Here is a 115343-nt window from a genome sequence, read left to right as displayed (position 1 = left end):
GGTACGCGGCGACCGCGTCGCTGGGTCGGTGCCAGCCGGCGGAGAGCGTGGCCACCCCGGCGGCGGCGGCGTAGCCGGCGCCGAGGAACGCGCCCGCGACCCGCAACTGCCGGGGCAGCACCAGGATCAGCGCGACCGCCACCGAGGCCGCGATCGTGGTGTGCCCGCTGGGCAGGCTGTTGCCGGCGGCGGCCCGCTCCGGGTCGACACCGAACTCGGGTCGGGTGAGGACGTACTTGAGCACCTGGGTGCTGACGTTCGCGCCGGCGATCAGCAGCGTGGCGGTGACGGCGAGCGCCTTGCGGCCCCGGATCAGCGCGATGAAGCCGATCACCGCGGTCGCGGCCAGCAGCGACACCACCGACATGGCGTTGAGGATGGTGTCCACCGGCCCGTCGACCCGGTCCTGGCCGATCTGGTTGCCGGTCAGGGCGACCGTGTCGAGCCACTGCCCCAGCTCGGTGTGCACGGCGAACCGCCACACCACCAGAAACGCGGCCGTCTGGACCAAGGCCAGTACGACCAACCAGACCGCCGTCCAACCCCTCGCCGTCTCCCGCACCCGGACAACTTAGCGGTCGGGCCGGTGCGGCGCGCGGTGGAGGCCGGGCAAAAAAATAGTGGAGAGGCCGCCACGGGGGGAGCGGCCTCTCCGACAAATACGTTACTCCGTCCGCGCCACGGATGTGATCCCGTGGAGCGCTGATTTTTCGGTGCCTTTTCGCGCCATGGGTCGCCCCGGGCGGAGTGGTGGGCCGGTCCGTCCGCTGCGTCGGCCGGACGGCCGGCCCACCCGGCCTGACCGTGGGCGTCAGGCCGTCCGTCGACCCGGCCGCTCCGTTCCCCCATCGGCCGGGTCGACCTCCTCCGTGGGCGGGGCCTCACCCGCCCGCGGAGGAGTCGTCATCTCATCCCTGCGGGAAGTAGGTCCCGTAGTCGGCGTACGCCATGGCGACGTCCGCCTGCGCCCAGAACCGGTGGTAGTTGAAGACCGGCTCGGCGCCACCGTCCAGGTACGCCTGCACCTTCGGCCAGTCCGGGTCCTTCTTGTAGAAGGACCGGATGTCCAGGAAGCTCTTGCCGGCGGCGATGGTGTCGCCGTTCGGCATCTTCCCGGTCCAGCCCGGCGGGACGTAGAGACCCTGACCGTCGGTGGCGTTGTAGACGTCGTCGAAGCGCTTGTAGTCGCCGCGCTTCTCCGGCATCGAGACGCCCTTGCTGTCGGCGGCCGCCGAGAGCGCGTCCAGCAGGCCCTTGGCGGTGGTCTTCGCCGCGGTGTTGCCGGACTTGGCCGCGTACGCGATGAGCGTGCGGGCGTAGGCGGCGGCGACGCCGACGTCCTGACCCTTGACCGTCACCTCGACGTGCAGGTTGGTGTTCGGCTGCGGGCTGCTCGGGTTCCAGTTGGCCGGCTGACCGGTCCACTTCATGTCCGACGGGATGGACCAGTTGGCGCCCGTGGTGGTGTTGGCGATCGCCCACGGCACCCACTTGTCCAGCAGGGCCTTGGCCTTGGCGTTGCCGGTCTGCAGGTACAGCTCGGCGATGCGCTGCATCGACCAGGCCTGCATGCCGAACCACTGGTTGGACGGCGGGTCGTTGTAGACCGGGTCGACGTCGTAGAACATGCCGTAGAAGGTGGCGGTGCCGGCCGGCGGGGTGCCGTAGTTGCCGTCCCAGCTGTTGGTGGCGCCACCGGCGATGCCGCCCTCGGCGGACTGGAGCCAGGTGTAGAACTCCAGCTGCCGGTCCATGCTCTTCTGCCAGTCGGAGACCGCGGTCGGCGACTTCGGCTTCAGCTCCGGCACGTTGGTCATCGCCCAGGCCGCGAACGGGTTCTGGTAGCCGAAGTGGCTGTGGCTGGAGCCGATCCGCCACGACCAGTTCTGCGACGTGTCGTACGCGCCACCCCAGGCGTAGTACCAGGAGAGCAGGTAGTGCGCCGAGTCACGGCCGCTGCCGGCCGGGCAGGTGCTGGCCCCGACGCAGTTGCCGATCTTCTTGAAGTACTTGTCGAACAACGCGTAGCGCAGGTAGTCGCCCATCTTGGCGGCCTTGGCCACGGTGGCCGCCACGTCGGCCTCCTTGCCCTGCGCCTTGGCCCAGGTCAGGGCCCAGTACGCGGCCTGCACGGCGCGCGCGTCGGCGTCCGGCGCGTTGGTGTACTTCCACTGCTTGGCCGGGGCGTTGGACTCCTTGACGAACAGGTCGAGGTAGCCGTACTGGCCGCCGTGCTTGAACGTGTCGCAGGACGGCTGCGGCACGGTCTCCCACACCGACTCCTGGGTGCCCCGCTGGAACGTGTTGATGTAGGCCGGCTTGGTGGTGCCGTCGCCGCAGCGACCGAAGCCGTACGTGTTGTCCACGTCCATCAGCCAGTGCATGCCGTAGATGTCGCCGGTGCCGTAGGTGGACTGCAGCTCCGAGCGCAGCGGGTCCTGGCCGACCGGGACGCTGGCCTCCAGCGCCGACGGGTACTGGCTGGGCAGGTTGTGCTCGGCGGCGTACTGCGGGGTGCCCGGCGCGCCGGCCGTGGGCTGGTCCGCGTGCGACGGGATGATGTACTTCTCCATCACCGTCCAGGAGTTGTTGAACGGGCTCCAGTTCTGGGTGACGCGGCCGTACTGCGCCTCCAGCCAGATCCAGAAGCTGAACGCCTCGGAGGTGGTCTCGTGCCCGTGGTCGGGCGCCTCCACGATCAGCGTCTCGACCGAGTGGTACGGCACGCCCTCGGGGCTGAAGTAGCCCGAGTTCTTGATCTTGCCGTACTGGTCGAGGAACTTCTTGATGTAGGCGTTGTCGCCGCCCGGGGAGTCGTTGTCGATCTCGGTGGCGACCACCGAGACCCCCGCCACACCGGTCGCCGACGCGGCGATGGTGGCGGTGCCGCTGACCGTGTCGGCGTCCTCCGCCGCGGAGACGGTGGCGGTGACGCCGGTGCTCCAGTTGCTCGGGGTGAGCGTCAGCGAGGCCGGCGAGACGGTGATGTCGCTGTCCCCGGTGACCGCGAGCGTCACCGGCACGTTGGCGGTGGGCGCCGCGCTGAGCGTGTACCGGACGCTGGCGCTGCCGCCCTCGTCGACGCTGACCGCCGACGGGGTGGCCACCAGCCTCGGCCCGGTGGCCGCGCCGACCGTGAACGACTTCTCCGCGATCGCGGTGCCGCCGGCGTTGTCGTACGCCTTGGCCTGCACGGTGTAGCTGCCGGCCGGCAGGCTCAGCAGGTCGTAGCCGTACGGGGCGGTGGTGTCGGTGTTGACCAGCAGACCGTTGCGGTAGAACTCGACCTTGCTGATGGTGCCGTCGGCGTCGCTCGCGGTGGCGGTCAGCGGAACGTCCGCCGGCGCGGTGAACGGGCCTGCCGGCACGCCGAGGGAGACCGACGGCGGCTGGTTGCTGGAGGCGCCGTTGCAGGCGACCCCGTTGAGCGTGAACGCGGTCGGCTTGGGGTTGCTGCCACTGAACGTGCCGTTGAAGCCGATGCTGGTGGACGCGCCGGTGGGCAGGCTGCCGTTCCACGACTCGTTGGTCGCGGTCACGTCGCTGCCGCTCTGGCTCCACTTGGCCGACCAGCCCTGGGTCACGCGCTGGCTGCTGTTCGGGAACGCGAACTTCAGCGACCAGTTGTTCAGCGCGTCACCCAGGTTCTTGATGGTGACGGTGGCGGTGAACCCGGTGCTCCACTCGCTGGTCGCGTAGGTCACGTCGCAGGCGGGGGCGGCCTGCGCGGCGCTCGCGGGCAGGGTCACCCCGCCGATGGCGAGGGCGGTGGCGGCGAGCATCGCCGTGCGGCGACGTCTGGCCATGAGTCTCATGTGGGCGGTGTCTCCTCGGACCGGGCCGGGGCCGGGGCCCCGGCGGGGCGCCTCCACGCGTCGACGGGCGTACGCGGGGGGACGGAGGCGTCCGGAAAGGTGGTCGTCCCGGTCGTGCCGGGGATCGGGTGCCGCACCGGTTGTTCACCGGGTGCCCTCGGCGGCCCGTGCTCGCGCGAGCTGGCTCCGCGTCGCGTATCGAGAGTCTGCCATGGAAGCGCTCCCACCACAACGGCCAGGGCAGATACCCACGTCCATGTTTCGATCTCGTTTAGGGGCTTTCACAAACCCGTGACGGGCGTTACAGTCGCAGCATCGCCGATGGGAGCGCTTCCATCGACGGACATGTAAGTTACTGAAATCGCCGGGGACACCCGTGCCCGGCTACCGGCCCAGTGGCCGGCGGCGAACCAGCCCGGACGCCGCCGCCGGCCCTCACCCGCCAGACGGAGGGAGGTGGAACCAGAGCCACTCGCGTGGCCCGGCTCCCGCGCGACACGCACGACGGACGCCAATTCCCAATCGTGCGTGTGTGCATCTCGGTGGGGACGGGGGTTGCCCTCCCCCGTCCCCACACTAAACCCCCGTTGTCGACGGCAAAAGAGGCCGACGGGACAGGCGTGACACGCCACCCGGACGGCCTTTCTCGCTATCTGCCCCACTCTCGCCGCTCGCCCCCAGCCCCCGAGCGACACCCGCCCACCCCATTCCGGCCGCCCGCCGGCCGCGCCGCCGCCCGCGCCGCGACCGCCGGATTCGAGGCCGGCCGCCTCCGGCCTATGCTGGGAGCGCTCCCGGCCCCGGGCGGCCCGTCACTTCGAGGAGAAGCCTCATGTCGTTACTCACCCGACGGCGCCTGCTCCGCCGCGCCGCCCTGTCCGCGAGCGCCGCCGGCGCCGTCCGGACCGGGCTCGCCGGTGCCACCGCGGCCGGGGTCGCCGCCGCCACCACCGCCCTCGGCGGCTGCGACAGCCCACCCGAGCGGCGCACCGACTCGGAGCCGGACCGCGGGCTGCGCTTCCCGCCCAACTTCGGCTGGGGCGCGGCGACCTCCGCGTACCAGATCGAGGGGGCCGCCAAGGAGGACGGGCGGGGTGAGTCCGTCTGGGACACCTTCAGCCGCACCCCGGGACGCACCCGCAACGGCGACACCGGCGACGTCGCGGCCGACCACTACCACCGGTACGCCCAGGACCTCGACCTGATGCGCGACCTGGGGCTGCGCAGCTACCGCTTCTCCATCTCCTGGCCGCGCATCCAGGCCGACGGCTCCGGCCGCCCGAACCAGCGTGGCCTCGACTTCTACCGCCGGATCGTGGACGGCCTGCACGAGCGCGGCATCGCGCCGATGGCCACGCTGTTCCACTGGGACCTTCCCCAGGCCCTCCAGGACGACGGCGGGTGGGAGAACCGCGACACCGCCGAGCGCTTCGCCGACTACGCCGACGTGGTGTTCCGCGCGCTCGGCGAGCGGGTGCCGGTCTGGCTGACCATCAACGAGCCGAAGACCGTGGTGCAGAACGGCTACCTCACCGGCCACCACGCTCCCGGCCACCGGGACCCGGCGGCGGCGTACCTGGTCGCCCACCACCTCCAGCTCGCCCACGGCCTCGCCGTGCAGGCGCTGCGCGCCTCCGGCGTGCCCGGACGCATCGGCCCCGCGCTCAACCTGCACCCCTGCTACCCGGCCGACGAGACCGCCGAGGCGGCCGCCGCGACCCGGCTCTACGACGGCTATGAGAACCGCCTCTACCTCGACTCCGTCTTCAAGGGCGAGTACCCGCGGGACGTGCTGGCCGACCTCGGGCCGGGCAGCCGGATGGCCCGGGGCATCCGGGACGGCGACCTGAAGATCATCTCCAGCCCGGTGGACCTGCTCGCGGTGCAGTACTACACCCCGATCTACGTCACCGGCAGCGGCGACACGATCCAGAAGTGGCCCACCTCCGAGGCCGGCTGGCAGCAGATCTACCCCGAGGGCCTGTACGACACGCTGACCCGGGTCACCCGCGACTACGGCCGGGTGCCGATCACCATCACCGAGAACGGCCTGCCCTGCCCGGACGCCCCCGGCCCGGACGGCACCATCGACGACGCCGGCCGGGTCGCCTTCCTGCGCGACCACTTCGCCGTCGCCCACCGGGCCATCCGGGACGGAGTGCCGCTGGAGAGCTACCACGTCTGGTCGCTGATGGACAACTTCGAGTGGAACGAGGGGTACGAGGAGCGCTGGGGCCTGATCTACGTGGACTACCCGACCCAGCGGCGGGTGTTCAAGCGCAGCGCCCACTGGTACCGCGACGTGATCCGCCGCAACGGACTCTAGGTGGGCGTGGCCCGGCCGGCGGCGTCGCCGGCCGGGCGCCCGGTCAGCGCGGCAGCGCCTGGTCCGGCTCAGCGCGGCAGCGCCTGTTGCAGCTCGGCCCGCAGCGCGGGGGTGAGCATCTCACCGGCCTGCTTGGCCAGCCGCGCCATCTCGTAGCCGACCACACCGATGTCGGCGTCACCGCCGGCCAGCGTGGCCAGGATCGAACCGTCCCGGATCTGCATCACCAGGAAGTAGCCGCGACCCATCTCGACCACGGTCTGCTTGACGATGTCGCCGTCGAACATCTGGGCCGCGCCCGCGGTGATGCTCATCAGGCCCGACGTCACCGCGGCGAGCTTGTCCGCGTGGTCCCGGGGCAGGTGCGCGGAGATCGCCACCAGCAGCCCGTCGGAGGACACCACCACGGCGTGCGCCACACCCGGAACCCGCTCGGCGAACGCGTTCACCAACCAGCTCAGGTCCCGTGCCTCCTGGCTCAACGTCGTCACTGTCGTCGTCCCCCTTCGTCACGCGGCAGGTACATCTCGGTCGTCTCCTCGGCCTCGGCCCGGCGCACCCCGCCGTAGAAGCGGGACAGCATACCGCCGACCGCCTCCGGGTCCGGCTCGTGCCGTACCGCCGCGCGGTCCGGCCCGGCCGGCGAGGAGACCGCGGCGAGCTGGGCCATCGGCACGCGTACCGGCAGGCCGCGCTCGTTGGTCCCCCCGGTGACCGGCGTCCGGGCCGGCGCCGGCGTCACACCGAGTACCGACGACGTCGGTCCCTGGCGGGTGAACCAGCCGCCGCCGGCCACCGTCCCGACGGCCGGGGCCAGCACGTCCTCGGCCCGACCGGGTACCGGCCGGGGCCGCGGGGCCACGCGGGGCGGGCCGGCGGGTGCGGGCTCCGCCACGTCGCCGAGCGGCCGGCCGGTCAACGGCGACACCGGCAGCGCCGGCTGCGGTGACTGCGGCGACTGGCCCGGCTGCGGCGACTGGCCCGAGTGCGGCGACGAACCCGGCTGCGGCCGGAGCAGCGGCGACACCGGGTGCCGACCGGCCACCGGCAGCTCGGCGGTCGCCGCGCCGAGCGCGCGGGACGCCGCGGCGGCCTGGCCGGCCAGCATCCGCGCCGGCACCGGTGGGTCCAGCCCCGGCGCGGGCGCCTCGGCCAGCAGGTGGCCCGGGATCCGGACCTGGGTCACCAGGCCCTCCCGGCCGGCGCGCAACCGCACCCGCACTCCGTGCCGGGCCCCCAGGTGGCTCACCACGAACAGACCCATCCGCTCGGAGGCGGACACGTCGGCCGCCGGCGGCGCGGCCAGCACCGCGTTCGCCTCGGCCAGCGCGGCCTGGCTCATGCCGAGCCCCTGGTCCACGATCTCCACCAACGCGCCCGGTCCGTCCGGCCCGACCACGACCCGCACCGCCGTGTCCGGCCGGGAGAACGCGGTGGCGTTCTCCAGCAGCTCCGCGAACAGGTGCACCAGGTCACCCACGGCGTGCCCGACCACGTGCAAAGCGGCACGATTCTCGTGGCGCACCCGCTGGTACTGCTCGATCTCGGCGCTCGCCGCCAGCAGCACCGCGCCGAGCCCCACCGGGCGGTTCCACCGCCGGGTCGACTCGGAGCCGGCGAGCACCAGCAGGCTCTCGTCGTTGCGGCGCATGCGGGCGGCGAGGTGGTCCAGCTTGAACAGGTTCTCCAGCTGGTCCGGGTCGCTCTCCTCACGCTCCAGGTCGTCCAGCAGCTCCAACTGCCGCTCGACGAGCACCTGACTGCGCCGGGCCAGGTTGACGAACATGGCGTTCACGTTGCGGCGCATCATCGCCTGCTCGACCGCGACGTCCACCGCGCTGCGGTGCACCGCCACGAACGCCTCCGCCAGCTCGCCCAGCTCGTCCTGGGAGTCGATCACCGCCGGCGGCACGTCGATGCGGTTCACCGGACGGTCCACCACCCGCAGCCGCTCCAGCGTCATCGGCAGCTCCACCTGCGCGATGCGCAGCGCCTGGCCGCGCAACTGGCGCATGGCCCGAGCCACCGACCGGCCCACCAGCAGGGAGATGAGCACGGCGACCAGGAGCACCGCGACGATGCCGCCGGCCACCAGCAGCGTCTCCCGCAACTGCCGGGCACTCGCGTCGTCGGCCCGACCCACCGCGTCGTCGACGATCTCGCTCTCCAACTGGCGGAACAGCTCCTGCCGCTGCTCGGTGGCCGCCCACCACTGCGGCGCGGACAGCAGCGCCGGCGTCGCCTCGCCGGTGGGCAGCGTCAGCTCCTCCAACCGGGTGGCCGTGACGAAGGCCGGATCGACCGACGTCCGGTCGTAGCGACGGATCTGGTCGGCGGTCGCCGCCACCCGGAACGCGCCCAACGCGGTGAGCTGCTGGGCCCGCAGGTCGCTGAGCGTCACCTGGGCGTCCGGCTCGTACCGGCCGGCGCGGGCGGCAGCGTACAGCTCGGCGCGGATCCGCGAGGACAGCTCCTTGACCCGGGCCAGCTGCACGTACCGCAGCACCGCCTCGGTCAGCGCCCGCTCCCCGTCCCCCGGCGACGGTTCGGCCAGCAGGTTGAGCAGGGCCGCGACGGCCCGGTGGTAGTTGCCGAGCACGGTGTCGCCGGAGAGCACCGCGGGCGGCACCGCGGCCCGGATGTTCACCACCTGGTCGTACGCCTCCAGCGCCTCCGAGTAGGAGACCCGCCAGGCGGCGTCCGCGTCGGCCAGCGGCTCGGCCGCGGTCCGCAGCTCGTCCACCGCCCGGTCGGTGGCCTCCTGCAACGGCCGAAGCGCGGCGACCGCGGCATCCCGGTCGGCGCCGGTGCCGGAGCGGCGCAACGCGGCCAGCTCACCGGCGGAGCGGTCCCGCTCCTGCTGGAGCCGGTCGACCACGGCGGTGATCTGCCGGCCGATGCCGACCTGCTCGGCGAAGTCGCTCAACGTCGTGGTCTGCCCCACCAACCCCCGGGTCTGCACGCCGGCCAGCACCAGGAACGCCACCGAGGGGATCACCAGCACCGTGGCGAGCTTGGTACTCAGCCGCCAGTCCCGCAGCCGGAACCCGGAGCGCCGCCGGTGCGGCGGTGGGGCCGCGCCGCGAACCGGGTCGGGACCTGCGCCCACACTTGCCTCCTCGTCCGACTCCACCACGCCGGGGAGCGGGATCCATCCAACCAGGCCGACGGGCCGTGTCAACGCCCGCCCGGACGGCATGAGCAGGACGGTCAGCGCGTCGGGGCGGCGCCCGGGTCGTCGGCGTCCGGCCGGCCGACATCACCGACGCCGCCGATGCGGGCCGCCTCCGCGACCCGCCCCAGGGCCACCAACGCGGCGCCGGTCGCCCCGATCTCCGGGTTGCGCTGCCACCGCACCGTACGCGGGACGAGCGCCTCGGCGAAGGCCGCCCGCCACCACGGCGAGGCGGTCAGCGCCCCACCGCCGAGCACCACCTCCATCGGGTCGGCGACCCCGGCCTCCAACAGCGCGAGGTCGTCGGCGACGAGCCGGCACAGCCCACCCATCAGGCCGGCGAGGAGTTCGACAGCGGTGGTGCCGAAGCTCAACCCGCCCAACTCGCCCGACCCGGCCGGCGCCGTGCCCGGCGGCCGGTCGCCGCCGAAGCGGGGATTGACCCGCAGCGTCCGGGCGTCGCCGGCACGGCGCAGGGCGGCGTCCAACTCGTCGCCCTGCGGCAGGCGCAACTCGCGGCTCGCCCAGGCGAACAGGTTCCCGCCACTGGAGTACGCCGCCCCGGTCACCACGTGGTCGTGGTCGACCCGGTACCGCCAGAGCTGGTCCGGCAGCGGCGGCAGCTCCGCGCCGGCCGGCACGGCCTGGATCATCCGGACCGCGGCGGACGTGCCGACGGTGACCGCGGCGCGGGACTCGTCGACACAGCCGGAGCCCACGTTGGACGCCGCGCCGTCGCCCACCGGCGCCGCCCACCGCGCCTCGGCCAGTTGCGGCCAGCGCCGCGCGTGCTCCGGGTTCAACCGGCCGTGCCAGCCCGCCGGGGCCAGCGGCGGCAGCCGTTGCGGGCGTACGCCGGCCAGCGCGCACGCCTCCGCGTCCCAGTCCAGGCGGCGCAGGTCGAGCAGGCCGGTGCCGGAGGCCAGCGACATCGACATGGGCGCGTCGTCGAGCAGCGCGCCGAGGACGTACTCGGCCAGGCCGACGAAGCGCGGAGACACGTCGCCCCCGCGTTCCCGCAGCCACGGCAGTCGCACCGACCAGTAGCAGCGGTGCCACCAGGTGCCGGTGCGGCGATGGTAGTCGTCCGGGTCGGCCGGGCCGGCGACCCCGACGGGCGGCGTCGGCCGGGTGTCCAGCCAGGTCAGCACCGGACCCGACGGGGTGCCGTCGGCGGCCAGCGGCAGCACCGAGTGCCACTGCGCGGACGTCGCCACCAGCCCGACCTCCCGCAGGTGCCCGCCGGCGGCCAACTCGTCGAGGCACTCCACCAGGCAGGCCAGGTAGCCGGCGCCGTCCAGCGTCCCGGCGCCGTCGTCGCCGGTGGCCAGGCGCACCTTGCGACGGGCCAGCGCGTCCGGGCGCGGTACCGCGTCCGCGTCCAGCACCAGCCCGCGTACCGACGAGGTGCCCAGGTCCAGAGCGAGAATGTCCATCGCCGGTCAACCTACCCGGCGCCGCCGACGACTCCGATCGGGTTCCCCCGCCCGGAGCGCGCATGGCGGGGCCGATCGCGGGTAGGCCGAAGGACGACCGGTGGTCCGGACGGGTTCGAGAGCCCTCGTCCGGCCACCGGTCACCCGCGTGCCGGGCCGGTCAGCCCGCCATGCCCCGCTTCAGCGCGGCCCCCATCAGCACGGCCCGCTTGGCGGTGAGCGCGGTGGCGGCCAACGCGACGTGGTCCGGGGCGACCTCACCGTTGTTGCTGGTGTGCGACGCGCCGTACGGGTTGCCGGCGACGAACTGGCTCTGGTCGGTGTAGCCGGGCGTCACCACGATGCCGCCCCAGTGGTAGAAGACGGTGTAGAGCGACAGCAGCGTCGCCTCCTGACCGCCGTGCGAGGTCGCGGTCGAGGTGAAGCCGGTGTAGACCTTGTCGGCCAGCGCGCCGTTGGCCCACAGCGGTCCGGTGGTGTCGATGAACTGCTTGAGCTGAGCGGCGATCATGCCGTACCGGGTGGGCGAGCCCATGATCACGACGTCGGCCCAGGACAGGTCGTCCGGCTCGGCCTCCATCACGTCCTGGGTCTCCAGCCGGTGCGCCTGCCAACCCGAGTTCGACCGGATCGCCTCGTCCGGCGCCAGCTCACGCACCTTGCGCAGGCGCACCTCGGCACCGGCCGACTCGGCCGCCTCGACCGCCGCCCGGGCCATCTGGTAGGTGATGCCGGTCGCGCTGTAGTAGATCACCGCGACCTTGACCTGGCCATCCATCAGAGCTTCTCCTTCGCGATTTCGCCGGTGAGCTTCGGCGACTACCCGTTGTTTGCCACGTCAAACGTCGGCCGTGCCATGCTCGACCGGTGGAGATCCGTACCGCGACGGCAGCCGACTGGCCGCTGATCTGGCCGTTCCTGCACGACATCGTGGCCGCCGGGGAGACGTACACCTGGCCGCGTGACGTCACCGAGGAGCAGGCACGCCGGCAGTGGATGGCGGCGCCGCCCGGGCGGACCCTGGTCGCCGTCGACCCGGACGGCACGGTGCTCGGCACCGCCCGGCTGGCGCCGAACCAGGCCGGCCCGGGCGACCACGTGGCCAACGCCGGCTTCATGGTCGCCCCGGTCGCCGGGGGCCGCGGCGTCGGCCGGGCGCTCGCCGAACACGTGCTGGACGCGGCCCGCGCGGACGGCTACCGGGCCATGCAGTTCAACGCCGTGGTGGCCAGCAACACCCGCGCGCTACGGCTGTGGCGGTCGCTGGGCTTCGACGTGGTCGGTCGGGTGCCGGAGGGGTTCCGGCACCCGACCGAGGGGTACGTCGACTTGCTGGTGATGCACCGCCGGCTGGACTGACCACGGCTCAAGATTTGCGCAAGTTCGGCGGGCAACCGCTCTCCCGGCCGGTCGCGCCGGGGATCCTGGTCAGACCGGCGCCGGCCGACCGCCGCCCCGCGCCGGGAGCCTGAACGGGGGATCGCGCTCCGTCGGCAACGACGCCGGCGTAGCGCGATCAGGGGTGCCGTGGTCAGCGCCGGCGCAGCCGGGTGCGGCTGAGGACCAGGTCCGCCGCGGCGGTGAACGATTCGACGGGTGCCGTCACCCGGAGCTGGTACAGCAGCGCCTCCGGCGAGTTCGTCCGGGTCTTCGCGAGATAGCCGTACTCGTCCACCACCTCGCTGTCGGCGCACTCGGCGAACGCGACGCAGGCGGCGATGCTCAGCACGTGGGAGGCGGGATCGTGCTGCGACGTCACCCAGACGAACACCCCGGCCTCCGGGTCGTCGACGCCCGGCAGGAACTCACTGAGGCTCAGCAGGGCGCCGGCGCGCCACTCGGGAATCTCGAGGAAGAAGTCGATGTCGGCGCCGAGGCCGGCGGGTTCGGCGACGCGGTCCAGGGCGTCCGCCGGCAGCGGCGCCCCGGGCCCGCCGCGGCGGCGCTCCGCGGACGCCTCGACGACGCGGACGGGCGGCGGGGCGTCCGGCTGGCCGAGCAGGTCGGCCAGCCGGACGCGGGTGAGATCGACGGCGTCGTGGAGGGTGAACCGACGGTTCACCCGCAGGTGCCATTCGATCGCCATGTCGCAAACCCTAGCTACAGGACCCGGCGAGGCAGTGGATCCAGCCGGTGGCGGTCTTGATGTAGACCTCCTTCACGATGCCCTGCCGGGTGATGTCCCTGATCGCCGGCCCACCTTCGATGAAGCTCTGCAACCGGGCATGGTCGAGCTTGTCCGCCCGGACGTAGACGATCGCGTCGCGGTAGTTCGCGTTGCGCAGCTGGGACTCGGCCTTCGACAGGTGCTTGAGCACCGCGCTCGGGCTGACGCTGTCGGTGGCCTTCAGGCTGGTCGGTACGCCGTCCAGCCAGCCGTCGATGCCGGGAGTGTCCCGCACCGGCTGCCCCACGAACTCCTTGCCGCCGACGTGGTTGCCCAGCTCGTGCGCCTGGGCGATCTCCACGTCGTTCATCTTGCCGGTGTTGGTGACCTTGCAGGCGCTGGTGTTGTGCACCAGCGCCGACGTCCGGCCGACCCCGACGTAGTAGGTGTGCAGGTCGGCGACCGTCAGGTTGTGCACCCGCGTCGTCACCGTACGGCGGCTGACCTGCTCGACCTGCACCGACGTGCCCGCCGCCGTACGCAGCCACTGGCCCCGGTGCAGCTCACCGGCGGACACCCAGGCGTTGCGCGCGGGCACCCAGAAGGGGTGGTTCTCGGTCGCGGTGACCGTCGCGGTCGCCCGACCGGCGGCCCCGTCGACGTCCAACCGGACCCGGACGAGGTTCTTCTCCCCCTCGCTCTGGATGGTCCGGGTGATCTCCCGGGCCCCGGTCACCCGCCCGACCGGGTCGGTGGCCAGCACCCGGTCACCGATCCGCAGCCTCTCGATCGGCTTCCGGCTGCCGTCGGCCAGCAGCACCGGCGTGCCGGGCAGGAAGCTGCTCGCCTTCTTGCACGCCTTGCTGCCGAACTGGTACAGCTCGCGCAGCAGGTCCACGCCGCGTTTGCCGCCGCCGACCCAGCCGACCACCGGAATCATCCCGGCGAGCGACAGCAGCGCGCCCTCCGTGTCGCCTTCGAGATAGGCGATGAGCGCGTCCACCGCGTCGCACGGCTCCCCCACCACGGGGATGAACCCACAGATCGTCAGCACGAGCTGCCCGACGAGCTTGCCCTCCTCGGCGTCCTTCTGGTCGAAGTACTTGACCACGCCCTCGCAGAGCGGGCCCTGGCCCCACCGGATCGTGCACCAGTTGTCCCCGCGTTCGAGCGCGCCGAGCAACGGGTTGTGGCACATCCGGTTCAGGTGCATGTAGAGGTTGCACTCGACGCTGCCCGGGTCCGTCTGACCGGCCGCACGCCGGGCCTCGGCCTCCTGACGTTGCAGGGCCACCACGGCCTGGAACGCCTCGGTCGCCGCCTGCCGCGCCTCGGCCGCGCTCCGGCCGGCCTCCTCGGCCGATGCCTTGGCCCGCGCCGCGGACTGCTGCGCCGCCGCGGCGTAGTTGGCCGCGCGCCGCTCCGACACGGTGGCCGCCGCCGCGGACTGCTGCGCGGCCTGCGCGTCGCTGCGGGCCCGGGCCGCCGCGGCCTGGGCGGTCGCCGCCGACTGCGCGGCCGCGGCGGCGGACTGCTGGGCCGCCAGCGCGGACTGCTGCGCCTGGTCGGCGTAGCCCTGCGCCGCCGCGGCGGACAGCTCCGCCTGCCGGGCGTACTCCGCCGCCTCGGCCGCCGCCGACCGGGCCCGGGCCGCGGCCTCGGCCGCCCGGGCCGCGTCCACCCGCGCCGTGGCAGCGTTGCGCGCCGCGTCGGCGACGAGCGCCCGGACCTTGGCCACGTGCGCCGTCGTCTCCTCGTCCCGGAGACGCGCCTTGTACTGGCCGGCGTCGATGAAGTGCCGGAGCGCCGCCCGGGGGCCGGAGAGCGCGATGGTCGCCGCGGCCTTCACCTCCGGACCACCCGCGGTCATGATCTGACCGACCCGGATCCGGTCGTCCTGCTCCGCCGCGTCGTAGCGGCCGGACCGGAGGAACTCGTGCCGGTCCTGGTCGGTCCCGTTCAGCGCGGCCTCGGCGGCCGTCTTCATGGTGGACCCACCGGTGGTGATCAACTGACCGATGAGGATCCGGTCGTCGTCGGCCTTGCCCGGGTACGCCCGGGTGCGGAGGAACTCGCGCACCTGCGCGTCGTCACCGGCCAGGGCGGCCACCGCGGCGGTCTTCGCCGCCGGCTTCGTCGCGGTGTCCGCGAGGTGGCCGACCACCGCCCGGTCGTCCTGGCCGGCGGCCAGCGGCAGCTCGGTCGTCAGGAACGCCCGGACGTCCAGCTCCGAACCGGTGAGCGCGCGCTCGGCGGCCGCCCGGGTCCAGGTCCCCCCGGTGGCCAGCAGCCGGACGGCGACCCGGCGGCCGTTGGTCAGCACCACGTCGGCCGGCGCGTTCGGCGCGGTGGCCTCGGCCAGCCAGCGGCGGGTCTCCGCGTCCCGCTGGGTCTCCTGCGCCTCGTCCCAGGCCGCCTGCGCCAGGCGGGTCTCCTCCTCCTTGCGTTCGACCTCGGCGGCCATCACCCCCTCGGCCGTCATGGCCGCCAGCCGCTCGACGTCCGCCTGACGGGCCGCCGCCTCGACGTCCCGTGCCTGGTTGGCGTACTTCTCCGCGTCCTCCGCGGCCTTCATCGCGTTGACCGCGTGCTGCGTGGCCATCTTCGCCGCGTAGGCCGCCTCCCCGGCGTGCGCGGCGGCGTCCTCGGCCGCCGCGGCGGCGTTGTCCGCATGGGTGGCCGCCGCTCGTGCGGCGGTCGTCGCCTGGCCGGCCGCGGTCGCCGCGCGCCGAGCCTCGGCGCTTGCCGCGTTCGCCGCCCGCTGGGACTCCTCCGCCTTGGCGCGGGCCCGGGCAGCCGCCTCCCGCGCCCGCGCCGCCTCGGCGGCGGACACGTTCGACTGACCGGCCGCCTGTTCGGCGGCGTCGGCCGCCAGCTTCGCGTTGGCCGCCGCGCTCGCCGCCGCGGTGCCGGCGTTGCCGGCGGCGACGGAGGCACGCTGGGACGCCTCGGACGCGTCCGCCGCCTTCCGCGCCTGCTTCGCCGCGTCCCGGGCGATCCGGGCGGCGTCGCGGGCCTGTTGCGCCTTGGTGGCGTCCCCCGCCGCCTTCGAGGCCGCCGTGTTGGCGCGGGAGGCGGCGTTCCCGGCGAGCGCCGCCGCCTGCGCGGCGCGCGCGGCGGACGCCGAGGCGACCTTCGCCGCGGAACTCGCCGCGTTCGCCGCGCCGATCGCGCGTTGCGCCGCCGCCGCGGCACGACCGGCGGCGGACGCGGCACGCGAGGCCGCCGCCGCCGCGTCCTCCGCGGAGTCCTTCGCCGCCGCGGTCTCGGCCGCGGCACGCTGCGCGGCCTCCTTCGCCAGCCGGGCGGACTCCACCGCACGGTCGGCCGCCTGCTCGGCCTGGAGCGTCTCCTGCGCGGCGAGCCGGCCGGCCTCCTGGGACAGGTCGGCGAGCTGGGTGACGGTGAGCATCTCCTGGTCGCGCGCGCGGGCCACGTGCTGCCCGTACAGCAGGAACTCCCGGATGTCCTCGGCCGTGCCGTTCAGCGCGGCCTGTGCGCCGGCCTTGACGTAGGGACCACCGCCGGTGAGGATCTGCCCGGTCCGGATCCGGTCGTCGATCTCCCGGGCCTCGTACTGGCCGGTGCGGAGGAACTCGGTGATCGCGTCGTCGGTGCTGTTCAGCGCCGCCTGGCCGGCGCGCTTCACCTCGTTCCCACCGGCGTTGATCACCTGCCCGAGGCGGATGCGCTCGTCGACGGCGAACGCGGCCTCCCATCCGCCGTTGAGGAACGCGCGGCGGTCCTCGACGGAACCGTTCAGCGCGGCCACCGCCGCCTGTTTCATCGTCGGGCCGCCCAGGCCCGCGTACTCCTCGACCCGGACCAGGTCGTCCTGCTGGCGAGCCGTGAAGTAGCCCTCGTCGAGGAAGTCGGCGACGGCGTCGTCGTCCCCGACGAGCGCCTCCGCCGCCGCCCGCTCCACGCTCGCGCCGCCCGACTTCAGCAGGAGGAGCGCCCGGAGCCGGAGTTCACCCGGCTCCGTCTCGTCCGCCGCGTACGACGGGCCGGGCACGACGAGAAACGCGGCGAGCAGTGTCAGGACGAGGCTGAACGCCAGCCCCGCCCGCCTTCGCACCGCACTCGTCCGCCGGATACCACTGGGTCTTGCCGACACGGTCCCTCCCCTGGAACTGACGCGTCAGAGCAGCGAGCACACGTCGCTGCGGATGGCGAAAAGGAGGAAGCCGACCTCGGCGTGCGAGGTCGGCTTCCGGTGGCGCGTCAGTTGGCGGTGGGGAAGCGAAGCTCGAGCAGCGTCGCCGTGCCCCGGGCCTGTCCCTCGCCGACGGGCTGCCACTCGCCCGGGTCGACCTGCTCGGTCTCGACCACGGTCGGATCGTCCTTGACTTCGACCTTCGCGTCGACGGTGTTGGTCGAGTCGCCCCGGACGAAGTAGACCATGGGGATCTCCATGGTGAGGTAACCGCTGGTGCCCTTCGCCTTGAAGCAGAAGTTCTTGCCGGCGGGCAGGCTGAAATCGTTGCTCTGCACCAGGATCAGGTCGGCCGGCGGGTTGTTGGGAGTCGCGCCGCAGTCGGCCAGCACGATGTGCCCGTCGCCCTTCAGCAGCTTGATGCCCCGCTGGGTGAGCACCTGCGCGGCGCCCGGGTAGTTGAAGTCCTCCTCCAGGGAGGGCTGGGTGTCGACCGCGGCCGACGAGGACTGCTGCAGGGCCACGACGGCCAGACCGAGTGAGAGCGTTGCCGCGACGGCACCCGCCTTGAACGTGCGAGACGACACTCGCGTTACCCCCGTATCAAGTGGAAACAAATAGCGGCGAGGCGACGACAGGGTCGACGCATCACCGAATGTCACCGGCAGCACACCTGGCGCCGCCGGCGGCGGTGCCATCATTCCACAGGCCGATCGATGTGTGGGGGCACCTCCGGCGGGGGTCCGGCGTCCTAAGCTGACCGTCCACCTGTCGACGGGAGGCCCGCCGTGACCGTACGCCTCACCCGCGCCGAGGCGCTCGCGCTGCGGATGACCGGCCTGCTGCTGCGCCCGCACCCGGTCGCCCGGCCGGAGCGGGTGGCCGACGTGGTCGAGTGGTTCGGCGCCATGCAGGCCCAGGACGCGGCCAGCGGGCTGTGGTCGCTCGGCGTACGCCTGCCCGGCCGAACCCGCGACGACGTCCACGCGGCGCTGGAGCGGCGCGAGGCGTTGCGCACCTGGCCGATGCGCGGCACGGTGCACCTGGTGCCGGCGCGGGACGCGCACTGGATGCTGGCGGTGACCGGGGTCCGCGCCCTGGCCGGATCGGCGGCCCGGTGGCGGCAGCTCGGGCTCACGCTCGCCGACGGAGACCACGCCGGCGACGTGCTCGGCGCGGCGCTGGGCGGGGGCGGCCGGCTCACCCGCAGCGAGTGCCTGGCCGCGTTGCGCGCCGCCGGGCTGGACACCACCGGTCAGCGCGGCTACCACCTGCTCTGGTACGCGAGCCAGCGCGGCATCACCTGCATCGCCCCGCACGTCGGCACCGAGCAGACGTTCGCGCTGCTCGACGAGTGGGTGCCCGACCCGCACCGCCCGGAGCGGGACGAGGCGCTGGCGTTGCTGGCCCACCGTTACGTGCGCGGCCACGGCCCGGTGACCCGGCAGGAGCTGGCCCGGTGGAGCGGCCTGACCGTCACCGACGCGACCCGGGCCGTGGCGCTGGCCGGCGACGTCCTCGCCCCGGTCGAGGTCGACGGTGAACCCGCCGTGGTCGACGCCGCGCTGCTCGACGCCCCCCGCGAGCCGGTCGACGACCTGCACACGCTGCCCGGCTTCGACGAGTACCTGCTGGGCTACCGGGACCGTTCGCTGATGCTCGACCCGGCACACGCCGCCGCCGTGGTGCCCGGCAACAACGGCATGTTCCAGTCCACAGTGGTACGCGGCGGCCGGGTGGTCGGCACCTGGCGGCGGACGCTGGCGGCGACCACGGTGACCGTGACGGTGCGGCAGCTCGTCCCGTTCGACGCCGAGCTGCGCGCCCGGGTGGACACGGCCCTGGCCCGCTACGCCCGCTTCCTCGGGCTGGCGCTGCGTCACTCCTGGTGACGCGAGAAGGGCCGACGGCAACCGCCGCCGGCCCCGCCACGCGGAGCGCTCAGTCGGCGAGCGCGCCGGCCGCCCGCCCCTCGTGCAGCGTCAGGTTGCGCCCGCTGCCCGGGTCGAACAGGTGGATCTTCTCCAGGTTGAACCACACCCGGCGGGACTCGCCCTCCCGCGCCGGCGACTCCGCCGACAACCGGGTGACCAGGTTGGAACCCGCGCCGGCGAAGTCGGCGGCGCCGGCGTCGGCGGCCAGTTCCTCCAACTCGGCGGCGGTGGCCCGCTCCCCCTCCACGGTGAAGTAGACGTACTTGTCCGAGCCCATCGACTCGACGATGTCGACAGGCGCCTCGAACTCCAGGCCCCGGCGGCGGGTCTCGTCGTCGATCAACGCGGCGTCCTCGAAGTGCTCCGGTCGGATGCCGAGGATCAGCTCGCGGGGCGCGTCTCCGGCCTCCAGCTCACGGCGGACCCGCTCGCCGATCGGCACGTCGCCCAGCGCGGTCCGCAGCTTCCCGTCCTCCACCGCGGCGTGCACGAAGTTCATCGACGGCGAGCCGATGAACCCGGCGACGAAGAGGTTGCGCGGGTGGTCGTACAGCTCCTGCGGCGGGCCGACCTGCTGCACCGCGCCGCCCCGCATGATGACCACCCGGTCGCCGAGCGTCATCGCCTCGGTCTGGTCGTGGGTCACGTAGACGGTGGTGGTGCCGAGCTGCTTCTGCAACCGGGACACCACGGTGCGCATCTGCACCCGGAGTTTGGCGTCCAGGTTGGACAACGGCTCGTCCATCAGGAACGCCTTGGGCTGGCGCACGATCGCCCGGCCCATCGCCACCCGCTGCCGCTGGCCGCCGGAGAGGTTGGCCGGCTTGCGGTCCAGCAGCGCGGTCAGCTCCAGCACCTTGGCGGCCTCGTCGACCTTCTGGTTGATGGTCTCCTTGTCCATCTTCGCCAGGCGCAACGGGAAGGCCATGTTCTCCCGGACCGTCATGTTCGGGTAGAGCGCGTACGACTGGAAGACCATGGCGATGTCCCGGTCCCGGGGGGCCTTGTCGTTGACCCGCTCCCCGGCGATGCGCAGCTCACCGTCGCTGATGTCCTCCAGCCCGGCGATCATGTTCAGGGTGGTGGACTTCCCGCAGCCGGAGGGGCCGACCAGGATGACGAACTCGCCGTCGGCGATCTCCAGGTCGACGTCCCGCACCGCGGTGGTCCCGTCCGGGAACCGCTTGCTCACCTTGTCCAGCACGATGTCAGCCATTGTTGTCACCTATCCCTTGACTGCGCCGGAGGTCAGGCCGGAGACGATGCGGCGCTGGAAGAAGAGCACGAACAGGATGATCGGTACGGTGATCACCACGGCGGCGGCGCAGATCGCCCCGGTGGGGTCCTCGAACTGCGACTCGCCGGTGAAGAACTGGAGGGCCACCGGGACCGTGCGGGACCGCTCGGTCGAGGTGAGTGTGATCGCGAACAGGAAGTCGTTCCAGCAGAAGATGAAGACCAGGATGGCCGTGGTGAACACGCCCGGCGCGGCCAGCGGGGCGATCACCCGCCGGAACGCCTGCCCCTGGGTGGCGCCGTCCATCTTCGCCGCCTTCTCCAGGTCCCACGGGATCTGCTTGAAGAACGCCGACAGCGTGTAGATCGCCAGCGGCAGCGCGAACGTGATGTACGGCAGGATCAGGCCGGGCCAGGTGTCGAAGAGGCCGAGCTGCCGCTCGATCTCGAACAGCGGCGACACCAGCGACACCTGCGGGAACATGGCGATCAGCAGGGAGACCCCGACCAGCAGCTTCTTGCCCGGGAAGTCCAGCCGGGAGATCGCGTACGCGGCCATCGTGCCGAGCACCACCGCGATCGCGGTGGCGATCAGCGCGATGCCGATCGAGTTGACCAGGGCCCGGACGAACTGGTCGGTGTCGAAGATCGTCCGGTAGTTGTCGAGCGTCCACTCCCGCGGCCAGAACTTGCCGTCCGTGAGCGTGCCCGGGGTCTTGAACGACAGCGAGGCGATCCAGAGCACCGGCACCAGCGCGAAGACGACGACCACGACGTCCAGCACGCCCCAGCGCAGCTTCGCCCGCGTGGTGGTTTCCACGGCCATGTCAGCGCCTCTCCCCATCGTCGCTGCCGGGAGCAGCGGTGCCGAACAGCTTCACGAAGACGAACGCGATGATCGCCACGGTGATGAAGATCAGCACCGACATCGTGGAGCCGATGCCGAGGTTCAGGCCCCGGATCAGGTTGTTGTAGGCCAGCATCGAGACCGACGAGGTCTCGTTGCCGCCGTTGGTGAGCACGAAGATGTTGTCGAAGACCCGGAACGCGTCGAGCGTGCGGAACAGCAGCGCGACCAGGATCGCCGGCTTCATCACCGGCAGCATCACCTTGGTGAACCGCTGCCACGCCGTCGCGCCGTCGGTGGAGGCCGCCTTGAGCAGGTCCTCCGGCACCAGCGCCAGCCCGGCCATCAGCAGCAGCGCCATGAACGGGGTGGTCTTCCAGATCTCCGCCAGCATGATGATCGCCAGCGAGCTGGCCCGCTCGGTGAGCGGCGCGCTGCCGTCGAACAGGTTCGCCAGGTAGCCGGTGCCCGGCGTCCAGGCGTACCGCCAGGAGAACGCCGCGACCACCGTGACGATGCCGTACGGGATCAGCGCCGCGGTGCGGACGATGCCCCGGCCGACAAGCGTCCGGTGCATGATCATCGCCAGGCCCATGCCGAGCACCAGCTCGATCGCCACGGTGACCACCGTGATCAGCATGGTCACCCCGAACGCGGTCCACCAGAAGTCGTTCGTCAGCACGGTGACGTAGTTCTCCAGCCCGACGAACTGGCGCTCGTCGGGGAACCGCAGGTCGTAGCGCTGCAACGACAGCCAGATCGAGTACAGGATCGGGTACGCGGTGACCAGCACCATGACCAGCGCGGCCGGCGCGCAGAGCAGCCAGCCGAGGCGACGCTCGGCCCGCTTGTTGTCGCTCAGCGGAGCGCGAGCGCCCCGGCGGGCCCGCTGGGCGGGCACCGCGGCGTGCCTGGCGGCCGGCTGCTCCGCCTCGGCGGCGGCCTCCGCGCCGGCCGGAGTGGCGTTCACGCTCATGGCAGCACACCCTTCGACTCCAGCGCGTCGGCGATCGCCTTGCGCAGCTCGTCCGCGGTCCGCTCGGGGTTGATCCCCGAGGGCGGCGACAGGATCGCCGACATCACCGTGGAGATGCTCTGGTACGCCGGGGTCAGCGGTCGCACCGCCGGCTCCTTCAGCTCCTCCAGGATGGTCTCCTTCATCGGGTACGCCTCGGCCATCTCCGGGTCGTCGTAGACCGCCTCGATGGTCGGTGGCACGCCGTCGTTGACCGCGGAGAACTTCTGGTGCTCCGCGTCGCGGATGCACCGGGCCGCCTCGAACGACTCGGTCGGACGCTTCGAGTACTTGCTCACCGCCAGGTTGACCCCGCCGATGGTGACCTTGCTCGGGGTGTTCGCGTCGATGCCCGGCACCCGCGCCCACTTGACGTCCTTGGCCAGCTCCGGGTTGGCCTCCTGCATCGCCGGATACACGAACGGCCAGTTGACCTGGAACGCGCCGCCGCCGGACTGGAACTCCAGCCGGACCGGGTCCTCGACCGCGTTGCTGAACGACGGCGAGGTCACGCCCGACGTGGCGAACGTCTTGAGCTGCTCCAGCGCGCGTACGGTGCCGGCGTCCATGACCGCCTTCTTGCCGTCGTCGCTGAGGATCTTGCCGCCGGCGCTCTCGGCCAGCGTGTTGTAGAGCACCACCAGGCCCTCGTACTGGGCGCCCATGGTGAGCACCCGGTAGGGCTTGTTCTGCTGCTTGAGCTGCTGGGCCGCCGCGATCATCTCGTCCCAGGTCTTCGGCGGCTGCGACACCAGGTCGGCCCGGTACCAGAGCAGTTGCACGTTGGTGTTCTTCGGCGCGGCGTAGAGCTTGTCCTCGTACCTGGCGGTGTCCAGCGGGCCGGCGAGCGTGCCCTGCTCCACCTCGGCCTTGTCCTGGCCGGTCCACTCCCGGATCCAGTCCGCGCTGGCGAACTCCTGGGTCCACGTGACGTCCAGACCGAGCACGTCCATGCCGCTGTCCTGCGCCGCGAGCCGCCGTACCATCTGCACCCGCTGCTCGTCGGCCTCGCGCGGCAGCACCCGGTAGCTGATCTTGTACCGTCCCTGGGCCTGCGCGTTGCAGTCGTCGACCACCTTCTGGAGGTTCTGCTCCGGCGGGTAGTACAGGTTGATCGTCGGCGTGCCACCGTCGCCGCCGGACCCGCAGGCGGCCAGCGGGGCCACCAACGCGAGCGCGGCGGCCGCCGCCGCCGCGCGTCCGGCCGGCCGCCGTGCGGCCGTGTCGGGGACTGTCGTCATCACCCTCCCCCTCTCTTCGGCGAGAGCCGGGGAGGTCACCCGTGCCCCGGCGCACGGCGAGACGGTCGAGGCACCGGCCCTGCGCCCGACGCCCCGGGCGTTTCGTGCCGCAGAACGTGCCCGACCTGCGACGAAGCGAAACATCACGGTCACGTGACGGTGACCGCCGTGCTGCGCGCCGACCCGTCCGCCCCTAGGTTGGGAGGATGGACGCCACCTTCTTCTTCGACCCGGTCTGCCCGTGGACCTGGCGCACCTCCCGCTGGCTCGTCGCCGTCGCCCAGGCCCGCGGGCTGACCATCGAGTGGCGGGCGTTCAGCCTGGCCATCCTCAACGACGGCGAGGTCCCGCCGGAGTTCGCCGAGGCGATGGCCGCCTCCGGCCGGGTGCTGCGGCTGGTGGAGGCGCTGCGGGCGCAGGGCCGGCACGAGGACGCGGGGCGCCTCTACACCGAGCTGGGGGCACGCAGCCACGACGCCGGCGACCCGCTCGGCGACCGGACCGTCGCGGCGGCGGTGGAGGCGGCCGGCGTGACGGACGCGGCGCCCGCGCTGGACGAGGAGCGCTGGGACGAGGCGGTCCGCGAGTCGCACGCGCTGTCGTACGCCTCGGCGGGCCCGGACATCGGCTCGCCGGTGCTCATGGTGCCGGACGCCGGCCGGGGCATCCACGGGCCGATCATCACCGAGGTCCCGGGCACCGAGGACGCGCTGGTCATCTGGGACTCGATGCTGCCGCTGCTGCGCCTGGACACGTTCCACGAGCTCAAACGCGCGCGCCGCTGACCCTCGGCGTTTTACGCGTTGTACGCTGCTGTCGTGATGGAGCGTGAGTACGCCTGGACCGAGACCGGCAAGGCGAGCGCCAGCCGCCACGACGTCTCGGAGCAGGAGGCGATCGAGGCGCTCTACTCACCGCAACGCATCGAGAACCACATCGGGAGTCTGCTGCTCGCCGTCGCCGGCCTGGCCGACACCGCTCGGGTGATCATGGTGCTCTGCGAGCGGTTCGGGAAGGTCAGCAGCTACGGGATCCTCGCCGTACGGCTTGCCACGCCCGATGAGGTCAAGCAGTGGATGGAGGGAACGCGATGAGCGCTGGCCGTGATCCGCGGGCGATGAGCCGCGAGGAGTTGGTCGCCTACTTCGACCGGGGCGGCGACATCTCCGAGTTGCTGCGGGACGCGACCCGAGGACCCGACCTCGGGCCGACGCCCGCGCCGGAGAGCGTTCCGATGGTGGTGACCGGAGTCAGGCTTCCCTCGACGATCGTCCGGCAGCTCGACGAACTCGCCGGCAACGACAAGGGCGGCCGATCCGGTCTCATCCGGCGGGCGATCGACGAGTACCTGGCCCGGCACGCCGGTGAGGCTGCCTGAGCCGCGTCCCACCAGGTGAACGGCGACACTACCGGGCGGGACGGGGCTGGACTAGCGTTTCCCTCACTCCGTGGCCCCGCGCGTCGCCACCGCTGTCGACCCGCCGCCGGCTGTCCCCCACAGCCTGCTCGATCGGTGGGTTCTCCCGGGAACCGCCGCCCCGTGCGTGCCGGTTGGGCAGGATTCGCCCCGAGGAGGTGCCGTCGTGCAGGACACCCGCGCTCTCGCCCTGTCGTTCGAGGTGAGCGGCCTGCCCCCGGTCAAGACCGAGGCCCTGTCCATCTTCGCCGCCGGACACCGGCAGGCGACGAGGGTCCGCACCCTGCTCCAGGCCGCCTGCACGGCGGCCCAGCGCACCGGGTGGACCCCGCTCGCCGGGCCGGTCGAGGTGGACCTGACCCTGCGCTGCCCGCCCGGGCACCGTACCTCCGACGCCAGCACCCTGCTGGGCGGCGTGTGCGCGGTGCTCCAGGACAAGAAGCGGGTGTCCACCATCGGCCTCGCCCACCTCGGGGTGCTGGTCGACGTCGCGCTCTGGTCCGACGACCGGCAGATCCGCCGGTTGTCGTACGCCGAGGAGCCGGCGGAGGACTTCTCGTACCTGGTCCGGGTGGCGGCCGTACCGACGATGGTTTGACCGACGGACGCGGTGGGGTACCGCGGACGCCGACGAAGGGAGCGCCGATGTCGGAGCCACATGTCACGCTCGACCCGAGCGGGCTCGATCCGGTGCAGCAGAAGCTGCGCGGCCCGTTGGAGGAACAGCTGACCTCGGCCCTGCAGGCGGCCACCGAACGGATCCGCGCCGGCTACGCGGGCGAGCCCGTGGAGGACGTCTGCCGACGGCTGCTCGACGAGACCCGGTCCGGCCTGCACCCCGACATCGCGGCCGGGTTCCAGCCGGACATGGACGAGTTCTGTCGGGTGGCGGTGGCGATCGTCCGGGGCGAGACCGGCTGAGCCCGGCCCGCGCCGGCCCCGACCCGGGCGGCGCGGGCCGGTGGTCAGCCGCGCCGGACGTCGACGGAGACGACGTGGGCACCGTCCGGGCGGGTGGACTCGCCCAACCGCACCGGCACCCGTGCGCCGTCCGGGGGACGCAGGCCGAGCCCGAAGCTCAGGTGCCCCTCGAAGTCGCCGGCCGCGGCCCAGCCGAGCAGCGTCGGGTAGCTGACCGCGGCCGGCGGCACGTCGGCGGTCCGACCGCCCCGCGCGTCGTGTGCCTGTGCCGGGAAGAACCGCACCGACAGGTAGCTCGTGCCGGGCAACTCGACCGGGGCGCCGCGCCCCTCGGTCACCACCTGCGGCACGTACCCGACCCGGTAGGACGGGGTGGGCCCGCGGAACGCGAACGTGATCCGGCTGAACCCCTCGGCGGGGTGGTCGCCGACCTGCACCGACACCAGGACGGGCAGCGACGCGCCGGGGGCCGTGGTGACCGGTACCCGCACCGCGTGGGTGACCCGGGCGGACGTGCCGGGCACCCCCCAGCCCCAGGTCACCCGCCAGGGCCCGGCGGTCCCCTGGTCGGTCGACGTCGGTCGGGTGGCGGCCGGGGGCGGTGCGGCGGCCGTCGTGGCCGCCGGGACCGACGTGCCGGCCGGGGCGGTGGTCGGTGGCGCCGGGGGCGCGCCGTCGTGGCCGGTCGTCGTGCAGGCCGCCGCGAGCAGCACGACCAGGCCGGCGAGCAGCGGTACGCGCTGGAGAGTCATGGTTCAGTGTCGCTCCGTGACCGGTCGGCGCACCAGGGGTGTGCCGCAGCGGCCCGGACGGGTCAGGACCGGGTCCGCAACTCCCCGGCCCTGACCCCGGTCGTCCGGAAGTGGTAACGGCGCACGCCGCGGGAACACGGCGGGCGCGGCACGACGCCCACGCCGGGCTCCAGACGGCGAGCCGCTCTGCCCGCACTCAGCTCCACGGTGCTCTTACCACCGGACTCCGGTGCGCCCCCGACTCACCCCGACGAGGCGTGGACGCCGGCTCAGGTTAGGCGCGTCCGCGCAGGTCGGACAAGCTTCGACCAGGGCGGACGGCTGTGATTGATGTCTATGTCGAAACGCGGCATGTCGACGTAACGGGGTCAGCCGGGCCGACGCTGTTCGTCTTCGAGACGCTGGTCGCGCCCGGCCCCTCGAACCGGCGCGGAACGGGCCGCCGCCGCGCCGGCGATGAGCGCCAACCCGCCGACGTGCAGCACGCGTACGCCGGCCGGCCCCGGCACGGTGGCCGCCGGCAACCCGGGCAGCAGCAGCGCCCCCAGACCGGTGACCGTCAGGGCGACCCGCCAGAACACCAGCGGGTTCGCCGCCGGGGCGGGCGGCGGTTCGCCGCCGAAGATCTCGCCGTCGCGGGCCGCGCGGATCGCCAGCGCCACCACCAGCAGTCCGCCGCCGCCACTGGCGAACACGTCCGCGAACTGGAACCAGTACAGCCCGGTCAGGCCGTGGAAGTCGGCGATGCCGATCAGCCGCGGCAACCGCTCGCTGTGGCTGACCCGGTCCCACCCGACGTGGCTGAACGCGCCGATCAGCGCGGAACAGACCGTGACCTGCCACGGGTGCCGTACGCCGGCCAGGCCGACGTACCGGGGCCAGCCGAACAACCGGGGCGCGGGCAGGTGCACGGCGATGCCGGCGACCACCCGGCGGGCGATCCAGGCGTACCCGAGGGCGACCGGCAGGCACCACCAGAGCAGCCCGCCGAGCGTGTGGGTGCGCATCCCGAGGTCGAACCGGGTGCCGCTGAACAGGTAGCCGACGTCCGGCGCGACCGCGCCGGTGCACAGCGCCACCCCGTCGAACCAGCGCGGTCGCCACAGCTTCAGCGGCAGCACCGGCGCCAGGTGCGACGGGAACGTGAGCGGCACATTCGGTGACGTTACCGGCCGACTCAGAAGTGCCGGGCCAGGTCGGGAAAGGCAGCGAGTCGGATCACCCGGGGGTCGGACGGGTCCAGCTCGTCGTGCTCCAGCACCCAGGTGTTCTCGTTCGGGATGAAGACCGCGTTCATGCCGGCGGCCCGCGCGGGCAGGATGTCCGAGCGCGGCGAGTTGCCGATCATCCAGGCGACCGCCGGGTCGAACGCGTGCTCGCGGGCCAGCCAACGGTAGGTGGCGACGTCCTTCTCCGGCACGATGTGCGCCGCCCGGAAGTGGTGCAGCAGCCCACAGGCGTCGAGCTTGCGCTGCTGCTCCTCGCGCTCGCCCTTGGTGAGCAGCAGCAACTCGTGGCGGGTGGCGAGGTCGTCGAGCGTCTCCGCCACGCCCGGCATCAGCTCGACCTGGTGGCCGACCAGTGCGGCGGCGAGCTGCTCGATCTCGCGGCGTTCCCGTTCGGTGGCGGGGCGCTCCCGCAGCTTCTCCAGGCACTCACCGAGACTGCGCAGGAAGACCTTGCTGCCGTAGCCGTGCGCCACCGCGTTGGCCCGTTCCACGTCGTCGAGCACGGCGCGGAGCTGCGCCCGGTCCAGCGTCGGATGGTCCACCCAGGTGAGGAAATCCTCGATCACGCGCTCGAACAGGACGTTGTTCTCCCAGAGCGTGTCGTCGGCGTCGAAGACCAGCACCGATCGCATCGCACCTCCCCGTCGCGGCCCCGCACACCGTACTACTGAAAGGCGGGGGCCCCGCTTAACGTTTTTGGTAGAGGCGGGGCCCCCGTTTAACGCCGGAGTGTTAAGCGGGGGCCCCGCCTCACCGCCGGACGGACCGCGCGGACCGCCCGATCGTCGCCCGGCGCGGAGCGGCTGCCCGACTGTGGATCGCCTGCTCCGGCGGGATGCTTCGACAATGACTCCCGCACCCGCCCCACCCCCTCCGCAGCGGGTCCGGCACCGGCGACGCACCGCCGTCGTCGTGGCGGCCACGCTGGCCGCCGGCGGCGCGCTGCCGACGGCTCCGGCCCTCGCCGTCAACGCGACGCACACCACCGTGGTCAGCGCCCGGCCGGCGGCCTGGACGCCGCACGCGCTCGACGGCACCGTGTACCGGATCCTCCAGATCGGCGACCGGGTCTACCTGGCCGGCTCGTTCACCAAGGTGCGCAACGCGAACACCACCGCGCAGCTCGCGATGCCCCGGCTGGTGGCGTTCCACGCCGACACCGGCCGGATCGACACCACGTTCAAGCCGGTGGTCAACGGCACGGTCAAGGCGCTCGCCGCCTCGGCGGACGGCCGCTCGCTCTATCTCGGCGGCGCGTTCACCACGGTCAACGGCGTGGCCGCGCCGCGGGTGACCCGGATCGACGCGGCCACCGGCGCGCGCGTCGCCGGGTTCGCCCCGGCCGCGCTCAACAACCAGGTCAACGACATGCGGCTGGTCGGCAACCGGCTGCTCGTGGGCGGCGCGTTCCAGACCGTGGGCGGGGTGACCCGGCGCGGCCTGGCCGCCCTGAACGCGACCACCGGCGCCGCCGACGCCTCGGTCGACCTGCGGCTGGACGGCGCGCGGGTCACCTCCTCCGGGGCCACCTCGCCGGTCAAGGTGGAGGCGCTCGACGTCTCCGCCGACGGCGGCCGACTGGTGTTCGCCGGCAACTTCAGCACCGTGTCCGGCGCGGCGCGGCACCAGCTCGCGGTGGCCGACCTGAGCGCCACCGGCGCCACGCTCTCCGGCTGGGCCACCACGCGCTACCAGCCGCAGTGCGCCAAGACGATGCCGGCCTACCTACGCGGGGTGGACATCTCGCCGGACGGCGCCTGGTTCGCGGTGGTCACCACCGGTGGCCCGTTCCCCGGCACGCTCTGCGACACCGCGGCGCGTTTCGAGTTCGGCGCCGCCACCGCGGGCAAGCAGCCGACCTGGGCCAACTACACCGGCGGCGACACGCTGCTGTCGGTGGCGGTGACCGGCGCGGCGGTCTACGTCGGCGGCCACCAGCGCTGGCTGGACAACCCGTCGGGGCGCAACTCCGCCGGCCCCGGCGCGGTGTCCCGGCCCGGCGTCGGGGCGATCCACCCGACCACCGGCAAGGCGCTGGCGTGGAACCCGACCAAGGACCGTGGGGTCGGCACCGCCGAGCTGTACGCCACCGACCGCGGCCTGTGGGTCGGCAGCGACACGGTGACCGTGGCCGGCGAGTACCACGCCCGGGTGGCGTTCTTCCCGCTGGCCTGACCGGGCCGGGACAACGGCGCGGGCTCAGCGGCGCAGCGTGAGGATCAGGTCGGCGACCAGCGCCGTCCACCCGGTCTGGTGCCACGCGCCGAGCCCCGCGCCGTTGTCGCCGTGGAAGTACTCCGGAAAGCAGATCAGGTCCCGCCAGTCCGGGTGCGTCTGGAACAGCTGCGCCGCGCCGTAGATCGGTCGCCGCCCCCACCCGTCCCGGGTGAACAGCGAGATCAGCCGCGCCGACAGGTCGTCGGCGATCTCGTCCAGCGTCCGCTTGACCCCCGACCGGGTCGGGTACTCGACCTGCAGGTTGTCGCCGAAGAACGCGGCGTGGTCGCGCAGCGCGGTGATCAGCAGGAAGTTCGTCGGCATCCAGATCGGGCCGCGCCAGTTCGAGTTGCCGCCGAACAGGCCGCTCGTCGACTCGGCCGGCTCGTAGCCGACGCTGAACTCCTGCCCGCCGAGCGTGACCGTGAACGGCTTGTCCAGGTGGGCGCGGGACAGCGTGCGCAGGCCGTACTCGGAGAGGAACTCGTCGGTGTCGAGCATCCGGGCCAGCAGCCGCACCACCTGCTCCGGGCCGACCATGGACAGCAGCCGCTGCTGGGTGCCGTCCGGGCCGAGCCGGCGGGCGCCGATCACGTCCGCGTACTCGGGGCGGTTGGTGAGGAACCAGCGCAGCCGGGCGCTCAGCTCGGGCAGGCGGCGCATGGTGCGCGTGGTGAGCCGGGTGACCGCGGCCAGCGGCAGCAGCCCGACCACCGAGCGGACCTTCAGCGGCACCTGCGTGCCGTCGGCCAGCCGCAGCACGTCGTAGAAGAACGCGTCCTCGGCGTCCCAGAGCCCCTGGGAGTACGCCGCCGCGGCGATGTACGCGAAGTGCTCGAAGAACTTCGTCGCGGTGTCCACGTACGCGCGGTCGTGCTCGGCCAGCACGATGGCCATGTCGAGCAGGTTGAGCGCGTACATGGCCATCCAGCCGGTGCCGTCGGACTGCTCCAGCGTGCCGGCCACCGGCAGCGCGGCCGAGCGGTCGAACGGGCCGACGTTGTCCAGCCCGAGGAAGCCGCCCTCGAACACGTTGTTGCCGCCGGTGTCCTTGCGGTTGACCCACCAGGTGAAGTTGAGCAGCAGCTTCTGCATCACCCGGGCGAGGAAGTCGTGGTCCCGGGCGCCGTCGATCTCGAAGACCTTCAGCGCGGCCCAGGCGTGCACCGGCGGGTTCACGTCGCCGAACGCCCACTCGTACGCCGGGATCTGCCCGTTCGGGTGCAGGTACCACTCGCGGAGCAGGAGCAGGATCTGCTCCTTGGCGAACCCGGGGTCGACCCGGGCGATGGTGACGCAGTGGAAGGCCAGGTCCCAGGCCGCGTACCAGGGATATTCCCACGGGTCCGGCATGGAGAACACGTCGAAGCTGGTCATGTGCCACCAGGCGCTGTTGCGCCCGTGCCGGCGGCCGGCCGGCGGCGGCGCCGAGCCCGGATCGCCCTCCAGCCACCGCTTGACGTCGAAGTGGTAGAACTGCTTGCCCCACATCAGCCCGGCGATGGCCTGGCGGGCGACGAGCGCCTCGTCGGCGGTCGCCGCGGCCGGGATGACGCTGTCGAAGAACCGGTTCGCCTCGGCGCGCCGGGCCCAGAGCACGGTGTCGAACCCGTCGCCCAGGTCGGCCGGGGCGGGCGGGTCGCCCGCCGGGGGCGGCGCGGTGCGGGTCAGCCGCAGCCGGATCCGCCGCTGCTCGCCGGCCGGCACGTCCAGCACGTAGTGCAGCGCGCCCTTGGTGCCGACCCGGTCCGGGTTGACGGTGGCGGCGCCGGCCACCACGTGGTCGTTGATCCCGTCCTTCGGGTACGCCGACCGTCCGCGCAGCCCCCACAGCCGTTCGGCGTTGCTCTCGTTGTCGCACAACAGCGGCGTCGGGTCGCCGTCGCCCTCCAGCAGCAGCTGGCCGAGCACCCAGTGCTCGCCGACCAGCCGGGAACCGGTGCCGCGCAGCTCGGGGACCCGGTCGGCGCCCGGCAGGCCCCACGCCCAGGTGTTACGGAACCAGAGCGTGGGCAGCACGTGCAGGGTGGCGTCCTCCTCGCCCCGGTTCGCCACGGTGACCAGGATGCACATGTCGGTCGGGGACGCCTTGGCGTAGTCGACGGTCACCGCCCAGTACCGGTCGTCGTCGAAGATGCCGGTGTCCACCAGCTCGTACTCGGTGTCGTCCCGGCCGCGCAGCGCGTTCACCGCGACCAGCTCGTCGTACGGGAAGGCGGCCTGCGGGTAGTGGTACCGCCAGCGCATCCAGGAGTGCGTCGGCGTGCTGTCCAGATACCACCAGTAGTCCTTGGCGTCCTCGCCGTGGTTGCCGCCGTCGCCGCCGAGGCCGAACATCCGTTCCTTGAGGATCGGATCGCGTCCGTTCCACAGCGCCAGCGCGAAGCAGAACGTCTGCCGGTCGTCGCAGACGCCCGCCATGCCGTCCTCGTTCCACCGGTAGGCTCGGGACCGCGCATGATCGTGGGGAAAGTAGTCCCAGGCCGTGCCGTGCTCGCTGTAGTCCTCCCGTACCGTCCCCCACGCCCGTTCGGACAGATAGGGGCCCCATGCGCGCCAGTCCTGCTCCCCGGCATCGGCCTGGGCGAGCCGGTGCCGCTCGGGGTCGGGGGTCGCGGAGGTCGGGCGGTCGGTGATCACCCGCACATCTTCGACGCCGCCGGAGTACTTCTCCACAGCGGCCATTGTCGTCGTGGCCTGTCACACCTCGCTGCCGGTGGAGGAAAGTTGATCGACATCCGTTTCGGCCCGCAGCTCTGCGGGACGCTGTCCGCCTCCGCCGAGCGGGAATGGCTGGTCACGGACGGGCGCGGCGGCTACGCCACGGGCACCGTGGCCGGGCTGCGCACCCGGCGGTACCACGGTCTGCTGGTGGTGCCCGGCCAGACACCGGCGTCCCGCAAAGTGGGACTCGTGAGCCTCGACCCGGCGGTGACGCTGCCGTCCGGTCGCCAGGTCCGGCTCGGCGCGCACGAGTGGAACTCCGGCGTGGTCGACCCGCGCGGCTTCGAGTTGCTGGAACGCTTCGACCTCACCGACGGGGTGCCGCGCTGGCGGTGGCGCATCGGCGACGTGGTGATCGAGCGGGAAGTCGCCATGACGTACGGCCGGTCCTGCGTCGCCGTGGTCCACCGGCTGGTCTCCGGCGGCCCGGTCCGGCTGGACCTGGCCGCGGCCTGCACCTGGCGGGACGCGCACGGCGAGCGACGGGCCGACGGTCCGGTCCCCCGGCTGGAGCCGGTGGCCGGCGGCGCGGTGGTCGACGGCGCGTTCCGGCTCGCCGGGCCGGACTGGACGCCGGAGGGCCAGTGGTGGCTCGGCGTCCACCACCGGGCGGAGGCCGCCCGCGGCCTGAATCCCGACGAGGATCTGTGGTACGCGGGTCGGTTCTCCGGCGCGCTCGACGAGCCCGGCGCGACGGTGACGGTGCTGGCCTGGGCGGACGACCTCGCCGAGGAGCCGCCACCGGCGACCGCCGTGGTCGAGGCGGCCCGGCGGCGCAGCCGGGCGGTGGTGGCCGCCGCGAAGCCCGCCGACGCGGTCGAGGCGACGCTGGCGCTGGCCGCCGACGCGTTCGTGGTCCGCACCGCCACCGGCCCGGACGTGGTGGCCGGCTACCCCTGGTTCGGCGCCTGGTCGCGGGACACGATGATCTCCTACGAGGGGTTGTTCCTCAGCGCCAACCGGGCCGACGAGGGCCGGGAGCTGCTGCGCGCGTACGCGGGCACGCTGAGCGAGGGCATGTTGGCGAACACCGCCGACACCGGTCGGGTCGAGCACAACACGGTCGACGCCACGCTCTGGTTCCTGCACGCGGTGAGCCGGCACGTCACGGTCACCGGCGACACCGACCTCGGCGACGAGTTGCTGCCCGCGCTGCACGGCGTGGTCGAGGCGCACGTCGCCGGCACCCGCTACGGCATCGGCGTCGACCCGGCCGACGGGCTGCTCACCCAGGGCGGTCCGCCGGACGTGGCGCTCACCTGGATGGACGCCCGTGTGTACGGGGTGCCGGTGACCCCGCGTACCGGCAAGCCGGTCGAGGTGAACGCGTTGTGGATCAACGGGCTGGCCGGGCTCGCCGAGTTGACCGAGCTGGCCGGCCGGGACGCCGGCGCGCTGTGGACGCTGCACTCCCGGGCCACCACGTCGTTCCGCGACCGCTTCCCCGCGCCGGCCGGCTGGCTGCACGACGTGGTGGACGCGCCGGCGCCCGCGTACCCGCTCGGCGGCGCCCCGCACCACGACGACGACCTGCTGCGCCCCAACCAGCTCCTCGCCTGGTCGCTGCCGTTCGCGCCGCTGGAGCCGGACGAGGCCACGCTGCGCCGGCTCACCGAGGCGTTGTTCACCCCGCTCGGGCCGCGCAGTCTCGCCCCCGACTCCCCCGGCTTCACCCACCGGCACCGGGGCGGCCCGGCCGAGCGGGACGCCGGCTACCACCAGGGCACGGTCTGGCCGTGGTTGACCGGGCCGCTGCTCGACGCGTACCGGAAGGCGGGCCTGCCCACCGCGGACCTGCTGGTCGGGCTGGACGGGCACCTGGTCGAGGACGGCCTGGGTTCGGTGAGCGAGACCGCCGACGGCGCGGCCCCGCACACCGCCACCGGCTGCCCGTTCCAGGCCTGGTCGGTGGCGGAGCTGCTGCGCGCGCGGCGGATGCGCCGGTAACGCGTTACAGACCGGCAACCGGCGCGTCTCCGCCGGTTAGCGACCCCTGGGCAGGATGGGTCGCGACCCCGCCGGCGCCCGCGCCGACGGTCCGGGGACGTCCACAACTCCAAGGGGGCCGCGTGTCAGCTGACGCCGAAGTGATCGACATCCAGCCCGCCCGGCGCCTGCGGGTGCTGCTGCTCTCCTGGGAGTACCCGCCCGTGCTCGTCGGTGGCCTCGGCCGCCACGTGCACGCGCTCTCCGTCGCCCTGGCCGCCGCCGGGCACGAGGTCACCGTGGTCACCCGGCACGCCGAGGGCGCGCCGCTGGAGGAGTACGCCGACGGCGTGCGGGTGCTGCGTGCCGCCGAGGACCCGGTCCGCTTCCCGCTCGCCACCGGGTCGCTGCTGGCCTGGACCATGGCGTTCAACCACACGCTCACCCGGGCCGCGCTGCGCGCCGCCGAGTCCGGCGCGTACGACGTGATCCACGCCCACGACTGGCTGGTCGCGCACACCGCGATCACGCTGGCCGAGCACCTGGACGTGCCGCTGGTGACCACCATCCACGCCACCGAGGCGGGCCGGCACCAGGGCTGGCTGCCCGAGGAGATGAACCGCACCATCCACGGCGTCGAGCACTGGCTGAGCAACGCCTCCGCGCGGGTGATCGCCTGCTCCGGCTACATGCGCGACCAGGTGGCCCGGCTGTTCGAGCTGCCGACCGGCCGGATCGACGTGGTGGCCAACGGCGTGGACGACCGCGCCTGGCGGGCCCGCCCGCAGGCGGTCGCCGCCGCCCGCGCCCGCTTCGCCGGCGACGGGCCACTGGTCGGGTACGCCGGCCGGCTGGTCTACGAGAAGGGGGTGCAGCACCTGGTGCACGCCGTGCCCCGCCTGGCCGACCGGCACCCCGGCCTGCGGGTGGTGATCGCCGGGGACGGGCCGTACCGGGACGAGCTGGTCGACCAGGCGCACCGGCTGCGCCTCGGCGACACCGTACGGTTCGCCGGCTTCCTGGACGCCACCCAGCTCCCCGCGGTGCTCGCCGCCACCGACGCCACCGTGATCCCCAGCCTCTACGAGCCGTTCGGCATGATCGCCCTGGAGGCGGCCGCGGCCGGCGCGCCGCTCGCGGTGGCGCGGACCGGCGGGTTGGCCGAGATCGTCGAGCCCGGCGTGACCGGGGTGACGTTCCCGCACGGCGACCCGGACGCGCTGGCCGGCGCCGTCGACCGGCTGCTCGGCGACGAGGTCTTCGCCCGCCGGGTGGCACGCAAGGCGCGCGCCATGGTGTCCCGGCAGTACGCCTGGTCGGCCATCGCGGCCCGCACCGCCGCCAGCTACGCCGCCGCCCGGCGGGAGCACCACACGTTCCAGACCCGACGTGCCGCCGCGATGCTGGCCGGGGGCCGGTCCGTGGTCGCGATTCCGGAAGGAAATCTGCTGGCCGGAGCGGCGAGCTGAGGCGACCCGCCCGGACGGGATAGGTACCGTCCGATCCGTTGGCTATTGTGGACCACGACCAGCGGTGAGGAGTGCGGTGCGGGACGTGGTGATCGCCGGACGATACCGCCTGATCGAGCTGGTCGGCCGCGGTGGGATGGGCCAGGTCTGGCGCGCCCGGGACGAGGAGCTCCAGCGCGAGGTCGCGGTGAAGCAGGTCGTCCCACCGAACTGGCTGGCCGAGCACGAGCGGGACGAGCTGCGTGCCCGGACGCTGCGCGAGGCGCGCACGGCCGCGCGGCTCAACCACCCCAACGTGGTCCGGGTCTACGACGTGGTGCGGGTCCAGGGCGACCCGTGGCTGATCATGGAGTACGTCCCGTCCCGGTCGTTGCAGGAGCTGATCGAGGCCGACGGCCGGCTGCCGCCCCGACGGGCCGCCGGGATCGGGATGGCGGTGCACGCCGCACTGCGCGCCGCGCACGAGGCCGGTGTGCTGCACCGCGACGTGAAACCCGCAAACGTGCTGCTGGCCCGGGACGGCCGGGTGCTGCTCACCGACTTCGGGCTGGCCGTGTTCGAGGGTGGGGACGGCGCCATGACCCGTCCCGGGCTGGTGCTCGGCTCCCCGCAGTACGTCGCGCCGGAGCGCGCCGCCGACGGCGTGTCCAGCATCGAGGCCGATCTGTGGTCGCTCGGCGCCACGCTGCACGCCGCCGTGGAGGGCCGCTCCCCGTACGCCCGCAGCACCGCGATGGCGACGCTGGCGGCGCTGGCCAGCCAGCCCCCGGACCCGGCCCCGCACGCCGGCCCGCTGATGCCGGTGCTGGTCGGGCTGCTGCGCCGCGACCCGCGCCACCGGCTCGGTCACGACGACGTCGCCGGGCTGCTCGCCGACGCCGCCGAGCCGGTCACCGACGCCCCACCCCGGCCGGCCATCGACGCCCCGACCGTGCCCAACCAGCCCCTCCCGTCCGACCGCCGAGAGTCCGGAGCGGGGCGCGGCGCCGCAGCGAGGCGCGCGGCCGCAGCGGGGCGCGGGGCCGGGATCGGGCCGGCCGTACCACCGCTGAGTGGCTCCAACATCGGCGTCCCGCCGGTCCCCCGGCCCGCCCCCACCGTCCCACCGCTGAGTGGCTCCAGCATCGGCGTCCCGCCGGTGCCCCGGTCCGACCCGGCCGAGCCGCCGGCGAGCGGAACCGGCGGCGGTGCCCCACCGGCGAACGGGAGCACCCGGAGCGTCCCGCCGGCCAACGGGACCCGGTCCCCGGCTCCGCCCGACGGTGGGGTCGGGCCGCCGCGGACGGGTCCGACCGGCCGGGCCGGGGCGCCCTCGACCTCCGGTGAGGTGCGGGCGCAGCCGGACGCCGCAGCGCCGGGCCGCCCGGACCCGCCCGACGGTCCGCCTCGACGAGCACCCGCCGGCCCGGCTGCCGCTCCGGACGACGCGGACCCCGCCGTCCAACCGACAGTGGCCTACCCGGACCTGATGCCGCCGGCCGCGGCGGCCCGGGCGTGGAGCCGGGCGGCGCTGGGCAGCGAGTGGGCACGCCCGGTCGACGACGAGCCGGAGTCGCGGTCCGACCGGGAGCGCCGCTCGGGCGAGCCGGAGCAGCCGGACAGCGGCAGCCGGGCCCGGGACACCCCCGACCGGCCGGTGGGCGGGTTCGGGCCCACGGTCCTGACCAGCTTCGTGGACCCGGGCAGTCCCATCGGCCCGGAGGGGCCGGCCGCCCGCGCCGACGCGGCCAGCCCGGTGCACACGCCGGGGCTCGGCGGCGCCCCCACGACGAGCCCGCCCCCGGTCACCTCCGGCCCGGTCGACCCGGCGGCCGGCCGCCTGACCGGCAGTGGCGCGCTCCACGACGACCGCGTGCGAGGAAACGCGCCGTCAGGCGTGGTCGGCGACAGTGGCAACACCTCCGGCGGCCTGCCGCCCGGCGGGGCCGACCGGCCCGGGACCGGCGGCATCGGCTCACCGGACTACCCCGCCGATGGCGACCGACGCCGGGCGGCCACCCGGCGCTGGCTGCTCGCCGCGGGGGCCGCGTTGCTGGCGGTGCTGGCCGGCGTCGGCACCGCCCTCGCCATCGACGATGACCACCGGCATCAGCCGGACGGTGACGACCAGGGCGCGCCGACCGGCCAGCCCTGGGGGCGACCGCCCCCGCCGGGCAACGGTCCGGGCGGGCCGCCGCCCCCGCCGTTTCCCTGCATTCGCCCCGACGTGGCCGGTACGCCGGTGCAGAAGGGCCCGCCGCCGGCCGACCCGGCGGTGACCGTGCCCGCCGGCTGGGTCTGGCCCGCCGACACGGGCGGCTTCCACATCGCCCTGCCCGACGGGTGGCTCCAACTCCGCTCCGGCGACACCACCTGCTTCCAGGACCCGGCCACCCGGCGCATCCTCGGCGTCGAGCCGTACCCGGGTGGCGATCCGGTCGGTCGGCTGCGCTCGGCCGAGCGGGACCTCACCTCCGCCGGCCGCCTGCCCGGCTACGACAAGGTCCGGCTCGGCGCCGCCGGCGACGGCGCGGAGTGGGAGTGCCGCTGGGACGCGCCGTACGGCGAACGCATGCACGCGCTGCGGGTGCTGCCCGGCGAGGAGGCCGGGTGGACGCTGGGCCTGACCACCTCGGACGCCGACTGGGCCGCCGCCGAGGACCAGTTCGCGTTGATCCGGGACAGCATCCGGCCGATCCGACCCACCCGCACGGCGGGATGACCGGGGCGTCCCGCCGTCGCACCGACTGACTACAGTGGCGTAGTTTCGTCGATCAAGATCTTCGGGAAGGGCGAGCCGAGATGATGGGACCGTCCCACGCGCTGTCCGGCGCGGCGGTGTGGCTGACCGGCTCCTGGGCGCTGGACCAGTTCGCGGACTATCACCAGACGCCGCTGGCGCTGGCGGTGGGCACCGCGGTCTGCGCGGGCGGGGCGCTCTTCCCCGACCTCGACCTCTCCGGCAAGGTGACCCGCAACCAGGGCGGCGCCACCGTGGCCCGAACGTTCGGCGTGTTCAGCCTCTTCGTGGCCGAGGTGATGGAGAAGATCTCGCTCGGCGTCTACTACGCCACCAAGCTCAGCAAGGATCCGCGTCGCAACAACGGGCACCGCACGCTGACCCACACCGTGCCGTTCACCGTGCTGGTCGGGTGGGGCACCACCGCGCTCTGCGCCAACTACGGCAAGTGGGCGGTGGTCAGCATCCTGTTCTTCATGATCGGCCTGGCGTTGCGCGGGCTCTTCGACGAGTGGGCCGAGCGGGCCGGCTGGGTGGTGGTCACGCTGGTGTCCGCCGCCGCGGCCTGGTTCACGTTCGCCAACCTGCCTGGCGACCGGGGCTATCCGATGATCGGCCTCGCGGTCGGCGTGGGCTGCTTCGTGCACATCCTCGGCGACATGATCACCCGGGCCGGGGTGCCGATCCTCTGGCCCATCCCGATCAGACGGCGGATGTGGACGATGATCGGGCTGCCCAACAAGATCGCGCTGCGCACCGGCAGCAAGGCCGAGACGGTCGTCCTGCGGGGCGCGATGACCGTGCTGGCCGTGCTCGCCGCGCTGGGCCTGGTCGCGCCCTCGGTGCTGCAACGCTTCGACATCCAGGTCTGACGCCGGGCAGCAGCGCGGCGCACCGGGCGTGGCCGGGCCGATCACCGCGGCGGTGACGCCTCTGGGCCTGACCTCGGACCGCCTGCAAACCTGATGGCGTAAACGACTCAGGGCCGGCGGCCGGCGGGAGCCGGGCCTGAACCGTCCACGCCATCAGGTTCGTAGGCGCTCGACGTCGGCCGACCTCAGCGGGGCGTCAGCAGGCAGAACTCGTTGCCGTCCGGGTCGGCCAGCACCACGTCGTCGGCGGTGTGCCGGCCGGCGCCGACCCGCGCCGCCCCGAGCGAGAGCAGCCGGTCGATCTCCGCCTCCCGGTCGCCGTCGGCCGGCGGCGCGAGATCCAGGTGTACGCGGTCGCGGCCGTGCCTCGGCATCAACGGCGGACCGCTCCAGGTGACCTTCGGCCCGCCGCGCGGCGACTGGACCGCGGTCTCCTGATCCTGGTCCCAGACCAGCGGCCAACCCAGCGCCGCGCTCCAGAAGTAGCCCACCGCCTGCGTACCGTCGCAGTTCACCGCGCCGACTGACCCGCAGCCGGCGAGGAACCTGTTGCCCGCCTCGATGACGCAGAACTCGTTGCCCTCGCGGTCGGCGAGCACCACGTGCCCCTCCTCCGCACCCTGGCCGATGTCGACGTGCCGCCCGCCCAGCTCGATCGCCCGGGCCACCGTGCCCCGCTGGGCGTCCGGCGACGCGCTGGTCAGGTCGAAGTGGATCCGGTTCTGCCCGGCCTTCGGCACCTCGGTCGGCAGGAACCGGAGGCGAAGATCGGCATCGCCGTCGGGCCGCAGAGCGACCCCCTCGTACGGGTCGTCGACCACCTCCCGACCGAGCAAGCCCGCCCAGAACCGCGCGAGCCGCAGCGGCTCCCGCGCGTCGACACTGATCGCGTAGAGGTGGCTCGTCATCGCCGCGTTCATCTCCGCTCCGCCGCCCGGCCCGGTCCGACCGGCGACCGAGCGTAGGACGCGGGGATCGCGCCCGCAGCCGATTATCGGGCGTGGTTCGGGCCCGCCGCCCCCACCCCTGTCCGGGACAGCGGCTTCCGGGTCAGGCGCCGATGCGCTGCTCAGGGATCGAGAGGCCGTAGAGCGCCATCAGCTCCGGGCTGTCGATCCGGCTGCCGTCGGCCACCGCGTCGCAGGCGATGTCGACGATCTGGTCCTTGTGCGCCAGCAGGTAGGGCCGGGCGCCGACGTCGGCGCTGGCCAGCGTGGCGATGCCAGGCCAGTGCCGGCGGCCGAACAGCATCGGGTAGCCGCGCAGGCCGTCGTAGGTGGCGCAGACCAGCACGTCCGGGTACGGCAGCGCGGTCACCCGGCGGACCGCCACCTCGGTGAGCCCGGGCATGTCCACCGGCACCACGACGACCGCCTCGATGCCGTCGTCGGTCAGCGCGGCGAGCCCGGCCCGGATCGAAGAGCCCACGCCGGTGCCCCAGGCGCGGTTGACCACGACGGTGGCGCCGGTCAGGTCGGTGGTCCGCCGGACCTGCTCGGCCGCCGCGCCCAGCACGACCACGACCTGCGCGCAGCCTGCGTCGGTCATCGTGTCGATCATCCGGCGGACCAGCGGCTTCTCGCCCTGGTGCAGCAGCGCCTCGGGACCGCCGATGCGGCGTCCCCCACCCGCGGCGATGATCATTGCAGCGATCCGGTTCAGCGGTGCCCCCTCGACCAGGGGGACGGACCGGGCACAGCCGCGCCCGGTCCGTCCCGTCGTACGCACATGGGGCCCAACGAGCACGGCGGCGAGCGGGTAGCGGGGCAAAACGGAAAAATGTGTGGCTATGCCGCGTCGGCGTAGCAGTCCACCGTGGACAGGTCGAGCGGGAACCGGACCGGGGTGTCGCCGAACAACAGCCGGGTGGCCCGCGCCCCGGCGGCGGAGACCGCCTCGGTGACCGCGTCCGCCTCGTCGACCGGGCAGTGCACCATCACCTCGTCGTGCTGGAAGAAGACCAGCTCGGCCGCGGTGCCGGCCAGCTCGGTGCGGAGCGTGGCCAGCAGCGTCGACGCCCACTCGGCGGCGGTGGCCTGGATGACGAAGTTGCGGGTGAACCGCCCTCGGGACCGGGCCGCCCGGGCGGCCGGGCCGTGCGGGTCCGGCGGGCCGTCCGACGCCGCCTCGTCCCCGTCGGTGAACCCGACCACGCCCGGCGGGCAGGTGCGCCCCAGCCACGACCGGACCAGCCCACCCGACTCGCCGGTGCGGGCGGCGGCCTCGACGTACCCGAACGCGGTCGGGTAGTTCTTCCGCAGCACCGCCAGCGCCGGCACCGCCGCGCCGCCGGTCTGCCCGTACATGGCACCGAGCAGCGCCACCTTGGCCCGGGCCCGGTCACCGGCGAACGCGTCCCGGGCCAGCGCGGCGTACAGATCGCCGGCACCGCCCGCGGCGGCCAGCCGCTCGTCGCCGGAGACCGCGGCGAGCACCCGTGGTTCGAGCTGGCCGGCGTCGGCCACCACGAACGTCCACCCCGGGTCCGCCACCACGGCCCGGCGGATCACCTTCGGGATCTGCAACGCGCCGCCGCCGCGCGTCGCCCACCGGCCGGAGACCACGCCGCCGGGCACGTACTCCGGGTGGAACCGGCCGCCGGAGACCCAGGCGTCGCGCCAGGCCCAGCCGTGCGCCGTCCAGATGCGGTACAGCTCCTTGTACTCCAGCACCAGCGGCACCGCCGGGTGCTCCACCCCGCGCAGCACCCAGGCCCGGGTGTTCGGCAGCTCCACCCCCGCGCGGGCGAACGCCCGTAACAGCTCCGCGGGCGAGTCGGCGTGCAGATGGCGTACGCCGAACGCGGCGGCGATCCGGGACTGGAGCTCGGCCAGTCGGCGGGGTGGGCCGCCGACCGGGGACGCCTCGCCGAGCAGCTCGGCCAGGATGGCGTCGTGCACGTCGGCACGCCAGGGCAGGCCGGCCGCACCCATCTCGGCGGCGATCAGCGCGCCGGCCGACTCGGCGGCCACCAGGAGTCGGAACCGGCCGGGGTGGGTCGTGGCGGCGATCCGGGCGAGCTGGTCGGCGTACACCCGGGTCAACGCCGTGATGCCCGGACCGGATGGGCCGGACGGCGGGTCGAAGAGCGCGGCCTGGCCGTGGCCGGGCGGCTCGGGCGGGCGGGGCGTCGGGTCCGGCGGGACCGGCGCCCCGGTCAGCCGGGCCCAGGCGGCGGGCAGCGCGCGCGGCTCACCCCAGCGGCCGGCGTGCCCGAGCAGCAACGTCTCGGTCAGCTCGACGTCGTGGCAACGGTCGAGCCGGACGCCGGCGCGCAGCAGCGCCGGATAGGCCGCCGCCCCGCTGGCCCACACCCAGCGGGGCCGCTCGGCCGCTTCCCGGGCGCCGACGGCGGCGGCGAGATCCGCCACCTCCTCGACCGGCCCGGTCGGACGCCCGTCGGGGTGTAGCGGTTGCAGCACACCGCCGCCACGCTCCCCCGCCACCACCGCCACCACCCGCACGGACGTGATTCTGCCTCGCCCCACCGACACCCCGCCTATGCAGAAAACGTTAAGCGGGGCCCCCGCCTTACTTGCCGACGCCGGCGGTGAGGCCGGACTGCACCTGGCGTTGGAAGACGATGTACACGATCAGCACCGGCAGCATCGCCATGGTGACGCCGGCGAACAATCCGGACCAGTCGGACTTGTAGCCCTGGTTGACCGACAACTCGATCAGCCCCTGCGCGATGACCTGGTGCTTCGGCTCACCGGCCACCGACTGCATGAGCAGCGTCGGCAGGTACCACTGGTTCCACTGGCCCAGCACGTTGAAGATGCCGATACTGATCAGGCCCGGCCTGGCCATCGGCAGCATCACGCTGAAGAACGTACGGGTGTGCGAGGCCCCGTCCACCGACGCCGCCTCCGCGATCGAGTCGGGCAGCGTCCGGAAGAACGAGTGCATGAAGAAGATCGTGAACGACAGCGACCAGGCCACGTAGACCAGGATCAGCATCGCGTGCTTGTTCGGGCCGAGCAGCGGGAAGCTGACCCCGGTGTTGTAGACGCCCTTGAACAGCGGCACCGCGGCCAGGTAGATCGGCAGCGTCAGCCCGGACAGGAACATGTAGTAGATCAGCCGGTTGCCGCGGAACTCGAAGCGCGCCAGCGCGTACGCGGCCATCGAGCCGAGCAGCATGGTCAGCGTGACGCTGCCGGCCAGCACCAGCAGGGTGTTCAGGAAGAACGAGCCGAGGTGCCCCTCGGTCCAGGCCCGGCCGAAGTTCTCGAAGTGCAGCTTGTCCGGGATCAGGGACAGCGGCTCGCGGATGACCTCCGAGTCGTCCTTGAGCGCGGACATCACCACCCACAGCAGCGGGTAGATGACCATCACGGCCCAGACCACCAGGAAGATGTGGGAGAAGCCGTTGAAGATCCGGGCGCCGACTCCGCCGCGGTGCCGCTCCCCCCGGCGTACGGGGGCGGCCCCGGACCCGCTGGTGGCCTGTCCGGCCCGGTCGAGATCGGATGTCGCCGTGCTCATCGCCGCGCCTCCTTCAGTACTCGATACGGTCACGACGGGTGATCCTCAACTGCACGGCGGCGAGCAGGATCGTGAAGATGGCCAGCGCGACACCCATCGCGCAGGCGTAGCCGAACTGGCCCTTCTGGAACGCGGTGAAGTTGAGCACCGACGCGAAGATCTCGCTGGCGTGGTTCGGCCCGCCCTGGCTCGGCGTCATGACGAAGACCAGCGCGTACATGTCCAGCGCGATGAAGCCCAGGTAGACCCAGGCGACCGAGATGCTGTCCCGCAGCAGCGGCAGCGTCACCTTGAAGAACGTGTGGAACCGGCCCGCGCCGTCGAGGATCGCGGCCTCGTAGATGTCCTTCGGGATCGACTGCATGGCGGCCGAGAAGAGCACCATGTAGAAGCCGGCGCCGCTCCACACCGCGATGAGCAGCAGCCACCACAGCACCGCCGGCACGCCGAGGAACGGCTCCGGGTCGGCGGTGAACGCGATCGGGTTGTCCGCGTCCACCAGCCCGATCTTGATCAGCAGGCCGTTGATCAGGCCCTGCCCGTCGGTCCGGTAGATCTGCTGCCACATCACGGCGATGACCACCAGCGACAGCACCTGCGGGAAGAAGAAGATCACCTTGTAGAGCGCGGAGCCGAAGACCCCGCGGATGCCGGCCCTGTCCTCGCGTCCGCCCACGTTGAGCAGGAACGCGAGGAACAGGGCCAGCGCGATCGTGAACAGCGGCACGGTGACCAGGAAGAACACGTTGTGCCAGAACGCCTTCCGGATCAGCTCGTCGGAGAACAGCCGGACGTAGTTGTCCAGCCCGACGAAGCGCTGGGAATCCGAGTACCCACCCCAGTCGGTCAGCGAGTAACCCGCCGCCTGGGCGAACGGCCACACCACGTAGAACAGGTACAGCGCGACGGGCAGGGCCAGGAAGCCCGTGACGAAACGCGCGACTCCGTGCCGCATTGGACTCACTTCCTCGAACAGCGTCAGGCGGTGCGGGTCTGCTTCTTGATCGACGAGTCCTTGGCGACCTTGTCGGCGGCCGCCTGCATCTTGTCGACGAACTGCGCCGCGGTGAGCCGGCCGGCCATCAGTTCCTCGGAGAGGTTCTGGCTCTCCTTGTCCAGGTCCGCGTAGAAGTCCGGGAACTTCACCGAGATCAGCTCGCCACTGCCGCCCTTGACCAGGGCGTTCGCGCTGGCCAGCGCCGTGTCCTGGACGTTGTCGCCGGAGCCCTTGGTGGAGGCCAACGACTTGGTCAGCTCGGCGAACTTCGCCGAACCGGCCTTGGACAGGATGGCCCGCAGGAACTCCTTCGCGGCCTCCTTGTTCGGCGCCTTGCTGGGCACCACGAAGCCCTCGCCGGAGGCGGCGAAGACGTCCTTGGCGGCCTTGTCGCCGGGCTTGCTCCAGTAGTCCGACATGGTCAGCTCGAAGCCGGGCGGGATGGTCGCCGCCATCTCGTTCTTCAGCCACGTGCCGACCTGGATGAACGCCGCCTTGCCGTCGAGGAACGCCTGCTGCGACTGGGTGTGGTCGAGCTTGCCCGGCAGCAGCAGCTTGTCCTTGACCAGCTTCTCCCACGGCTCCAGCGCGGCGACGATCCCGTCGGCCTTCCAGGCGCCGTCCTTCAGGTTGTCGATGTCGACGACGGCCTGCTTGCCGACCGCCTTCCAGATGCTGGCGAACAGCGCCCAGCGCGGGTAGTAGCCGTGCGCCGCGTCGTGCACGTACGGCGCCATGCCCTTGGCCTTGATCTTCGGCGCCAGGGCGAAGAACTCGTCCCAGGTCGTCGGCGCCGTCCAGCCCTCCTTCTTGAACAGCGCCGCGTTGTACCAGTTGCCCCAGACCGTGTACGCGACGTTCACCACGTAGAACTTGCCGTTCTGGGTGCCGTCGCCGACGGTGCCCGGCAGCAGCGAGTCGCCGACCGTGCCCTCGCCGTCCCAGGCGGGCGCGGTGAGCAGGTCGTCGAGCGGCTCGATGGCGCCCTCGTTGATCAGCGTGCTGCGGTCCATCATGTCGGCGCCCGAGTTCATCACCAGGTCGCTCGGCTGGGTCGCCATCTTGGGCTGCTCTTCGGTCTTGATCTTCTGGGTGGAAGACATGTTGACCGTGACGTTCGGGTGCTTGGCGTTGAAGACGACCTTGTCCTCCTTGGCCCACTGGTCGCCCAGCCCGCCGTTGAAGACGACCACCTTGACGGCGCTGCCGTCCTTGACGCCGAACGGGTTGTCCTTGCTCTTGGCCGCGCCGCCGCCGTCGGACTTGCTCGGCTCGCTGCCGGCACAGGCGCTGAGCAGACCGGCCGCCGGGATGGCCAGCAGACCGGCCGCGCCGGCGCGCTGGAGCAGCGTCCGACGGCTCAGGTCGGACTTCTCGGGGATAACCGACATCTTTGTCTCTCCTTGTGGTGTCGGGTCAGGCGGTTCGCCGGAGGCGCCCGGCGTACCGCGACTCGAGGGCGTTGTTGTGCTCGTCCCCACCGGGGACGTTGGCGGAGAGGTAGACAGGGGGTACCTCTCCGGCCTGGTGGAACCGTCGTACGACCTCCGCGGTCAGCAGCTGCGCCAGCAGCGCCGCGGTGACCGAGGAGACCGCACAGACCGCGCCGCCGCCCTCGAGCGGCAGCAGTGCGTCGCCGTACGGCGCGCCGTTGTCCAGCACGACGTCGGCGAGGTCGGCGAGCCGGTGCCCGGAGGGGTGCCGAGAGGCGACCCGGGCGGTGTGCTCGACCGAGGTGACCGCGATCAACGGGTGGCCACCGCGCTTGACCAGCGTCGCCAGCTCGACCACCGAGCCGTTGATGCCGGACTGCGAGGCGACCACGAAGACGTCCTCGGGCTGCGGCGCCGCCAACCCGAACAGCCGGTGCGCCACCGCCGGGTCGCGTTCCAGCTTGGGGTCGGCGAGCACGTCGCGGGGCGCGTCGCCGTGCAGCACGAGGTCGTGCAGGGAGAGTCGGTTGCTGGGGACCAGGCCACCGGCGCGGGCCACCAGCTCGGCGGCGAACGCCTCCGAGTGGCCGGCGCCGAACGCCTGGAGGACGCCGCCGGCACGCAGTCCGCCGGCGATCAGGTCCGCCGCCCGGTCCACCGCGTCCGCCTGGCTGTCCACCAGCCGGTCGAGGACCGGGCGGACGGCGTCCGCGTACCGCTGGGCACTGATCATGAGGGGGCCCCCTTGGCGGCCTTGTGCCCGTCGACGGCCTGGGCGGTACGCCGGAAGGCCGCGTGGGCGCGGTCGTGGGTGCGCTGCGCCACCGCGATGTAGAGCAGGTCGAGCACGACGAGCTGCGGATGCCGGGCGGAGAGCGCGTCCGGCCGGAACGTGGTGGCCTGGCTGGCGGTGACCAGCACGATGTCGGCCAGCTCGGCCAGCGGCGAGCGCGGGAAGCCGGTCAGCGCGACGGTGGTGGCCCCGCGACTGCCCGCCTCGGCGAGCAGCTCGATGGTCTCGCGGGTCTGGCCGGTGTGCGAGATGCCGAGCGCGACGTCACCGACGCCCAGCAGCGCGGCGCTGGCCAGCCCTTCGTGCACGTCGCTCCAGGCCCAGGCGGCCACCCCGATGCGGTGCAGGCTGAACTGCATCTCCTCGCCGACCAGCGCGCTGCCGCTGGCGCCGAAGATGTTCACCCGGTTCGCTCCGGCGATGGCCATCGCCGCCCGCTCCACCTCGTGCAGGTCGAGCAGCGCGGCGGTGTCGTGCATGGCCCGGGTGTCGGCGGCCATGATCTGGTCGAGCACCCGGGACAGCGGGTCGCCGGGCTGGATCTCCCGGCCGATGTCGACGGTCCAGCCCGCCGAGCGGGCCCGGCCGGTCTCGGCGGCGATGCCGAGCCGCAGGTCGGCGTAGCCCTCGAAGCCCATCGCCCGGCAGAACCGGGTGATGGTCGCCGGTGACGTGCCGCTCCGCTCGGCCAGCTCGACGATGGTGGCCCGGGCCGCCGCCTCCGGGTCGCTGAGCACGTGCTCGGCCACCCGGCGCAGCGCCCCGGTCAGCTCCCCCGCGCCGGCCCGGACCCGGGCCAGCACCCCGTCGACGCTCCGCCGGTCGGCCGGCGCGGCATCGACCACCGCGGTTGCCGCGGAAGTCTCGACCTCGTGCTCGGCCATCGGCGAAAGCCTTTCGGAAAAGAGTGTTAACTGTTAGTGGTAAAAGTTCTTACTGACGGCCCCTCCGTGTCAAGAGCGTGGGCGAAGTTTTCAAACTGTTACCTGGCGCACGGCCGCGATCTTGCGCGCGGAGGGCCTGGCCGGACAGCATGAGGACCATGTCGGACACCGTCGTGGTCGGCCTCGATGTGGGAGGCACGTCCACCCGCGCCACCGCCGTGAGCCTGGACGGCGCACGCCTGGGCACCGGCCGGGCCAGGGGCGGCAACCCGACCAGCCACGGCGCCGACCGGGCCGCCGCCGAGCTGCTCGCCGCCCTCCGCACGGCGCTCGCCGAGGTCGACCCGACCCGGGTACGCGCCGGCGTGATCGGCCTCGCCGGCGCCGGCCGCCTCCGTGCCGATCCCGAGGGACGCGCCGCTTTCGACCGGGCGTGGGCCGAGGCGGGGCTGCGCTGCCCGTACACGGTGCACGGCGACGCCCTGGTCGCGTACGCCTCCGGCACGGCCGCCCCGGACGGCACCGTGCTGATCGCCGGCACCGGCGCGATCGCCGCCCAGGTGCACGCGCTCCGCCTGGACCGGGTCGCCGACGGCCACGGTTGGCTGCTCGGCGACGCGGGTTCCGGGTTCTGGCTGGGACGGGAGGCGGTCCGCCGGCTCCTGACCGACCTGGACCGGGCCGAGGCGCCCGGGGATCTGGCCCGCCGTGTGCTGGCGGAACTGACCGGCTCGACCGAGGTGGCCGCCCGCCCCCGGGAGACCGCCGGGGCCGTGGTGCAGGCGGTCACCCGACGACCGCCGGTGGACCTGGCCCGACTCGCGCCACTCGTCGTCACCGCCGCCCGCCAGGGCGAGCAGGCCGCCAGGGCGATCATCGCCGAGGCCGCCGCGCTGCTGGCCGAGAGCGTCTCCCGGATCCGTCCCCCCGGCGCGACCGATCCGGTGGTGCTCGGCGGCGGCCTGCTCACCGGCGACACCCAGCTGGCCACCGTCGTCCGCGCCGAACTGGCCCGCCGCTGGCCGGCCGCCCCGCTGCGCTCCGCCGGGGACGGCGCCGCCGCCGCGGCCTGGCTCGCCGCCCGGGACCTGCCCGAGGTCACCGACCCGGCGGCGCTGCACGCCCGACTCGTCCCGCCCCCCGCCTGACCACCCCCGGCGCCCCCGCCGGTCCGCACCCCATTCACCTCGGCTGCGGTCGCGGCGTCACCCCGCACCGCCGGGAGCAACGGTGGCGACCGTCCCGGGACGGACCTCCGGTCGACGTGCCTACGAACTTGAGCGCATGGGTGGGTCAGCGCGGTGACCCATCCCTGTACTCAAGTTCGTAGGCACTTCGTACCGCCCGCCCTGGGGGATCACCCATCCCACGCCCGCCAACACCACGCCACGGGCCACCCTGTCCGCCGTGCAGATCAGAATCGGACAGACGGCTCGTGTCGCCGGACGAGCGAAGGGCCGGCCGAAACGAGGTCGACCGGCCCTGGGCATGCCTCGTCAGCCGATCGCGCCGCCGGACCGTCCCGACTGCCCCGGCTGGGCCGAATTCCCCGGCTCGGCCGGTTGCCAGCCCTGGGACACGGGCTGCCCGTACTGGGGCTGCGGCGCCGGCTGGCCCGGGTGGCCGGGGTAGCCCTGCGGCGCGCCGGCGAACTGGTGCGCGGCGGCCTGCTCGCGGGCCTCCCGACGGGCCTTCACCGCGCGCACGATCAACAGGATCGGCAGGATGAAGACGTAGAAGAAGATCCGGTAGCTGCCGCCGTCGAAGAGGAACAGCAGGTAGAAGCCGTACCCGAAGAAGGCCAGGCCGACGATCACGTTGAGGACGCGCGACCCGGTCCCCTGCTCCTTGATGGCGATGCCGACGGCCCGTTGCCTGTGGCAACCACCTCACTTCAGCTGCCCGGCGGTCAGGCCGGCCTGGATCTGCCGCTGGAACGCCACGTAGACCACCAGCACCGGCAGCACCGCGATGGTGAGCCCGGCGAAGAGCTGGGCGTAGTCGCCGGCGTAACCCTGGCTGACCGCCAGCGAACTCAGGCCCTGGGCGAGCATCCGGTTCGGCCCGTCGCCGGGGATGAGCACCTGGGGCAGCAGGAACTGGTTCCAGTGACTGAGGAAGTTGAAGATGCCGACACTGATCAGTCCCGGTCGCGCCATCGGCAGCATCACCCGGAAGAAGAGCCGGAAGTGGCCGCATCCGTCGATCATCGCGGCCTCCGCCACCGAGGTCGGCAGCGTCCGGAAGAAGGCGGTCAGGAAGAACACCGTGAACGGCAGCGAGTACGCCGTGTAGACCAGGATCAGCCCCGGCCAGGTGCCGAGCAGGCCGACGCTGCGCACCACGAAGAAGAGCGGCACCAGCGCCAGGAACACCGGGAACATCATGCCGCCGACGAACAGGTAGTACACCACCTGGCGGCCGCGGAACTCGTACCTGGCGAACACGTACGCGGCGGTGGCGCCGAGCAGCATGGTCAGGCTCAGCGAGCCGGCCACCACCACCAGGCTGTTCAGGAAGAACCGGCCGATGTGGGCGGTGGTCCAGGCGCGCGCCCAGTTGTCGAACCGCAGCGCCTCCGGCAGGCCCCACGGGTCGGCGATGATCTCGCCGTTGCTCTTCAACGAGCTGAGCAGCATCCAGGCCAGCGGCAGGATGGTCATCGCGGCCCAGAGCAGCAGGAAGCCGTGCGAGAAGACGTTGGCCACGCCCGTCTCGCGGCGCGGCGGACGGTCGGCCGGCACCCCGGCCCGCACGGTGCTCACGAGTACTCGATCCGATCACGCCGGGCGGTGCGCAGCGCCAGCACCGCCACCGAGAGGGTCAGGAAGAACATGGCCACGCCGATCGCGGAGGCGTACCCGAACTTGTTCTCGCTGCCGAACGAGGTGTCGTACATCCGCAGGCCGATCACGTCGGAGGAGAAGTTCGGCCCGCCGTTGGTCATGAGCTGCACCAGGATGAAGCCGTCCAGCGCGGCGATGGCCAGGTAGATCCAGGCCACCTGGATGGTGTCCCAGAGCAGCGGGATGGTGATCTTCCGAAGCATGGTGGCGCGGGACGCGCCGTCGAGCAGCACCGCCTCGTAGATGTCGCGCGGGATGGCCTGCATGGCGGCGCCGAACAGCACCACGTAGAACCCGACGTTGCTCCACACCATCACGGCCAGCACGCACCAGAACGCGAACCGCGGATCGCCCAGCCAGGCCGGCGGCTCGGCCAGCCCGATCGCGCGCAGGGCGCCGTTGAGCAGGCCGCTGGTCGGGCTGTAGATCTCCTTCCACAGCAACGCGATGATCACCACGGAGAGCACCTGCGGGAAGAAGTAGACCAGCCGGTAGAGCGCGGTGCCGCGTACCCCGGTCACCCCGGCGCGGCCCTTGCGCCCGCCCATGGTGAGCATGCTGGCGAAGAAGAGACCCAGCGCGATGGTCACCACCGGCACCACCGCGAGCAGGATCGCGTTGTTCCGCAACGCGTTCCAGACGTACCCGTCGTGCAGCAGGGTGCGGAAGTTCGCCAGGCCGACCTGGTCGGCCTGCGCGGAGTAGCCCAGCCAGTCGGTGGTCGAGATCTGGAACGCCTGGAGGTACGGCGAGAGCACGAAGATGCCGTAGATCGCCAGCGGTGGCAGCAGGAAGCTGAGGATCAGTGGGAGTCGGCCGTGTCGCATCCGATCGTCACGCGGCCCGCTTGTACTTCTTGACGGAGTTGTCCTGCGCGATCGAGTCGGCGCCCCGCTGGCACTGGTCGAGGAACTCGGTCGGGGAGATCCGACCGCTGAAGAACTCGCCGCAGGCCGCGTCCACCAGGTTGCGCTCCAGCTTGCGGTAGTAGTTGTTGTAGACCCAGTTGAACCCGTTCGCGCCGGACGCGTCGAGCGCCTTGACCACGGTGGCCAGCCCGAACGGCAGCTCGACGCCGTCGGTGGCGCCGGCGACCACGGGCAGGCTGGCGACCTTCCGCGTGAAGTCCTGGGCGCCCTTGCGCGACAGCATGGTCCGGAAGTATTCGAGGCCGCCGGCGGTGTTCTTCGCCTTCGCCGGCACCATGAACGGCTCGCCCGCGGTGCCCCGGATCGCCTCGAACGGCAGCTTGTCGCCGCTGCCCAGGCTCGGCGTCGGCGCGACCGTCATGTTGAAGCCGGCCGGGGTGACGTCCTTCTGCTCGCTCTCCAGCCAGGAGCCGCAGGAGATGAACGCGGCCTTGCCCTGGCACCAGGCGGTCTGCGACTGCTTGTGGTCCAGGCCCGGGGAGCCGGCGAGGATGAACTTGTCCTTGACGATCTGGTGCCAGGCGTCGGCGGCGGTCTTCATCGCGTCCGACTTCCAGGCGTTGGGCTCCAGGTTGTCGATGGCCAGCGCGACGGACGGGCCGCCCAGCTTGATCGCGGTCGAGATCAGCGGCCAGCTCATGTAGCGCGGGTGCAGGCCGGCGTACGTCCAGGGGGCGATGCCGGCGGCCTTGATCTGCCGGCAGAGCGCGATGTGCTCGTCCCAGGTCTTCGCGTAGCTCCAGCCGCGGTCGGCGAAGAGCTTGGTCGAGTGCCAGATGCCGTACACCGTGTAGGTGTAGTTGAGCACCAGGAACCTGCCGTCGTAGGAGCCGACCTCGACGGTGCCGGGCAGCAGCGTGTCCCTGACCGTCTTGCCCGGTACGTCGAGGCTGGGCGCGGCGAGCAGCTCACCGAGGTCGGCCAGCGCGTTCTGCGAGACCAGGCCGTTGAAGTCGATCTGGCCGGCGCCGGAGTTGTTGACGACGTCCGGCGGGCTGCCGTCGACGAAGCGCGGCTGGAGCGTCTTGCTGATCTCCTGGGTGGCCGAGTGCTTGATCTCCGCCTTCGGGTACTTCTCCTGGTACATGGCCTCGTGGGCCTTGGCGTACTCCTCGCCGAAGCCGCCGTTGAAGATCACCACTTCGAGCGGCGCGTCCTCCTTGACGCCGAGCGGGTTCTGCTCGCTCTTGGTGCCCTGGTACGCGCCGCCGTCGCCCTTGTCGTCGCCACCGGAGGTGGCACAGCCGGTGAGCAGCCCGGCGGCGGGGGTGGCCAGCAGACCGGCGGCGGCACTGCGCCGGAGGATCTCACGCCTCTTCATCGCAACTCCTCGGTGATTCCGTCGCTTCTCTTCACAGGGCACATTTTCGTTGAAGAATTTCTACGCCCACGCGACGCGGACCACAAGACCTCATGACCGATCCGTTATCCGTCCCGGCCGGCGCCGACTGGCATAGCCTGAGCGCATGCGCCGCCTGCGGCAGCTCGCCGAGCGCACGCCGCCGGGGCGGGAGCGCTACGTCGATCTGCTCCGGGCGCTGGCCATCACGATGGTCGTGCTCGGCCACTGGGGCGTGACCGCGATCGGGTACGACCACGGCCGCCCGGCCGGCCACTCGGCGCTCGCCGACCTGCCCTGGGCCTGGCCGCTGACCTGGCTGGCCCAGGTGATGCCGGTGTTCTTCCTGGTCGGCGGCTACGCCAACGCCGCCTCGCTGGCCGCCCGCTGCGGCCGGGGCGGGACCGCGACCGGCTGGCTGGTGGACCGCAGCGCCCGGCTGGTCCGACCGACCACCACGCTGCTGCTGGTGCTGGCCGCCGGCGCGGCGGTCGCCTCGGCGCGCGGCGCCGGCGCGGCGCAGGTCCGGACCGTGGTCTGGTTCGCCACCATCCCGCTCTGGTTCCTGGTCGCCTACTTCGTGGTGGTGGCGCTGACCCCGCCGATGGCCGCGTTGCACAGCCGGTTCGGGCTGGCCGTGCCGGTGGTGCTGGTCGCGCTCGTCGCGCTCGGCGACCTCGGTCGGCTCCTCGGCCCGGCGGTCCTGGCCGACGGCAACTACCTGTTCGCCTGGCTGGCCGTGCACCAGCTCGGTTTCGCCTGGTTCGACGCGAGCCGGTCGGCGGCCCACCCCGCCGGAACAGCCGCCCCGGGCCCGGCCCGCACGGCCCGCACGGCCCGCCTCGCCGACCCCGACCCGGGCGCCGCCGCCGAACGGGCCGGCCCGTGCCGTCGCCGGCTGCCGCTGGGCCGTCGGGCCGGCGGCACGCTGCTGGCGGTCGGGTTGGCCGCGCTGGTGCTGCTGACCGTCGTCGGACCGTACCCGGTGGCGATGCTGCACATACCCGGCGAACGGCTGGACAACGCGGCGCCGCCGAGTCTGGCGCTGCTCGCCGCCGCCACCGCCCAGCTCGGGCTGATCCTGTTGCTGCGCCGCCCGGCCGGCCGTTGGTTGCGGCGGCCCGGCCCGTGGCGGGCGGTGGTCGCGGTCAACGCCGTGGTGCTCACCGTCTTCCTGTGGCACCTGACCGCCGCGATCCTGCTGATCGGCCTGCTGGACGCGCTCGGCGTGCTGCCCACGCCCCCGGTCGGCTCGGCGGCCTGGTGGGCCTGGCGGGTGCCGTGGCTGCTCGCCCTGACCGTGGTGCTGGCCGCGCTGGTCGCCGTCTTCGGCCCGGTCGAGGCCCGCACCCGCCGCCCACCCCCGACCGGGCCGGCCGGCGACGGCGGCCGGCGGCTGCGCACCACGCTCGCCGTCCTCGGGTACGCCGGGCTGGTCGCCGGACTGCTGCTGAACAGCCTCGCGCCGAAGGCCGCGCCGGAGCCGCTCGGCCTGCCCGTGTCGGCGCTGGTCGCGTACCTGGCCGGGGCGGGCCTGCTGCGGCTGCTCAGGTCTGGGTGGGGAAGCCGAGGTTGACCCCGCCGTGGCGCGGGTCGAGCCAGCGGCTGGTGACCACCTTGCCCCGGGTGAAGAACGCCACCCCGTCGGCGCCGTGCGCGTGCAGGTCGCCGAAGAGCGACGCCTTCCAGCCGCCGAAGGAGTAGTACGCCATCGGCACCGGGATCGGCACGTTGATGCCGACCATGCCGGCCTCCACCTCGTGCTGGTAGCGCCGGGCCGCGCCGCCGTCGTTGGTGAAGATCGCGGTGCCGTTGCCGTACGGGCTGGCGTTCACCAGTTCCACCGCCTCCTCGTACGAGCCGACCCGCAGCACGCTCAGCACCGGGCCGAAGATCTCGTCGGTGTAGATCGACATCTCCGGCGTGACGTGGTCGAACAGCGTCGGGCCGAGCCAGAAGCCGCCGGGTTCGCCGTCCGGGGTGACGTCCCGCCCGTCCACCACCGGCACCGCCCCGGCCGCGATCCCGGACTCCACGTAGCTGCGGACCCGCTCCGCGTGCGCGGCGGTGACCAGCGGCCCCATGTCGCAGCCGCGCCGGCCGTCCCCGGTGCGCAGCCGGCTGATCCGCGCGGCGATGCGGGCCACCAGCGCGTCGGCCACCGGCTCCACCGCGACCAGCGCGGAGATCGCCATGCACCGCTCCCCCGCCGAGCCGAAACCGGCGTTGACCGCGGCGTCGGCGGCCAGGTCCAGGTCGGCGTCGGGGAGCACCACCATGTGGTTCTTCGCCCCGCCCAGCGCCTGCACCCGCTTGCCGGCCAGCGCGCCGCGCTGGTGCACGTACCGGGCCACCGGGGTGGAGCCGACGAACGACACGGCCCGGACGCCGGGGTGGTCGAGCAGCGCGTCGACCGCCTCCTTGTCGCCGTTGACCACGTTGAACACCCCGTCGGGCAGGCCCGCCTCGGTGAACCACTCGGCCAGCAGCAGCGCCGCGCTCGGGTCCTTCTCGCTGGGCTTGAGCACCACCGCGTTGCCGCAGGCGATCGCCACCGGAACGAACCAGAGCGGCACCATCACCGGGAAGTTGAACGGGGAGATCACCGCGACCACACCCAGCGGCTGCCGCAGACTGTACGAGTCGACCTCGGTGGAGACGTTCTCGCTGAACCCGCCGCGCAGCGCCGGGGCGATGCCGCAGGCGTACTCGATCACCTCCAGGCCGCGCTGCACCTCGCCGGCGGCGTCCGCGAGCACCTTGCCGTGCTCGGCGGTGATCGCCTCGGCGAGCCGGTCCCGGCGGGCGTGCACCAGCTCCCGGACGGCGAACAGCACCGCCGTGCGCCGGGCCAGGGAGGCGTCCCGCCAGCCGCGGGCCGCACGCTCGGCGGCCTGCACCGCGCCGGCCACGTCGGCGGTCCCGGCGAGCGCCACCCGGCCGGTACGCCGGCCGGTGGCCGGGTCGAAGACGTCTCCGCGTCGCTCGGAGTCCCCGGTGGTCCGCTTGCCGTCGACGTAGTGCCCGAGGACGGTCATGCCGGCACCGCCACGCAGGTCCGGATCGCGTCGACCAGGACGGCCAGGCCCTCGCGGGCCTCGTCCTCGGTCAGCGTCAGCGGCGGGCCCATCCGCACCACGTTGCCGTGGAGGCCGCCCTTGCCGACCAGCAGGCCGCCGGCCCGGCACGCCTCGAAGACGCGGGTGGTCAGCTCCGGGTCCGGCTCGACGGTGCCGGGGCGGACGAACTCGACGGCCAGCATGAGGCCCTTGCCGCGGACCTCGGCGACCCGGTCCAGTCCGGCGGTGGCGGCCCGCAGGCCGTCGGCGAGGATCGCGCCGACCCGGGCGGCGTTGGCCTGGAGGTCGTGGTCGAGCAGGTAGTCGAGCACCGCGTTGCCGGCGGCGGTGGAGACCGGGTTGCCGCCGAACGTGGAGAAGCTGATCGCCGGCACCGTCTCCAGCACCTCGGCCCGACCCACCACGCCGGCCAGCGCGAAGCCGTTGCCGATGCCCTTGGCGAAGGTGAGCAGGTCCGGCGTGACGCCGTGCGCCTGGTAGCCCCAGAAGTGCTCGCCGGTGCGTCCCCAGCCGGTCTGCACCTCGTCGCTGACCAGCAGGATGCCGTGCTCGTCGAGCACCTTCTTCCAGGCCGCGAAGAGCCCGTCCGGGGCGTGGGTGAAGCCGCCGACGCCCTGGATCGGCTCGGCGATCAGGCAGGCCACGTCGCCGGCGGTCTGGGTGGCGAGCACCTCGCGCAGGTCCTCGACCGCGGCGTCCACCCGGTCGGCGGCGTCGAGCCGGGCCAGCAGGCCGCGCAGCCGCTCACCGGAGTGCAGCCAGGCCACCTGCAACGGGTTGAGCGCGCTGGCCGTCCAGCCGCGGTTGCCGGTGACGCCCATGGTCGCGTACGACCGGCCGTGGTAGCTGTTGCGCACCGCGAGGATCTGGTGCGAGCGGCGGTGGTTGGTGGCGACCAGCAGCGCCGCCTCGTTCGCCTCGGTGCCGGAGTTGGTGAAGAAGACGCGGGCGTCCGGGATGCCGGAGAGCCGGGCGATCTTCTCGGCCAGGTCGACCTGCTGCCGGATCAGGTAGAGCGTGGAGCTGTGCACCAGGCCGGTGCGCAGTTGCCGCTGGACCGCCTCGCGGATCTCCGGGATGTCGTAGCCGATCATGTTGGTCAGCACGCCGCCGAAGAAGTCCAGGTAGCTGCGGCCGGCCGAGTCGGTCACCCGGCGGCCGGAGCCGGCGACCAGTTCGAGTGGTTCCGCGTAGTAGAGCGGCATCCAGGACGGGAGCACGGCCCGGTGCCGGGCCAGCAGGTCGTCGGTCATCGGGCGCACCCTTCAGCGGCGGGTCTGGTTCCCGCACGCTGCCACCGCGCCGGGGCCGGGGACAACTGTCACTGTGTCGCGCGGCGACCCCGCCCACCTGACACCACGTACCCGTCGGAGCGGGCGCACGGCGGGGCCGGTGCGCGGCGAACCGCCGCGCACCGGCCGGTGGCCGGGTGGTCAGTTGACGAAGACCGCCGGGCTGCCGGTCTTGCTGGTGTCGCGCACCGGCGAGTACGTCGCGGTGAAGTACGCGGTGCTGAAGCAGAGCGACGAGCCGGAGAACTTGGTCAGCGTCTGGTTGGTGAACGCGATCGAGTTGGTGGCGTTGGCCGCCACGCCGGTCAGCTTGTTGGTGCTGGTCCGGTAGACGCAGGTGACCGGGCCGAGCAGCGAGTTCAGCACCACGGTGCTCTGGATCGGCGCGGTCGAGGTGCCGGAGATGGTGACCACGCCGCCACTGGTGACCGACGTGGCGTACGGCAGGTTGTTGACGGTCACGCTCTGCACGCCGGTGGTGCCGATGATGTTGCTGGTGCAGCTCGTGAACGACTGCGCGGTCAGGCTCTCGGTGGCGGTGCCGGGAGCGGTCGGGTTGCTCAGCACCTTGGCGCTGAACGCGGACGCGGCGCACTTGACGCCGGTGGTGCCGCTGGCCGAGGAGTAGAACGTCGCGTTGGTGCCGGTCTTCAGGCTGGCCTGGATGACGTCGTTGACCGACACGGCGGTGCCGGCCGCGGTGGGGTAGGTCAGCACGGCGCTGGCCAGCGAGGTGGAGGGGGCGGCGGTGGCGGGGGTGGCGCCGACCAGACCGGTCAGCAGCGCCAGGGCGGCGAGGCCCGCGCCGATACGTCCGTACCTGGGCATGGTGGTTCCTTCCGGCGGTGGGACGGGGGTGGTGGTGGAACCGGACGGCGATAATGACGGCCGTTCGAGCCCTTCCGTGGTGATCACCAATGGTGACGGGCTGTGAACTGAGCGTGTCGAAAGTTATAAACCTCAGAGGGTCGTAAAGTCAACGCATCAAGGAAGGCCGATATCTTGACCATGCAGAGCCCGCCTCCGCCGGCACCGCTGCCGGGCGCCCGGCACGGCCGCGATCCGGACCGCGCCATCAAGCGCGGGCCCCGGCGGGTACCGGCCGAGGAGGTGGCCGCGACCCAGCGCGACCGCCTCTTCGACGGGCTGGTCCGCGAGGTCGCCACCCGGGGGTACGACAACGCCCGGGTCACCGACATCTGCCATGCCGCCGGCGTCACCCGGCCGGCCTTCTACGCCCTGTTCAGCGGTAAACAGGACGCGTTCCTCGCCACCTACCGGCACGGCATCGCGGTGGTCTCGCAGCTCATGGAGACCGCGTACGCCGACGCCGGGCCGGCCTGGCCGGACGCCGCCCGGGCCGCGCTGCGCACCCTGCTCGACGTACTCGCCAGCGTGCCCGCCTTCGCGCGGATGGCGCTGGTCGAGGTGGACGCCGCCGGCCCGGACGCCCGCCGGGAACGCGACGCGCTGCTGCACAGCTTCCGCCGGTTCTTCGCCGACGCCGGACCGGGGCCGGCGGTCGCCGGGGTGGACCGGGACGTGCTGGTGTCCACCGTGGTCGGCGGCATCCACGCCACCATCCGCGCCCGGGTGGCGCAGGGGCGGGCCGAGGAGCTGCCGCTACTGCTGCCGGTGCTCACGTACGCGGCCACCGCGCCGTTCCTCGACCCCGAGGGCGCGCGCCGGGCCACCCGGCGCGCCGGCCCGGACGACGGCCCGAGCACGACCGCGCCGTGCGCGGCCGACTGACGATCCGGTGAGAAACCGCTGCGGTTTTTCACTTTGGCCACATTTGGCACATGCCGGCGAACTCTCTGTTGACCGCCACTTTACCCAGCGGTAACTTCGGCCTGCGCCCCTGGCGTGAAACCCTGCGAAGCCAATTCACATCGTCGTAAATGAATTGATCTCGAAAGGAAGCCGCCATGTCGGAGCAGACCGCACCGATCGAGCCCGGCCAGCCGAGCAGCGGCGTACGCTGGCGCCGCTTCGCCGTCACGCTCGGCGCCGTCGCGGCCGGCGCCGCCGGCATGGTCGTGCTGACCGCGCAGGGCGTGCTCGGCGCGCAGTTCGCCATCTCCGGCATGCCGTTCACCGTCACCGCCGACAAACTCGAAGGCACCGGCTTCGAGCAGTTCGCCACGCTCGACCAGATGATCCCGGACAGCCCCAACCAGGGCGACACCGGCGGCCAGGTGGTGGTGATCGTGTCGGCCATCGACAAGGCCGAACTGACCAACCTCTGCCAGAGCATCAGCCTGGGCGGGATCAACCTGCGGATCACTGCGGGTGGCTCCGGCAAGCCGGTCAGCGCCCGCACGCTCGTCGTCGACGGCGACGAGGTCGCCGGCAACGCCTCGTTCCGCAACATCAACGTCGGGCAGGACGCCAGCACCGTCGACCAGGTCCCGGGTGTGAAGGGCAACCCCGGCGTCTTCGCCCAGCAGGCCGACTCGGTGACCATCACCAACCTGCGGCAGAACAACTACGCCACCACCGCCGCGGTCTTCACGCTGCCCAACCTGCACATGGGCTTCAGCTCCGACGGGTGCTGACGATGACCGTCGGACAGCACGCGGCGCCGGCCGCCCGCCCCGGCGGGCGCTGGCGCCGCTGGCGGCGGGCCCGCCCGTTCACCGCCGGCCTGCTCATCGCGCTCGGCGGCGTCGAGATGCTGGTGACGCTGCGCGCGCCGCTCGGGGTGCTGCTGCACGTCGGGCCGCAGGGACTGGCCGCCTACCTGGTCCCGGCGATCCTCGTGCTCTGCGGGGTGCTGCTGGTCGCCACCCCGCAGCAACGCGTCTTCTACGCGCTGCTGTCGCTGCTGCTCGGGCTGGTCTCCTGGCTCACCTCGAACCTCGGCGGGTTCGTCATCGGCATGCTGCTGGCGCTGGTCGGCGGCGCGCTCGCGTTCGCCTGGACGCCTGACAAACAGCGGGCCGGGAGCGCCGCACCGGTCGTCGCGCCGCCACCACCCGCGCCCCGGGAGCCGGCCGACGACGCGACGGAGGTCATCCCGCTGGACCGGGGCTGACCGCGCCGCCCGACCGACCCGACCCGACCGAGACGGGCCGGTCGACCCGCCCCGGGCACACTCAGGCGACCGCCTGGTACAACACCCGCATGGACCGGATGGCGGACCGGACCTCCTGAAGGATCGCGGAGGTCGCCGGCGGCGGGACCCACGGATCGTCGCCGCTGTCGAAGCCCACCGTCTCCACCGCGCAGCCGTACCGCAGGCCCAGCAGCCGGACCGCGTCACAGTGCTGGAACGGCACGAAGATGTCGGTCGTGACCACCAGCAGCCGCGCGCCGACCGACGCCGGCCGCACCAGCTCCGCCCAGCCGACCAACGTGTCCGCCGTGTTGGCCCGCTCCCCCGGCCGGGTCGACGGTGCGGCCAGCACGTGCACCGGCGGGTCCACGTCCCGGTGGGACCGGACCCACCAGGGCTGGCCGGCCCCGGTCGTGCCGGAGCGCCGCTCGGTGGCGGGCGCCGCGCCGAAGGCGTGCCGCAACGCCTCGTCGACCGCGTCGCCCTCGGTCGCGACGGCGCCCAGCCCGAGCCCGGCGGCGACCACGTTCTGCTCCGGAATCGGCCGCAGGCTGCCCAGCCCCGCGACCGAGCCGGCGCGGACCCCCCGACGCAGGATCGTGGCGGCCAGACGGGCGCGGGCCATCATGGTGCGGACGCCACCGCCGAGCACCAGGACGTGGTCGAACGACCGACCCCGCGGCGTCACCCGGCCGGCCAGACCCAACGACCTCGCCGCCGACCGGATGCGCGCGTCGATGTCGGCGGCGAAGCTCTCCCCCACCACCTGGTGGCGTTCCAGCCGCCCCCTACGGTGGTCCCACCGGGCGGAGAACTCCTCCAGCGCGTCCAGCCGGTCGCCGAGCGGACCGACCGGCCGCGGTCCACCACCGAACTCGGCCAGCAGCGCGGCCATGGCCGGTGAGTCCACCCAGGAGGCGATCCCCTCGGCGATCCCGGCCCGGTCCGGTGGACCGGAGCCGACGCCGGCCCCGTCCGCCCGGCCCGCCGGCGACCCGGTGGTGGGCAACGGCACCGCGGCGAAGACCGTCGCCGTCACGCGGCCAGACTCCCGGCCAACGCCCGGTGCAGCCGCTGCATCGACAGGATCCCGGACCGGATCTCCTGGAGGTAGCGGTCGGGGTTGGTGGCGTCCGGCGCGAGCGGCACGGTGGCCCGCGCCGGATCGAACCCGACCGTGTCGATCCCGCAGCCGTAGCGCGCCGCCAGCATGCGGATCGCGTCGCTGTGCTGGAACGGCACGTAGATCGGCGAGGTGACGACGAGGATCCGGTCCGACGGGCGGAGGCGGGAGCGCCGGGCCCAGAAGTCGTAGGTGTCGGGGGTGTTGGCGCGACGCAGCTCGGGCTCGCTGGACGGCGCGGCGAGCACCTGCACCGGCGGAGCGTCGGCGGGTCGGTAGGTGCGCACCCGCCAGGACCGGTGCGTCACGACCCCCTCGGAGGACTCGTCGCGCGCCGGCTCGGTGAGCCCGAACGCGTGGCGCGCGCCGACGTCCATCGCGTCCATCTCGAACCGACCGCCGGCCAGGCCGGGCAGCGTGGTCTCCGGCTCGGTGAGCGGTCGGAAGCTGCCCAGCGCCGCCACCTCACCGACGGAGACGACACCGTCGCGGACGAGCCGGGCAGCGTACTCGGTGCGTTGCAGGCAGGCCCGCCCGAGACCACCCAGGACGAGCAGGTGGTCGTACGCCGCGCGGGGCGGGTCGACCGGCTCGACGAGACGCAGGGCGGTCGCCGCGGCGAGCACGAGCGCCGCGCGGGCCGGCTCGAACGTCGGCGCGGTCACCTGGTCGCGCTCGACGTTGCCCCGCTTGCGGAAGTTCCAGTGCCGGTCGGAGAACGCGTCGAGCCACTCCAGCAGCTCGCCGACGCCGGCCGACGGCAGGGTGTCGCCGTACTCCTCGACGAGCGCCCGCATCGGCGGCGACGAGATCCACGCGAGAATCTGCTCGGTCGTCGCCTGCGGACGGAAATTCGGCTCGCAAGTCGGAAGGGCGACAGCGTCGAAACTGACCATGTTTCTCCTTCGCGGAACTCGTCGCGGACGGGCCGAGAAGTCGCGACCGCGCCTCGCACTCTAGACGACAACGACGTCCGTCGGCCGCTGGCGCTCCCGGCGTCGGACCGTGCATCGTGGCCGGTCAACACGGATCCGACCGCACATCGCCCGGCCGGCCCCACCGCATGTCGCGACACCTGCGGAATCGATCGGGAGGACCCGCGCGGCGGGCCGGTCCGCACATGTCGTGGCGCGCCCGCTCGGTCGACCGGTAACGGCGGGTCACCCGTTCATAGGATCGACAGGCGTGCGGCCCCGGGCCGAATCTCGACCGATGCCGAACGCTTCCTTCTCCACCCCGGAACGGATCGCGGAGGAACTCGCGAGGTTGAACTACCTGGCCGATCCCGGACTCGCCGCGGCGGTCTTCCTCGCGATGACACTCAAGCTGCCGCTGTTCCTCGAAGGCGACCCCGGCGTGGGAAAGACGGTGCTGGCCAGGAAGATCGGCGAACTGCTCGGCGTCACGCTGATCCGGTTGCAGTGCCACAGCGGCATCGACCGGTCCCAGGCGCTCTACGAGTGGGATTTCGCCCGCCAACTGCTGCACCTGCGCGGCACCCCGGACGGCGAGTCGATCTACCGAAAGGAGTTCCTGATCCCCCGGCCCATTCTGCGGGCCGTGCAGCAACGCCCGTCGGTGTTGCTCGTCGACGAGATCGACCGGGCCGACGACGAGTTCGAGGCCTTCCTGCTGGAGGTCCTCGAAGGCGAGACGCTCACCATTCCCGACTACCAGACGATCACGATCGACGACCCGCCGTTCGTGGTCCTCACCTCGAACGGCACCCGGGAGGTGCACGGCGCCCTCAAGCGGCGGTGCGTCTACCACTGGATCGACCATCCGACCGAAGAGGACGAGGCGGAGATCATCCGGCTCAACGTGCCGGAAGTAGCGGACACGCCGCTGGCCGCGCAGATCGCGGCCGCCATGGCCACGCTGCGGCAACTGTCGTTGGTGCGGCCGCCCGGGGTCGCCGAGTCGATCGCCTTCGCCCGGGCCGCCGCGGCGCTCGGCCGGCGCACCGTCGCCGAGGCCGCCGACGACGCGCTCGGAGTGCTGGTGAAGCAGCGCGAGGACCAGGAGACCGTCCGCGACGTCCTGCGCGCGGAGGCCCCGTGACGTCGGACGACGACCCGGTCCGCGACCTGGTCGGGTTCGCCGGTCGGCTCCGCGCCGACGGGCTCCGCGTCGAGGTGGCGCGGGTGTCCACCGCGATGCGCGCGCTCGGCGCGTACGAGCGGCTCGACCGGGACGCCGTCTACTGGGCGACCCGGTTGACGTTGTGCTCGCGCCGCGAGGACCTGCCCGTCTTCGACGCCGCGTTCGCCGCCTGGTTCGGGCCGGCCGCGTCCACCGGGTCGGGTGACTCCGCGCTGTCCGGCCCGGTGCGGGCCCGCCCGGCGACGGTCGAGGAGCCGGGCCGGGACGACACCGCCGACCCGGGATCGGCCCGGTCCCGGGCCGGTTCCGGCGAGCGGCTGGCGACCGCCCCACCGTGGACGTTGAGCGCCGCCGACCGCGCCGAACTGGCGTCCCTCGTCGCGGCGTTCACCACGGCGGTTCCGCTGCGCCGCACGATGCGCCGTGCCTCCGGCGGGCGGCGGCACGTCGACGTGTCCCGCACCGCGCGGACGATGATGCGCACCGTGGGTGAGCCGACCCGCCTGTGGTACCGCCGTCGTCTCCACGCGCGACGTCGCCTGGTCCTGCTGCTCGACCTCAGCTACTCGATGCGGGCGTACCGCGCTCTGCTGCTGCGGTTCGGGTACGCGGCGGTCGCCGCCGCACCGCTGACCACCGAGGTGTTCACCATCGGCACCCGGCTCGACCGGATCACCCGGGAGCTGCGGTCCCGCGATCCGCAGGCGGCGATGCGCGCGCTGGCCGCCCGCCGCACGGACTGGGACGCCGGCACCCGACTCGGGAGCGCCGTCACCGCCTTCGGCCGGGTGTGGGGCGGGCACCGCGTCGTGCGCTCGGCGCACCTGGTGATCGTCTCCGACGGGTGGGAGCTGGCCGATCCGGCGCCCCTGGTGGCACAGGTCAGCCGGCTGTCCCGGCTGGCCCACGCGGTGCTCTGGGGACACCCGAAGGCCGGCGATCCCGGGTTCACCCCGTACGCGCCGGCGCTGGTGGGCAGCCTGCCGTACGTCCACCTGGTCGCCACGCCCGACGCGGCGGCCCTGCGCGCCCTCGCCGGCATGCTGGCCTGTCCGAGCTGCGGGCCGCGCTGCCGACGTCATCGCGACCACCGGAAGTGGAGTGTCCCGACGTGACCCAGGCCCTCGCCGACGCGGTACGCCGCGCCCTGGCCCGCGACACCATGCTGCGGCTCGCGCACGACGCCGAGCAGGCGTTGATCATCGTGCGCAAGGACGACCACAAGGCCCGGGTGTTCGACAACGAGGAGGCGTTGCTCCGGATCGCGGTCGAGCGGTACCTGGTGGAGGCGGCCACCCGCCGCGAATGGGCGGGAGACGTCGACCACGACTGGTCGTTCCGCAGCGACGGTTACGCGAACGCCGCCACCATCCTGCGGTTCTGCGCCTACCTGGGCCATCCGCTGCACTCGATGCCCGCCGTCGAGGAGCTGTACGAGAGGGCGCTCGCCGAGATCCGTCCGGATGGCGGGTCGGTGCGCGACAGGTGGACCGAGGTCACCGTGACCTACCGGCTGATCCGCAGCCTCCGAGCGTCGGGGCGGCCCGCGGACGCGTTGGCCCGGGCGGCGGCCCTGGACCGCGAGTTCTTCTTTGCCAGCGGCGCGGAGCCACGCGCCGGCGACGTCGACTTCGAGACCGGCGCCTGCCTGCTGGAGCTGGGCCAGGCCGCCGAGGTGCACAGCGCGCTCGGCGAGCTGGCCCAGACCTACTGGGAGTCGACCGAGGCCAGCTCCTACTCGACCCGGCACCGCTACGGCTTCATCCTGGCGCTGGCCGACCAGGCCGTCGGCGACACCGGCGAGGCCGTCACCCGGATGACCGCGGCGCTGGCGCATCTGGCGGAGTTCCGGATCGCCGACCCGCAGCACGACGTCTACGAGTTGTCGCTGGCGCTCACGCTCGCCGAGCTGCTCGCGCTGACCGGGCACGGGAACGATCGCGCGGTCGGGCTCGCGGGGCGGGCGCTGACGGTCGCCGAGGGGATCCGGAGCCGGTGGGGGGTGATCTCCCGGGCGCGTACCCCGTTGTCGACGGCGTTCCGCCGGGTCTACGGCGACATCGCGCTGCTGGCCGCGGCCCTGCCCGGTCCGGCCGCCGCCGAGCTGGGACTGCGCATGTGCCTGGCGGCCAAGCAGACCGGGCTGGCCGCGCAGATGCGGGCCGAGGTGTCGTTGCTGCCCAACCAGCTTCAGGGCCTGATCGACGACGTGCTCAAGGCCGAACGGGACGATCCCCTCGACCACCGGGCGGACGCGCGTGCGGTGCAGGTTCAGCGGGAGGAGCAGAACCGGGAGATCGACACCCTGCACCGGCGGATCGAGAAGCGGGTGAACCCGATCTTCGCGGAGATGACGCTGCCCACCCCGACGGACCTGACCACCCTGCGCCGCGCGTTGGACGACAGGTACGCGCTCGACTTCGCCGCCCTGCCGGACAGCCTCGCCACGGGGACGAACTGGTTCCGCGCGCTGATCACCCCGGACGACGGTGTCTTCTTCGAACGTTTTGACCCGGGTAAGCAGCTCGCCGCCTACGTCGCCGGTCGACGGGCCCGGGACACGTCGGCGCCGATCGACCTCGACCTGGGTGACCCGGACTGGCACCGGCTCGCCCTCGACCTGCTCCCCGCCGAGCTGCGCGGCCGGCTCGACTCGGCGACCGAGAACCCGCTGGAGCTGGTGATCTCGGCGCACCAGGAGCTGTGCCTGGTGCCCTGGGCAGCGTTGGTGCTCGACAGCGGGGGCACCCGGCTGGTGCGCCGGGCCGTGCTCACCCACACCCCGGTGCTGACCTGCCTGTCCGGCTCGCCGCCCCCGGTGGTCACCGGCCCGGCGCTGGTCCGGCTGGTGCCGCTGGCCCACGACGGCCCGTCGGACAGCCTGGAACGCAGAGCCTGGAACCTGAACCGGGGGGACGTCCCGCTGAGCCGCTGCCCGTTCGACGACCAGCCACCCACCGTCCACGCGTCCTCGCGAATCAGCGTGGCCCTCCGCCGGGGAACGGAGTGCGGACTGCTCCACGTCAAGGCACACGGCACCGGCCACGGCCTCGGGCAGCACCTGATCCTGCCGGAGGAGACCGACACCGGGGCGCAGTTGTCCGCCGCGTACGCGTTGGCCCTGCGCTGGCCGGCGTCGACGCTGATGGTGTCCTGTCAGGTCGGCGCGGTGACAAACGTGGCGGACATCGAGCCGGTCGGCCTCGTGGTGGCGGTGCTGGCCGGTGGTGGGCGGTCCGTCGCCGCCGCGATCGAGGAGGTGGCGAAACTCCCGGCCAGCCGGATGGCCGCCCATCTCGTGGGGCTGGTCCGGCGGTCCGGGATCCGCCTCGACCACGCGCTCCGGCTCGCCCAACTGCACTACCTGCGGTTGGGCGAGCCGGTGGCGAACTGGGCGCTGTTCAACGCCTACGTCAGATAGGGCGGGTCCGGTTCACCGGCCGGCCCAGCACGGCCGACACCCGACCGGCCCGGCCCGGCTCGTCGGCGTACTTGTCGAGGATGAACCAGCGTGCGCGCCACGCGCGGTAGCCGGGCCGGCCGCCGAACGCGACGCGGCACTCCTCGACGCCGTCGAAGAAGTTGGGCATGACCGCGCCGCCGAACCCGCGCAGGTGGCTGCGCTGGATCTCGCGGCCCTTCCCGTCGGTGACCGGTTCCGTCAGCCAGGCGGACATGGCTTCCACGGCGTCGTCGTCGAGCACCTCGTGCGCCAGGCACGACGCGAAGGACAGCGTGCTGGGCAGCCGGTGGCCCGGCATCAGCAGGCCGGCGGCCAACCGGATCTGCACCACGGCGAGCCGGAGGCCGTGCCGCAACTCCTGCGGCTCGCCCCCGCTGGTCAGGATCGGCTTCTCGATCTTGGCGTAGGCGTGGTCGAAGCGGGCCGCCAGGGCCTTCCGACTGTCGTCCCAGGAGTCGTCGTCACCGAGCGGGAAGTAGCCGAGCCGCTGCATCTCCGGATACAAGCCCAGCATCAGCAGGATGGCCCGGGCGGTCATGATCCCCGGGTTGACGAAGCTGGTGGGCAGCGCCAGCCGCTCCTTCGTCGGCCTGTCCACGAAGCCGTGCTCCGCGACGCGCTCGGCCGCCGTGAGCGCCTCCTCGCCCCGGGTCGCGCCCTCCGCCAGATCACTGAAGATCATCTGTACGCGTTCCTCGCGGCGCTGCCGGTCCGCGTCGTCACCCTCGGCCGCGAACTCCTCCGCCCACCTGTCGATCACCCGCTCGGCGATCCGGCACGCGGTCCCGGTCTCCGCCAGCACCAACTGGAGCAGCATCTCGTCGTAGTGCAGCTCGAACCCGGCGAACGGGGAGGGGACGTTCTTCGGATCCCGGTGGTAGGAGAGACAACTGGCGTGCCGGTTGCGTGCCTTCTGGTGAAAGGCCTGCGCGCGGTCGTAGGACGCCTGCGTGTCCTCCTTCGACTCGGCGAGCGCCAACGACCGCAACGCGCCCAACGACCGCGGCGCGTACTCCGGCCACGGCAGGTCGAGGGCGGCGTTCGCGACCCGCAGGATCCACTCGTGATTCCGGTCCCGGTCGCCGCCGCTCCCCCGCCGGTTCGGAATCCGCTCCAGCGCCGACCAGGTCGCCTCGTACATCAGCCAGCCCATCAGCGGCAACAACTCGGCGACGTCGTCGGGCGGCACCTGGGTACGCGGGTCACGGTCGTACGCCACCACGTCGGCCTCGATGGCGGCCACCAGGTCGTCGTCGCAGGTGATCTCACCCCGGCGCAGGGCAAGGCAGAGTTCCTCGAGGCGCTCGGCGCTCATCACGGTCACGGATCCTCCTGCGGTCGTCGTCGCACACGGTCGGAATGGGTCATCGCGGTTCACGTCGGGACCTGATCGCCCGGCGGACCAGCCAGCCGGCGAGCGCCACCGCCGCGGCGGCGGCCGACCAGCCGCGGGTGACCGGCGCGGCGGGCGGATGCGCGGTCTGCCACCGGACCAGCCAGGTCACCACGAACCAGGTCACCGAGGCGGCGAAGCCGGCGGCGGCGACGGCGACCCAAAGCCGCCACCAGAAGCGGCGGGTCGCCCGAAGCGCGGCGACGAGCAGCAGGAACAACGCACCCGCGGCCACCGAGACGATGAACGGCGCGCGCAGCGACGCGTAGGTCGGCCAGTCGTAGCTGAGCGACTGGGACGCGGCCAGCAGCAGGCCGACGGCGGCGAGGACCGACGTGTGCAGCGCGGTCAGGAACTCGTGGCGTTCGGCGAGGGCACGCAGCCGCCGTTCCAGGTCGGCGGCGCCGATCTGCGCCATCGGCTCCGCGTAGGCCACGGTGTTGCGCGCCGTGTCCGCCGCGTCGTCGATCTCGGTCAGCAGCCAGGCCACGTACGCCAGGTCCGCGGCCACCGGCCCGGCCAGACCCTCGACCCAGGCGTGGCGGTCCGGCACCGCGAGCGTGTCCGCCCAGTCGCGCAGCCAGATCCGGGCGTTGTGCTCCTCGGCCGTGACCGTCCGGGACATGATGCGCAGGTCGGCCTCGTCGGCGGCGCCCAACGCCGTCTCCCGCCGGAGTTTCCGGAGCCGCTCCTCGCGGGCCTCGGTCGGTTCGGGGTCGGTCCGCTCGCTGTCCTCGACGCGTGACGCGAGGTCGTACAACCGGGCCTGTCGGTCCCGCGAGCGGCGCTCCGCGAACCGGCGGGCCTCGTGGCGGACCTTGGCCATCTCCCAGAGGTAGCCGGGCAGCGGCCGGAGCCGCGCGTCGCCGTCCGGCCACACCCAGGAGTCGCTCAACGACTCGCCGGCGGTGGGCGCCAGCAGCACGAGGACGCGTTCCAGGCGAGCCGGGTCGGGCGACGGAACCTCCCACAGCCAGGTGCCCGGCACCGGCTCGGTCGGTTCCGCCCCACGGAGGTCCGTTCCGGCCGGCAGCGCGGCCTCCGCCTCGGCGGCGAGCCGGTCGGCGTCACCGTCGCCGTCGTACAGCGCGTAGAACAGCCGCACCCGACCGGTGCAGTCCTCGTCGGTCGTCGCGCCCACCGCCGTCCGCCACGCCCGGTCGAGGTCACGCCAGTCCGCGGTGCCGTCGACCGGCGCCAGACAGACCAGGAACGCGTCGAGGCGGGCTGTGGTGTACCGCAGCGCCTGCCGGGTGCCGTCGCCCGGGGCGGTGAGGAACTGCCGGGCCCGCAGGCCGTCGCCGTGCACGAGCGGCACCCGGTCGGGCTCCCGCATGCCGAGGCTGCGGCAGGCGGCGGTGATCCGGGCCGCGATGCCGGTGTCCCGGAGGCCGTCGAAATAGGTGTACGCGTTGAGCGCGTACGCGTGCAGCCTCATCGACCCCGGCCGTCCGGTTCCGACCCGTCCCCCTTCTCCCGGCGCAGCCGGTCGGTCAGCCGATCGGCCTGCCCCCGCAACGGCACCGACTGCCGCACGTCCCTGGCGAGGTCCGCCTTGGCGCCCAACAGATTCTCGAGCGCCTCGATCCGTTGCCGGCACCGATTGACGGCGACCAGGTCGCGCCGATCCAGTGCCTCATTCATCAGCACCAGACAACTGCGGAACTGTTCCCATTTCTCCGGCGGGAGCGTCGCCTCACGGATGTCGGCCAACGCGTCGATGGCGTATTGCAGGATGTCGTCGGGGTCGGGCGCACCGGTCTCGTTCATCGACAGCCACCATAGGCGAGGACGCCTGCGGGGAAGTCGCCCGTCGGAGGCGTACCGACACCGGAACGGTCGCCCGACGCTCATCCGATCCGGTCGCGAATTGCCGGACGTTCAGCCCTTCGACCAGTTCGACCGCAATCACCGCGACCACTTCGCATCGACGCCGGCACATTGTCGGCTAACCGACACGCCGAGAAAGACCGATCAGAAGGAACAGTTGACCAGATCGCATTCGGGACCCAGCCGGATACCGAAACGCGCCTCGACGCCCGCGCGGATGTGCGCCGCGAACTTCATCACCTCGGCCGTGGTGGCGCCACCCCGGTTGGTCACCGCGAGCGCGTGCCGGCTGGACAGCGCCACCGTGCCGTTGCCCCAGTCGTGGCCGTAGCCTCGGGGGAAGCCGGCCCGCTCGATCAACCAGGCGGCCGGCAGCTTGGTGCCCTTGACGTCCGGATAGCGGGGGCACTCCCGGGCCTGCTCCGGCACCTCGGCGAGGACCGGGTTGATGAAGAACGACCCGACGCTCCAGGTGTCGTGGTCCGCCGGGTCGAGAACCATGGCGCGGCCGCGCCGCAGCGCGAGCACGGCCGCGCGGACGTCCGCCGGTGCGGCGGTGCCGCCGACGTCGATGCCCAGCCGCTTCGCCAGTTCCACGTACTCGATCGGCCGCGACTGGTCACTGCGGCGCAGCCGGTACGTCACCTCCACCACGACCCACCTGTCGCTGTGCTTGAAGACGGACTGCCGGTGGCTGCCGAAGCCGCAGCGCTCCGGCGTCCACCGCTCCAGCGCGCCGGTCTGCCGGTCGTGGACGGAGAGCGAGTCGAGCACGTCCGAGGTCACCGTGCCGAACGCGCCGACGTTCTGCACCGGCGTGCCGCCCACCAGCCCGGGGATGCCGGACAACGCCTCCAGGCCGGCGAGCCCGGCGTCGACGGTGGCCGCCACCAGGCGGTCCCACTCGACGCCGGCGGCCGCGGTGACCAGCTCCCCGTCGATGCGGAACTCCGAGGTCGCCAACCTGACGACCGTCCCGTCCCAGCCGACGTCGCCCACCACCAGGTTCGAACCGCCGCCCATGACCAGCAGCGGATCCCCGGCGGCGGTGGCCCGGCGCAGCAGGTCGAGCAGATCGGGGGTGGTCTCCGGCACGTAGAGGCGACCGATCGGACCACCGACCCGCATCGTGGTCAGGTCAGCAAACGTGGTTGTCACCGTGCCAGCCTACTGACCGGCTCACCGCCGCCCGCGGCTTCCTCGGCGCGACCCGTCGGTCAGGCGCCGGCGGCCGACCGGAGCCGCCGGGCCGCGATCCGCACCGCGCGCTCGCAGATCGCGTGCCGGTCGGCGGCCGGGGTCCGGCGCAGGACGAGGCCCGCCAGGATGTTCACCGGCCAGGCGGCGACATCCTCCGGCGGCCGGCCGTTGACCTCGAGGAACAGCTCCACGTCGTGCTCGTTCGAGGTCTGCGCCAGGTGGTCCTGCACCACGGCGAGGAGGGCGTCGGCGAGGGCCTGGGCCGGCGCGCGGCCGTCACTGACGTCGACACCGGGACCGGCCGCCGTGAGGATCCGGTCCTGCAACGTCTTGGCGTCCATGGCCGCCGCCCGGTACAGGTCCTCGGAGGACATCGGAGCGCCCGTCTCCTCGATCACGGCTGGCACCTTCCGTCGAACCGGCCGCCCGTTCGTGGAACCGGTGCGGTGACGCCTGGCGAGGCGTCCTCGGCGTGGGCGAGAACGGCAGTATTGAACCGTTGCCCGTCCGGCGGAACAAGACCACCGTCGGGATTCCGTCACCCGTGCGGCGCCCCGGACCCGGTGACCGGCTCAGGGGCGGGGAAGCAGCACGGCGAGCGTCGCGTCGTCGTGCTGCTTGACCGGGCCCCGCCCCGGCCGCGCCAACAGCTCCGGCCGGCCGGTCTCGTGGCGGCGGACGGTGTCGATGACGGCGCCGGGCCCGGACCGCTCGGCGATCCCGAACACCTCCGCCCAGTCGAGCGCGAAGAACTCGGTCAGCCGGGAGACGCCGTCGGTGCAGAGCAGCAGCCGACGCAGCCCGGAGCGGGCCACCCGGCCGGTCACCGCCTCGGCCGCCGCCGCCGGATCGGTCGACGCCACCCAGAAACCGCCCGGCCGGTTGCGCAGCCGGGCCACCGTGTCCCGGTCGTACGCCGGCAGTTTGTCGGTGCGGTCGTCGTGCACGACCGTGCGGCCGTCCGCGTTCTCGAACACCACCGACGAGTCGCACAGCACCAGATAGTCCACCTGGTCGTCGGTGGCCCGGACCACGGCGACCGTCGACGACGGACTGTGCGGGTTGGACAGGTCGCAGCGCCCCTCGTGGCGGCACCGCAACCGGTCGATGGCGGTGGCCAGGACCCGGTCGAGCGGTGCCGCCGGGGCGGCCGTCAACGCGCCCACCAGACAGTCGCCCAACTGCCGCACCAGCCACGCCGGACCGTGTACGCAGCCGGTGTCGAGACCGGGCGGTCGGGTGACACCGTCCAGCACGAACGCCCAGTCGGCCGACACCACGACGTGGTCCTCGTTGGGCCGGTCCGATCCGGGCGCGGTGGCGAAGGCGAAGTCCACTGTCGCGGTCGGCTCAGCCGGCCATGGTCTCCGCGATGGCCTCGCGGAACGCCTCCGACCGGTGCTCGAAGTTGCGGAACCGGCCGTAGCTGGGCGCGGCCGGCGACAACAGCACGACCCCGCCGGCCGGGGTGATCTTGCGGGCCCGGCGCACCGCGTCGGACAGGTCGTCGACGATCTCGCACCGCACGCCCGGCAGCCCGGTCAGCGCCTCGATGATCCGCGGGCCGCTGTCCGGAATGCCGATCACGGTGATCTCCCGCTCGGCCAGGTGGTCGCGGAGCGGCGCGTAGTCCACCCCCCGGTCGGTGCCGCCCAGGATGACCGTCAACGGCCGCCCGTCGTACGCGTCGATGGCGTGCATGGCCGCGTATGGGCTGGTGGCGAGCGTGTCGTCGACGAAGGTGAGCCCGGACGGGTCGGGAATCTCGGTGAGCCGGTGGGCCAGTCCCTGGAACTCCGCGACCGCGACGGCCAGCGTGTCCTTGAGCGCCGCCACGTCCACGCCGAGCACGTCGAGCACGGCGAGCGCGACGCAGAGGTTGCCCTCGTTGTGCCGGCCGACGAGCGGCAGCACCGCGCGGGGGAAGAGCGGCGTGTCCCGCCTGTGGAACCACTGCGTGCCGTCCGGGCCGGTCGCCACGTGGGTGGTGTCGGGCGAGCCGGCGCGGACCGCCGCCCGGTCGCCGAGTTCCACGGCGAGCCGGGGGTCCGCCCCGTTGACCACCACGGCGTGCGGGCCGTGCGCCAGCAGGTTCAGCTTGTCCCGGTAGTACTCCCGCTCCCCACCGTGCGCGTCCAGGTGCTCCGGGAACAACGCGGTGACCACGGAGATCCGCGGTGAGTCGGTCAGGTCGCTGCACTGGTAGCTGGAGAGTTCCAGCACGTACAGCTCCGCGTCCGGCAGCTCCAGCGTGGGCACGCCGATGTTGCCGCCGAACACGTTCGGCCGGCCGACGGCGGCCAGCAGATGGCTGATCAGGCTGGAGGTGGTGCTCTTGCCCTTGCTGCCGGTGACCCCGATGGTCCGGTCGGCGTGGTCGGCCATCCACAGCGCGGTGCCCTGCGTCACCGGGATGCCGCGCTGCCGCAGCTCGATCATCCACGGGTGGGTCTGCGGCACGCCCGGCGAACGGACCACCACGTCGGCGGCGGTGAGCGCGTGCCGTCCCGGCTCGCCGGTGACCAGCGGGGCGGCCTCGGCCAGCGCGCCCTCCCAGGGCAGCGACAGGAAATTCGCCCGGTCGTCCACCGCGACGAGACCGGCCGGACCGTGCGCGGCGACCGCTCGGGCGGCGGCCATGCCCTCACGCCCCGTGCCCCAGATCGCCACAGAGCGTCCGCGCAGGTCAGACAGGCGCACGTTGGATCTCCTTGCTCGCGTCCCGGTGGGTCCGGACTAGTATGACCTGTGCTTAACGGACAGCTCGGACGGATGGCCGCCTTCACCTTCCCGTCGTACTCGATCGACTTCGCCACCGGCGAGGTGCTGTTCGACTACGCCCTGACCGGTCCCGACGGCGACCAGCGGTTCACCGAGGTGATCACGCTTCCGCTGCCGGCGGAGCCGGTCTCCGACGCCACCGCGGCGCGGCTGGCCCGGGTCCTGGAGCTGCTGCACGTGGTCGCCGGCGTCAGCTACTACAAGGCCGCCGCGCCGCCCCGGCTGGTACTGCCGGCGCCGCTGGGGTCCGCCGCCGTCGAGCTGGTCACCGCCGTCTACACCAAGGGCCTCGCCGAGTACGCGTACCGCAACGCGCTGCCGCACGTGCTGACGCTGCGCCCGGAGGTCCCGGCCGGTTCCGTCGAGTCGGCGGCGCCGTGGGACAACTCCGACCGGCGTCCGCTGTCGGCGGTGGGCGGCGGCAAGGACTCCATCGTCACGCTGGAGGCGCTGCGCCGGGCCGGCCTCGACCCGGTGCCGTTCTCGGTCAACCCGAACCACGTGATCGTGTCGGTGAACGAGGCGTCCGGGCTGACGCCGCTCGCCGCCCGGCGGCGACTCGACCCGGTGCTGTTCGAGCTGAACCGGGCCGGGGCCCGCAACGGGCACATCCCGGTCACCGCGATCAACTCGCTGATCGCGGTCGCCACCGCCGTGCTGCACGACCTCGGGCCGGTGGTGATGTCGAACGAGCGCTCCGCGTCCGACCCGAACCTGGTCTGGCAGGGCCACGAGATCAACCACCAGTGGTCCAAGGGCGTCGAGGCGGAGGGGCTGCTGCGGGCCGCGCTGGCCGAGCACGCCGGGCTCACCGAGCCGTACTTCTCGCTCCTGCGTTCCCTGTCCGAGCTGCACATCGCCCGGCTGTTCGCCGAGATCGACAGGTACGACGCGGTGGTGACGAGCTGCAACGCCGCGTTCAAGCTGCACGACGCGAGCGAGCGCTGGTGCCGGGACTGCCCGAAGTGCCGCTTCGTGTTCCTGGCCATGGCCCCGTTCATGCCCCGCGAGCGGCTCACCGGCATCTTCGGCGGTGACCTGCTGGCCGACGAGTCCCAGGTTCCCGGCTACCGGGAACTGCTCGGCGTGGACGGGCACAAGCCGTTCGAGTGCGTCGGCGAGGTGGAGGAGTCGGTGGTGGCGCTGAGTCTGCTCGCGCAGCAGGACCAGTGGCGGGACGCCCCGGTGGTGCGCGCCCTGGTGGCGGCGCTGCCGGACACCGCCTGGCAGGCCGCCGCGACCTCCGACGTGTTCACCCCCGCCGGCCCGAGCTTCGTCCCCGCCCCCTACGCCAAGGCCCTCACCGCCCTCGCCTGAACGAGCGTCGGCGTGTCGGCGTCTCGGCGTGTCGCCGTCGGACACGAACGCTGCCGAGTGCCGTATACCTCAGGGGCATAATTATGCCCCTGAGGTATACGGCAGAAAAGCGCATGGCCCACCCTCCGGAGTGACGCTCCGTAACGAGACCGCCCGGATACGGCCGCGGCAGGAGCAGCGCCTCGCGTCGAGCCCGCGGGTCGGCGGCCGGGCGGGGGCGGCTTTGTCAGGACGTGCGGACGGCGTCCAGGGCCAGCAGGGCGACGTGCAGGGAGAGGCACTGGTCGACCGAGTCGAGATCGGCGTCGAGGATGCGGCCGATCCGAGCCAGTCGCTCGTAGAAGGCCGGTCGGGACAGGTGCGCGGCCACCGCGCCGGCCGACTTGTTCCGGCCCTGCTCCAGGTACGCGCGCAACGTGCCGAGCAGTTGTTCCCGGGGATGCTGGGCGTCGTACGCCAGCAGCGGGCCGAGTTCCCGCTCCACGAACGTCTGCAACCGGGGCTCGTCCCGCAGCAGGTGCAGCAGGCCGGCCAGCCCGACGTGCGGCAGCCGGAAGCAGGGCAGGTCGCGCGGGTCCCGCCGGGCCGCCTCGGCGATCTGCCGCGCCTCGACCAGCGACCGGCGTGCCTCGCGCAGGCTGCTCACCCCGGAGCCGGCCGCCACGACGACCGCCGGACGGGCCGGCCCGTCGACCGGGCGCACGCCGCCGTTGGCCGCAGCCCGGCCGGCCCCGTCCGTCGGGCGGCCCGGGCGGGGGGTCGGCGGTCGGGGCGGGGCGGCGTCGAGGCGTACCCGACGCAACGCGGCGGCGAACGCGGCGAGTGACCTCTCCTCGGCGGCCGGGTCGGGCAGCGCCAGCAGCGCGCCGACCGCGTGGTCGTCGACGGCGCTGGTCAACGCCGTCAGCTTGGCCTCACGCACGGCCTGGCCGACCGCCTCGGCGAGATCGCGGAGCCGGGCCGGGCCGGCCTCCGGGCCGACCGGGTCGCGACGAGGGCCCGCGCGCGAGTCGTCAGGAAGGTCGGTGGCGTCCCCGGCCGGGTCGTCGCTGCGGTGCCGGACCACCACGCCGACCAGGTGCCGGCGGTCCAGGGTGACGCCGAGCGCCTTGGCCCGCAGCGCCACCTCGTCCACCGGGCGGGAGTGGTCGATGAGCGCGGTCAGCAGCGTCCGGTGGATCTGTCGTTCCAGGCCCTCGGCGTCGCGGCGGATCAGCCGGCCCAGGGCGAGCGTGGAGGCGGCCCGTTCGATCAGGATGGTGAGCCGGGTGGGCGGCGCGGCCTCGGCCGCCGGCCAGCGCAGCAGCAGCCGGCCCCAGTCCTGTCCCCGCGCGCCGACGGTGGTGACCAGCCAGCCGCTGTCCGGGTCGTACGCGGTCCGCCCGGCCGGCCGGATCCGGCGGGAGTGCTGCTCCCAGCCGTCCAGCAGCAGTTCCGCGTTCTCCCCCGCCGGGTCGTACGCGAGCACCTGCCGGGACAGGTTCTCCAGCACCACCGGGCAGCCGGCCAGCTCGGCGGCCTGCCGCAGCACCTCGGCCGGCTCGGCGCCCTCCACGGACAGCTCGGTGAACCGTTGGTGGATCTCCTCGGTGGCCCGCAGTTCGGTGAGCTGGGCGTCGACGATCAGCGCGTGCACCGCCTCGGTGATCCGCACGAACGGGGTGGCCCGGCGCAGCTCGACCAGCGGCAGGCCGCGCCGTTCGGCGGCGGCGGCCATCACCCGGGGCACGCCGCCGACGTAGCGGCGACCCAACTCGACGACCAGCCCGGAGACCCCGACATCGGCCAGGTCGCCGACGAACGCGCGCAGCCCGGTGTCGTCGGCGGGCAGCCCGATGCCGGTGGTCAGCACCAGCTCCCCGCCGCCGAGCAGGGTGGCGATGTCCGGCACCTCGGTGACGTGAACCCACCGCACCGGCCGGTCCAGTCCGGCGTCGCCGGCGACCAGGCGCGGCGCGCCGTGGCGCACCGGCACCAGGCCGAGCACCTCACGCACGGTAGGGAACACGGGCGACACGCTACCCTGCGTCACCACCGGAACCGAAGCCCCGTCCGTGCGGTCCCGGTTCAGTCGACGCCGAACTCCATCGCGGCGCGGTCGAGCCACTCGTCCTCCGCCGAGGGGACGCCCCGGGAGGCGATGGCCTCCGCGCCGCCCTCGGGCATGGCGCCGATCAGGCCGGTCGAGGCCGCCTGCGCGGCGCCGACCATCCGCTGCGGGGCGGTGCCGCCGACCATGCCGAGCGAGGCGTACTGCTCCAGCTTGGCCCGCGAGTCGGCGATGTCCAGGTTGCGCATGGTGAGCTGGCCGATCCGGTCCGACGGGCCGAACGCCGAGTCCTCGGTACGTTCCATGGACAGCTTGTCCGGGTGGTAGCTGAACGCCGGGCCGGTGGTGTCGAGGATCGAGTAGTCCTCGCCCCGGCGCAGCCGCAACGTCACCTCGCCGGTGACCGCCGTGCCGACCCAGCGCTGCAACGACTCGCGCAGCATCAGCGCCTGCGGGTCGAGCCAGCGGCCCTCGTACATCAGCCGACCGAGGCGACGACCCTCGGTGTGGTAGTTGGCCAGGGTGTCCTCGTTGTGGATGGCGTTGACCAGCCGCTCGTACGCGGCGTGCAGCAGCGCCATGCCGGGCGCCTCGTAGATGCCCCGGCTCTTCGCCTCGATGATCCGGTTCTCGATCTGGTCGGACATGCCCAGGCCGTGCCGGCCGCCGATGGCGTTGGCCTCCAGCACCAGGTCGACCGGGCTGCCGAACTCCTTGCCGTTGATGGTCACCGGGCGGCCCTGGTCGAAGCCGAGCGTGACGTCCTCGGTGGGGATCTCCACCGTCGGGTCCCAGAACCGGACGCCCATGATCGGGCTGACCGTCTCGATGCCGGTGTCCAGGTGCTCCAGCGTCTTCGCCTCGTGGGTGGCACCCCAGATGTTGGCGTCGGTGGAGTACGCCTTCTCGGTGCTGTCCCGGTAGGGCAGGTCGCGGTCGAGCAGCCACTCCGACATCTCCTTGCGCCCACCGAGTTCGGTGACGAAGGCGGTGTCGAGCCACGGCTTGTAGATGCGCAGCTGCGGGTTGGCCAGCAGGCCGTACCGGTAGAACCGCTCGATGTCGTTGCCCTTGAACGTCGAGCCGTCGCCCCAGATCTGGACGTCGTCGGCGACCATCGCCCGCACCAGCAGCGTGCCGGTGACGGCCCGGCCGAGCGGGGTGGTGTTGAAGTAGGCCCGCCCGCCCGAGCGGATGTGGAACGCCCCGCAGGTCAGCGCCGCGAGACCTTCCTCGACCAGGGCGGCTCGGCAGTCGACCAGCCGGGCGATCTCGGCGCCGTAGCTGAGCGCGCGGCCGGGCACCGAGGCGATGTCGGGCTCGTCGTACTGGCCGATGTCGGCGGTGTAGGCGCAGGGCACGGCGCCCTTGTCGCGCATCCACGCGACCGCGACCGAGGTGTCGAGGCCGCCGGAGAAGGCGATGCCGACACGTTCGCCGGTGGGCAGGGAGGTGAGAACCTTGGACACAGGAAGATTATGCACCAAGCCGCATGGTCATGCAAGCGGCGGTCACACCGGGTCGTCGCGGCCGAGTTCCCAGCAGGCCACCGCCGTCGCGGCGGCGACGTTCAGCGAATCCACACCCCGACGCATCGGGATCACCACGCGGACGTCGCTGGCGGCCATCGCCGCCGCCGTCAGCCCGGCGCCCTCCGCGCCCAGCAGCAACGCCGCGCGGGCCCGCTCATCGCCGGTCAGCCGCTGGATCGGCACCGCGTCCGGCGCCGGCGTCAGGGCCAGCACCGTGAAGCCGGCCGCGCGGACCCGGTCCAGGCCGCCCGGCCAGGGTTCCAGCTTCGCGTACGGCACCGCGAACACCTCGCCCATGCTGACCCGGACGCTGCGCCGGTAGAGCGGGTCGGCGCAGGTCGGCGACAGCAGCACGGCGTCCACCCCGAGCGCCGCCACGGCCCGGAAGATCGCGCCCAGATTGGTGTGGTTGTTGACGTCCTCCAGCACCACCACCCGGCGGGCCGCGGCCAGCACCTCGTCCGTCGACGGCAGCGGCTTGCGGTGGAACGAGGCCAGCACGCCCCGGTGCACGTGGAAGCCGGTGGCCCGCTGGAGCACCGCCGGCGTGGCCGCGTACACCGGGGCGTCGCCGGTGTCGAGGTCGGCGAGCTGGTCCGCCCGCTTCGCGTCGACCAGGTACGACCGGGCCGGGTAACCGGCCCGCAGCGCCCGCCGCAGCACCAGCTCCCCCTCGGCGATGAACAACCCGTGCGGGGGCTCCCAGCGGGTCCGCAGCTCCACGTCGGTCAACGCGCGGTAGTCGGCGATCCGGTCGTCGTCGGGGTCGGTGATCTCGTGGACGGGCACCCGACGATTCTGCCCGGTGCCCCGACCCGTACCCCGGCGCGGGCCGGGTTTCCGCCGCCCGAGGCGGGGAACGGAGCCGGGGAAGCGGACACCGACGGAGGGACCACCACGATGGGCGCGGACCACCCCGACGACGGCCGGCTGCCCCGCGGCGCCACCGTGGCCGATCACATCGTGGCCCGGCTCGCCGAGTGGGGCGTGCACCGCTACTACGGCTATCCCGGGGACGGCATCAACGGCCTGACGTCGGCGCTGCAACGCGCCGAGGGGCGCGCCCGGTTCATCCAGGTACGCCACGAGGAGACCGCCGGCTTCGCCGCCGGCGCGCACGTCAAGTACGGCGGCGGCCCGCTCGGCTGCGTGATGGTGACGAGCGGTCCGGGGGCGATCCACGCGCTCAACGGCCTCTACGACGCCAAGCTCGACCACCAGCCGGTGGTGGCGCTACTCGGGCACACCGCGCTGCCCGCCGAGGGCGGCGGCTACTACCAGGAGGTGGACCTGCTCTCGCTCTACAAGGACGTGGCCGGCGGCTTCCTGGCCCAGCTCGACGACCCGTCCCAGGCCCGGCACCTGGTGGACCGGGCCTGCCGCACGGCGCTCGCGCGGCGTACCGTGACCGCCCTGGTCCTCCCCGCCGACGTGCAGGACGAGCCGGCGGTGCCGCACCCGCCGCACGCGCACGGTTATTACCACACCAGCGCGGTGCCGAGCAGCCCGCCGACCGTGCCGCCGGCCGACGACGTACGCCGCGCGGCCGAGGCGCTGCGCGGCGGCGAGCGGGTGGCCATGCTGGTCGGGCAGGGCGCGCTCGGCGCGGAGAACGAGGTACGCCGGATCGCCGACCGGCTCGGCGCCGGGGTGGCCACCGCGCTGCTCGGCTTCGCCGCCGTGGACCACCGGCAGCCCTGGGTCACCGGCGCGATCGGCCTGCTCGGCACGCGTCCGAGCTGGCAGCTCATGCAGGAGTGCGACCGGCTGCTGATCGTCGGCAGCCAGATGCCGTACTCGGAGTTCTACCCGCCGGAGGGGCAGGCCCGGGCGGTGCAGATCGACCTGGACGGCAGCCGGATGGGGCTGCGCTACCCGACCGAGGTGAATCTGACCGGCGACGCCGGCCCGACGCTGCGGGCCCTCCTGGACGAGCTGGGCCCCGGCCCGGCGCCGACCGCCTGGCGGGCCACCATCGCCGACGCCACCGGCAAGTGGCGGGCCGCCCAGCGGGAGCTGGCCGGGCAGCCGGCCGACCCGGTCAACCCGCAGTCGCTGTTCGCCACGCTCGACGACGCGCTGCCCGACGACGCCATGCTCGCCGTGGACTGCGGCACGGCCACCGCCTGGTACGCCCGGCACCTGCGGGTCCGGCCCGGCATGCTGGCCAGCCTCTCCGGCACGCTGCTGTCCATGGGCGGCGGCCTGCCGTACGCGCTGGCGGCGAAGTTCGCCCACCCGGACCGCCCGGTGATCGCGCTGCTCGGCGACGGGGCGATGCAGATGAACGGCGTCAACGAGCTGATCACGGTGGCGAAGTACTGGCGGGAGTGGGCGGACCCCCGGTTCGTGGTGCTGGTGCTCAACAACCGGGACCTGTCGTTCGTGAGCTGGGAGCAGCGCTCCGGCGAGGGCACTCCTCGCTTCCCGGACAGCCAGGACCTGCCGGACGTGGCGTACCACCGGTGGGCGGAGGTGCTGGGGCTCGGCGGCGAGCTGGTCGACGCGCCCGAGCAGGTGCCCGACCTGTGGCCCCGGGTGCTCGGCGCGGACCGGCCGGTGGTGGTCAACGCGGTGGTCGACCCGGCGGAGCTGATGCTGCCGCCGCACTTCACCGCCGAGCAGGCCCGCAAGACAGCCGCCGCGCTGCTGCGCGGCGACAGCGACCGGGCGGGCATCCTCCGGCGTGGCCTGCCCGCCACCGTCGCCACCTACCGTCCCCGCCGGCGCGGCCGCTGACCGGTCGGGCCCCGCCCGTCACGCCCGCTCGTAGCGCAGCAGCACCGCACGGCCGTCGAACGGGCGCGTCTCGACCAGCCGGAGTTCCTGGCGGGCGAGGTCGGGCAGCACCTGCTTCCCGCCGCCGAGCACCACCGGGTGCACGATCACCCGGTACTCGTCGACCAGCCCGAGCGCCGCCAGCGCCGTCGCCGCGCCGGTCCCGCCGGTGACCAGCAGGTCGCCGTCGAGCCCGGCCCGCACCTCGGCCAGCTCCGCCGCCAGGTCGCCGCCGCCGATCACCCGCGCGCCGTGGTCGGCAGCGACGAGCGTGCGGGAGACGACCACCTTCGGGGTACGCCGCCAGATCGGCGCGAACGCCAGGTCGTGCGGATGGTCGGAGATCGACTCCACCTGCGGCCAGTAGGACGACATCATCTCCCACACCCGCCGCCCGTAGACGAACGCGCCAGCCCGCTCGGACAACCCGATCGAGTACGCGGACAGCTCGTCCCCCATCGCCGGCCAGTCGAACTCACGTTTCGGCCCCTCGATGAAGCCGTCGACCGACTGGTGCACCCAGTAGATGACCTCGCCCATGGCACGCTCCTCCACTCACCGGTGCGCCCGGTCCCGGACGCGCTCACCGGTGGGTCGGAGCCGTCGGGGCGGATCCGACATCCACATCCCAGCTTCCCGGAGAGGTGTTAAAAGGGGGCCCCGCCTCTACCGAATGCGTTAAGCGGGGGCCCCTCCTTATCCCCGGCCCTGGAGCCAGCGGAGGACGTCGGAGGGGAGGTTGCGGTTGTCCTCACGGGGCTGGGGCTGGGGCTGCGGGCGGGGCTGGGGGCGCTGCGGGTCGCCGGCCAGCTCGCGGCTCGGCGCGGTGAAGTCCTTCACCGGCTTGCCGGCGACCGCCGCCTTGATGGTCCGGGCCACCGCGTCGATCACCTTCGCCTGCACCGCGGAGCCGACCAGGTCGGTCGCGTCGTCCGGGTTGGCCGCGATGCCGGCCACGGCCACCTGCGGGGTGAACCCGACGAACGTCTCGGTGGCGTTCCGCTCCGAGCTGCCCGTCTTGCCGGCCACCGGCCGGTCGACGATCCCGTCGACGCCGGTGGCGGTGCCGCCGTTGCACTGCCCGTACGCCGACTGCTGGCCCACCGGGCAGCGGGCCGCGTCGGTGGCCGCCCGCGCCACGTCCGGTTCCAGCACCTGCTTGCAGTTCGGCTGCCCCACGTCGACCGCGTCGCCGTCCGGCGCGGTGACCGAGACCACCGGCAGCGGCGTGCAGTACGTGCCCTCGGCGGCCACCGTCGCGTACGCGTTGGCCAGGTCGAGCGGGGTGGTGGCGGCCACGCCGAGCGTGAACGCGCCCCAGTTGGCGGCGTTGTTCCGGGCGAACGCGGCGTCGGAGTCGGCCCGGAACGTGATGCCCAGACGCTGCGCCATCTCCACCACCTTGTCCTCGCCGACCTGCTCGGCCAGCCAGACGAAGTACGTGTTGACGGAGCGGCCGAAGCCGTCCCACATCATCCGGTAGCCGTCCATCCACTCCGGGTTGGCGTTGCTCGGGCACCACCTGCCGTCGCAGTTGCCCTCGTCGTCGGAGGCGTACCGGGTGGGCAGCTTGGCCGGCGCGTCGAAGCCGGTGGCGAGCGGCTTGCCGGCCTCCAGCGCGGCCAGCATGGTGAACAGCTTGAACGTCGACCCGGCCTGGTAGCCGTCCACGCTCGCGCCACCGGAGATCAACGGGTTGACCGTGTTCGGGTGGTTGGCCTGCCCGCCCGGGTTGTCGGCGAGGCTGTAGTGCCGGTTGACCGCCATGGCGAGCACCCGACCGGTGCCGGGCTCGACCGCCGCGATCGGCAGCGCGCGCTTGTCGTCGTACCCGTAGACCTTGGTGGCCTGCGCCTGCGCGGTCTGCTGGATCTTCGCATCGAGCGTGGTGACCACCCGGTAGCCGCCGCGGCGCAGCGCCTGCTCGCGCTCGTCGGCGGTGTCGCCGAACGCCGGCTGGGTGAGCCACCACTGGCGCAGGTAGTCGCAGAAGAAGCCCCAGTCGTCGTGGCCCTGCGCGGTCGCGGTGCAGCCGTTGGGCTGGGCGGTCGGGCGCAGCCGCAGCGGCTCGGCCTTGGCCGCCGCCGCCTGCGCGGCGGTGACCGCGCCGGTCTCGGCCATCGAGTCGAGCACGTACGCCCGGCGGGCCAGCGCCGCGTCCTTGTCGCCGTCGATCGGGCTGTACGCGTCGGGCGACTGGACCAGGCCGGCGAGCAGCGCCGCCTCGCCGAGCGTCAGGTCCGCCGGCGCCGTGCCGAAGTAGCGCTGGCTCGCGGCGGCGACGCCGTACGCGCCGGAGCCGAAGTACGCGATGTTGAGGTAGCGGTTGAGGATCTCGTCCTTGGACAGCGACTGCTCCAGCGCGTTCGCGTACCGGATCTCCTGGAGCTTGCGCCCGACGGTCTGCTCGGTGGCGGCCTGCCGTTCCTCGGCGGTGCGGGTGGGGTCGGTCTTGAGCACGTTGCGGACGTACTGCATGGTCAGCGTGGAGCCGCCCTGCTCGGTGCCGCCGCCCTTCACGTTGGCCACCAGCGCGCGGGCGATGCCGCGCAGGTCGGCGCCGCCGTGTGAGTAGAACCGCCGGTCCTCGGCCGAGATGATCGCCTGGCGCATCACCGGCGCGATCTCGGCCAGCGGCACGTCGGTGCGGTTCACGTCGTAGAACGTGGTGATCAGCGTCTTGCCGTCGTTGGCGTAGAGGTAGGAGCGCTGCGGCTGCGCGGGGGTGCGCAGCGCGTCGGGCAGTTCCGCGTACGCGCCGAGGCTCGCCTTGGCGACGAACCCGCCGAGCAGGCCGGTCGGGAGCGCGGCGAGCGCCAGGACGAGCCCGGCGAGCAGGCCGGCGAGCAGCACGGTGAACAGCCGCGACAGCGGCGTCCGGGGAGACGGCATGGCACCAAGGATTGCCACGAAAGCCGCCTACCGGCCACTTCGCCAGGCAACTGTCAGTTACCTCACGGCGACTGTCCAGCCCCGCCGGCACCCACGAACCGGTCAACCGGCGGCAAGCGGGCCGTCCGGTGACGGGGGCGGGGCGGCGACGCTGGCCGTGGCGGCGTCGCGGGCGATGGTCTCCGGGACCAGCCGGCCGCTGCGGTAGCCGATGCCGATGCCGGCGACCAGCACGAAGATCGCGCCGAACGTCTGCAACGAGCCGATCAGCGCGCCGCCCAGGCCGAGCAGCGGCGCGGCGATCATCAGCATGATGCCGTCGCCGTAGGAGAACATCCCGGAGCGGGCCACCGACCAGCCGGTCATCAACCAGCCCACGCTGTAGCAGGTGGCCCCGAACAGCACGATGCCGCGCGCGGTCAGGCCGAACACCGGCGTCTGCTCGGCCAGCCCGGCGAACGGCAGCATCAGCACCATGCCGCCGATGCTGGCCAGCAGCCCGGCCAGCGCGACGCGGCGGCAGCGGGTGGCCGCGAGCAGGCCGGTGAGCGCGAGCAGGGCCAGCAGCCCCAGCCAGACCGACAGCACCCAGCCCACCAGGTAGAGCGGCTGGCCGTCGGCCGGGTAGGGGTCGTTGCCCACCCCGCCGTCGCTGGCCATCGCCACCACGCCGTAGAGGACCGCGTACGCCGGGAGCAGCCAGACCGCCGCGCGGGCGAACCGCCGGACGGACCAGGCCCAGCTCGCGTCCGTGGCCGGGGCCCCCGGCCCCGGTTCGGAGACGAACGGCAGGACCCGGAACCCCCCACCGGTACGCCGGGAGCCGAGCGGTCCGCCGGGGTCGTGCGCGCCGGGGACCGGGGTACGGGAGAAGAGCCGGTTCGCCGGTTCCGTCATGCGCCACCTCGCTCGCGCCACGGGTGGCCCGGTACGCGCAACGACGCCCCGGCCCTGGTCACCACCCGTCCCTGAGACCGATGGTGGCAGGCGCCGGGGCGCCGGATGAGCGATTCTCGGATTTGCCGGGATCAGCCCCGTTCGCGCTGGTCCGCCGGGTCGTTGAGCAGGGAGTTCGGGGCCACCGGCTCGGGGGCCGGCAGGCCCTTCGCCGTGTTGCCGCCGGTGGCCTGCGCCTCCGCCACGCGTACCTCGTCGTGGATCTCCTGGGCGGCGACGGCCGCGGCCTGGGCCGCCTCGGCGGCCTCGCGCTCGACCTCGCCGGCGGTCCGGGCGGCCTCCGGCGACGGCTCGTCGCCGACCATGTTCGCCAGCCCGCCCAACGCGCCGCCCATGCCCTCCAGGGCCCGGGTCAGCTCGGTCGGCACGATCCAGACCTTGTTGGCGGTGCCGTTGGCGATCTGCGGCAGCGCCTGAAGGTACTGGTAGGCCAGCACCTTCTGGCTCGGGTTGGCGGTGTGGATCGCGTCGAAGACGGTACGGATCGCCTTGGCCTGACCCTCCGCCTGGAGGATCCGGGCCTGCCGGTCACCGTCGGCGCGCAGCACCGCGGCCTGCTTCTCACCCTCGGCGGTGAGGATCTGGGACTGCTTGTGCCCCTCGGCGTTGAGGATGGCGGCGCGGCGGTCCCGCTCGGCGCGCATCTGCTTCTCCATCGAGTCGCGGATGCTCGGCGGCGGCTCGATCGCCTTGATCTCGACCCGGGTCACCTTGATGCCCCAGCGGCCGGTGGTCTCGTCCAGCACCCCGGACAGGTGCCTGTTGATCTCCTCGCGGCTGGTCAGCGCGCGCTCCAGGTCCAGCGAGCCGATCACGTTACGCAGCGTGGTGACGGTGAGCTGCTCGATCGCCTGGAGGAAGTTGGAGATCTCGTAGGTGGCCCGGACCGAGTCGACCACCTTGAAGTAGAGGACGGTGTCGATCGAGACGACCAGGTTGTCCGAGGTGATCACCGGCTGCGGCGGGAAGCTGACCACCTGCTCACGCATGTCGACCTTGGTGCGCACCGCGTCGACGAACGGCACCAGCAGGTTGAGGCCCGGGCTCAGGGTGCGCTTGTACCTGCCGAGCCGCTCCACCACGTCCTGGCGCTGCTGCGGCACGATCCGCACCGCCTTGGCCAGTGTGACCACCACGATCAGCGCCACGGCGATCAACAGGACCGCTGCAAACTCCATATCTTCACCCTCTCGCTTCGGGCAGCTCGCCCGGGGCGGAAATGTCGTCCTGCCAGACCAGGGCGGTCGCGCCCCGGACCTTTATCACCTGCACCCGCTGGCCGACGGCGTACGTCTGCGTCGCGTCGAACGAGCGGGCCGTCCACAGCTCACCATCGATCTTGACCATGCCGCGGTCGGCGTCCACCGGCTCCAGCACCACCGCACTGGACCCCTCGATGGCCTCGACGCCGAACGGCTGCTCGCCGGCCTCCAGCCCCGACCGGGCGTTGCGGCGGAGCGCCGGCCGGGCCAGCGCCAGGGACAGCGCCGACACCACCGCGAAGATCACCGCCTGGAGCGCCACCGGCGCGCCGAGCGCCGCGGCGCCGGCCGCGGCGAACGCCCCGACCCCGAACATGATCAGGAAGAGCGTCGTCGTGAAGATCTCGGCGACCGCCAATACCACACCCAGAACGATCCAGAACACGGCGTCCACGTGACCAATCGTGACACGTCAAGGCACGTGTCATCGAACTGTCATGATCGCTAGGCTGGCCGGGCCGGACGGCGACGAGGAGGACGAGATGACTCTGCTGCCCGAGACCGCACGCCAGGTGGACCTGCTGGTCGCCCACGCTCAGGCGGACGGACGCGGGCCGTCGGTCGCGCTCGGTGTGGTCCGCGACGGCGAGCTGGCACACGTCTCGGTCGCCGGCGAACAGCCCCGCCCCCACGTCGACACGCAGTACCGGATCGGCTCGATCACCAAGACCATGACCGCCGTGCTGGTGATGCAGCAGCGCGACGCCGGGCGGCTGACCCTCGACGACCCGCTCGACAAGCATCTGCCCGGCACCCCGGTCGGCGCGCTCACCGTCCGCCAGCTGCTCGGGCACGCCAGCGGGCTGCAACGCGAGCCGGACGGCGGATGGTGGGAGCGCGCCGACGGCACCGACCTGGACACGCTGCTCGCCGGGCTGACCCCGGGCAAGATCGCCTACCCGCCGCACCGGGTCTACCACTACTCCAACCTGGCGTACGGGCTGCTCGGCGGCGCGCTGGAGCGGATCACCGGCACCCCGTGGCGCACGTTGCTGACCGAGCGGCTGCTGACGCCGCTCGGCATGCGCCGCACCACCGTGCTGCCGACCGAGCCGTACGCCCGCGGCTTCGTCGTGCACCCGTGGCACCAGACGCTGCGGGAGGAGCCGCTGACCGACACCGGGGCGATGGCGCCGGCCGGGCAGCTCTGGTCGACGGTCGAGGACCTGGCCCGCTGGGCGGCGTTCCTCGCCGACCCGGACCCGGCGTTGCTCGACCCGGCCACGCTGACCGAGATGTGCGTCCCGGTGGCGATCAGCGACCTGGACTCGTGGACCGGCGGCCACGGCCTCGGTGTGGAGCTCTACCGGGTCGGCGACCGGGTGTACGTGGGCCACGGCGGGTCGATGCCCGGCTTCGTCGCCGGCCTGGTGGTGCACCGTCCCACCCGGACCGCGGTGGTGGACTTCGCCAACGCGTACGGGCTGCGCGGGCACCACGTCGTGGGGATGGCCCGCGACGTGCTCACCCGGGTGCTGGACGCCGAGCCACCCGCGCCCGCCCCGTGGCGCCCGGCCACTCCCCCCGCCGCCGCCGCGGCCGAGCTGACCGGCCGCTGGTGGTGGATGGGCATCGAGTACGAGTTCCGCGCCGACCCGGCCGGTGACCTGGTGGGTGGGCCGATGGGCGGCCCGCCGCTGCGCTTCACCCGGCAGGGGCCGGACCGCTGGCGGGGCCGGTCCGGCCCGCAGGACGGGGAGGTCCTCACCGTCGTCCGCGACTCCGCCGGCACGGCGGTCGCGCTGGACATCGCCACCTTCGTCCTCACCCGCTCCCCCGACCAGGCCCCCTGACCCCGGGCGCCTACCAACTTGAGTACGTGGACGGGTCACCCCCCGACCCGTCCACGCCCTCAAGTTCGTAGCGCCCCGCCAGACCCACCCACGACCGCGGAACCGAGCCGCGGACACGGCACCCGACCGGCCGGGGGCGACCGTGACCGGCGCAGGGATCAAGCCTGACCGCCCGGAGCCGGGCACGGTCGCCCCCGGCCCCGACCGCAACCACTACTCAGGCGAGGTGACGAAATCGATCAACCGCTCCATCGCGTTGATCAACGGTGTCTCCACGTCCGCGAAACTGTCCACCCGGGACAGGATGTGCCGCCACATGTCGGCCGGCTCGGCCACCCCGAGCGCGGCGCAGACGCCCTCCTTCCAGGGCTGCCCGGGCGGCACCACCGGCCACGCCGCGATGCCCAGCGCCGCCGGCCGCACCGCCTGCCACACGTCCACGTAGGGATGACCGGTGACCAGCACGTGGGGTGCGGTCACCCGGGCCACGATCCGGCTCTCCTTCGAACCGGGGACGAGGTGGTCGACAAGCACCCCGAGCCGGCGGCCCGGTCCGGGCGCGAACGCGCGCACCTCGTCGGCGAGCGCGTCGATGCCGTCGAGCGGCTCCACCACCACGCCCTCGATCCGCAGGTCGTCGCCCCAGATCCGCTCGACGAGCGCGGCGTCGTGCACACCCTCCACCCAGATCCGGCTGGCCTTGGCGACCTGCGCCCGGACGCCGTCCACCGCGACCGAGCCGGAGGCGGTCCGACGCCGGGCGGCCGGGACCGGGGCGCGGGCCGGGCGGCGCAGCGTGACCGGCCGGCCGTCGAGCAGGAACGCGGCGGGCAGCAGCGGGAAGTTGCGCCGCCGACCGTGCCGGTCCTCCAGCACCACGGCGCCCGAGTCGAAACCGACCACCGCGCCGCAGAACCCGGAGTCGGCGTCCTCGACCACCAGGTCGGGCTCGGCGTCGACCTCGGGGGTCACCTTCCGCCTCCGCCAGTCGCCCGCCAGCACGTCCCCGTCGTATCGCCCCGCCATGACGATCACGCTAGTCACCGGGCCGGCGGCTCGCCCGCCGACGCGCCGGTCCGAGCACCGCCCGAGGGCATACGAAACGGTGCGAACGGGGTAGTTGGGGGCAGGCCACGCCACCCGTGCGGCAGCCGAGACAGCGGCGGCGGCCACCACGTACCCTTTCCGCATGTCCTCCCCCGCAACGGGCGCGGCCACGCTGGCTGCGCGCCGGTCAAGCCGGTTCGTCGCCTGGGTACGCGCCTGGCGCGCCGGCCTGGTGCCGTTCGACGAGGTCGCCGACGCCATCGCCGGCGACGAGGAGCACCTCGTCGCGGACGCGCCCGGCACCTGGACCGACGTGTCGCTGCGGGAGGCGCTGCCCAGCCTGGCCAAGCACTCCCCGGACGAGATCCGCCTGGTCCTGCCCGCACCGGGCGACCCGCGCGGGCTGCCCGGGCCCGGCGCGTTCGCCGGGGCGGCGCTGCTGGCCGGCGAGGCGGTGGTGGCCAGCGGGCTCGGGCTGGTGCCCGAGGTCCGCACGCACACCTCCGGCTCCGGGATGACCTGGGAGACGGTGCTGTGGCGGGTCCACGCGCTGCCGCCGGACGCGCCGAAGGCGTCCCTGACCGCGCCGGGCGCGGCGGAGGCCGAAGCCGAGCTGGCCACCGCGCTGGCCGAGACGACCGCGGCACTGACCCGGCTCGACGTCGCCCAGTGGCGGCCCGAGCTGGCCGGCGCGCTCGCCGCACTGCGTCGCCCCGACGGCGCCACCGACCTGCCACCCGGGTTCGACCCCCGGTCCCGCCGGCTGTTCGCCCGCGCCGCCGTGCTGGACCGGGTGCTCGCGCTGGCCGGCGAGAGCGCCCCGGGCGGGGCGGTGAACACCCACGAGGCGCAGCAGCGGGACGCGGCGCTCCGACCGCTGACCACCGCCTGCCGGCAGGCGCTGGTGGCCGCCTGCAACGCCCCGCTGCGGCTCTAGGCCCGCCGGCTCAGAGCTCGTCGATCAGGTCGGCCACCGAGTCGACGATCCGGGACGGCCGGTACGGATAGCGTTCCGCCTCGGCCCGGGTGCTGATGCCGGTGAGCACCAGAATCGTCTCCAGCCCCGCCTCCAGCCCGCACAGGATGTCGGTGTCCATCCGGTCGCCGATCATCGCGGTGGACTCCGAGTGGGCGTCGATGGTGTTCAACGCGGAACGCATCATCATCGGGTTGGGCTTGCCGACGAAGTAGGGCTCCACGCCGGTCGCCTTGGAGATCATCGCGGCCACCGAGCCGGCCGCCGGCAGGGCCCCCTCGACCGACGGGCCGGTGGCGTCCGGGTTGGTGCAGATGAACCGCGCGCCGTCGTCGATCAGCCGGATCGCCTTGGTTATCGCCTCGAAGCTGTAGGTGCGGGTCTCCCCCAGCACCACGTAGTCCGGGGCGAAGTCGCTGAGCACGTACCCCACCGCGTGCAACGCCGTGGTCAGGCCGGCCTCACCGATCACGTACGCGGTCCCGCCCGGCCGCTGGTCGGCCAGGAACTGGGCGGTGGCCAGCGCGGACGACCAGATCGCCTCCTCCGGCACGTCCAGCCCCATCCGGGCCAGCCGGGCCTGGAGGTCGCGCGGGGTGTAGATGGAGTTGTTCGTCAGCACCAGGAACGGCTTGCCCGAGGCGCGCAGCTTCTTGACGAACTCCGGGGCGCCGGGCACCGGCTGCCCCTCGTGCACCAGCACGCCGTCCATGTCGGTGAGCCAGCTCTGCACCGGCCTGCGGTCATGCATCGTGTCGTCCCCAGGGATGTGTCGGTGGTCGGTCGGGCTCAGGGCCGGCGGGCCGCGGGCACGCAGCACAGCGCCGGGCAGGTGTCCCAGGCCGGCAACTCGCCGAGCCGGCGACGCAGCCGCTCCCCGTCCGGGGCGGTGCGCTCCAGGACCAGCTCCCGGACCATCGCCACGAAGCGCGGGTCGATGCCCGGTGTGCCGGCGCGGACGAAGTCCAGGCCGAGCTGCTTGGCCGTCTCCAGCGCCTCGGTGTCCAGGTCCCAGACCACCTCCAGGTGGTCGGAGACGAACCCGATCGGGCTCACCACCACACCGGTCACGCCCTGCTCGGCCAGGCTGGTCAGGTGGTCGTTGACGTCCGGCTCCAGCCACGGCACCTGCGGCGGGCCGGACCGGCTCTGCCAGACCAGGTCGTACGGCAGGTCCGGCGCGGCGGCGGCGTGCACCAGCCGGGCGGTCTCCGCCATCTGGGCGGTGTACCGGCCGCCGTGCGGGCCGGCGGTGGCGGCCGCCGAGGCCGGGATCGAGTGCGCGGTGAACACCAGCCGGGTGCTGTCCCGCCGGGCCGGGTCGAGCTGGGCCAGCGCGGCACGGACCGCGTCGACGTGCGGCTCGACGAAGCCCGGATGGTCCCAGAACTGGCGCAGCTTCTCGATCAGCGGCGCGTCCGAGCCGACCGCGGCGCGCGCCGACGCGATGTCCTCCTGGTACTGCCGGCAGGAGGAGTAGCCGCCGTACGCGCTGGTGACGAACGCCAGCGCCCGGGTGACCCCGTCGTCGCGCATCCGCGCCACCGTGTCGGCGAGCATCGGGTCCCAGTTGCGGTTGCCCCAGTAGACCGGCAGGTCGACGCCGTTGGCGGCGAAGTCCGCCCGGATCGCCGCCAGCAGGTCGCGGCACTGCTGGTTGATCGGGGACACGCCACCGAAGTGCAGGTAGTGCTCGGCGACCTCGGCCAGCCGCTCCGGCGGCACCCCCCGGCCGCGGGTCACGTTCTGGAGGAAGGGAAGCACGTCCTCGGGCCGCTCCGGGCCACCGAAGGAGACCAGCACCAACGCGTCGTACGCCATGGCCCCATTCTTCCCCGCCCGCCGTGACGCGCGTGCGACGCCCCCTGCTCAGCGCGGTTACGGATGTTAGGCGGGGGCCCTTCTTATGCAGAATGCGTTAAGAAGGGGCCCCGCCTTTCCGCTCAGGCGCCGAGGGCGTGGTAGCCGCCGTCGACGTGCACAATCTCGCCGGTGGTGGCCGGGAACCAGTCGGACAGCAGCGCCAGGCAGGCCCGGGCGGCCGGCTCGGAGTCGGACAGGTCCCAGCCCAGCGGCGCGCGCTCGGACCAGGCGTCCTCGAACTGGCTGAACCCGGGGATCGACTTGGCGGCCATGGTGCGCAGCGGGCCGGCCGCCACCAGGTTGCTGCGGATGCCCTGCTTGCCCAGGTGCAACGCCAGGTAGCGGGAGGCGGACTCCAGCCCGGCCTTGGCCACGCCCATCCAGTCGTAGACCGGCCAGGCCTTGGTGGCGTCGAAGGTGAGGCCGACCACGGCGCCACCGGCGGACATCAGCGGCAGCGCCGCCATGGCGAGGGACTTGTAGGAGAACGTGGAGACCTGCAGCGCGGTCGCCACGTCGGCCCACGGCGCGTCGAGGAACCCGCCGCCGAGGCAGCTCTGCGGCGCGAACCCGATCGAGTGCACCACCCCGTCCAGGCCGTCGACGTGCTCGCGCACCTTGTCGGCCAGCCCGGCCAGGTGCTCGTCGTTGCTGACGTCCAGCTCGATCACCGGCGCCGGCTCGGGCAGCCGCTTGGCGATCCGCTCCACCAGGGAGAGGCGGCCGAAGCCGGTGAGCACGACCTGGGCGCCGTTCTCCTGGGCGAGCTTCGCCACGGAGAACGCGATCGAGGCGTCGGTGATGACGCCGGTGACCAGCAGCCGCTTACCGGCCAGGAGTCCGGACATGCGTATTTCCTCCGTGCTCTCGTCAGTCAGTGACCCATGCCCAGGCCGCCGTCGACCGGGATGACGGCGCCGGAGATGTACCCGGCCGCGTCCGAGGCCAGCCAGGTGACCACGTCGGCCACCTCCGCCGGCTGGGCGAACCGGCCGGCCGGGATGGCCTTGCGGTATTCGGTGCGGCGCTCCTCGGGCAGCGCCGCGGTCATGTCGGTGTCGATGAAGCCGGGCGCCACCACGTTCGCGGTGATGTTGCGCCCGCCCAGCTCACGGGTGATCGAGCGGGCCACCCCGACCAGGCCGGCCTTGCTCGCGGCGTAGTTGACCTGGCCGGCGCCCCCGTAGAGGCCGACCACCGAGGAGATGAAGATCATCCGGCCCCACTTGGCCCGGAGCATCTTCGTCGAGGCCCGCTTGGCGACCCGGAAGGAGCCGGCCAGGTTGGTGTCGAGCACCCGGGTGAACTGCTCGTCGGACATCCGCATGATCAGCGTGTCGTCGGTGATGCCGGCGTTGGCGACGAGCACCTCCACCGGGCCCAACTCGGCCTCCACCGCGGCGAACGCGGCGTCCACCGACTCGACGTCGGTCACGTCGCACCGCACCCCGAACAGCCCCTCCGGCGCGTCCCCGCTCCGGTGGGTCACCGCCACCCGGTCGCCCTGCTTGGCGAAGGCCTGCGCGATGGCCAGACCGATGCCGCGGTTTCCGCCGGTCACCAGCACGGTACGGGCCACGGGTCCCCCTGAAGCTCGGTCTGATCTCTCGGTCGGTGGCGAGCCTAGGGGTTACCGACAGGTAAGCGCTAACCCGCCCAGCTCAGCGGCCGGGCCGTGTCCTCCCGCCGGCCCGACGCGCGACACCGCCACCCCCGGTGTACGCTGATCACTGTCTGCGGGCCGGTCTGCGCCCGCGCTCCGGGCTCCGCCGACCGCAGGAGGTGATCGCTGTGCGAGATAGCGATCCTCCCAGTCGTGGCCGGGCCCACCGTCAGCCCCGCTGAGCCACGGCTCGGTCGACGCGGCTGACCCGCTTCCCGCCCTCCGCACCGCACCCGCTCCCCGGCGTCCACCGCCGGGGGTGGCCCTGCCGCGCGGCGGAGCACCCGGTCACGACTTCGTGTGTGTCCCTCCCGGTCCCCCGCACGGCCCGCCTCACCGGGCCGAAGTCGCCACGGAGCACAACCATGAGCCGTTACGCCGCACCGCTGGGTTTCACCCTCGCCGCCGTCTGGGTGGCCGTCCTGTTCGTACTGGCCGGCGGCGGTCACTGACCACCGCCGGCCCGCCCCGGCTCAGATCAGGCGGGACGTCCACAGCAGGCTCAGCGCGCCGGCGCAGAGCGCCAGCAGCAACGCGACCCCCGCGTACCACTGGGTGACCTCGCGCGGCTCGGTGCGGTAGCCGATCGAGCTGCCCATGTCCTGGTAGACCTGCTTCAGCTCGCTCACCGAGGCGGCCTCGTAGAAGAAGCCCTGGGTGGTCTCCGCGAGCTGGGACAACGCGCTGCGGTCCACCGGCACCCGCTGGAGCTGACCGCCGATGTCCACCTGGCCGGAGTCGGTGCCGAACGCGATGGTGGAGACCGGCACGTTGGCCGCCTGCGCCGCCGCGGCCGCCTCCTCCACCGAGCGGCCCGACGTGCGGTAGCCGTCGGAGAGCAGCACGATCCGGGCCGGCGGGATGCCGGCGGCGCCGTCGGCCGGCACCGACCGGATCGCCTCCAGGCAGGTGAACACCGCCTCCCCGGTGGCGGTCGCCTCGGCCAGCACCAGCCCGTCGATGGCGGTGGTCACCGCGCCCCGGTCCTTGGTGGGCGGCACCAGCACGTTCGCCGACTTGGCGAACGACACCAGCCCCAGGTTGTAGCTCTCCGGCAGCTCGCCGACGAACTGCTTGGCCGCCTCCTGCGCGGCCTCCAGCCGGTTCGGCGCCACGTCGTCGGCCTGCATGGACAGCGACACGTCGATGGCGAGCATCACGGTCGCCCGTTCCAGCGGCTCCCGGGTGTCGATCGCCGGCCGGGCCAGCCCGGTGGCCAGCACCAGCAGGCAGAGCAGGAACGCGGTCGCCGCCGCGTGCCGCCGCCAGCCGAGCCCCTTGGGCGCCACGGTACGCAGCAGGTCGACGGTGGTGAAGCGCAGCGCGTACTGCCGGCGGTGCAACTGCCGCCAGACGTACGCTGCGGCGAGCGCCAGCACCGGCAGCACGGCCAGCAGCCACCACGGTTGCAGAAAACGGATCATCGGGTCGTCCCTCGGGTACGGGCGTGCCGCTGCGCGGCGACGAAACGCACCATGTCCAGCAGCCAGTCTCGGTCGGTACGCAGGCGCAGGTGGGCCGCGCCGGCGGCGCGCATCTCGGCGGCGATCGCCCCGCGCTGGGCGGCCGCCGCCTCGGCGTACCGGCGGCGCAGTCCCGGATCGGCGGTCTGCACCTCGTGCAGCTCCCCGGTCTCCGGATCGACCACCGGCAGCACCCCCACGTCGGGCAGTTCGAGTTCCCGCGGGTCCACCACCTCGACGGCCAGCACGTCGTGGCGGACCCGCAGCTTACGCAGCGGCCGGCCCCACTGCGCCGGCGGCGACAGGAAGTCGGAGATGACCACCGCCACGCCGCGCCGCCGGGGCGGCCGGTTGAGCGCGTCCACAAGCGCGCCGAGGTCGCTGCGCCCGGGCCGGATCTCGGTGCCGGCGACGGCGCGCAGCAGCCCTTGCGCCTCCTTGCGTCCGCCCCGGGCGGGCAGCCGCAGCAGCGTGCCCGGCGCACCGGTGGTCGCGCCGGTGCCGACCACCGCGCCGATCCGGTTGCCGCCGCGCACGGTGAGGTGGGCCAGCGCGGCCACCGCGGCGACCGCCACGTCCCGCTTGAGCCACCGCCCGGTGCCGAAGTCGAGGCTGGCGGAGAGGTCGACCGCCAGCCACGTCTCCAGCTCGCGGTCGGCCACCGTACGCCGCACGTGCGGCATGGTGGTGCGGGCGGTCACCGGCCAGTCCATCCGGCGCACGTCGTCGCCGGGCCGGTACTCCCGGGACTCCCCCGCCTCGCTGCCCGGGCCGGGCAGCAGGCCGGCGTAGTCGCCCTGGAGCAGCCCGTCCAGCTTGCGGGTGACCATGAGCTGGAGCCGGGCCAGCACGGCGCCGGAGCGCTCGCCGGTGGCCGGCAGCCGGGTGGGCGGCGTCACGGGCGCTGCCCGGGCCACCCGTTGTGCGGCACGGCCGGTGGCGGTGGTGTGGCCTGCTGACGGGGCGCCACCGCGGGCAGCGGGATGGTCGACATCACCCGGTGCACGATGTGGTCGGCCGGCACGTCGTCGGCGAGCGCGTCGTAGCTGAGCACCAGCCGGTGGCGCAGGATGTCCGGCGCGATGTCCTGCACGTCCTGCGGCAGCGCGTAGTCCCGGCCACGCAGCAGCGCCAGCGCGCGGGTGGCCCGGACCAGGCCGAGCGAGGCGCGCGGGCTGGCGCCGTACTGGATGAGCTGGGCCACGTCGGGCATCCCGTGCTCGGCCGGAGCGCGGGTGGCGAGCACCAGCCGGACCGCGTAGTCGACGAGCGCGTTGTGCACGAAGACCTGGTCGGCCTTGCGCTGGAGCGCGATCAGGTCGGGGGTGTCGAACACCCGGGCCGGCTCGGGCGGGGCCACGCCCATCCGGTAGACGATCTCCCGCTCCTCGGCGTCGGTCGGGTAGCCCACCACGATCTTCATCAGGAACCGGTCCCGCTGCGCCTCCGGCAGCGGGTAGACGCCCTCCTGCTCGATCGGGTTCTGGGTGGCCATCACCAGGAACGGGTCGGGCACCCGGTGCGACTCGCCGCCGATGGAGACCTGCCGCTCGCTCATCACCTCGAGCAGCGCCGACTGCACCTTCGCCGGCGCCCGGTTGATCTCGTCGGCGAGCAGGAAGTTGACGAACACCGGGCCCAGCTCGACGTCGAACTTCTCGCTGGACTGCCGGTAGATCCGGGTGCCCATGATGTCGGCGGGCACCAGGTCGGGGGTGAACTGGACCCGGGCGAAGGACCCGCCGACGACCCGGGCGAGCGTCTCCACGGCGAGCGTCTTGGCCACCCCGGGCACCCCCTCCAGCAGGCAGTGCCCCCGGGCCAGCAGCGCGACGAACATCCGCTCGACCATCCGGTCCTGCCCGACGATCACCCGTTTGATCTCGAACAGCGCGCGTTCCAGCAGCGTGGCGTCCTGCGCCGGGGTGGTGACGGCCGGGGGCGGTGGGTCCGGCGTCGCCTCGGTCGGGTTCGGCACGTCGGGCGTGGTCGGCTGGGCCACCGGTCCTCCACAGCTGGGTAGTCGTCGCGGCGTGGTGCGTGTCAAGACTGTCATGCCTTGCTGAGAGCCGAGGGCGGGAGAGGCACGATTTTCGCCACGCCGTCGGAGTCCGGTGGAAAACGCTGAACACGGGTGGACAACAAGGGGTCCGGCGCGTGTACGATTCACCCCGTCGCCGGGCGGCTCCCCCCGTGGCCGCCCGGCGCTAAAACTCCCCGGCGTGCGGCCCTAGACTCGCCCCGGTGACCACTCCCCGCCCTGATGACGCGCCGATCTGCTCGGCGCGGGGGTGTCGCGCCCCCGCGGTGTTCCAGTTGCGCTGGCGTAACCCCCGCCTGCACGCGCCCGACCGGCGCAAGACCTGGCTGGCCTGCCCGGCGCACCGCGCCTCGCTGGGTGACTTCCTCGACGCGCGCGGCTTCCTGCGCGAGGTGGTGCCGCTGCCCGGATCGCCTACGCTCGAAGCGTGAGCGCGCAGACGATCGGATTCCGCGACGCCGGCGGACGCGGCGGTTCCCCCCGGTGAGCGCCGACGGCCCCGCCGGCCGGCCGGCGTCCCCGCCCGGCCCGCTGGAGCCCTGGCCGGACACGGTCCGCTGGCAGCCGATCTCCCGCGACCTGATCTGGGTGGAGCTGATCCGGCTCGGCATCGGTCTCGCCGTGGCGCTCGTGGTGCTCGGCACGGCCTGGGCGCTCTCCGGGCACTGGCTGCTGGGTGCCGCCGTCGCGGTGGCGCTGCTGCTGTCCGCGTGGCGGGTGGCCACCATCGTGCGCGCGGTGCGGGCCTGGGGGTACGCCGAGCGTGCCGACGACCTGCTGGTGCGCCACGGCCTGCTGGTACGGCGGCTCTCCATCGTCCCGTATTCGCGGATGCAGTTCGTCGACGTGAGCGCCGGCCCGCTCGAGCGCGCCTTCGACCTGGCCACCGTGCAGCTGCACACCGCCGCGGCGGCCAGCGACGCCCGGGTGCCCGGCCTGCGGCCGGCCGAGGCGTCGCGGCTGCGCGACCGGCTCACCGCGCTGGGCGAGGACCGGGCGGAGGGCCTGTGAGCGCGAGGAGCGAGCCGGTCCTGCGAGCCCCGCAGCCGCGAACGAAGGACGGCACCGCGAGCGCGAGGAGCGAGCCGGTCCTGCGAGCCCCGCAGCCGCGAACGAAGGACGGCACCGCGAGCGCGAGGAGCGAGCCGTGACGGAGGGGCAGCAGTGGCCGCCACCGCCGGTCCACGGCCCGCCGCCCGACCATGCCCCACCGCCCGGCCCGGGTCCGCAGCCGGTGCCGCCGCCTCCGGGAGCGTGGGTGCCGGCGCCGTGGGGGCCGCCGGGCGAGACGGAGCCGCGCCAGCGCCTGCACCCGTTGAGTCCCGCGCTGCACGGCGCGAAGTCGCTGGTCGTGGTGATCGCCGGGCTCTCCTGGTCGACCCTGTCCCGGGTCGGGTTCGGCTGGTTCGCCGTGCTGGTCGCGGTCTTCGTCCTCGGCGCCACCGTGCTGTCCGTGGTGAGCTGGTGGAACACCGGTTACCACGTGGTCGGCCGGGAGCTGCGGGTGTACGAGGGGCTGCTGTGGCGGCGTACCCGGGCCATCCCGCTGGAGCGGTTGCAGGCGGTGGAGGTGGTCCGGCCGCTGCTGGCCCAGCTCACCGGGCTGGCGGAGCTGCGGCTGGAGGTGGTCGGCGGCGGCAAGACCGAGGCGCCGCTGGCGTACCTCGGGGTGGCCGAGGCCGCCGCGCTGCGCCAGCGGCTGCTGGCCGTGGCCGGCCGCGCCCCGGCGTCCGCGCCGGCCACGGTCGGCGCGCCGCCCACGCCCGCCCCGGCCGGCCGGCGGCTGCACGCCGTACGCAATCAGGATCTGCTGGTCAGCCAGTTGCTCACGCCGCAGGCGTTCCTGCTGCCGTTCGGCGTGGCGTTCGTGGTGGCGCAGTTCCTGTCCGAGGGTTCCTGGTCGTTCATCGCGGTGGCCAGCACGCTGACCGCGATGGCCGGCGTGCTGCTGCAACCGGTCCGGCGGGTGCTCGACGACTGGAGCTTCCGGCTGGACGCCGACGGCGACACGCTCCGGGTGCACAACGGGCTGCTGGAGACGCGGGTGCAGACCGTGCCGCTGCACCGGGTACAGACCGTCGGGGTGACCTGGCCGCTGCTCTGGCGGATGAAGGGCTGGTTGCGGCTGCGGCTGGAGGTGGCCGGCTACTCGGCCGGCGAGCCGGACGACCGGAACCGCCCGGACCGGCTGCTGCCGGTCGGCGACGCCGGCACCGGCGGGCGGGTGGTGGCGGAGGTGCTGCCCGGCGTGCGGCTGGACGCGCTGCCCGGCACGCCGCCGCCGCGCCGGGCCCGCTGGCTGCGCCCGCTGAGTCGGGCCGTGGTCGGCGTCGGGCTCGACGAACGGGTCTTCGTGGCCCGGTCCGGGTTGCTGACGCGCTCGGTGACGCTGGTGCCGTACGCCCGGATCCAGAGCGTGCGGGTCACCCAGGGGCCGGCGCAGCGCCGGCTGCGGCTGGCCACCGTGCACGCGGACACCGCGGGTGGGGCGGGCGCGGCGGCGGTCGACCGGGATCTGGCCGACGCGTGGGAGCTGGCCGCGGAGCTGACCGCGCGGGCGCAGGCCGCGCGGGCGGCCGACCGGAGCCGCTGACCCGGCGCCGCCCGGGGCCGGGTCAGCGGCGGTCGGCGGGCACCGCGTCCTGGTCGGCGGTGAGCGTGGTGTCCGGGCCGGCGGCCGGCGCGGTGACACCGGTCATGGCGGCCGGCGTCGCGTCCCGGCGGGCCTGTCGCGCCCGCCACCAGCGTTCGGCCAGGCCGACCACGAGGAACGTCATCCCCACGTACGCCCAGCCGACCAGCACGTCGATCAGGTAGTGCTCGCCGCTGTACATCAGCGTGAACGTCATGGCCAGCGGGTACGCCAGCAGCAGCGGCCACCACCGCTTGCGCACCGAACGGAGGAAGAACAGCACCACGAACAGCGCGAACGCGGTGTGCAGCGACGGCATGGCGGCCACCGGGTTGGAGGCGATCTGCCCGGCGTTGAGCAGGTTGCCCGCGCCGTGCATGCCGATCTCCTTCCAGCCCCGGGTGGAGATCCGGGCCACCTCGGTCAGCAGCCCGTTCTGGGCCGCCCACCACGGCGGGGCGGCCGGGTAGACGAAGTAGGTGACCAGCCCGGCCGCGCACAGGAAGCCCCACCGGGCCATGTACCCGATCCAGCGCTGCCGGTTGCGCATCCAGAGCACCGCGGCGGCGGCCAGCGTGGCCACGAAGTGCGAGAAGTAGACCCAGCTCACCAGCACGTCCCACCAGCGCACCTGGCTCGGGTCGTAGAGGTGCTGCTGGAGCCAGACGGTCGGCACCTCGCCGCCGGTGGCCCATCCGGTCAGGAACCGGTCGGCGACGATCAGCTCCATGGCGTGCGGGGTCGCGCCGTTGTCGGCGAACCCGCGGGACAGGTTGTACGCGGCGAGCAGCAGCACCACCGGGATCCAGTCCCGGGCGAAGCGCAGGTGGCTGCGCCACGGCCGGTTCGAGTTCCACGCGACGGTGCCGGCCCAGATCCACAGGAACGCGTACGCCGGGTCGGTGGGCAGGCCGATGGCAAGCCAGGCGGCCACGAAGGCGACGCCCCAGACGGCCATCGCGAGCACGCGACGGCGTCCGCCGTCGAGGGACGCGGTCGGTCCGGCGGGGGCGGGGGGCGGAGGATCTGTCAGCACGGCCATCGCCGACAAGGTTAACGGCGGGCGGCCGGACGGCCGACGCCGACCGTCCGGGGAACGGCCCGGCGGCCACCCGGACGCGGTACGGTCCCGACCGCGCTGCACTAGGCTCGGCCGCATGCAGGAGCAGCCGGAGTCGCCCTTCGCACCGGGCCTGACCGCCCACGTCGAGCTGACCGTGACGGACGCGGACACCGCCGAGGCGGTGGGTTCGGGGGACGTGCCGGTGCTCGGCACGCCCCGGGTGGTGGCGCTGGCCGAGGCGGCGACAGTGGCGGCCGTCGCGGCCCGGCTGCCGGCCGGGTCGACAACGGTCGGCGTCCGGGTCGAGCTGGAGCACCGGACGGCCACCCCGGTCGGGCGGACCGTGTCCGCGCGCGCCGAGCTGGTGAAGGTGGACGGCCGCCGGCTGGTCTTCGAGGTGACCGTCACGGACGGGCCCGCGGTTGCCGCGCAGGGGCGGGTGGAGCGGGCACTCGTCGACCGGCGGCGCTTCGTCGAGCGGGCCGGGCGCGCGTCGTGACCGTCCGCTTCACCGAGATCGCCGCCGGTGTGCACCTGCTGGGCGAGCCGCTGCTGCGGGTCAACGTGGTGCTGGTGGTCGGCGACGGCGCCGCGCTGCTGGTGGACACGCTTTCCACCGCCGGGCAGGCGCGGGAGCTGGCGTCGGCCGCCCGGGCGGTGACGCCGCACCCGTGGACGATCGTCAACACCCATCACCACTTCGACCACTGCTTCGGCAACGTCACCCTGGCCGCCGAGCCGGGCACCGAGGTGTACGCGCACGCCCAGGCCGTCGCGGCGTTGCGCGACCAGCCCGACGCGCTGCGCCGGGCGGCGTACGAGGAGATGCGCGCCGAGCAGCCGGCGTTGGCCGAGGAGCTGGCGCGCACCGAGCTGCGGCCGCCGACGCACGAGGTCCGCGAGGAGACGGTGCTGGACGTCGGCGGGCGGCGGGTGGTGCTGCGCCATCCCGGGCACGGGCACACCGACGCCGATCTGGTGGTGCACGTGCCGGACGCGGACGTGCTGGTGGCGGGCGACCTGGTGGAGCAGAGCGGGCCGCCGGCGTTCGAGGAGTCGTACCCGTTGCAGTGGCCGGACGCGGTGGCCGACCTGCTGCGGCTGACCACGCCGGCCACGGTGGTGGTGCCGGGTCACGGTGAGCCGGTGGACGTGGCGTTCGTGCGCGAGCAGCACGCCCAGCTCGCCCGGCAGGCGTGGCTGATCCGGGCCGGTCACACCGGCAGCGCCCCGCCGGAGCGGGTGGCGGCGGAGTCGCCGTTCGGTGCCCGGCCCGGTCTGATCGCGGCCCGGCGCGGCTACGCCGAACTCGACGGCACGGCCTGACCGCCGCCCGGCGCGACCACGTCGAACCCGCCGGCACGGCCTGACCGCCGCCCGGCGCGAACCCGCCGAACCGCCGGCATGGCCGGAGCCGGTCCGCCGGTCCCGGTCCCCGGTCAGGGGCGGGCGCGCAGCGCGGTGAGCAGCGCGTCGAGGTGCGGGGCGGCGGCCAGGACGGCGGCCCGGGCCACCGGGTCCAGCTCGGCGAGCGCCTCGGCGAGCAGCGCGGCGCGGTGGACCTCGTGGTCGGCCATCCGCCGGCGGGCGGCCTCGGTGAGGCGCAGTCGGACCACCCGGCGGTCGGCGGGGTCGCGATCGCGGACCAGCAGCCCGGCGTCGGTGAGGTCGCGGACCAGGGTGCTGACCGTGTTCGGCGCGGTGCCGAGCCGCCGGGCCACCTCCTTGCCGCTGATCCCCGGCGTGGCCCGGACCAGCAGGAGCACCTCCACCTGCGCCTCGGGCAGCGGCTCCCGGTCGGCGCGGGCGACGGTCCGGCGGCGCAGCAGCCGGTGCAGCTCGCCCAGCCCCGCGCCGAAACGCGCGATCTCCTCGTCGCCCGCCACCGGGTCACCTGCTTCACATCGCAACAGTTCTGAATACAGAGATAAGGTAACCCGGACCACCGGATCCAGGGGGACCTCTCGTGCGCCAGACCGTGCGGACCGCCGCGCGCCCACCCGTCGACCGACCCGCCGGACGGGGCGGCGGCGTGAGCCTGCTGGTGCTGCTCGGCACGCTCACCGCGATCGGCCCGCTCTCGCTGGACATGTACCTCCCGGCGTTCCCGGCGATGACCCGCGAACTCGACGCCGACCAGGCCGGTATCCAGCTCTCGTTGACCACCTGCCTGATCGGCCTGGCACTGGGTCAACTGGTCACCGGCCCGCTCAGCGACCGCTGGGGGCGACGCCGGCCGGTCCTGGTCGGCGTCATCGCGTACGCCGTGCTGGCGCTGGCCTGCGCCGCGGCGCCGAGCGCCCCGCTGCTGGCCGCCGCGCGGTTCGCCCAGGGGCTGGCCGGCGGCACGGGCATCGTGGTGGCCCGCGCGGTCGTCCGTGACCTCTACGCCGGTCGTGACGCCGCGAAGTACTTCTCCCGGCTCACCCTGGTCTTCGGGGTGGCGCCGGTGGCCGCGCCGGGCGTCGGCAGCCTGGTGCTCCGGTTCGGCTCCTGGCGGGCGGTCTTCCTCACCCTGGCCGTCATCGGGGCGGTGCTCGCCGTGGCGGTCGCGCTGCGCCTGCCGGAGACGCTGCCGGCCGAGCGCCGCAGCACCGGCGGCCTCGCCGCCACCGCGCGGACCATGCGGGCGCTGGCCGGCGACCGGGTCTACCTCGGGTACGCGCTCACCCAGGGCTTCGCGTTCGCCGGCCTGTTCGCGTACATCTCGGGGTCGTCGTTCGTGTTCCAGGAGGTCTTCGGCGTCTCGGCGGTCGGGTTCGCCGTGGTCTTCGGCGTCAACTCGCTCGCGCTGATCGCCACCGGGCAGGCGAACGCCCGGCTGCTCGACCGGTTCAGCCCGCGCCGGCTGCTGGTCACCACGCTCGCGGTCAGCCTGGTCGCCGCGCTCGGCGTGCTGACCGGCGCGCTCACCGGCAGCCTCGCCGGCACCGCGGTGGCGCTGTTCGTGTTCGTCGGCTCGCTGGGCATGGTGATGCCGAACAGCACCGCGCTGGCGCTGGACGCGCACGCCCGGCACGCCGGCACCGCCGCCGCGCTGATGGGCGGCATCCAGTCGGTGGTCGGCGCGCTCGCCGCGCCCCTGGTCGGTCTCGGTGGCGAGGGCAGCGCCCTCCCGATGGCCGTGGTCCTGACCGGCGCCGCCGCGCTCGCCCTGCTCGCCGTCCGCACGCTCGCCCGCCCCCGCTGACCCCCGACGCCGGCGCCCCACGCCGTTGTTAAGAGGGGCCCCCTCCTATACCGAATGCGTTAAGAAGGGGCCCCGCCTTTCACGCGAAGCGGGTGGTGACGGCGGCGCGGGTGGGCATGGCGGTGGCGCCGCCGGGGGACTCGCAGACCACGGCGGCGACGCGCAGGGCGAACGCGACGCGGTCCCGCCAGCCCCGCGCGTCGGCCGGCTCGCCGGCGGCGAGCAGCTCCGCCACCAGCGCGCCCATCACCGAGTCACCGGCGCCGGTGGCGTCCACCGCGTCGACGGTCGGCGCGGGCACGCGTACCACGTCGTCGGCGGCGGCGACCAGCGCGCCGTCCGCGCCGAGCGTGACCACGACGGTGGCCGCGCCCAGTTCCCGCAGGTACGCGGCGACGCCCTCGACCGGCTCGTCCGGGTAGAGCACCCGGGCGTCCGCGCTGCTCAGCTTCACCAGGTGCGCCGCGGCGGCGAACTCGGCGACCACCCCGCGCAGCCCGTCCAGCGCGCCGGGCGCGGTGAGCAGGCTCGGGCGCACGTTCGGGTCGAACACGCGCAGCCCGCCGGCGATCGACCAGGCCCGACGCGCGGCGGCCAGCACCGGCGGGTCGAGCAGCACGATCGAGCCGCAGTAGAGCACGTCCGCGCCCTCGACCAGAGCCACGTCGAGGTCGTCCGGGCCGAGCAGGGCGTACGAGCGCGGCTCGCCGTAGAAGCGGAACTCCGGCTCGGGGCCGGCGAAGGTGGCCACGGCCAGCGCGGTCGGGGCCGGCACGGTCACCGCGCCGGCCACGCCCACCCCGGCGTCGGTGAGGAAGGCGCGGACCCGGCCGGCGAGCGCGTCGTCGCCGAGCGACCCGACGAACTGCACGTCCCCGCCGAGCCGGGCGATCGCCACCGACACGTTGAGCGGCCCGCCGCCGACCGCCTGCCGGTAGACGTGCACCCCGTCGTGCTCGGCGTCGAGCAGGTCGACGAGCGCCTCGCCGAGCACCACCGCGTACCCCATGCTGGCTCCTCCCGGTTGTCCTCCCCCGATCCTGGCGCATGCCCGGAACCGGCGCGACGGAACCCCGGCGCATCGACAAGCGGCTATTGCGTGCGGCGGTCGGACGTGATGGGATGGCGCTGACGGGAGGGCGCGGTGGGCTGCCGCGCCGCCGGGTCGAGCCGACGCGAGGGGCATCCGCGGTCCGTGACACGGACCGCAGGCAGTGCGCGTTCCCCGACGGCCCCGGCCGCACGCCGACCGCCGGGCGCGGGCACCGCGATCGTCGCATCCGCTCGTCGCAGCGGGGCAGGCCGAGGGTGGGCCGCTCCGCGAGTCAGGAGATCCCCGTGCACCGATCCCGTACGGCCGCGCTCGTCACCGCGGCCCTCACCCTGGCCGTGGGCGCCTTCGCCCTGGCCAGCGGGCCCGACCCGGCCGCCGCGCACGGCGCGGCGATGACGCCGGGCGCCCGCACCTACCTGTGCTGGAAGGACGGCCTCACCGGCACCGGTGAGATCCGGCCGAACAACCCCGCCTGCTCGGCGGCGGTCGCCCAGAACGGGGCGAACTCGCTCTACAACTGGTTCAGCGTGCTGCGCTCCGACGCCGGCGGCCGGACCACCGGGTTCATCCCCGACGGCAAGCTGTGCAGCGGCGGCAACCCGAACTTCAGCGGCTACGACGCGGCCCGCAACGACTGGCCGGTCACGCACCTGACGGCCGGGCGGTCGATGGAGTTCCGCTACAGCAACTGGGCGCACCACCCGGGCACGTTCTACTTCTACGTCACCAAGGACAGCTGGAGCCCGACCCGGGCGCTGGCCTGGAGCGACCTGGAGGAGCAGCCGTTCCTGCAGGTGACCAACCCGCCGCAGAGCGGCGCGGTCGGCACCAACGACGGGCACTACTACTTCAACGGCACGCTGCCGAGCAACAAGAGCGGCCGGCACATCATCTACTCGCGGTGGGTCCGCTCGGACAGCCAGGAGAACTTCTTCGGCTGCTCGGACGTGACGTTCGACGGCGGCAACGGCGAGGTGACCGGCATCGGCTCGGGCAACAACCCGACCCCGACCCCGACCAACCCGACGCCGACGCCCACCAGCCCGACGCCGACGCCGACCGGTCCCACGCCGACGCCGACCATGCCGGCCGGCAACTGCATGGCGGTCTACAAGGTGGTCAGCGCCTGGGGCGGTGGCTTCCAGGGCGAGGTCATGATCATGAACCACAGCACCCGCACCTACAGCGGGTGGACCGCGAGCTGGACCTGGCCCAGCGGTCAGACCATCAACCAGGTGTGGAACGGCACGTTGAGCGGAAGCGGGTCGTCGGTGACGGTCACCAACGCCGCGTACAACGGCAGTGTCGCGCCGGAGGGCACCACCACGTTCGGCTTCACCGCTAACGTCTCGGGCCAGAACACCCTGCCCACTGTCACCTGCACCGGCCGGTGACACCGCGGTAGCGAAGGGCCCCCGGCAGCGCGCCGGGGGCCCTTCGACACGGCTGGATCAGCGGACCATGCTGCCCACGACCGGCTTGGTGAGCAGCGCCGACTGGTTGCGCTGGATGCCCGGGTCGAGCGTCTTCGCCACGAAGATCGCGTGCCAGACGCAGAAGATCAGCACGGTCCACACCTTGCGGGAGTGGTCGGCCTCCTCCCGCTTGTGCTCGTCGAGCAGGCGCATCGCGTACGACAGGTCGATCAGGTCGCCGGCGCCGGAGGTGGCCAGCACGTGCCGGGCCCACTCGTACATCTCGCCGCGCAGCCAGACCCGGGTCGGGGTCGGGAAGCCCAGCTTCTTGCGGTTGACGATGGCCGGCGGCACGACGCCTTGCAACGCCTGGCGCATGGCGTACTTGGTGGCCTCGGAGCGCGGCGGCAGCTTCAGGTCGACCGGGATGCCGGCGGCGACGTTGAACACCTCCCGGTCCAGGAACGGCACCCGGACCTCCAGCGAGTGCGCCATCGAGATCCGGTCCGCCTTGACCAGGATGTCACCGCGCAGCCAGGTGTAGAGGTCGACGTACTGCATCTTGGTGACGTCGTCCAGCTCGGTGCACTCGGCGTAGATCGGCGCGGTCACGTCGGTGTAGCGCACCGACGGGTCGTAGCGGCGCAGCAGGTGCTGCTTCTCCTCCTCGGTGAACATCCGGGCGTTGCCGTAGTAGCGCTGCTCGATCGGCGTGGTGCCGCGCTCCAGGAAGCTCTTGCCCTTGACGCCCTGCGGGATGGCCTTGGAGACGGCCCGCAGGCCCTTCTGCACGCCGTCCGGCAGACCGTTCACCGAGCTGAGCGAGAGCGGTTCCCGATAGATCGTGTAGCCGCCGAAGAACTCGTCCGCGCCCTCGCCGGAGAGCACCACCGTGACGTGCTCGGCGGCCTTCTTCGCCACGAAGTAGAGCGGCACCAGGGCCGGGTCGGCGACCGGGTCGTCGAGGTGCCAGACGATCTTCGGCAACGCGTCGATCATGTCCTGCGGCCCGATCTTGGTCGGGATGGTGGTCACGTCGAGGTGCCGGGCCGATTCCTGGGCCACGTCGATCTCGGAGTAGCCGGGCACGTCGTACCCGACCGTGAAGGTGAGGATGTTCGGGTTGAACTCGCGGGCCAGCGCCACCACGGCGGTGGAGTCGATGCCGCTGGACAGGAACGAGCCGACCGGCACGTCCGAGCGCATGTGCATCCGGACGCTCTCCCGCAGCGTCTCCCGGATCTCGTGGTAGAGCTTCTGCTCGTCGGCGACCGGGGCCGGGCGGAACACCGGCCGGTACCAGCGGCGCACGTCGATCCGACCGTCCGGGGTCCAGGTGAGGTACTCCCCCGACCCGATCCGGCTGATCCCCTTGTGCAGCGTGCCCGGCTCGGGGACGTACTGGAGGGTCAGGTAGTGGCTGAGGTTCGCCGTGTCGATCCCGGCGTCGCCCTGGTACGCGGAGTGCGCGAACGGCAGCAGCGCCTTCTTCTCCGAGGCGAGGTAGAGACCGTCGGCGGTCTGGAGGTAGTGCAGCGGCTTGATGCCGAAGTAGTCGCGGGCGCCGAAGGCCCGCCGCTCCTGCCGGTCCCAGATCACGAACGCGAACATGCCGCGCAGCTTGGTGAGCACCCGCTCACCCCAGTAGTGGTAGCCGGCGACGATCACCTCGCCGTCGCCGTTGGTGGCGAACTGGGCGCCGTAGTCGCGGATCAGCTCGTCGCGCAGCTCGATGTAGTTGTAGATCTCGCCGTTGAACGTGAGCAGGTAACGACCGCCCGCGTAGGGCAGGGGTTCGTGGCTGAGCGCCACGTCGATGATCGCCAGCCGCTTGTGCGCGAACACACCGTCCGCGTACCGGCCGGAGGCGTCGCCGACCACCTCGACCCCGGTCTCGTCCGGGCCACGGTGGTGCAGGCACTCCAGTGCGCCGGCGATGTGGTCGCGGTGGGCGGCGGCGTCACCGCGCGCGCTGAAGAAGGCCAGGAGTCCGCACATGACGGCCATCTTTCCACGCGCCGGAAGCCGCCGTCGCGGCACCGCAGGCACTCCCCGCTGACGTGTGCGCGGTACCGTCGGGACCAGCGATGGGGCTCAGGGAGGGGCGGATCATGACCGAGGAGCGGACGCAACAGGGCAAAGCGGCGGACGGCACGGAGTCGCACGACCCCGACTTCCCGGAGGCGTTCCTGACGTTCATGCGGCAGGGCTGGCGGGACACCGAACTGTCGGTCACGCCTCGCCCGGAGGTGCCCAACCACGCCAAACGACGGGCCGCGCTGGCCGAGGCGTTCCCGGGCGAGACGCTGGTCATCCCCACCGGCACCGAGAAGGTCCGCGCCAACGACACCGAGCACCGGTTCCGGCCGGGCAGCGACTTCGCGTACCTGACCGGCGATCTGGAGCCCGACAGCGTCCTCGTGCTGCGGCCGGGCGGCGAGGCCACGCTCTACATGCGGCCCCGGTCGTCCCGGGTGACCGACGAGTTCTTCCGCAGCCGCCACGGTGAGCTGTGGGTGGGTCGCCGGCCGACGCTGCGCGAGAAGTCGACCGAGCTGGGCCTGCCGACCGCCGACCTGAGCGAGCTGGACGCGGCGCTGGCCGAGCTGGCCCCCGGGCGCACCCGGGTGCTGCGCGGCTTCGACGCCCGGGTGGACGCCGCCGTGCGCCGGTACGACGGCGCGCGCGCCGAGGGCCAGCCGGGCCGCGACCGGGAGCTGGCCATCACGATCTCCGAGCTGAAGCTGGTCAAGGACGAGTGGGAGATCGCGCAGCTCCAGGAGGCGTGCGACGCCACGGTGCACGGCTTCGAGGACGTGGCCCGCGCGCTGCCGGCCGACCGGCCGATCTCCGAACGACTGCTGGAGGGGCTGTTCGCGCTCCGGGCCCGGCACGACGGCAACGACGTCGGCTACGGCTCGATCGTCGGGGCCGGCGAGCACGCCACGATCCTGCACTGGGTGCACAACCACGGCGCCACCCGCCCGGGTGACCTGCTGCTGATGGACATGGGCGTGGAGAACCGCAACCTCTACACCGCCGACGTCACCCGGGTGCTGCCGGTCGACGGCCGGTTCACGCCGCTGCAACGTCAGGTCTACGACGCGGTCCACGCCGCCCAGCAGGCCGGCATCGACATGTGCAAGCCGGGGGTGGGGTTCCGCGACGTCCACCTGGCGTCGATGCGGGTGCTCGCCGAGGCGCTCAAGGACCTGGGACTGCTGCCGGTGAGCGTGGACGAGGCGATGGATCCGGCCTCGACGGTCTACCGCCGCTGGACGCTGCACGGCACCAGCCACATGCTCGGCATCGACGTGCACGACTGCGCGAACGCGCGCAAGGAGACGTACCGCGACGGGCCGCTCGGCGAGGGGTACGTGCTCACCGTCGAGCCCGGTCTCTACTTCCAGCCGGAGGACGAGCTGGTCCCCGAGGAGCTGCGCGGCATCGGCATCCGGATCGAGGACGACATCCTGGTCACCGCCGACGGCCCGGTGAACCTCTCGGCCGGGCTGCCGCGTGCCTCCGGCGAGGTGGAGACCTGGCTGGCCGAGCAGCGCGAGGCGGGCCCGCGCCTGCCGGGCTGACCCCGTCGACCGTTCGTTTCCTCGGCCCCGTGACGCCTGCCGCGTCGCGGGGCCGATGCCGTTGGCGGCACAGCCGTGCCTCAACGCCCTTTATGCGGGCTTTCTTCGGATAAGCGCTCCTCGCGAGGATCTCTCTCCTACGGTGTCGTTCAGGGGCTGCAACCGTTTTGCGGCCGTTCGTACGGCTCATGGCGGTACGACCCGTTCGAGGAGACACCGGAGGGTGGAGGGCGCGCATGTCCGAGGACGTAACGGCACCCGACGGCGGGACGCCGATCGTGGCCCCGCCGGCGAACAGGCGGCGGGCACTCTGGGTCGCCACCGGCGTGGCCGGGCTGACCGGGGTCGTCGGGCTGGCGGCGCTGGGTGGCCTCGCCGCCCGCAACGACAGGGCCGGCGATCCGGAACGGGTGGCGGAGAACCGCCCCGCCGCACCGCAGGATGCCGGCGACCACTCGCCCGCCGCCGACCCGAAGAGTCCGAACGGGCCCGACGGGGAGGGTCGGGCCCGAACCGAGTGGGGCGGCGGGAGCGAGCACGGCACGGCCCGCGAGGTTCCCTGCGACGACGACGCGCTGGTCGACGCGCTCGAACTGACCAACCGCGACCACGGCGGCACCCTCACGCTCGCCAAGAACTGCACCTACGAACTCGGCGTCCAGGACCGCAAGGTCGGCGGCGGCCTGCCAAGGATCACCCAGGACGTCACCATCAAGGGCAACGGCGCCACCATCACCCGCGACGCCGAGGACACCTTCCGCATCTTCCGCGTCGCCGCCGGCGGCCACCTCACCCTTGAGGACCTGACCGTCTCCGGCGGAAACGCCTCGGTGTCCGCGTACCCGGGTCGACCGGCGACGACGGGCCCGGCGGACACGGTCGGAGACAGGGGTGCCGGTGCCGGCGGGGCGCTGCTGGTCGAGCGCGGCGGCAAGGCCCACCTTCGGCGGGTCGATCTCACCCGCAACAACGCCGAGCGCGACGGCGGCGCGGTGGCCAACTTCGGCCGGGTCTGGCTCACCGACAGCACGGTCCGGCGCAACCACGCGCGGGGCGACGGTGGCGGCGTCTTCAACCGGGGCCTCCTCACCATCGAGAAGTCCCGGGTCGACGACAACACCGCTGCCGGCAGCGGCGGCGGCGTCGCCAACGGCAACGACGTCGGCGGGCGGCACGGTACGGGCCGCACCGCGACGCCGACCGGTCCCGGCCGCGACCGCGGCGTCGTGGAGATCGCCGGGGCGTGGGACGGCAAGGCGGGCGCGGGCTCCTCGTTGTCGGACAACCGCGCCGGCAGGCACGGTGGCGGCCTGTTCAGCAGCGGCGGCCACGTCACCGTCTCCTTCACCCACATCACCGGCAACACCGCCTGCGAGAACGGCGGCGGCAGCTACGCCGAGAACACCGACCTCGACCTCGACAAGGTCGTCGTCGCCGACAACCACGCCGACGGCGACGGCGGCGGCCTCCTGGCCACCGGCGGTGCCGCCACGATCACCGACAGCGTCGTCGTCGACAACACCGCCAACCGCTTCGGCGGCGGCATCTACAACGGCGAGTGGCTCGTCAAGATCGAAGACGGCTTCCTCACCCGCGACCACGACGAGGACGACAACGCCGCCCTCACCCTGCGCGACACCGTCATCAAGGGCAACACCGCCCTCAACGGCGGCGGCATCTTCAACAACAAGGCCACCATCACCCTGACCAAGACCCACGTCACCAAGAACACCGCCACCGACACCGGCAAGCTGCACCGCGTCGCCGGCGGCATCCTCAACAACGAAGGACACGTCACGCTCGACGACGAGTCCCTCATCAGCGACAACGACCCCACCAACTGCGCCAACACCGTCAAGGACTGCTTCACCTGATCGCACCACCACATAACCGGGAGCCCTCCTTCCGCCCCGACCGGCGGAAGGAGGGCCACCAACCCGCGCACCCGCCCGGCGGTCGGCCACGTCGGGGCGAACGGAGTCGAACGACCTTGTGGGCACCATCGGGTCATCCCGACCCCGGTGCGTCAGCCCGCCCCACCCGCACCCTTATGCGGGTTTTTTTCGTATCTGGCCACGAGGCGAACAAAGCTCTCATAAGTTCGTCTTCAGCAGCTACAACCGATTTGTAGCGAAGGCCGCCTCGCCGTGGCGAAGCGACCTTGTCAGGTACAAGGAGAGGGCAGAGAGCTCCGATGTCCAACTACCTTCGCAATAACAATGACGCCACCAACCGCGAGACCAGTTCCCCGCTCCGGCGCCGCCGGCTGTGGCTCGCCACCGGCGTCGTGGGCCTGACCGGAGCGGTCAGCCTCGCCGGCGTTGCCTACGCGACCACCGGGGTGACCGGTCCGCACCGGCTCGCCGACGTGAAGTGGTCGACCGCGCAGCAGCTCAGCGACGGTGACCACGGCGACGAGGCCACCGGGGACGAGTACGGCAAGGACGAGCACGGCAAGGACGGCAAGGACGAGCACGGCCAGGAGGGCCGGGACCGGGGCGAGTGGGGCCAGGACCGCGGCGAGTGGGGCGGCGAGGGCGACCACGGCAAGGCCCGTGAGGTTCCCTGCGACGACGACGCCCTGGTCGACGCGCTCGAACTGACCAACCGCGACCACGGCGGCACCCTCAAGCTCGCCGAGAACTGCACCTACGAACTCGGCGTCAAGGACCGCAAGGTCGGCGGCGGCCTGCCCGAGATCACCCAGGACGTCACCATCAAGGGCAACGGCGCCACCATCAAGCGCGACGCCGAGGACGCCTTCCGCATCTTCCGCGTCGCCGACGGCGGCCACCTCACGCTCAAGGACCTGACCGTCAAGGGCGGGAACGCGTCCGGGTTCAAGTACCCGGGCGGCCCGGCGTCGGTGGCGCCCTCGGCGGCGAACGGCACGGCGATCCTGCCGGCCCCCGTCGCCCCGGCGCAGCCGGCGGTCGCGGGCGCGTCGGCCGCCACCGCGGCCCAGTCCGCCACCGCACCGGCGCAGCCCGCTCCGGTGGCGGCGCCGGTGGCACCGGCGCAGGCCACGACCGCGTCCGTCACCGCGCCGGCCCAGGCCGCCACCGCCGGAGCGGCCCAGGCCGCACCGGTTGCGGCCCAGGCCGCCACCACCACGGCGACCGCGACCACGGTCTCGGGCCCGGCCGACGAGGAGGAGAAGCGGAACGAGGGTGACGGCGGCGCGCTGCTGGTCGAGCGCGGCGGCAGCGCCCACCTGGCCAACGTCAAGCTCACCGACAACAACGCCGAGCACAACGGCGGCGCGGTGGCCAACTACGGCCGGGTGTGGCTGGAGGACAGCAAGGTCGTCGACAACCACGCCCAGGGCGACGGCGGCGGCGTCTTCAACCGCGGCATCCTCAAGGTCGAGGAGACCAAGGTCGACGACAACACCGCCGGCGGCAACGGCGGCGGCATCGCCAACGGCAACGGACTCGCCGGCAAGCACGGCGCCGACGCCGCGGAGCTGAAGAGCTACGTCCCGTCGGGCAAGCACGACGAGGCCGGCACGGTCGAGATCATCGGTTCCGACCACGGCAAGAACGGCGGCAAGGAGGGTGAGAACTCCTCGCTGTCGGACAACCGCGCCGGCAAGAACGGTGGCGGCCTGTTCAGCAGCGGCGGCTACGTCACCGTCTCCTTCACCCACATCACCGGCAACACCGCCTGCGAGAACGGCGGCGGCATCTACGCCGAGAACACCGACCTCGACCTCGACAAGGTCGTCGTCGCCAACAACCACGCCGACGGCGACGGCGGCGGGGTGGTCACCACCGGCGGCAAGCACTGGGGCTACCCCGACACCAAGGACCAGGGCAGCGCCACGATCGCGGACAGCGTCATCGTCGACAACACCGCCAACCGCTTCGGCGGCGGCATCTACAACGGCGAGTGGCTCGTCAAGATCGAAGACGGCTTCCTCACCCGCGACCACGACGAGGACGACAACGCCGCCCTCACCCTGCGCGACACCGTCGTGAAGGGCAACACCGCCCTCAACGGCGGCGGCATCTTCAACAACAAGGCCACCATCACCCTGACCAAGACCCACGTCACCAAGAACACCGCCACCGACACCGGCAAGCTGCACCGCGTCGCCGGCGGCATCCTCAACAACGAAGGACACGTCACGCTCGACGACGAGTCCCTCATCAGCGACAACGACCCCACCAACTGCGCCAACACCGTCAAGGACTGCTTCA

96 protein-coding genes (1 of these 96 running past the window's edge) are annotated in these 115343 nt (G+C 73.2%); 35 read left to right on the top strand and 61 right to left on the bottom strand.

What is annotated here, in order from left to right:
* Together C8054_RS12370 and C8054_RS12365 are read right to left on the bottom strand one after the other, a co-directional pair.
* On the bottom strand, positions 1 to 562 hold the 5' portion of the coding sequence (locus tag C8054_RS12370; protein ID WP_107156924.1) for a phosphatase PAP2 family protein. 320 nt of this gene lie to the left of the window's left edge; only the first 562 of its 882 coding nucleotides appear in the window; its start codon is at positions 560 to 562; the stop codon falls past the left edge of the window.
* Positions 563 to 908: 346 nt separating this feature from the next.
* Entirely contained in the window at positions 909 to 3806 is a 2898-nt protein-coding gene (locus tag C8054_RS12365; protein WP_199199724.1) for a glycoside hydrolase family 48 protein, read from the bottom strand.
* A gap of 841 nt (positions 3807 to 4647) precedes the next feature.
* Here C8054_RS12365 and C8054_RS12360 point away from each other — a divergent pair.
* A complete protein-coding gene (locus C8054_RS12360; protein WP_107156922.1) occupies positions 4648 to 6141 on the top strand; it encodes a GH1 family beta-glucosidase in 1494 nt (497 codons plus the stop codon).
* Between the two features lie 68 nt (positions 6142 to 6209).
* Here C8054_RS12360 and C8054_RS12355 read toward each other — a convergent pair whose 3' ends face one another.
* From C8054_RS12355 to wrbA, 4 genes are all read right to left on the bottom strand, one after another.
* Entirely contained in the window at positions 6210 to 6623 is a 414-nt protein-coding gene (locus tag C8054_RS12355) for a roadblock/LC7 domain-containing protein (protein ID WP_199199713.1), read from the bottom strand.
* A 5-nt stretch (positions 6624 to 6628) separates the two neighbouring features.
* Positions 6629 to 9250: a nitrate- and nitrite sensing domain-containing protein gene (locus C8054_RS12350; RefSeq protein ID WP_233219608.1), complete on the bottom strand. Its 2622-nt coding sequence runs from the start codon at positions 9248 to 9250 to the stop codon at positions 6629 to 6631.
* Positions 9251 to 9351: 101 nt separating this feature from the next.
* On the bottom strand, positions 9352 to 10752 hold the full coding sequence (locus C8054_RS12345) for an FGGY family carbohydrate kinase (RefSeq protein WP_107156919.1): 1401 nt from the start codon (positions 10750 to 10752) through the stop codon (positions 9352 to 9354).
* A 160-nt stretch (positions 10753 to 10912) separates the two neighbouring features.
* Positions 10913 to 11530 carry an NAD(P)H:quinone oxidoreductase gene (gene wrbA, locus C8054_RS12340; protein WP_107156918.1) on the bottom strand — a complete coding sequence of 206 codons (618 nt, stop codon included), beginning with the start codon at positions 11528 to 11530 and terminating at the stop codon, positions 10913 to 10915.
* A gap of 89 nt (positions 11531 to 11619) precedes the next feature.
* On the opposite strand from wrbA, the gene C8054_RS12335 reads away from it, so the two are divergent.
* Complete coding sequence (locus tag C8054_RS12335; RefSeq protein WP_107156917.1) at positions 11620 to 12111, top strand: GNAT family N-acetyltransferase; 492 nt, start codon at positions 11620 to 11622, stop codon at positions 12109 to 12111.
* A 172-nt stretch (positions 12112 to 12283) separates the two neighbouring features.
* Here C8054_RS12335 and C8054_RS12330 read toward each other — a convergent pair whose 3' ends face one another.
* The 3 genes from C8054_RS12330 to C8054_RS32710 all read right to left on the bottom strand — a co-directional run bounded on the left by C8054_RS12330 (position 12284) and on the right by C8054_RS32710 (position 17602).
* Entirely contained in the window at positions 12284 to 12838 is a 555-nt protein-coding gene (locus C8054_RS12330) for a hypothetical protein (RefSeq protein WP_107156916.1), read from the bottom strand.
* 10 nt (positions 12839 to 12848) lie between these two features.
* Positions 12849 to 16937: a polymorphic toxin-type HINT domain-containing protein gene (locus C8054_RS12325; protein ID WP_233219607.1), complete on the bottom strand. Its 4089-nt coding sequence runs from the start codon at positions 16935 to 16937 to the stop codon at positions 12849 to 12851.
* A 146-nt stretch (positions 16938 to 17083) separates the two neighbouring features.
* Positions 17084 to 17602 (bottom strand): hypothetical protein, encoded by a 519-nt coding sequence (locus C8054_RS32710; protein ID WP_233219606.1) that lies wholly within the window; start codon positions 17600 to 17602, stop codon positions 17084 to 17086.
* 201 nt (positions 17603 to 17803) lie between these two features.
* Between C8054_RS32710 and C8054_RS12315 the strand changes: the two genes are divergently transcribed.
* The gene (locus C8054_RS12315) at positions 17804 to 18907 is read left to right on the top strand and encodes a winged helix DNA-binding domain-containing protein (RefSeq protein ID WP_107156915.1); all 1104 of its coding nucleotides are present in this window, start codon (positions 17804 to 17806) and stop codon (positions 18905 to 18907) included.
* A 49-nt stretch (positions 18908 to 18956) separates the two neighbouring features.
* Here the strand turns inward: C8054_RS12315 and C8054_RS12310 are convergent, their stop codons facing one another.
* Genes C8054_RS12310 through C8054_RS12295 form a run of 4 tightly spaced genes read right to left on the bottom strand, consistent with a single transcriptional unit; the run spans position 18957 to position 23288 of the window.
* Complete coding sequence (locus C8054_RS12310; protein WP_107156914.1) at positions 18957 to 20165, bottom strand: ABC transporter ATP-binding protein; 1209 nt, start codon at positions 20163 to 20165, stop codon at positions 18957 to 18959.
* A 9-nt stretch (positions 20166 to 20174) separates the two neighbouring features.
* Positions 20175 to 21011, bottom strand: coding sequence for a carbohydrate ABC transporter permease (locus tag C8054_RS12305; protein ID WP_107156913.1), 837 nt, complete (start codon positions 21009 to 21011; stop codon positions 20175 to 20177).
* Between the two features lies 1 nt (position 21012).
* Positions 21013 to 22008: a carbohydrate ABC transporter permease gene (locus C8054_RS12300; protein ID WP_107156912.1), complete on the bottom strand. Its 996-nt coding sequence runs from the start codon at positions 22006 to 22008 to the stop codon at positions 21013 to 21015.
* Positions 22005 to 23288 carry an ABC transporter substrate-binding protein gene (locus C8054_RS12295; protein ID WP_107156911.1) on the bottom strand — a complete coding sequence of 428 codons (1284 nt, stop codon included), beginning with the start codon at positions 23286 to 23288 and terminating at the stop codon, positions 22005 to 22007. Before C8054_RS12295 ends, C8054_RS12300 begins: the two co-directional genes overlap by 4 nt.
* A gap of 206 nt (positions 23289 to 23494) precedes the next feature.
* Here C8054_RS12295 and C8054_RS12285 point away from each other — a divergent pair, with 206 nt between their 5' ends.
* The 5 genes from C8054_RS12285 to C8054_RS12265 all read left to right on the top strand — a co-directional run bounded on the left by C8054_RS12285 (position 23495) and on the right by C8054_RS12265 (position 25626).
* Positions 23495 to 24073: a DsbA family protein gene (locus C8054_RS12285; protein WP_107156910.1), complete on the top strand. Its 579-nt coding sequence runs from the start codon at positions 23495 to 23497 to the stop codon at positions 24071 to 24073.
* 33 nt (positions 24074 to 24106) lie between these two features.
* The gene (locus tag C8054_RS12280) at positions 24107 to 24382 is read left to right on the top strand and encodes a hypothetical protein (RefSeq protein ID WP_107156909.1); all 276 of its coding nucleotides are present in this window, start codon (positions 24107 to 24109) and stop codon (positions 24380 to 24382) included.
* Entirely contained in the window at positions 24379 to 24666 is a 288-nt protein-coding gene (locus tag C8054_RS12275) for a ribbon-helix-helix domain-containing protein (RefSeq protein WP_107156908.1), read from the top strand. Before C8054_RS12280 ends, C8054_RS12275 begins: the two co-directional genes overlap by 4 nt.
* 205 nt (positions 24667 to 24871) lie before the next feature.
* A complete protein-coding gene (locus tag C8054_RS12270) occupies positions 24872 to 25303 on the top strand; it encodes a hypothetical protein (protein ID WP_107156907.1) in 432 nt (143 codons plus the stop codon).
* Between the two features lie 47 nt (positions 25304 to 25350).
* Entirely contained in the window at positions 25351 to 25626 is a 276-nt protein-coding gene (locus C8054_RS12265) for a hypothetical protein (RefSeq protein WP_107156906.1), read from the top strand.
* Between the two features lie 44 nt (positions 25627 to 25670).
* On the opposite strand, the gene C8054_RS12260 is transcribed toward C8054_RS12265, so the two are convergent.
* From C8054_RS12260 to C8054_RS12250, 3 genes are all read right to left on the bottom strand, one after another.
* Positions 25671 to 26378, bottom strand: a complete 708-nt coding sequence (locus tag C8054_RS12260; protein WP_107156905.1) for a hypothetical protein — start codon at positions 26376 to 26378, stop codon at positions 25671 to 25673.
* A gap of 368 nt (positions 26379 to 26746) precedes the next feature.
* Positions 26747 to 27532 (bottom strand): DUF4184 family protein, encoded by a 786-nt coding sequence (locus C8054_RS12255; RefSeq protein ID WP_107156904.1) that lies wholly within the window; start codon positions 27530 to 27532, stop codon positions 26747 to 26749.
* 23 nt (positions 27533 to 27555) lie between these two features.
* Entirely contained in the window at positions 27556 to 28239 is a 684-nt protein-coding gene (locus C8054_RS12250) for an HAD family hydrolase (protein WP_107156903.1), read from the bottom strand.
* 214 nt (positions 28240 to 28453) lie between these two features.
* On the opposite strand from C8054_RS12250, the gene C8054_RS12245 reads away from it, so the two are divergent.
* The gene (locus C8054_RS12245) at positions 28454 to 29782 is read left to right on the top strand and encodes a hypothetical protein (protein ID WP_233219605.1); all 1329 of its coding nucleotides are present in this window, start codon (positions 28454 to 28456) and stop codon (positions 29780 to 29782) included.
* A gap of 24 nt (positions 29783 to 29806) precedes the next feature.
* On the opposite strand, the gene C8054_RS12240 is transcribed toward C8054_RS12245, so the two are convergent.
* Positions 29807 to 32509 carry a glucosidase gene (locus C8054_RS12240; protein ID WP_107156901.1) on the bottom strand — a complete coding sequence of 901 codons (2703 nt, stop codon included), beginning with the start codon at positions 32507 to 32509 and terminating at the stop codon, positions 29807 to 29809.
* Between the two features lie 42 nt (positions 32510 to 32551).
* Here C8054_RS12240 and C8054_RS12235 point away from each other — a divergent pair, with 42 nt between their 5' ends.
* From C8054_RS12235 to C8054_RS12220, 4 genes are all read left to right on the top strand, one after another.
* The gene (locus C8054_RS12235) at positions 32552 to 34495 is read left to right on the top strand and encodes an amylo-alpha-1,6-glucosidase (protein ID WP_107156900.1); all 1944 of its coding nucleotides are present in this window, start codon (positions 32552 to 32554) and stop codon (positions 34493 to 34495) included.
* 122 nt (positions 34496 to 34617) lie between these two features.
* Positions 34618 to 35943, top strand: coding sequence for a glycosyltransferase family 4 protein (locus C8054_RS12230; protein WP_107156899.1), 1326 nt, complete (start codon positions 34618 to 34620; stop codon positions 35941 to 35943).
* A 76-nt stretch (positions 35944 to 36019) separates the two neighbouring features.
* The gene (locus C8054_RS12225; protein ID WP_107156898.1) at positions 36020 to 38644 is read left to right on the top strand and encodes a serine/threonine protein kinase; all 2625 of its coding nucleotides are present in this window, start codon (positions 36020 to 36022) and stop codon (positions 38642 to 38644) included.
* Between the two features lie 80 nt (positions 38645 to 38724).
* Entirely contained in the window at positions 38725 to 39534 is an 810-nt protein-coding gene (locus C8054_RS12220) for a metal-dependent hydrolase (protein WP_107156897.1), read from the top strand.
* 185 nt (positions 39535 to 39719) lie between these two features.
* Here the strand turns inward: C8054_RS12220 and C8054_RS12215 are convergent, their stop codons facing one another.
* The 8 genes from C8054_RS12215 to C8054_RS12180 form a co-directional block, all read right to left on the bottom strand.
* Positions 39720 to 40442 (bottom strand): VOC family protein, encoded by a 723-nt coding sequence (locus tag C8054_RS12215; protein WP_107156961.1) that lies wholly within the window; start codon positions 40440 to 40442, stop codon positions 39720 to 39722.
* A gap of 142 nt (positions 40443 to 40584) precedes the next feature.
* The gene (locus C8054_RS12210) at positions 40585 to 41178 is read right to left on the bottom strand and encodes an NTP transferase domain-containing protein (RefSeq protein WP_107156896.1); all 594 of its coding nucleotides are present in this window, start codon (positions 41176 to 41178) and stop codon (positions 40585 to 40587) included.
* 143 nt (positions 41179 to 41321) lie between these two features.
* Positions 41322 to 42980, bottom strand: a complete 1659-nt coding sequence (locus C8054_RS12205; protein ID WP_107156960.1) for a bifunctional 3'-5' exonuclease/DNA polymerase — start codon at positions 42978 to 42980, stop codon at positions 41322 to 41324.
* An 85-nt stretch (positions 42981 to 43065) separates the two neighbouring features.
* Positions 43066 to 43869 (bottom strand): carbohydrate ABC transporter permease, encoded by an 804-nt coding sequence (locus tag C8054_RS12200; protein WP_199199722.1) that lies wholly within the window; start codon positions 43867 to 43869, stop codon positions 43066 to 43068.
* A gap of 166 nt (positions 43870 to 44035) precedes the next feature.
* Positions 44036 to 44977 carry a carbohydrate ABC transporter permease gene (locus C8054_RS12195; protein ID WP_107156895.1) on the bottom strand — a complete coding sequence of 314 codons (942 nt, stop codon included), beginning with the start codon at positions 44975 to 44977 and terminating at the stop codon, positions 44036 to 44038.
* Between the two features lie 23 nt (positions 44978 to 45000).
* Positions 45001 to 46410 (bottom strand): N-acetylglucosamine/diacetylchitobiose ABC transporter substrate-binding protein, encoded by a 1410-nt coding sequence (gene ngcE / locus C8054_RS12190; protein ID WP_107156894.1) that lies wholly within the window; start codon positions 46408 to 46410, stop codon positions 45001 to 45003.
* A 25-nt stretch (positions 46411 to 46435) separates the two neighbouring features.
* Complete coding sequence (locus tag C8054_RS12185; RefSeq protein ID WP_107156893.1) at positions 46436 to 47185, bottom strand: sugar isomerase domain-containing protein; 750 nt, start codon at positions 47183 to 47185, stop codon at positions 46436 to 46438.
* Positions 47182 to 48129 (bottom strand): MurR/RpiR family transcriptional regulator, encoded by a 948-nt coding sequence (locus tag C8054_RS12180; protein ID WP_107156892.1) that lies wholly within the window; start codon positions 48127 to 48129, stop codon positions 47182 to 47184. The genes C8054_RS12185 and C8054_RS12180 overlap by 4 nt, the downstream gene beginning before the upstream one ends.
* A gap of 158 nt (positions 48130 to 48287) precedes the next feature.
* On the opposite strand from C8054_RS12180, the gene C8054_RS12175 reads away from it, so the two are divergent.
* Positions 48288 to 49277, top strand: a complete 990-nt coding sequence (locus C8054_RS12175; RefSeq protein WP_107156891.1) for an N-acetylglucosamine kinase — start codon at positions 48288 to 48290, stop codon at positions 49275 to 49277.
* Positions 49278 to 49625: 348 nt separating this feature from the next.
* Here C8054_RS12175 and C8054_RS32705 read toward each other — a convergent pair whose 3' ends face one another.
* The 4 genes from C8054_RS32705 to ngcE (C8054_RS12155) form a co-directional block, all read right to left on the bottom strand.
* On the bottom strand, positions 49626 to 49946 hold the full coding sequence (locus C8054_RS32705) for a hypothetical protein (protein ID WP_233219604.1): 321 nt from the start codon (positions 49944 to 49946) through the stop codon (positions 49626 to 49628).
* 72 nt (positions 49947 to 50018) lie between these two features.
* Entirely contained in the window at positions 50019 to 50792 is a 774-nt protein-coding gene (locus C8054_RS12165) for a carbohydrate ABC transporter permease (RefSeq protein WP_199199721.1), read from the bottom strand.
* Positions 50793 to 50890: 98 nt separating this feature from the next.
* Positions 50891 to 51802 carry a carbohydrate ABC transporter permease gene (locus C8054_RS12160; protein ID WP_107156889.1) on the bottom strand — a complete coding sequence of 304 codons (912 nt, stop codon included), beginning with the start codon at positions 51800 to 51802 and terminating at the stop codon, positions 50891 to 50893.
* 7 nt (positions 51803 to 51809) lie between these two features.
* On the bottom strand, positions 51810 to 53225 hold the full coding sequence (gene ngcE / locus C8054_RS12155; RefSeq protein WP_107156888.1) for an N-acetylglucosamine/diacetylchitobiose ABC transporter substrate-binding protein: 1416 nt from the start codon (positions 53223 to 53225) through the stop codon (positions 51810 to 51812).
* A 145-nt stretch (positions 53226 to 53370) separates the two neighbouring features.
* Between ngcE (C8054_RS12155) and C8054_RS12150 the strand changes: the two genes are divergently transcribed.
* Positions 53371 to 54819 (top strand): acyltransferase, encoded by a 1449-nt coding sequence (locus tag C8054_RS12150; RefSeq protein ID WP_107156887.1) that lies wholly within the window; start codon positions 53371 to 53373, stop codon positions 54817 to 54819.
* Here the strand turns inward: C8054_RS12150 and C8054_RS12145 are convergent.
* The 3 genes from C8054_RS12145 to C8054_RS12135 form a co-directional block, all read right to left on the bottom strand.
* The gene (locus tag C8054_RS12145; protein ID WP_107156886.1) at positions 54791 to 56281 is read right to left on the bottom strand and encodes a CoA-acylating methylmalonate-semialdehyde dehydrogenase; all 1491 of its coding nucleotides are present in this window, start codon (positions 56279 to 56281) and stop codon (positions 54791 to 54793) included. The two genes, C8054_RS12150 and C8054_RS12145, sit on opposite strands and share 29 nt — an antisense overlap.
* Positions 56278 to 57576, bottom strand: a complete 1299-nt coding sequence (locus C8054_RS12140; protein WP_107156885.1) for an aspartate aminotransferase family protein — start codon at positions 57574 to 57576, stop codon at positions 56278 to 56280. Before C8054_RS12140 ends, C8054_RS12145 begins: the two co-directional genes overlap by 4 nt.
* Before the next feature lie 180 nt (positions 57577 to 57756).
* The gene (locus tag C8054_RS12135) at positions 57757 to 58443 is read right to left on the bottom strand and encodes a Tat pathway signal sequence domain protein (protein WP_107156884.1); all 687 of its coding nucleotides are present in this window, start codon (positions 58441 to 58443) and stop codon (positions 57757 to 57759) included.
* A 180-nt stretch (positions 58444 to 58623) separates the two neighbouring features.
* Between C8054_RS12135 and C8054_RS12130 the strand changes: the two genes are divergently transcribed.
* The 3 genes from C8054_RS12130 (at position 58624) to C8054_RS12120 (ending at position 60652) form a co-directional block, all read left to right on the top strand.
* Positions 58624 to 59367, top strand: a complete 744-nt coding sequence (locus tag C8054_RS12130) for a TetR/AcrR family transcriptional regulator (RefSeq protein WP_233219614.1) — start codon at positions 58624 to 58626, stop codon at positions 59365 to 59367.
* A 176-nt stretch (positions 59368 to 59543) separates the two neighbouring features.
* Complete coding sequence (locus C8054_RS12125; RefSeq protein ID WP_107156882.1) at positions 59544 to 60173, top strand: DUF6230 family protein; 630 nt, start codon at positions 59544 to 59546, stop codon at positions 60171 to 60173.
* A gap of 2 nt (positions 60174 to 60175) precedes the next feature.
* Positions 60176 to 60652, top strand: a complete 477-nt coding sequence (locus C8054_RS12120; RefSeq protein ID WP_233219603.1) for a DUF6114 domain-containing protein — start codon at positions 60176 to 60178, stop codon at positions 60650 to 60652.
* A gap of 61 nt (positions 60653 to 60713) precedes the next feature.
* Here the strand turns inward: C8054_RS12120 and C8054_RS12115 are convergent, their stop codons facing one another.
* Positions 60714 to 61712 carry a hypothetical protein gene (locus C8054_RS12115; protein WP_107156881.1) on the bottom strand — a complete coding sequence of 333 codons (999 nt, stop codon included), beginning with the start codon at positions 61710 to 61712 and terminating at the stop codon, positions 60714 to 60716.
* The gene (locus tag C8054_RS12110) at positions 61709 to 62593 is read right to left on the bottom strand and encodes a hypothetical protein (RefSeq protein ID WP_233219602.1); all 885 of its coding nucleotides are present in this window, start codon (positions 62591 to 62593) and stop codon (positions 61709 to 61711) included. The genes C8054_RS12115 and C8054_RS12110 overlap by 4 nt, the downstream gene beginning before the upstream one ends.
* 415 nt (positions 62594 to 63008) lie before the next feature.
* On the opposite strand from C8054_RS12110, the gene C8054_RS12105 reads away from it, so the two are divergent.
* From C8054_RS12105 to C8054_RS12095, 3 genes are read left to right on the top strand one after another with little or no spacing between them, the layout of a single operon-like run.
* Positions 63009 to 63857 (top strand): MoxR family ATPase, encoded by an 849-nt coding sequence (locus tag C8054_RS12105; RefSeq protein ID WP_107156880.1) that lies wholly within the window; start codon positions 63009 to 63011, stop codon positions 63855 to 63857.
* Complete coding sequence (locus C8054_RS12100; protein WP_107156879.1) at positions 63854 to 65014, top strand: VWA domain-containing protein; 1161 nt, start codon at positions 63854 to 63856, stop codon at positions 65012 to 65014. The genes C8054_RS12105 and C8054_RS12100 overlap by 4 nt, the downstream gene beginning before the upstream one ends.
* Positions 65011 to 67320, top strand: a complete 2310-nt coding sequence (locus tag C8054_RS12095; protein ID WP_107156878.1) for a CHAT domain-containing protein — start codon at positions 65011 to 65013, stop codon at positions 67318 to 67320. The genes C8054_RS12100 and C8054_RS12095 overlap by 4 nt, the downstream gene beginning before the upstream one ends.
* Here C8054_RS12095 and C8054_RS12090 read toward each other — a convergent pair.
* The 7 genes from C8054_RS12090 to murD all read right to left on the bottom strand — a co-directional run bounded on the left by C8054_RS12090 (position 67313) and on the right by murD (position 74485).
* On the bottom strand, positions 67313 to 68686 hold the full coding sequence (locus C8054_RS12090; protein WP_107156877.1) for a hypothetical protein: 1374 nt from the start codon (positions 68684 to 68686) through the stop codon (positions 67313 to 67315). The two genes, C8054_RS12095 and C8054_RS12090, sit on opposite strands and share 8 nt — an antisense overlap.
* A gap of 40 nt (positions 68687 to 68726) precedes the next feature.
* Positions 68727 to 70193, bottom strand: a complete 1467-nt coding sequence (locus tag C8054_RS12085; RefSeq protein ID WP_107156876.1) for a CATRA conflict system CASPASE/TPR repeat-associated protein — start codon at positions 70191 to 70193, stop codon at positions 68727 to 68729.
* Positions 70190 to 70525 (bottom strand): CATRA system-associated protein, encoded by a 336-nt coding sequence (locus C8054_RS12080; protein ID WP_107156875.1) that lies wholly within the window; start codon positions 70523 to 70525, stop codon positions 70190 to 70192. Before C8054_RS12080 ends, C8054_RS12085 begins: the two co-directional genes overlap by 4 nt.
* 204 nt (positions 70526 to 70729) lie before the next feature.
* Positions 70730 to 71743: a UDP-N-acetylmuramate dehydrogenase gene (locus tag C8054_RS12075; RefSeq protein ID WP_107156874.1), complete on the bottom strand. Its 1014-nt coding sequence runs from the start codon at positions 71741 to 71743 to the stop codon at positions 70730 to 70732.
* A 59-nt stretch (positions 71744 to 71802) separates the two neighbouring features.
* The gene (locus tag C8054_RS12070) at positions 71803 to 72183 is read right to left on the bottom strand and encodes a hypothetical protein (RefSeq protein ID WP_107156873.1); all 381 of its coding nucleotides are present in this window, start codon (positions 72181 to 72183) and stop codon (positions 71803 to 71805) included.
* A 174-nt stretch (positions 72184 to 72357) separates the two neighbouring features.
* A complete protein-coding gene (locus tag C8054_RS12065; RefSeq protein ID WP_107156872.1) occupies positions 72358 to 73122 on the bottom strand; it encodes a protein phosphatase 2C domain-containing protein in 765 nt (254 codons plus the stop codon).
* A 13-nt stretch (positions 73123 to 73135) separates the two neighbouring features.
* Positions 73136 to 74485: a UDP-N-acetylmuramoyl-L-alanine--D-glutamate ligase gene (gene murD / locus C8054_RS12060; RefSeq protein WP_107156871.1), complete on the bottom strand. Its 1350-nt coding sequence runs from the start codon at positions 74483 to 74485 to the stop codon at positions 73136 to 73138.
* A 48-nt stretch (positions 74486 to 74533) separates the two neighbouring features.
* Here murD and C8054_RS12055 point away from each other — a divergent pair, with 48 nt between their 5' ends.
* On the top strand, positions 74534 to 75883 hold the full coding sequence (locus tag C8054_RS12055) for a hypothetical protein (protein WP_107156870.1): 1350 nt from the start codon (positions 74534 to 74536) through the stop codon (positions 75881 to 75883).
* A gap of 226 nt (positions 75884 to 76109) precedes the next feature.
* Here the strand turns inward: C8054_RS12055 and C8054_RS12050 are convergent, their stop codons facing one another.
* Genes C8054_RS12050 through C8054_RS12040 form a run of 3 tightly spaced genes read right to left on the bottom strand, consistent with a single transcriptional unit; the run spans position 76110 to position 80254 of the window.
* A complete protein-coding gene (locus tag C8054_RS12050; protein ID WP_107156869.1) occupies positions 76110 to 77900 on the bottom strand; it encodes a PucR family transcriptional regulator in 1791 nt (596 codons plus the stop codon).
* Positions 77901 to 77950: 50 nt separating this feature from the next.
* Entirely contained in the window at positions 77951 to 79402 is a 1452-nt protein-coding gene (gene argG, locus C8054_RS12045) for an argininosuccinate synthase (protein ID WP_107156868.1), read from the bottom strand.
* Positions 79403 to 79444: 42 nt separating this feature from the next.
* Positions 79445 to 80254, bottom strand: coding sequence for an RNA methyltransferase (locus C8054_RS12040; RefSeq protein ID WP_107156957.1), 810 nt, complete (start codon positions 80252 to 80254; stop codon positions 79445 to 79447).
* Between the two features lie 111 nt (positions 80255 to 80365).
* Here C8054_RS12040 and C8054_RS12035 point away from each other — a divergent pair, with 111 nt between their 5' ends.
* Positions 80366 to 82204: a thiamine pyrophosphate-requiring protein gene (locus tag C8054_RS12035; protein WP_107156867.1), complete on the top strand. Its 1839-nt coding sequence runs from the start codon at positions 80366 to 80368 to the stop codon at positions 82202 to 82204.
* 18 nt (positions 82205 to 82222) lie between these two features.
* Here C8054_RS12035 and C8054_RS12030 read toward each other — a convergent pair whose 3' ends face one another.
* The 5 genes from C8054_RS12030 to C8054_RS12010 form a co-directional block, all read right to left on the bottom strand.
* Positions 82223 to 82783, bottom strand: a complete 561-nt coding sequence (locus C8054_RS12030) for a dihydrofolate reductase family protein (RefSeq protein ID WP_107156866.1) — start codon at positions 82781 to 82783, stop codon at positions 82223 to 82225.
* Positions 82784 to 82939: 156 nt separating this feature from the next.
* Entirely contained in the window at positions 82940 to 85135 is a 2196-nt protein-coding gene (locus C8054_RS12025) for a transglycosylase domain-containing protein (RefSeq protein ID WP_233219601.1), read from the bottom strand.
* Positions 85136 to 85237: 102 nt separating this feature from the next.
* Positions 85238 to 86032: a hypothetical protein gene (locus C8054_RS12020; RefSeq protein ID WP_107156864.1), complete on the bottom strand. Its 795-nt coding sequence runs from the start codon at positions 86030 to 86032 to the stop codon at positions 85238 to 85240.
* 131 nt (positions 86033 to 86163) lie between these two features.
* A complete protein-coding gene (locus tag C8054_RS12015) occupies positions 86164 to 87270 on the bottom strand; it encodes an SPFH domain-containing protein (protein WP_107156863.1) in 1107 nt (368 codons plus the stop codon).
* A 4-nt stretch (positions 87271 to 87274) separates the two neighbouring features.
* Positions 87275 to 87748, bottom strand: a complete 474-nt coding sequence (locus C8054_RS12010; RefSeq protein WP_107156862.1) for an NfeD family protein — start codon at positions 87746 to 87748, stop codon at positions 87275 to 87277.
* An 88-nt stretch (positions 87749 to 87836) separates the two neighbouring features.
* On the opposite strand from C8054_RS12010, the gene C8054_RS12005 reads away from it, so the two are divergent.
* Positions 87837 to 89147 (top strand): serine hydrolase, encoded by a 1311-nt coding sequence (locus C8054_RS12005; RefSeq protein ID WP_107156956.1) that lies wholly within the window; start codon positions 87837 to 87839, stop codon positions 89145 to 89147.
* Between the two features lie 213 nt (positions 89148 to 89360).
* On the opposite strand, the gene C8054_RS12000 is transcribed toward C8054_RS12005, so the two are convergent.
* Positions 89361 to 90173 (bottom strand): DUF3097 domain-containing protein, encoded by an 813-nt coding sequence (locus C8054_RS12000; protein ID WP_107156955.1) that lies wholly within the window; start codon positions 90171 to 90173, stop codon positions 89361 to 89363.
* Positions 90174 to 90336: 163 nt separating this feature from the next.
* On the opposite strand from C8054_RS12000, the gene C8054_RS11995 reads away from it, so the two are divergent.
* A complete protein-coding gene (locus C8054_RS11995; protein WP_107156861.1) occupies positions 90337 to 91131 on the top strand; it encodes a hypothetical protein in 795 nt (264 codons plus the stop codon).
* A 10-nt stretch (positions 91132 to 91141) separates the two neighbouring features.
* On the opposite strand, the gene C8054_RS11990 is transcribed toward C8054_RS11995, so the two are convergent.
* The 7 genes from C8054_RS11990 to C8054_RS11960 all read right to left on the bottom strand — a co-directional run bounded on the left by C8054_RS11990 (position 91142) and on the right by C8054_RS11960 (position 98161).
* Positions 91142 to 92011 carry an HAD-IIA family hydrolase gene (locus C8054_RS11990; RefSeq protein ID WP_199199719.1) on the bottom strand — a complete coding sequence of 290 codons (870 nt, stop codon included), beginning with the start codon at positions 92009 to 92011 and terminating at the stop codon, positions 91142 to 91144.
* Positions 91960 to 92991, bottom strand: a complete 1032-nt coding sequence (locus tag C8054_RS11985) for a ferrochelatase (RefSeq protein WP_107156860.1) — start codon at positions 92989 to 92991, stop codon at positions 91960 to 91962. Before C8054_RS11985 ends, C8054_RS11990 begins: the two co-directional genes overlap by 52 nt.
* Before the next feature lie 122 nt (positions 92992 to 93113).
* Positions 93114 to 93881: an enoyl-ACP reductase FabI gene (gene fabI / locus C8054_RS11980; protein ID WP_107156859.1), complete on the bottom strand. Its 768-nt coding sequence runs from the start codon at positions 93879 to 93881 to the stop codon at positions 93114 to 93116.
* A gap of 26 nt (positions 93882 to 93907) precedes the next feature.
* On the bottom strand, positions 93908 to 94612 hold the full coding sequence (gene fabG / locus C8054_RS11975) for a 3-oxoacyl-ACP reductase FabG (protein ID WP_107156858.1): 705 nt from the start codon (positions 94610 to 94612) through the stop codon (positions 93908 to 93910).
* A gap of 557 nt (positions 94613 to 95169) precedes the next feature.
* Positions 95170 to 96120, bottom strand: a complete 951-nt coding sequence (locus C8054_RS11970) for a VWA domain-containing protein (RefSeq protein ID WP_107156857.1) — start codon at positions 96118 to 96120, stop codon at positions 95170 to 95172.
* Positions 96117 to 97076 carry a DUF58 domain-containing protein gene (locus C8054_RS11965; protein ID WP_199199711.1) on the bottom strand — a complete coding sequence of 320 codons (960 nt, stop codon included), beginning with the start codon at positions 97074 to 97076 and terminating at the stop codon, positions 96117 to 96119. The genes C8054_RS11970 and C8054_RS11965 overlap by 4 nt, the downstream gene beginning before the upstream one ends.
* The gene (locus tag C8054_RS11960; RefSeq protein ID WP_107156856.1) at positions 97055 to 98161 is read right to left on the bottom strand and encodes a MoxR family ATPase; all 1107 of its coding nucleotides are present in this window, start codon (positions 98159 to 98161) and stop codon (positions 97055 to 97057) included. Before C8054_RS11960 ends, C8054_RS11965 begins: the two co-directional genes overlap by 22 nt.
* A gap of 242 nt (positions 98162 to 98403) precedes the next feature.
* Here C8054_RS11960 and C8054_RS11955 point away from each other — a divergent pair, with 242 nt between their 5' ends.
* From C8054_RS11955 to C8054_RS11945, 3 genes are all read left to right on the top strand, one after another.
* Positions 98404 to 98631, top strand: coding sequence for a hypothetical protein (locus C8054_RS11955; protein WP_107156855.1), 228 nt, complete (start codon positions 98404 to 98406; stop codon positions 98629 to 98631).
* A 52-nt stretch (positions 98632 to 98683) separates the two neighbouring features.
* Positions 98684 to 99211: a PH domain-containing protein gene (locus tag C8054_RS11950; protein ID WP_107156854.1), complete on the top strand. Its 528-nt coding sequence runs from the start codon at positions 98684 to 98686 to the stop codon at positions 99209 to 99211.
* A gap of 247 nt (positions 99212 to 99458) precedes the next feature.
* The gene (locus C8054_RS11945) at positions 99459 to 100793 is read left to right on the top strand and encodes a PH domain-containing protein (RefSeq protein ID WP_233219613.1); all 1335 of its coding nucleotides are present in this window, start codon (positions 99459 to 99461) and stop codon (positions 100791 to 100793) included.
* Between the two features lie 22 nt (positions 100794 to 100815).
* On the opposite strand, the gene C8054_RS11940 is transcribed toward C8054_RS11945, so the two are convergent.
* The gene (locus tag C8054_RS11940; protein ID WP_107156852.1) at positions 100816 to 101874 is read right to left on the bottom strand and encodes a phosphatase PAP2 family protein; all 1059 of its coding nucleotides are present in this window, start codon (positions 101872 to 101874) and stop codon (positions 100816 to 100818) included.
* 115 nt (positions 101875 to 101989) lie between these two features.
* On the opposite strand from C8054_RS11940, the gene C8054_RS11935 reads away from it, so the two are divergent.
* A complete protein-coding gene (locus C8054_RS11935; RefSeq protein ID WP_107156851.1) occupies positions 101990 to 102394 on the top strand; it encodes a thioesterase family protein in 405 nt (134 codons plus the stop codon).
* Positions 102391 to 103221, top strand: coding sequence for an MBL fold metallo-hydrolase (locus C8054_RS11930; RefSeq protein ID WP_107156850.1), 831 nt, complete (start codon positions 102391 to 102393; stop codon positions 103219 to 103221). Before C8054_RS11935 ends, C8054_RS11930 begins: the two co-directional genes overlap by 4 nt.
* Positions 103222 to 103334: 113 nt before the next feature.
* On the opposite strand, the gene C8054_RS11925 is transcribed toward C8054_RS11930, so the two are convergent.
* Positions 103335 to 103781 (bottom strand): MarR family winged helix-turn-helix transcriptional regulator, encoded by a 447-nt coding sequence (locus tag C8054_RS11925; protein ID WP_107156849.1) that lies wholly within the window; start codon positions 103779 to 103781, stop codon positions 103335 to 103337.
* Between the two features lie 80 nt (positions 103782 to 103861).
* Between C8054_RS11925 and C8054_RS11920 the strand changes: the two genes are divergently transcribed.
* Entirely contained in the window at positions 103862 to 105085 is a 1224-nt protein-coding gene (locus C8054_RS11920; RefSeq protein ID WP_107156848.1) for a multidrug effflux MFS transporter, read from the top strand.
* Positions 105086 to 105164: 79 nt separating this feature from the next.
* Here the strand turns inward: C8054_RS11920 and C8054_RS11915 are convergent, their stop codons facing one another.
* Positions 105165 to 106094, bottom strand: a complete 930-nt coding sequence (locus tag C8054_RS11915; protein ID WP_107156847.1) for a carbohydrate kinase — start codon at positions 106092 to 106094, stop codon at positions 105165 to 105167.
* Between the two features lie 323 nt (positions 106095 to 106417).
* Here C8054_RS11915 and C8054_RS11910 point away from each other — a divergent pair, with 323 nt between their 5' ends.
* Entirely contained in the window at positions 106418 to 107533 is a 1116-nt protein-coding gene (locus tag C8054_RS11910) for a lytic polysaccharide monooxygenase (RefSeq protein WP_199199717.1), read from the top strand.
* Positions 107534 to 107590: 57 nt separating this feature from the next.
* On the opposite strand, the gene asnB is transcribed toward C8054_RS11910, so the two are convergent.
* Positions 107591 to 109552 carry an asparagine synthase (glutamine-hydrolyzing) gene (gene asnB, locus C8054_RS11905; protein WP_107156845.1) on the bottom strand — a complete coding sequence of 654 codons (1962 nt, stop codon included), beginning with the start codon at positions 109550 to 109552 and terminating at the stop codon, positions 107591 to 107593.
* 113 nt (positions 109553 to 109665) lie between these two features.
* Between asnB and C8054_RS11900 the strand changes: the two genes are divergently transcribed.
* The 3 genes from C8054_RS11900 to C8054_RS11890 all read left to right on the top strand — a co-directional run.
* Positions 109666 to 111141 carry an aminopeptidase P family protein gene (locus C8054_RS11900; protein WP_107156844.1) on the top strand — a complete coding sequence of 492 codons (1476 nt, stop codon included), beginning with the start codon at positions 109666 to 109668 and terminating at the stop codon, positions 111139 to 111141.
* A gap of 236 nt (positions 111142 to 111377) precedes the next feature.
* A complete protein-coding gene (locus C8054_RS11895; protein WP_107156843.1) occupies positions 111378 to 113015 on the top strand; it encodes a hypothetical protein in 1638 nt (545 codons plus the stop codon).
* Between the two features lie 320 nt (positions 113016 to 113335).
* Positions 113336 to 115343 (top strand): hypothetical protein (locus C8054_RS11890; protein ID WP_107156842.1); only part of this gene is annotated, 2008 nt, incomplete at its 3' end.

Source organism: Micromonospora sp. RP3T (assembly GCF_003027925.1).
GTDB lineage: Bacteria > Actinomycetota > Actinomycetes > Mycobacteriales > Micromonosporaceae > Micromonospora.
This window is presented reverse-complemented; position numbering and strand designations above follow the sequence as displayed.

Coding starts and splice junctions, on each gene's coding strand:
- C8054_RS12150 (WP_107156887.1), top strand. CDS start 53,371: ATGCGCCGCCTGCGGCAGCTCGCCGAGCGCACGCCGCCGGGGCGGGAG.
- C8054_RS12025 (WP_233219601.1), bottom strand. CDS start 85,135: ATGCCGTCTCCCCGGACGCCGCTGTCGCGGCTGTTCACCGTGCTGCTC.
- C8054_RS11940 (WP_107156852.1), bottom strand. CDS start 101,874: ATGGCCGTGCTGACAGATCCTCCGCCCCCCGCCCCCGCCGGACCGACC.
- C8054_RS11900 (WP_107156844.1), top strand. CDS start 109,666: ATGACCGAGGAGCGGACGCAACAGGGCAAAGCGGCGGACGGCACGGAG.
- C8054_RS12020 (WP_107156864.1), bottom strand. CDS start 86,032: ATGACGGAACCGGCGAACCGGCTCTTCTCCCGTACCCCGGTCCCCGGC.
- C8054_RS12000 (WP_107156955.1), bottom strand. CDS start 90,173: ATGGCGGGGCGATACGACGGGGACGTGCTGGCGGGCGACTGGCGGAGG.
- C8054_RS12210 (WP_107156896.1), bottom strand. CDS start 41,178: ATGATCATCGCCGCGGGTGGGGGACGCCGCATCGGCGGTCCCGAGGCG.
- C8054_RS12185 (WP_107156893.1), bottom strand. CDS start 47,185: ATGATCAGTGCCCAGCGGTACGCGGACGCCGTCCGCCCGGTCCTCGAC.
- C8054_RS12105 (WP_107156880.1), top strand. CDS start 63,009: ATGCCGAACGCTTCCTTCTCCACCCCGGAACGGATCGCGGAGGAACTC.
- C8054_RS12035 (WP_107156867.1), top strand. CDS start 80,366: ATGGGCGCGGACCACCCCGACGACGGCCGGCTGCCCCGCGGCGCCACC.
- C8054_RS12360 (WP_107156922.1), top strand. CDS start 4,648: ATGTCGTTACTCACCCGACGGCGCCTGCTCCGCCGCGCCGCCCTGTCC.
- C8054_RS12080 (WP_107156875.1), bottom strand. CDS start 70,525: ATGAACGAGACCGGTGCGCCCGACCCCGACGACATCCTGCAATACGCC.
- C8054_RS12220 (WP_107156897.1), top strand. CDS start 38,725: ATGATGGGACCGTCCCACGCGCTGTCCGGCGCGGCGGTGTGGCTGACC.
- C8054_RS12250 (WP_107156903.1), bottom strand. CDS start 28,239: ATGCGATCGGTGCTGGTCTTCGACGCCGACGACACGCTCTGGGAGAAC.
- C8054_RS12160 (WP_107156889.1), bottom strand. CDS start 51,802: ATGCGACACGGCCGACTCCCACTGATCCTCAGCTTCCTGCTGCCACCG.
- C8054_RS12245 (WP_233219605.1), top strand. CDS start 28,454: ATGACTCCCGCACCCGCCCCACCCCCTCCGCAGCGGGTCCGGCACCGG.
- C8054_RS12125 (WP_107156882.1), top strand. CDS start 59,544: ATGTCGGAGCAGACCGCACCGATCGAGCCCGGCCAGCCGAGCAGCGGC.
- C8054_RS12300 (WP_107156912.1), bottom strand. CDS start 22,008: ATGAGCGTGAACGCCACTCCGGCCGGCGCGGAGGCCGCCGCCGAGGCG.
- C8054_RS12130 (WP_233219614.1), top strand. CDS start 58,624: ATGCAGAGCCCGCCTCCGCCGGCACCGCTGCCGGGCGCCCGGCACGGC.
- C8054_RS12285 (WP_107156910.1), top strand. CDS start 23,495: ATGGACGCCACCTTCTTCTTCGACCCGGTCTGCCCGTGGACCTGGCGC.
- C8054_RS12215 (WP_107156961.1), bottom strand. CDS start 40,442: ATGACGAGCCACCTCTACGCGATCAGTGTCGACGCGCGGGAGCCGCTG.
- fabI (WP_107156859.1), bottom strand. CDS start 93,881: ATGTCCGGACTCCTGGCCGGTAAGCGGCTGCTGGTCACCGGCGTCATC.
- C8054_RS12240 (WP_107156901.1), bottom strand. CDS start 32,509: ATGGCCGCTGTGGAGAAGTACTCCGGCGGCGTCGAAGATGTGCGGGTG.
- C8054_RS12200 (WP_199199722.1), bottom strand. CDS start 43,869: ATGGTCATCTACCCGCTGCTGTGGGTGGTGATGTCCGCGCTCAAGGAC.
- C8054_RS12135 (WP_107156884.1), bottom strand. CDS start 58,443: ATGCCCAGGTACGGACGTATCGGCGCGGGCCTCGCCGCCCTGGCGCTG.
- asnB (WP_107156845.1), bottom strand. CDS start 109,552: ATGTGCGGACTCCTGGCCTTCTTCAGCGCGCGCGGTGACGCCGCCGCC.
- C8054_RS12175 (WP_107156891.1), top strand. CDS start 48,288: ATGTCGGACACCGTCGTGGTCGGCCTCGATGTGGGAGGCACGTCCACC.
- C8054_RS11915 (WP_107156847.1), bottom strand. CDS start 106,094: ATGGGGTACGCGGTGGTGCTCGGCGAGGCGCTCGTCGACCTGCTCGAC.
- C8054_RS12140 (WP_107156885.1), bottom strand. CDS start 57,576: ATGACCGACGACCTGCTGGCCCGGCACCGGGCCGTGCTCCCGTCCTGG.
- C8054_RS11995 (WP_107156861.1), top strand. CDS start 90,337: ATGTCCTCCCCCGCAACGGGCGCGGCCACGCTGGCTGCGCGCCGGTCA.
- C8054_RS12305 (WP_107156913.1), bottom strand. CDS start 21,011: ATGGCCGTGGAAACCACCACGCGGGCGAAGCTGCGCTGGGGCGTGCTG.
- C8054_RS12005 (WP_107156956.1), top strand. CDS start 87,837: ATGACTCTGCTGCCCGAGACCGCACGCCAGGTGGACCTGCTGGTCGCC.
- C8054_RS11895 (WP_107156843.1), top strand. CDS start 111,378: ATGTCCGAGGACGTAACGGCACCCGACGGCGGGACGCCGATCGTGGCC.
- wrbA (WP_107156918.1), bottom strand. CDS start 11,530: ATGGATGGCCAGGTCAAGGTCGCGGTGATCTACTACAGCGCGACCGGC.
- C8054_RS11985 (WP_107156860.1), bottom strand. CDS start 92,991: ATGGCGTACGACGCGTTGGTGCTGGTCTCCTTCGGTGGCCCGGAGCGG.
- C8054_RS12310 (WP_107156914.1), bottom strand. CDS start 20,165: ATGGCTGACATCGTGCTGGACAAGGTGAGCAAGCGGTTCCCGGACGGG.
- C8054_RS12165 (WP_199199721.1), bottom strand. CDS start 50,792: ATGACCATCCTGCCGCTGGCCTGGATGCTGCTCAGCTCGTTGAAGAGC.
- C8054_RS12345 (WP_107156919.1), bottom strand. CDS start 10,752: ATGGACATTCTCGCTCTGGACCTGGGCACCTCGTCGGTACGCGGGCTG.
- C8054_RS11970 (WP_107156857.1), bottom strand. CDS start 96,120: ATGATCCGTTTTCTGCAACCGTGGTGGCTGCTGGCCGTGCTGCCGGTG.
- C8054_RS12145 (WP_107156886.1), bottom strand. CDS start 56,281: ATGACCGTCCTCGGGCACTACGTCGACGGCAAGCGGACCACCGGGGAC.
- C8054_RS12030 (WP_107156866.1), bottom strand. CDS start 82,783: ATGGGCGAGGTCATCTACTGGGTGCACCAGTCGGTCGACGGCTTCATC.
- ngcE (WP_107156888.1), bottom strand. CDS start 53,225: ATGAAGAGGCGTGAGATCCTCCGGCGCAGTGCCGCCGCCGGTCTGCTG.
- ngcE (WP_107156894.1), bottom strand. CDS start 46,410: ATGTCGGTTATCCCCGAGAAGTCCGACCTGAGCCGTCGGACGCTGCTC.
- C8054_RS12085 (WP_107156876.1), bottom strand. CDS start 70,193: ATGAGGCTGCACGCGTACGCGCTCAACGCGTACACCTATTTCGACGGC.
- C8054_RS12330 (WP_107156916.1), bottom strand. CDS start 12,838: ATGGCGATCGAATGGCACCTGCGGGTGAACCGTCGGTTCACCCTCCAC.
- C8054_RS12295 (WP_107156911.1), bottom strand. CDS start 23,288: ATGACGACAGTCCCCGACACGGCCGCACGGCGGCCGGCCGGACGCGCG.
- C8054_RS11935 (WP_107156851.1), top strand. CDS start 101,990: ATGCAGGAGCAGCCGGAGTCGCCCTTCGCACCGGGCCTGACCGCCCAC.
- C8054_RS12265 (WP_107156906.1), top strand. CDS start 25,351: ATGTCGGAGCCACATGTCACGCTCGACCCGAGCGGGCTCGATCCGGTG.
- C8054_RS12275 (WP_107156908.1), top strand. CDS start 24,379: ATGAGCGCTGGCCGTGATCCGCGGGCGATGAGCCGCGAGGAGTTGGTC.
- C8054_RS12180 (WP_107156892.1), bottom strand. CDS start 48,129: ATGGCCGAGCACGAGGTCGAGACTTCCGCGGCAACCGCGGTGGTCGAT.
- C8054_RS12015 (WP_107156863.1), bottom strand. CDS start 87,270: ATGGAGTTTGCAGCGGTCCTGTTGATCGCCGTGGCGCTGATCGTGGTG.
- C8054_RS12110 (WP_233219602.1), bottom strand. CDS start 62,593: ATGCGGGCGCTCGTCGAGGAGTACGGCGACACCCTGCCGTCGGCCGGC.
- C8054_RS12120 (WP_233219603.1), top strand. CDS start 60,176: ATGACCGTCGGACAGCACGCGGCGCCGGCCGCCCGCCCCGGCGGGCGC.
- C8054_RS12260 (WP_107156905.1), bottom strand. CDS start 26,378: ATGACTCTCCAGCGCGTACCGCTGCTCGCCGGCCTGGTCGTGCTGCTC.
- C8054_RS12365 (WP_199199724.1), bottom strand. CDS start 3,806: ATGGCCAGACGTCGCCGCACGGCGATGCTCGCCGCCACCGCCCTCGCC.
- C8054_RS12195 (WP_107156895.1), bottom strand. CDS start 44,977: ATGCGGCACGGAGTCGCGCGTTTCGTCACGGGCTTCCTGGCCCTGCCC.